The 115343-nt window shown below is 53.8% G+C and carries 97 protein-coding genes and 1 tRNA gene (1 of these 98 only partly in view); 34 read left to right on the top strand and 64 right to left on the bottom strand.

The window, feature by feature from the left end; genetic code table 11:
* Positions 1-179 precede the first annotated feature (179 nt).
* Both DMR_RS14690 and DMR_RS14685 read left to right on the top strand, forming a co-directional pair.
* Positions 180-1577 (top strand): chromosomal replication initiator protein DnaA, encoded by a 1398-nt coding sequence (locus DMR_RS14690; RefSeq protein ID WP_015861730.1) that lies wholly within the window; start codon positions 180-182, stop codon positions 1575-1577.
* A gap of 594 nt (positions 1578-2171) precedes the next feature.
* On the top strand, positions 2172-3140 hold the full coding sequence (locus DMR_RS14685) for a hypothetical protein (RefSeq protein ID WP_232502806.1): 969 nt from the start codon (positions 2172-2174) through the stop codon (positions 3138-3140).
* A 240-nt stretch (positions 3141-3380) separates the two neighbouring features.
* On the opposite strand, the gene DMR_RS14680 is transcribed toward DMR_RS14685, so the two are convergent.
* Positions 3381-4805 carry a c-type heme family protein gene (locus DMR_RS14680; RefSeq protein WP_148208451.1) on the bottom strand — a complete coding sequence of 475 codons (1425 nt, stop codon included), beginning with the start codon at positions 4803-4805 and terminating at the stop codon, positions 3381-3383.
* Between the two features lie 122 nt (positions 4806-4927).
* Between DMR_RS14680 and thiM the strand changes: the two genes are divergently transcribed.
* Entirely contained in the window at positions 4928-5728 is an 801-nt protein-coding gene (thiM, locus tag DMR_RS14675; protein ID WP_015861727.1) for a hydroxyethylthiazole kinase, read from the top strand.
* Entirely contained in the window at positions 5725-6360 is a 636-nt protein-coding gene (gene thiE / locus DMR_RS14670) for a thiamine phosphate synthase (RefSeq protein ID WP_015861726.1), read from the top strand. Before thiM ends, thiE begins: the two co-directional genes overlap by 4 nt.
* A 130-nt stretch (positions 6361-6490) precedes the next feature.
* Here thiE and DMR_RS14665 read toward each other — a convergent pair whose 3' ends face one another.
* Complete coding sequence (locus DMR_RS14665) at positions 6491-7045, bottom strand: hypothetical protein (RefSeq protein WP_015861725.1); 555 nt, start codon at positions 7043-7045, stop codon at positions 6491-6493.
* A gap of 79 nt (positions 7046-7124) precedes the next feature.
* On the opposite strand from DMR_RS14665, the gene DMR_RS14660 reads away from it, so the two are divergent.
* Positions 7125-7883 (top strand): hypothetical protein, encoded by a 759-nt coding sequence (locus DMR_RS14660; RefSeq protein ID WP_232502805.1) that lies wholly within the window; start codon positions 7125-7127, stop codon positions 7881-7883.
* A gap of 19 nt (positions 7884-7902) precedes the next feature.
* Here DMR_RS14660 and DMR_RS14655 read toward each other — a convergent pair whose 3' ends face one another.
* Positions 7903-8724 carry a methyltransferase domain-containing protein gene (locus tag DMR_RS14655; protein WP_015861723.1) on the bottom strand — a complete coding sequence of 274 codons (822 nt, stop codon included), beginning with the start codon at positions 8722-8724 and terminating at the stop codon, positions 7903-7905.
* Entirely contained in the window at positions 8721-11042 is a 2322-nt protein-coding gene (locus DMR_RS14650; protein WP_015861722.1) for a cysteine synthase, read from the bottom strand. The genes DMR_RS14655 and DMR_RS14650 overlap by 4 nt, the downstream gene beginning before the upstream one ends.
* A 126-nt stretch (positions 11043-11168) precedes the next feature.
* Between DMR_RS14650 and DMR_RS14645 the strand changes: the two genes are divergently transcribed.
* Complete coding sequence (locus DMR_RS14645; RefSeq protein ID WP_043600775.1) at positions 11169-12938, top strand: motility associated factor glycosyltransferase family protein; 1770 nt, start codon at positions 11169-11171, stop codon at positions 12936-12938.
* Between the two features lie 104 nt (positions 12939-13042).
* Here the strand turns inward: DMR_RS14645 and DMR_RS14640 are convergent, their stop codons facing one another.
* Positions 13043-13780 carry a Smr/MutS family protein gene (locus tag DMR_RS14640; protein ID WP_015861720.1) on the bottom strand — a complete coding sequence of 246 codons (738 nt, stop codon included), beginning with the start codon at positions 13778-13780 and terminating at the stop codon, positions 13043-13045.
* A 188-nt stretch (positions 13781-13968) separates the two neighbouring features.
* Here DMR_RS14640 and DMR_RS14635 point away from each other — a divergent pair, with 188 nt between their 5' ends.
* The 3 genes from DMR_RS14635 to clpB all read left to right on the top strand — a co-directional run bounded on the left by DMR_RS14635 (position 13969) and on the right by clpB (position 18061).
* A complete protein-coding gene (locus DMR_RS14635) occupies positions 13969-15009 on the top strand; it encodes a DnaJ C-terminal domain-containing protein (protein WP_015861719.1) in 1041 nt (346 codons plus the stop codon).
* Between the two features lie 18 nt (positions 15010-15027).
* Positions 15028-15345 carry a chaperone modulator CbpM gene (locus tag DMR_RS14630; RefSeq protein WP_006921245.1) on the top strand — a complete coding sequence of 106 codons (318 nt, stop codon included), beginning with the start codon at positions 15028-15030 and terminating at the stop codon, positions 15343-15345.
* A gap of 115 nt (positions 15346-15460) precedes the next feature.
* Positions 15461-18061, top strand: coding sequence for an ATP-dependent chaperone ClpB (gene clpB, locus DMR_RS14625; protein ID WP_015861718.1), 2601 nt, complete (start codon positions 15461-15463; stop codon positions 18059-18061).
* Between the two features lie 158 nt (positions 18062-18219).
* On the opposite strand, the gene DMR_RS14620 is transcribed toward clpB, so the two are convergent.
* Positions 18220-18969 carry a UPF0280 family protein gene (locus DMR_RS14620; protein WP_015861717.1) on the bottom strand — a complete coding sequence of 250 codons (750 nt, stop codon included), beginning with the start codon at positions 18967-18969 and terminating at the stop codon, positions 18220-18222.
* A gap of 76 nt (positions 18970-19045) precedes the next feature.
* Here DMR_RS14620 and DMR_RS14615 point away from each other — a divergent pair, with 76 nt between their 5' ends.
* Positions 19046-19972: a glycosyltransferase family 2 protein gene (locus tag DMR_RS14615; RefSeq protein WP_015861716.1), complete on the top strand. Its 927-nt coding sequence runs from the start codon at positions 19046-19048 to the stop codon at positions 19970-19972.
* A 177-nt stretch (positions 19973-20149) separates the two neighbouring features.
* Here DMR_RS14615 and DMR_RS14610 read toward each other — a convergent pair whose 3' ends face one another.
* Positions 20150-20512 (bottom strand): molybdenum cofactor biosynthesis protein MoaE, encoded by a 363-nt coding sequence (locus tag DMR_RS14610; protein ID WP_015861715.1) that lies wholly within the window; start codon positions 20510-20512, stop codon positions 20150-20152.
* A gap of 28 nt (positions 20513-20540) precedes the next feature.
* Between DMR_RS14610 and DMR_RS14605 the strand changes: the two genes are divergently transcribed.
* Positions 20541-23276 carry a tetratricopeptide repeat protein gene (locus DMR_RS14605; protein WP_015861714.1) on the top strand — a complete coding sequence of 912 codons (2736 nt, stop codon included), beginning with the start codon at positions 20541-20543 and terminating at the stop codon, positions 23274-23276.
* A 13-nt stretch (positions 23277-23289) separates the two neighbouring features.
* On the opposite strand, the gene DMR_RS14600 is transcribed toward DMR_RS14605, so the two are convergent.
* Positions 23290-24216: an ATP-binding protein gene (locus DMR_RS14600; protein WP_015861713.1), complete on the bottom strand. Its 927-nt coding sequence runs from the start codon at positions 24214-24216 to the stop codon at positions 23290-23292.
* 85 nt (positions 24217-24301) lie between these two features.
* Positions 24302-24499 carry a hypothetical protein gene (locus DMR_RS14595; protein WP_015861712.1) on the bottom strand — a complete coding sequence of 66 codons (198 nt, stop codon included), beginning with the start codon at positions 24497-24499 and terminating at the stop codon, positions 24302-24304.
* Between the two features lie 145 nt (positions 24500-24644).
* On the opposite strand from DMR_RS14595, the gene DMR_RS14590 reads away from it, so the two are divergent.
* From DMR_RS14590 to trpS, 3 genes are all read left to right on the top strand, one after another.
* Positions 24645-25022, top strand: a complete 378-nt coding sequence (locus DMR_RS14590) for a response regulator (RefSeq protein WP_015861711.1) — start codon at positions 24645-24647, stop codon at positions 25020-25022.
* Between the two features lie 258 nt (positions 25023-25280).
* On the top strand, positions 25281-25931 hold the full coding sequence (locus DMR_RS14585; protein ID WP_015861710.1) for a site-2 protease family protein: 651 nt from the start codon (positions 25281-25283) through the stop codon (positions 25929-25931).
* A 60-nt stretch (positions 25932-25991) separates the two neighbouring features.
* The gene (gene trpS, locus DMR_RS14580; RefSeq protein ID WP_015861709.1) at positions 25992-26999 is read left to right on the top strand and encodes a tryptophan--tRNA ligase; all 1008 of its coding nucleotides are present in this window, start codon (positions 25992-25994) and stop codon (positions 26997-26999) included.
* Positions 27000-27183: 184 nt separating this feature from the next.
* Here trpS and selB read toward each other — a convergent pair whose 3' ends face one another.
* Entirely contained in the window at positions 27184-29103 is a 1920-nt protein-coding gene (gene selB, locus DMR_RS14575; RefSeq protein WP_043600773.1) for a selenocysteine-specific translation elongation factor, read from the bottom strand.
* 133 nt (positions 29104-29236) lie between these two features.
* On the bottom strand, positions 29237-30676 hold the full coding sequence (locus DMR_RS14570) for an aminopeptidase (protein ID WP_015861707.1): 1440 nt from the start codon (positions 30674-30676) through the stop codon (positions 29237-29239).
* 348 nt (positions 30677-31024) lie between these two features.
* Here DMR_RS14570 and DMR_RS14565 point away from each other — a divergent pair, with 348 nt between their 5' ends.
* Positions 31025-32596, top strand: coding sequence for an aminotransferase class V-fold PLP-dependent enzyme (locus DMR_RS14565; RefSeq protein ID WP_015861706.1), 1572 nt, complete (start codon positions 31025-31027; stop codon positions 32594-32596).
* Between the two features lie 170 nt (positions 32597-32766).
* Here DMR_RS14565 and selA read toward each other — a convergent pair whose 3' ends face one another.
* The 3 genes from selA to DMR_RS14550 form a co-directional block, all read right to left on the bottom strand.
* Positions 32767-34179 (bottom strand): L-seryl-tRNA(Sec) selenium transferase, encoded by a 1413-nt coding sequence (gene selA, locus DMR_RS14560; RefSeq protein WP_015861705.1) that lies wholly within the window; start codon positions 34177-34179, stop codon positions 32767-32769.
* Positions 34180-34247: 68 nt separating this feature from the next.
* Positions 34248-35540 carry a bifunctional folylpolyglutamate synthase/dihydrofolate synthase gene (locus DMR_RS14555; protein WP_043600770.1) on the bottom strand — a complete coding sequence of 431 codons (1293 nt, stop codon included), beginning with the start codon at positions 35538-35540 and terminating at the stop codon, positions 34248-34250.
* Positions 35521-36303: a 3',5'-cyclic-nucleotide phosphodiesterase gene (locus DMR_RS14550; RefSeq protein WP_015861703.1), complete on the bottom strand. Its 783-nt coding sequence runs from the start codon at positions 36301-36303 to the stop codon at positions 35521-35523. The genes DMR_RS14555 and DMR_RS14550 overlap by 20 nt, the downstream gene beginning before the upstream one ends.
* A gap of 114 nt (positions 36304-36417) precedes the next feature.
* Between DMR_RS14550 and DMR_RS14545 the strand changes: the two genes are divergently transcribed.
* The 3 genes from DMR_RS14545 (at position 36418) to DMR_RS14535 (ending at position 38400) form a co-directional block, all read left to right on the top strand.
* Positions 36418-36494: transfer RNA gene (locus DMR_RS14545), tRNA-Arg, on the top strand.
* Between the two features lie 358 nt (positions 36495-36852).
* Positions 36853-37929, top strand: a complete 1077-nt coding sequence (locus DMR_RS23545; RefSeq protein ID WP_015861702.1) for a GGDEF domain-containing protein — start codon at positions 36853-36855, stop codon at positions 37927-37929.
* A gap of 66 nt (positions 37930-37995) precedes the next feature.
* Complete coding sequence (locus DMR_RS14535) at positions 37996-38400, top strand: bacteriohemerythrin (RefSeq protein ID WP_015861701.1); 405 nt, start codon at positions 37996-37998, stop codon at positions 38398-38400.
* A gap of 59 nt (positions 38401-38459) precedes the next feature.
* On the opposite strand, the gene DMR_RS14530 is transcribed toward DMR_RS14535, so the two are convergent.
* The 6 genes from DMR_RS14530 to DMR_RS14505 form a co-directional block, all read right to left on the bottom strand.
* The gene (locus DMR_RS14530) at positions 38460-39506 is read right to left on the bottom strand and encodes a tyrosine-type recombinase/integrase (protein ID WP_015861700.1); all 1047 of its coding nucleotides are present in this window, start codon (positions 39504-39506) and stop codon (positions 38460-38462) included.
* A 383-nt stretch (positions 39507-39889) separates the two neighbouring features.
* Positions 39890-40447 carry a tyrosine-type recombinase/integrase gene (locus tag DMR_RS14525; protein ID WP_015861698.1) on the bottom strand — a complete coding sequence of 186 codons (558 nt, stop codon included), beginning with the start codon at positions 40445-40447 and terminating at the stop codon, positions 39890-39892.
* A 274-nt stretch (positions 40448-40721) separates the two neighbouring features.
* Complete coding sequence (locus tag DMR_RS14520) at positions 40722-41099, bottom strand: hypothetical protein (RefSeq protein WP_015861697.1); 378 nt, start codon at positions 41097-41099, stop codon at positions 40722-40724.
* Positions 41100-42418: 1319 nt separating this feature from the next.
* On the bottom strand, positions 42419-42718 hold the full coding sequence (locus DMR_RS14515) for a hypothetical protein (protein WP_015861695.1): 300 nt from the start codon (positions 42716-42718) through the stop codon (positions 42419-42421).
* 330 nt (positions 42719-43048) lie between these two features.
* On the bottom strand, positions 43049-45961 hold the full coding sequence (locus DMR_RS14510) for a DUF927 domain-containing protein (protein WP_015861694.1): 2913 nt from the start codon (positions 45959-45961) through the stop codon (positions 43049-43051).
* 283 nt (positions 45962-46244) lie between these two features.
* Positions 46245-46643 (bottom strand): hypothetical protein, encoded by a 399-nt coding sequence (locus DMR_RS14505; protein WP_015861693.1) that lies wholly within the window; start codon positions 46641-46643, stop codon positions 46245-46247.
* A gap of 1179 nt (positions 46644-47822) precedes the next feature.
* Here DMR_RS14505 and DMR_RS14500 point away from each other — a divergent pair.
* Both DMR_RS14500 and DMR_RS23535 read left to right on the top strand, forming a co-directional pair.
* On the top strand, positions 47823-48380 hold the full coding sequence (locus tag DMR_RS14500; protein ID WP_015861691.1) for a hypothetical protein: 558 nt from the start codon (positions 47823-47825) through the stop codon (positions 48378-48380).
* Complete coding sequence (locus tag DMR_RS23535) at positions 48373-50217, top strand: DNA-directed RNA polymerase (RefSeq protein ID WP_148208448.1); 1845 nt, start codon at positions 48373-48375, stop codon at positions 50215-50217. The genes DMR_RS14500 and DMR_RS23535 overlap by 8 nt, the downstream gene beginning before the upstream one ends.
* A gap of 242 nt (positions 50218-50459) precedes the next feature.
* Here the strand turns inward: DMR_RS23535 and DMR_RS14490 are convergent, their stop codons facing one another.
* The 9 genes from DMR_RS14490 to DMR_RS25395 all read right to left on the bottom strand — a co-directional run bounded on the left by DMR_RS14490 (position 50460) and on the right by DMR_RS25395 (position 58676).
* On the bottom strand, positions 50460-50837 hold the full coding sequence (locus DMR_RS14490) for a DUF6573 family protein (protein ID WP_015861689.1): 378 nt from the start codon (positions 50835-50837) through the stop codon (positions 50460-50462).
* Positions 50838-50866: 29 nt separating this feature from the next.
* On the bottom strand, positions 50867-51064 hold the full coding sequence (locus tag DMR_RS14485; RefSeq protein ID WP_015861688.1) for a hypothetical protein: 198 nt from the start codon (positions 51062-51064) through the stop codon (positions 50867-50869).
* A gap of 39 nt (positions 51065-51103) precedes the next feature.
* Positions 51104-51328: a hypothetical protein gene (locus tag DMR_RS14480; protein ID WP_043600758.1), complete on the bottom strand. Its 225-nt coding sequence runs from the start codon at positions 51326-51328 to the stop codon at positions 51104-51106.
* A gap of 852 nt (positions 51329-52180) precedes the next feature.
* Positions 52181-53425, bottom strand: coding sequence for an HD-GYP domain-containing protein (locus tag DMR_RS23530; RefSeq protein WP_015861686.1), 1245 nt, complete (start codon positions 53423-53425; stop codon positions 52181-52183).
* An 82-nt stretch (positions 53426-53507) separates the two neighbouring features.
* Positions 53508-54743 (bottom strand): SpoIIE family protein phosphatase, encoded by a 1236-nt coding sequence (locus tag DMR_RS23525; protein WP_015861685.1) that lies wholly within the window; start codon positions 54741-54743, stop codon positions 53508-53510.
* A 21-nt stretch (positions 54744-54764) separates the two neighbouring features.
* Positions 54765-55709: a response regulator gene (locus tag DMR_RS23520; protein WP_232502804.1), complete on the bottom strand. Its 945-nt coding sequence runs from the start codon at positions 55707-55709 to the stop codon at positions 54765-54767.
* A gap of 73 nt (positions 55710-55782) precedes the next feature.
* Positions 55783-56112 carry an STAS domain-containing protein gene (locus tag DMR_RS14470; protein ID WP_015861683.1) on the bottom strand — a complete coding sequence of 110 codons (330 nt, stop codon included), beginning with the start codon at positions 56110-56112 and terminating at the stop codon, positions 55783-55785.
* A 162-nt stretch (positions 56113-56274) separates the two neighbouring features.
* Complete coding sequence (locus tag DMR_RS23515) at positions 56275-57171, bottom strand: PDZ domain-containing protein (protein WP_148208447.1); 897 nt, start codon at positions 57169-57171, stop codon at positions 56275-56277.
* 848 nt (positions 57172-58019) lie between these two features.
* Positions 58020-58676, bottom strand: coding sequence for a J domain-containing protein (locus tag DMR_RS25395; RefSeq protein WP_232502803.1), 657 nt, complete (start codon positions 58674-58676; stop codon positions 58020-58022).
* Between the two features lie 784 nt (positions 58677-59460).
* Between DMR_RS25395 and DMR_RS23505 the strand changes: the two genes are divergently transcribed.
* Both DMR_RS23505 and DMR_RS14455 read left to right on the top strand, forming a co-directional pair.
* The gene (locus DMR_RS23505) at positions 59461-60537 is read left to right on the top strand and encodes a diguanylate cyclase (protein ID WP_015861679.1); all 1077 of its coding nucleotides are present in this window, start codon (positions 59461-59463) and stop codon (positions 60535-60537) included.
* 66 nt (positions 60538-60603) lie between these two features.
* Positions 60604-61008: a bacteriohemerythrin gene (locus tag DMR_RS14455; protein WP_015861678.1), complete on the top strand. Its 405-nt coding sequence runs from the start codon at positions 60604-60606 to the stop codon at positions 61006-61008.
* Positions 61009-61067: 59 nt separating this feature from the next.
* Here the strand turns inward: DMR_RS14455 and DMR_RS14450 are convergent, their stop codons facing one another.
* From DMR_RS14450 to DMR_RS14420, 8 genes are all read right to left on the bottom strand, one after another.
* Positions 61068-62114 (bottom strand): tyrosine-type recombinase/integrase, encoded by a 1047-nt coding sequence (locus tag DMR_RS14450; protein WP_043600747.1) that lies wholly within the window; start codon positions 62112-62114, stop codon positions 61068-61070.
* 1 nt (position 62115) lies between these two features.
* Positions 62116-62343: a helix-turn-helix domain-containing protein gene (locus DMR_RS25700; RefSeq protein WP_081429620.1), complete on the bottom strand. Its 228-nt coding sequence runs from the start codon at positions 62341-62343 to the stop codon at positions 62116-62118.
* Between the two features lie 179 nt (positions 62344-62522).
* On the bottom strand, positions 62523-63080 hold the full coding sequence (locus DMR_RS14445) for a tyrosine-type recombinase/integrase (RefSeq protein WP_015861676.1): 558 nt from the start codon (positions 63078-63080) through the stop codon (positions 62523-62525).
* Positions 63081-63352: 272 nt separating this feature from the next.
* Positions 63353-63730, bottom strand: a complete 378-nt coding sequence (locus DMR_RS14440; RefSeq protein WP_015861675.1) for a hypothetical protein — start codon at positions 63728-63730, stop codon at positions 63353-63355.
* Between the two features lie 1474 nt (positions 63731-65204).
* Entirely contained in the window at positions 65205-65525 is a 321-nt protein-coding gene (locus tag DMR_RS14435; RefSeq protein WP_015861672.1) for a hypothetical protein, read from the bottom strand.
* A gap of 332 nt (positions 65526-65857) precedes the next feature.
* Positions 65858-68770 (bottom strand): DUF927 domain-containing protein, encoded by a 2913-nt coding sequence (locus DMR_RS14430; protein WP_015861671.1) that lies wholly within the window; start codon positions 68768-68770, stop codon positions 65858-65860.
* Positions 68771-69036: 266 nt separating this feature from the next.
* Positions 69037-69657 carry a hypothetical protein gene (locus DMR_RS14425; protein WP_015861670.1) on the bottom strand — a complete coding sequence of 207 codons (621 nt, stop codon included), beginning with the start codon at positions 69655-69657 and terminating at the stop codon, positions 69037-69039.
* A gap of 76 nt (positions 69658-69733) precedes the next feature.
* Positions 69734-70171: a hypothetical protein gene (locus DMR_RS14420; RefSeq protein ID WP_015861669.1), complete on the bottom strand. Its 438-nt coding sequence runs from the start codon at positions 70169-70171 to the stop codon at positions 69734-69736.
* Positions 70172-70731: 560 nt separating this feature from the next.
* Here DMR_RS14420 and DMR_RS23495 point away from each other — a divergent pair.
* Positions 70732-72456: a sigma-54-dependent transcriptional regulator gene (locus DMR_RS23495; protein WP_158304253.1), complete on the top strand. Its 1725-nt coding sequence runs from the start codon at positions 70732-70734 to the stop codon at positions 72454-72456.
* Between the two features lie 325 nt (positions 72457-72781).
* Here DMR_RS23495 and DMR_RS14415 read toward each other — a convergent pair whose 3' ends face one another.
* From DMR_RS14415 to DMR_RS14405, 3 genes are read right to left on the bottom strand one after another with little or no spacing between them, the layout of a single operon-like run.
* A complete protein-coding gene (locus DMR_RS14415) occupies positions 72782-73159 on the bottom strand; it encodes a DUF6573 family protein (protein WP_015861665.1) in 378 nt (125 codons plus the stop codon).
* A 29-nt stretch (positions 73160-73188) separates the two neighbouring features.
* Positions 73189-73386: a hypothetical protein gene (locus DMR_RS14410; protein ID WP_015861664.1), complete on the bottom strand. Its 198-nt coding sequence runs from the start codon at positions 73384-73386 to the stop codon at positions 73189-73191.
* 3 nt (positions 73387-73389) lie between these two features.
* Positions 73390-73647, bottom strand: coding sequence for a hypothetical protein (locus DMR_RS14405; protein ID WP_015861663.1), 258 nt, complete (start codon positions 73645-73647; stop codon positions 73390-73392).
* A 500-nt stretch (positions 73648-74147) separates the two neighbouring features.
* On the opposite strand from DMR_RS14405, the gene DMR_RS14400 reads away from it, so the two are divergent.
* Together DMR_RS14400 and DMR_RS14395 are read left to right on the top strand one after the other, a co-directional pair.
* Positions 74148-74471, top strand: coding sequence for a hypothetical protein (locus DMR_RS14400; RefSeq protein WP_015861661.1), 324 nt, complete (start codon positions 74148-74150; stop codon positions 74469-74471).
* Between the two features lie 152 nt (positions 74472-74623).
* The gene (locus DMR_RS14395) at positions 74624-75979 is read left to right on the top strand and encodes a transposase (RefSeq protein WP_015861392.1); all 1356 of its coding nucleotides are present in this window, start codon (positions 74624-74626) and stop codon (positions 75977-75979) included.
* Between the two features lie 35 nt (positions 75980-76014).
* Here the strand turns inward: DMR_RS14395 and DMR_RS24540 are convergent, their stop codons facing one another.
* Genes DMR_RS24540 through DMR_RS23485 form a run of 3 tightly spaced genes read right to left on the bottom strand, consistent with a single transcriptional unit; the run spans position 76015 to position 78339 of the window.
* Complete coding sequence (locus DMR_RS24540) at positions 76015-76716, bottom strand: hypothetical protein (RefSeq protein WP_015861660.1); 702 nt, start codon at positions 76714-76716, stop codon at positions 76015-76017.
* 60 nt (positions 76717-76776) lie between these two features.
* Complete coding sequence (locus tag DMR_RS23490; protein ID WP_015861659.1) at positions 76777-77316, bottom strand: 3'-5' exonuclease; 540 nt, start codon at positions 77314-77316, stop codon at positions 76777-76779.
* A gap of 24 nt (positions 77317-77340) precedes the next feature.
* Positions 77341-78339 (bottom strand): helix-turn-helix transcriptional regulator, encoded by a 999-nt coding sequence (locus DMR_RS23485; RefSeq protein WP_158304252.1) that lies wholly within the window; start codon positions 78337-78339, stop codon positions 77341-77343.
* Positions 78340-78641: 302 nt separating this feature from the next.
* On the opposite strand from DMR_RS23485, the gene DMR_RS14390 reads away from it, so the two are divergent.
* From DMR_RS14390 to DMR_RS24530, 5 genes are all read left to right on the top strand, one after another.
* Positions 78642-78971, top strand: coding sequence for a hypothetical protein (locus tag DMR_RS14390; RefSeq protein ID WP_015861657.1), 330 nt, complete (start codon positions 78642-78644; stop codon positions 78969-78971).
* 9 nt (positions 78972-78980) lie between these two features.
* Entirely contained in the window at positions 78981-79271 is a 291-nt protein-coding gene (locus DMR_RS14385; RefSeq protein ID WP_043600741.1) for a DUF6915 family protein, read from the top strand.
* A gap of 131 nt (positions 79272-79402) precedes the next feature.
* Entirely contained in the window at positions 79403-79720 is a 318-nt protein-coding gene (locus DMR_RS24535; protein ID WP_015861654.1) for a hypothetical protein, read from the top strand.
* A gap of 144 nt (positions 79721-79864) precedes the next feature.
* Positions 79865-80650, top strand: coding sequence for a hypothetical protein (locus tag DMR_RS14380; protein WP_148208445.1), 786 nt, complete (start codon positions 79865-79867; stop codon positions 80648-80650).
* A gap of 309 nt (positions 80651-80959) precedes the next feature.
* Positions 80960-81607: a hypothetical protein gene (locus DMR_RS24530; protein WP_015861652.1), complete on the top strand. Its 648-nt coding sequence runs from the start codon at positions 80960-80962 to the stop codon at positions 81605-81607.
* A gap of 405 nt (positions 81608-82012) precedes the next feature.
* Here DMR_RS24530 and DMR_RS14375 read toward each other — a convergent pair whose 3' ends face one another.
* The 5 genes from DMR_RS14375 to DMR_RS25390 all read right to left on the bottom strand — a co-directional run bounded on the left by DMR_RS14375 (position 82013) and on the right by DMR_RS25390 (position 90915).
* Positions 82013-83884, bottom strand: a complete 1872-nt coding sequence (locus DMR_RS14375; protein ID WP_232502802.1) for a tyrosine-protein phosphatase — start codon at positions 83882-83884, stop codon at positions 82013-82015.
* Positions 83885-84211: 327 nt separating this feature from the next.
* Positions 84212-85945 carry a TIGR03768 family metallophosphoesterase gene (locus tag DMR_RS14370; protein WP_015861650.1) on the bottom strand — a complete coding sequence of 578 codons (1734 nt, stop codon included), beginning with the start codon at positions 85943-85945 and terminating at the stop codon, positions 84212-84214.
* A gap of 94 nt (positions 85946-86039) precedes the next feature.
* A complete protein-coding gene (locus tag DMR_RS14365; protein WP_043600735.1) occupies positions 86040-87989 on the bottom strand; it encodes an autotransporter outer membrane beta-barrel domain-containing protein in 1950 nt (649 codons plus the stop codon).
* An 838-nt stretch (positions 87990-88827) separates the two neighbouring features.
* A complete protein-coding gene (locus DMR_RS24525; protein WP_015861648.1) occupies positions 88828-89541 on the bottom strand; it encodes a hypothetical protein in 714 nt (237 codons plus the stop codon).
* A 717-nt stretch (positions 89542-90258) separates the two neighbouring features.
* Positions 90259-90915, bottom strand: coding sequence for a J domain-containing protein (locus DMR_RS25390; RefSeq protein ID WP_158304251.1), 657 nt, complete (start codon positions 90913-90915; stop codon positions 90259-90261).
* Positions 90916-91699: 784 nt separating this feature from the next.
* On the opposite strand from DMR_RS25390, the gene DMR_RS23475 reads away from it, so the two are divergent.
* From DMR_RS23475 to DMR_RS14350, 3 genes are all read left to right on the top strand, one after another.
* Entirely contained in the window at positions 91700-92776 is a 1077-nt protein-coding gene (locus DMR_RS23475) for a GGDEF domain-containing protein (protein WP_015861646.1), read from the top strand.
* Positions 92777-92842: 66 nt separating this feature from the next.
* Positions 92843-93247: a bacteriohemerythrin gene (locus tag DMR_RS14355; protein WP_015861645.1), complete on the top strand. Its 405-nt coding sequence runs from the start codon at positions 92843-92845 to the stop codon at positions 93245-93247.
* Between the two features lie 650 nt (positions 93248-93897).
* A complete protein-coding gene (locus DMR_RS14350) occupies positions 93898-94215 on the top strand; it encodes a hypothetical protein (protein WP_015861644.1) in 318 nt (105 codons plus the stop codon).
* A gap of 60 nt (positions 94216-94275) precedes the next feature.
* Here the strand turns inward: DMR_RS14350 and DMR_RS23470 are convergent, their stop codons facing one another.
* The 8 genes from DMR_RS23470 to DMR_RS23455 all read right to left on the bottom strand — a co-directional run bounded on the left by DMR_RS23470 (position 94276) and on the right by DMR_RS23455 (position 105119).
* Positions 94276-94677, bottom strand: coding sequence for a response regulator (locus DMR_RS23470; RefSeq protein ID WP_015861643.1), 402 nt, complete (start codon positions 94675-94677; stop codon positions 94276-94278).
* A gap of 26 nt (positions 94678-94703) precedes the next feature.
* Entirely contained in the window at positions 94704-97670 is a 2967-nt protein-coding gene (locus tag DMR_RS23465) for an ATP-binding protein (protein WP_015861642.1), read from the bottom strand.
* Between the two features lie 106 nt (positions 97671-97776).
* Entirely contained in the window at positions 97777-98721 is a 945-nt protein-coding gene (locus DMR_RS14340) for a chemotaxis protein (RefSeq protein WP_015861641.1), read from the bottom strand.
* Positions 98722-98744: 23 nt separating this feature from the next.
* A complete protein-coding gene (locus tag DMR_RS14335) occupies positions 98745-99092 on the bottom strand; it encodes a hypothetical protein (RefSeq protein ID WP_148208442.1) in 348 nt (115 codons plus the stop codon).
* A 53-nt stretch (positions 99093-99145) separates the two neighbouring features.
* Positions 99146-101155 (bottom strand): methyl-accepting chemotaxis protein, encoded by a 2010-nt coding sequence (locus tag DMR_RS14330; RefSeq protein ID WP_015861639.1) that lies wholly within the window; start codon positions 101153-101155, stop codon positions 99146-99148.
* A 68-nt stretch (positions 101156-101223) separates the two neighbouring features.
* Positions 101224-101736 carry a chemotaxis protein CheW gene (locus tag DMR_RS23460; RefSeq protein WP_015861638.1) on the bottom strand — a complete coding sequence of 171 codons (513 nt, stop codon included), beginning with the start codon at positions 101734-101736 and terminating at the stop codon, positions 101224-101226.
* An 886-nt stretch (positions 101737-102622) separates the two neighbouring features.
* Positions 102623-102985 carry a hypothetical protein gene (locus tag DMR_RS14325; protein ID WP_015861636.1) on the bottom strand — a complete coding sequence of 121 codons (363 nt, stop codon included), beginning with the start codon at positions 102983-102985 and terminating at the stop codon, positions 102623-102625.
* Between the two features lie 43 nt (positions 102986-103028).
* A complete protein-coding gene (locus tag DMR_RS23455; protein WP_158304250.1) occupies positions 103029-105119 on the bottom strand; it encodes a methyl-accepting chemotaxis protein in 2091 nt (696 codons plus the stop codon).
* Between the two features lie 262 nt (positions 105120-105381).
* On the opposite strand from DMR_RS23455, the gene DMR_RS23450 reads away from it, so the two are divergent.
* The gene (locus tag DMR_RS23450; protein ID WP_015861634.1) at positions 105382-106302 is read left to right on the top strand and encodes a LysR family transcriptional regulator; all 921 of its coding nucleotides are present in this window, start codon (positions 105382-105384) and stop codon (positions 106300-106302) included.
* Between the two features lie 94 nt (positions 106303-106396).
* On the opposite strand, the gene tnpC is transcribed toward DMR_RS23450, so the two are convergent.
* The 8 genes from tnpC to DMR_RS14280 form a co-directional block, all read right to left on the bottom strand.
* On the bottom strand, positions 106397-107911 hold the full coding sequence (gene tnpC, locus DMR_RS14315) for an IS66 family transposase (protein WP_232502935.1): 1515 nt from the start codon (positions 107909-107911) through the stop codon (positions 106397-106399).
* A gap of 106 nt (positions 107912-108017) precedes the next feature.
* The gene (gene tnpB, locus DMR_RS14310) at positions 108018-108368 is read right to left on the bottom strand and encodes an IS66 family insertion sequence element accessory protein TnpB (RefSeq protein ID WP_268741133.1); all 351 of its coding nucleotides are present in this window, start codon (positions 108366-108368) and stop codon (positions 108018-108020) included.
* On the bottom strand, positions 108368-108718 hold the full coding sequence (tnpA, locus tag DMR_RS14305; protein ID WP_015861631.1) for an IS66 family insertion sequence element accessory protein TnpA: 351 nt from the start codon (positions 108716-108718) through the stop codon (positions 108368-108370). Before tnpA ends, tnpB begins: the two co-directional genes overlap by 1 nt.
* A gap of 145 nt (positions 108719-108863) precedes the next feature.
* Positions 108864-111959, bottom strand: coding sequence for an efflux RND transporter permease subunit (locus DMR_RS14300; protein ID WP_015861630.1), 3096 nt, complete (start codon positions 111957-111959; stop codon positions 108864-108866).
* Positions 111956-113086, bottom strand: a complete 1131-nt coding sequence (locus DMR_RS14295) for an efflux RND transporter periplasmic adaptor subunit (RefSeq protein WP_015861629.1) — start codon at positions 113084-113086, stop codon at positions 111956-111958. The genes DMR_RS14300 and DMR_RS14295 overlap by 4 nt, the downstream gene beginning before the upstream one ends.
* Positions 113087-113123: 37 nt before the next feature.
* Positions 113124-113759, bottom strand: coding sequence for a TetR/AcrR family transcriptional regulator (locus tag DMR_RS14290; protein ID WP_015861628.1), 636 nt, complete (start codon positions 113757-113759; stop codon positions 113124-113126).
* Positions 113760-114049: 290 nt separating this feature from the next.
* A complete protein-coding gene (locus DMR_RS14285; protein ID WP_015861627.1) occupies positions 114050-115087 on the bottom strand; it encodes an HAD family hydrolase in 1038 nt (345 codons plus the stop codon).
* Between the two features lie 84 nt (positions 115088-115171).
* On the bottom strand, positions 115172-115343 hold the end of the coding sequence (locus DMR_RS14280) for an autotransporter outer membrane beta-barrel domain-containing protein (protein WP_015861626.1). Its footprint extends 1757 nt past the window's final position; 172 of the gene's 1929 nt are visible here — the last part of the coding sequence; the start codon falls outside the window, past its right edge; its stop codon occupies positions 115172-115174.

The following is a 115343-nucleotide window of genomic DNA, read 5'->3' as shown; positions in this document are numbered from 1 at the left end:
GGAAACCCTTGCGCCATGCGGCTTGAGGGCCTGCCACGAAAGCCCACGTTTCACGGGGGTTGGCGAGAAATGAACCAGTTTCCAGGTGGTTGCGCTGTAGAGAACCAAAGAGACGCCCCCCGGAATCCGGAGCCTAATCGTCCTTTGCCCGGCCACGGAGCGGCCGTAGTGTGCGCGCCATGGAAACGATTTGGTCACAAACCAAACAACTGCTCGAAAAGACCCTGAGCCCCGGACTGTTCAACCTCTGGATCAAGCCCCTCGCGGCCCGGGCCCGTGATGGTGCGCTGGAACTTGTCGCTCCCAACGCCTTTGTGGCCACCTGGGTGCGCGAACGACTGACCGATTCCATTGCCGAGGCCGCCGCCGTGGCCATGGGCGCGCGTCCCCAGGTGTTTGTGGTCGAAGCCTCCAGGGCCGCCGCCCCGGTCGCCGCCTCGGCTGGGCTGGCCCCGGCCGCCTCCGGCCGCCCCCGTCGCCAGCCAGGACAACGCCCGGCCGGCCCTCGGCCCGTGGCCGCACCCCTGACCCTGCCCGTGGCCCCCAGCGCCCCGCCGGCTTTGGCCGACCGGTTCCGCTTCAGCTACGACGAGTTCGTGGTCGGCCCGTCCAATGAGATGGCTTACGCCGCAAGCAAGGGCATCTGCGATCTGTCCTTGTCGGCGGAGCAGCTGTTCATCAGCTCGGCTCCGGGCCTGGGCAAGACCCACCTCATCCAGGCCATGGGCCGTCGCATCCTCGGCGGCCAGCCCGGACGTCAGCCCCGGGTCGCCTATCTGTCGGCCGAGGAGTTCGCCAACCGGCTGGTCATGGCCATCAAGACCAAGCAGGTGGAGCAGTTCAAGGCCGCCTTCCGGGAAAACGTCGACGTCCTTTTGCTGGAGGATGTTCATTTCTTCCGCGACAAGCCGCGCATCCAGGACGAGCTGCTCAATACCCTAAAAGCCCTCAACGCCCGGGGCTGCCGTCTGGTCTTTACGAGCTCCTTTTTGCCCAAGGAGCTTTCGGGCTTGGACAGCCAGCTCCTGTCGCGCATCAACTCGGGCTTTTTGGCCGTCATCGACAAGCCCGACCTGGACATGCGCCGCCGCATCCTGGCCCGCAAGGCCGCCGTGCATCAGGTGCTGTTGCCCGAGGAAGTGTCCACGCTTCTGGCCGACAAGCTGCCCTCGGATGTGCGCCAACTGGAGAGCTGCCTGCAGAACCTCGTGCTCAAGGCCAAGCTCCTCAATTGCCGCATTTCCGTGGACCTGGCCTGGGATGTGCTGCGCCACTACGACGTGGCCCAGGCCCCGGTCAGCCTGGACGACATCGTGGGCTACGTCTGCGACGTCTACCGCCTTTCGCCCGACCAGCTCAAGTCCAAGTCGCGCAAGCGCCAGTACGTCCTGGCCCGCAACACGGCCTTCCTGCTGGCCCGGCAGCACACCGACCTGTCGCTGGCCGACATCGGCGTGCAGTTCAATCGCCGCCATTCCACGGTGGTCAAGGGCATCACCGCCCTGGAGCGGCATCTGTCGCTCAAAACCCCGCTTGGGCGCGAGCTGGAGCGCACCATCGAGCAGATGCGGGGATGAGGAGCATCAAGATTTCCCAGCCAGGCCCCCATCACGGGCAGTCCTGCCGCAAACTCCGGCGACCGGGATACCCGGTTACGCCCCGTGGAGCCGGCAGGCAGTCTCACACACGGTTACCACTCGCCAGCTAGGGGGAGGCCGCCATTGGCCGGGCGGGCGTCGGACGCAAGTTCGACGCCCGTCTTTTTTTGTCGGGCCGCCGCCTTTTTCCCCTGCGGGGGGCGGTGGCGATTCAGGCAAGTTATTCGTCAGAATAATGTTGAAGTATTAATCAGTTGGCGGTTGGTTGTAGCCTGATTATCGGTACAGCTGCCTGTGTCGACTCTATCTGGTTTGAAACGAGTTGGATTTAGTTTAAGCACGAGTAGCACTTTCCCCAAACTTTCCCCTTGACCTCCCCGGCCAGAAATGGCGATTTTATGAAATATTGCAAAGGTACCTCGTCGCCATCGATCCGAAGACAGGCGTTATCGTTGCGAATTGCTACGGCTCGTATGTAAACCCGGACATGCCCGTGAACAGGGAAAGTGCTCCACAAGCGCTCGTCGAAATCATCAACATGAAGCGGACCGCAGTTGCGTATAAGGAGACGTTGTGACGATCCTCGTCGACGAGTTCTTGAGCGTCTACGACAAGACCGGTCCCGGCAAGAGCAATTCCAAACCAGGAACCTGCCAGAAGTGTTCAGGTTCGGCGCGCGTCCCCATTGGTAGTTTCGCTCTCCGCTTATCCACACTAACGAGAGGAGCCATCATGAAGCGTATGCAGATCGTATTGACGACCCTCTTCACCGCTGCCACGCTGGTCGCTGCGGTGGCCTGCCACTCCACGGCACAAGCACAAGCCAAACTGGAAGCCCAACCGGTGGTCAAGCTGACCGATCCCTGCCCGATCAAGGCTGAGAACTGGCGCGGCAGGGCTTTCTACGAGATTCTGTTCATGTTCCGCCAGCCCGACGGCGGCGGGATCGGCAACTACTTTAACTCTCTCAGCAACGACCTTCCCGCGCCCAACGAGGAGATGGACGCCCGCTTCCGCGCTCTGCGTGCGGAGACCTTGATGAAGGAGTACGGGAGCAACGGTGTCTTTTTCAATGGCCCGCGCCGTTTGGTGGCGAACACCGTAAGCGGGATGTCCTGGGATGGCTGCAAGCAGAGAGTGATCGCCGGGATTCCCTTGAAACTGGACGGCATTTTTGAAGTTCCGAATTTGGAAAAGTTCGCTTCCGGAAAGATGCCGACCTACGAGCCGATGGTCTCCAAACGTACCAGCAGCTTTGTTTTCCATGCGGGTGAAACGGTGTATGAACTGATCACGCCCGAGGGCGCCGTATACACCATGTTCAGTCTGTCGCTGAAGATCGATCCAAAAAACACCATCGAAAACCTGCCCACCCTGGGCAAGCGCCTGACCTTGCCTAAGGGATGGCAGTTCAGATCACGCAAGTTGGACAAGGAGTTGAATCTGACGGCCGCCGCCGACTCCAACCCACCCAATACCGTCGTTCTCGACCAGTTTGAGGGCAACTACCAGTACAACGCCGGCGCCAGCGCCAAAAAGTAGCCTGTGTGCCGCCCGGCGAAGGCAGTGGCCTGCGGCCTTCGCCGGCGGCGCCGACCGTTCCGGTGAAGGAGCCTGAATCGACCGTTGGTCGTGACAAAAGCTGATCCGAGATACCTTCGTCGGCAGGAGCAGGAAAACCAGCGGCTTGGGCCGCTAAAGCTGGTCACGTAATAGCCCAGGCCAGACATTGGGTCCCCCCCCCCCGGCCGCCGGAGGCATGCCTTTCTCCCCGCTTTCCCCCTACACCAGCCGAAACGGCGCGGTGATGGTAAACGTGGAGCCCAGGCCGGGGGTGCTGCGGCAGGCGAGGCTGGCCCCGAGGAGTTCGGCGTGTTTGCGGGCGATGGTCAGGCCGGCCCCGAGACCGGGCTTGCACCGGGTGAGCACGTTTTCGGCCTGATAAAACGGCTCGAATACGGCATCCAGGCGATCGTCCTCGATGCCGTGGCCGGTGTCGGCCACGGCCACGCTCAGCCGGCAGGAACCGTCGGCGGCGGCTGCCGCCGAGACCGCTACCTTGATCCCGCCCGTGGCCGTGAATTTGACGGCATTGTCGGTCAGGATGGTCACGATGCGGCCAAGGCGTTCGCCGTCGCCAAGCAGTTCCCGGGGCAAATCGGCCGCCGTGAGCAGCTCGAAAGCCAACCCCTTGTCGCGGGCCGCCTGGGCCAGGGGGGCCACGGCCTCCTCCACCGTCTTGACCGGGGCGAAGCGGGTCATGTGCAACATGCCTTGGCCGTTTTCCAGGCCGGCCAGTTCCAGCAGCTCCTGGACTTGGGCGTTCATGGCCAAGGCGGCGGCCCGGGCGTCGCCCGTCAGGGAACGCTGTTCCTCGTTCAGACGGGTGGAACCCAGGATCTCCAACATGCCCAGGACGCCGTTTAAGGGCGTGCGCAGTTCGTGGCTGAGGATGGACAGGAAGGTGGTCTTGGCCTGGTTGGCTGCTTCGGCCTTGGCCTTGCCGGCCAGGATGGTGGCCGTGCCGACGCCGGTGCAGGTCGCGCCCACCAGCCAGATGAGGGTGTAAAGCCCGGCCGTGCCGCCGACGGCGGCGGACTGGGCGGCCAGGAAATGCCCGGCCGGCAATGTGACGCTGATGCCGCCGCGCACCTCGCCGACGGCGTAGCCTTGCTTGGCGTGGCAGGGCAGGCAGCTCTCGGTCACGAAAAGCGGGGCCATGTAGCGAAAGACCGGGCCGGCCGGGGTTGCCCCGATGTTGTGGGCCTCGGTGTCGCCGCTTTCAAAATCGGCCAAGGCTCGGGCTTCCCAGCTGGTGGGGCTGTTTTCCGGGCGCAGGGGATTGAGGCTGGTGAGATGCAGGCCAAGGCCGTCGCGTTGGGCCGCTGCTTCGGCAATCTGGCGGGTCATGAAGGCCGGGTTGACCCGGGTCAGCGTCAGGCCGTCGAGGGTGGTCACGGTGCGCCGCTCGTCGGGGAGATAGGGATTGGGCTGGCTGTTCGGGGTCACCGGCACGTAGACGCCGCCGTGCTGGGCGTTCCATTCCCGGGTGAGCACGATCTGCTGGAAAATGCCCCGGGCCGCCTGCAGCATCATGGCTTCGGCGCTTTGCCTATCCGACAGGTATTGGATGGTGAACAGCAGTCCAAGCAGGAGCGTCCAAGCCAGGACGGCCAGGGCGGGGATGCGTACTTCACGTCGGACCATAATCCGATATAGCTGATCAACAATTGCCGTCAACTCCCCCGGCCGTCGTTGCCAAGGGGGCCGCCTCGGGCTATCCCCAAGCCAGTCGATTGTTGCCAACTCCAACCCCTCGGGACATCGCCATGCCGTTCGCCGCAGCCGTCTTCGCCGATCTCGCCCGCATCCGTCAAAACGCGCCGCTGGTCGTCAATATCACCAACAACGTGGTCACCAATGCCACGGCCAACGCCCTGCTGGCCCTGGGAGCTTCGCCGGCCATGACCCACCATCCGGCCGACGCCGCCGAACTGGCCGCCCTGGCCGGGGCGCTGGTGTGCAACATGGGCACCCCGGGCGGCGAGAATATTGAGGCCATGCTGGCTGCGGGCGGGGCCGCCAATGCCGGCGGCGTGCCCGTGGTCTTTGATCCCGTGGCCGCCGGCGTCACCTCCCGGCGACGCGAGGTGGCCGGGCGGATGCTGGAAACCGTGCGGCTGGCCGCCGTCCGGGGCAATGCCTCGGAAATCCTCGCCCTGGCCGGCGAGGCCGCCCTTTCCAAGGGCGCCGACAGCCAGCACGCCAGCCGCGAGGCCGCGCCGGCCGCCGTGGCCCTGGCCCGGTCCCTGGGCTGCACGGTGTGCGTCAGCGGCGAGGTGGATGTGGTGACCGACGGCGAGCGCGTGGTGGAGCTGGCCGGGGGCCATGCCATGATGACCCGGGTCACGGGCCTTGGCTGCACGGCCACGGCCTTTGTGGGCGCGTTTTTGGCCGTCAATCCCGACTATTTCGCCGCTACCTGCCACGCCATGGCCGTCATGGCCGCCGCCGGCCGCCTCGCCGCAGCCGGCGTGGCCGGTCCGGGCAGCCTGGCCGTGCGTTTCCTGGATGTGGTCTACAGCCTCACCGAGGCCGAAATCGCGGCCGGGGCGCGGGTGAGCGCATGAAACCGAACTTCGATCCAACCCTCTATCTCGTCACGGACCGGGGATGCCTTGCCGGTCGCGACCTGCTCGACGTCGTGGGCCGGGCCGTGGCCGGCGGGGCGAAGCTCGTGCAGCTGCGCGAGAAAAACGCCTGCACCCGGGAGTTCGTGGAGCTGGCCCGGGCGCTGGTAGGCCTTGTGCGCCCCCTTGGAGCCAGGCTCGTCATCAACGACCGGGTGGACGTGGCCCTGGCCTGCGACGCCGACGGCGTCCACGTGGGCCAAGACGACATGCGCCCGGCCGACGTGCGCGCGCTCATCGGCCCGGACCGCCTGCTGGGGCTTTCCGTCACCGGCGAGGACGAGGCCCGGGCCGCCCGTGGAGAGCCGGTCGATTACCTCGGGGCCGGGCCGGTTTTCGCCACGGCCACCAAAAAAGACGCCGGCGCGCCCCAGGGGATTGAGGGCTTGATCCGCATGATTGCCCTGGCCGAGGTGCCGGTGGTGGCCATTGGCGCGGTGACGGCGGCCAACGCGGCCGCGGTCATGGCCGCCGGCGCGGCCGGACTGGCCATGGTGTCAGCCATCTGCGCCGCCCCGGACCCCGAAGCCGCCGCCCGAGAGCTGCGGGTAATTGCTGAACAGGGGCGATAACGGGGGGCGAGGGGAGATTGAAGAATGCCTCCGGCGGCTGGGGGCCTGAGGCCCCCAGACCCCCCGCATGGGGCAACAAAAAAGCCCGGCGCATGCGCCGGGCTTTTTTCGCATCGCCAACAGGCGGCGCTTACTCCAGATCGATAATGACCGGCCCGAGGTTGGTCCCCATGGGGCGCGACAGGAACTCCTCGCGCTTGATCTCCTTGCCGTCGTAGAGCATGCTTTCGATGTGGATGACTTTTTGCAGCCAGACGTTGTTTTCGATAGTCTTGGGGATCTCTGTCTCCACAATGCGGGCGGTGATCTTGTCGATATCGATCTCTTCGACGTCGCTGAAGGAATACGTGTGGATGTATTCTTCATTGTAGCCGAAGCAGTACAGCAGATTGTTTTTGACGTAGGGCTGGAAAATCTTCTTGGCCGGGTAGCTCTTGACCTCGCAATTGATCTTGCTTAGGCTCACCCGGAGCTTTTCTTTTTCATTGACAATAATGTAGACCACGGGGCGGTTGCTTTCCAGCAGATCCTCGCCCGAAGAGTGGAGATTGTTGTCCACGCCGTGGTAGATGTATTCGATGTAGCGTTCCCGGTTGGCTTCGCGGGCCTCGCGCACCACTTCCTTCTCAATGTAGGAATAGAAAATGCGCTGACCGAAACCCTTGATCTCAATGGTAAACTTCATGCTCCGCCTCCTGAGCAACTTCCGTGGTGTTCCGGCCTTGTCCGGGAAACGGCCCCAGTCCTTGCGGCCCGATTATCTTATGGATGTTACGCGGCTTTTGCCGCGCGGTCAAACGCTCCTGGTCGCCCTGGCCGTCGCTTTGGCCGTCTGTTGCATCTTTGACGCCGCCTTGGCCGCCGCGCCGTCCGACGCCGTGACCCCGCTTCTCGGCACGCCCTACCGCGACGACGGCGTGGACGACCCCGCCGGCCGTCATACCCTGTTTGCCGACCAGTCCAGAACCTTCCCGGATCGGGGGCTCAATTGCAGCGGCTTCGTGGTCACGGCCTCCCGGGGCATCCTGGGCCGCCCCCTGCCCCTGGACGCCATGCGCCGCGACCGCAAGAGCGATTCCGGCCCGGGCGCGGCGGCCGGCGAAGACTGGGACTTCGGCTACGACCTGATCTTAAACGTCACCGACGGCCTGCCCCGTCGGCTGCTTGTGCCGGGCCCGGGCCTGCCGCCGGCTCCCGAGGCTGTGGACGCGGCCCGGTTTCGCGGCTTTCCCCTGCACGACGCGGCCGCCTGGGCCGCCGTGCTGCCGAAGTTGGCTCCGGGCGAGGTCGCTTACGCGGCGCTGAGCAAAGAGATCAAAGGCCGCCTCTATTACTACCACGTCGGCGTCCTTTACCGCGACGCCGCCGGCAAGGTCCGCTTCGCCCACGCCACTCCGGGCCGGGGCAGCCATGAGCTGATGCTGTCCGAGCCGGCCGGCATGGCCGCTTTTCGCAAGGCTTTTGCGGAAAAGACCTTTGGCGAGAAATGGATTTTGCTGGTGGCCGCGCCCTTGCCCAAATAGCCGGGCGGCCGGGCCGGCGTCAGGTCCGGGGCTTGCGGCCCCGGGCCAGGAAGAAGGTGAGGCTCGAAAAAAACGTGCCGGCCGCGTCGCGGCGGCGCAGTTCCGTCAGAAACGACCCCGTCGCGCCCTGGGGCAGCGCCCCGGCGGCCACGGCTCGGTCGGCCGTGTCGGACAGGCTGTAGACCGCCTCGGCGGCGGCCAGTTCGCGCAGCACAAGCGACCGCCCGATCACCTCGATTTCCTTCAGGCCGGCCTCGGACAGCAAGCGGCCGAGTTCTCGGCCGATCCAGCCGCGGCGGAAGCTGTCGCACCAAAATTCCGCCAACCGCCGGGCCACAGCCGTATGGCTGGAATCCACCACGAACGTGCCCCAGTCCGGCTCCACGGCAACGACTGCCCCGCCCGGGCGCGTCACCCGCGCCATCTCGGCCAGCACAGCCCCAGGGACGGGCACATGTTGCAGGGTGCGCTCCACCCGGCAGCCGGCGAAGGCTCCGTCGACAAAGGGCAGGTGAGCGCCGTCGCCGGCCACGAAGACCGGACGCACGGCGGCTTGACCGGCTGCATTGGCCGCCCGGGCCAGCATCACCCGGCTGGCGTCCAGGCCCACGGCCAAACCGGACGGGGCGACGCTCCCGGCCATGGCCGTCGCTTCCCCGCCCAGGCCGCAGCCCAGGTCCAGGGCGGTGTCGCCGGGGGCAAGGCCCAGCCAGGCCAGGCTTTCGTCCTTGATGGATCGCATCCCCGGGGCGGCGGCGAGATAGCGCAGGCAGCGCACGAAAATGTCTGGATCGGCCGCCCGGTCGCAGCCGGCGAATCCCGTGGCCAGACAGTCGCTCACGGCTTGCCCCGGCCCGGAGACGGCCGGGCAGCGAAAAGGCGCGCCCCCCCGGGAGCGTCTTCCAGGCGCAGCCCCATGGCCTCGATGTCGCGGCGCAGGGCGTCGGCCCGGGTGAAGTCCTTGGCCGCCCGGGCCTGGGCTCGGGCTTCGATGAGCCGCGCCGCCTCGGCCGGCCAGTGGGGGGGCGACAGCGGCAGCCCGGCCGGGTCGAGCAGCCCAAGGGCGGCGTCGGCGGCGGCCAGGGCGGCCAGATGGCGGGCGGCGTCGGCGCCGCCAAGCGTTCCTGCGGCCAGTCCGGCGTTGGCCTGGCGGGCGAAGGCGAAAAGAGCCGGCCAGAACTGGGCCACGGACAGGTCTTCGGCCAGGGCGGCCTCCAGGGCCGCTTCCAATCCTTCGGCCTCGGCCTGGGCCGCGCCCGAGGGTTGTCCCTCTCCGGCGGCCAGGGTCAGGCCGGCGGCCAGTTCCTGGATGCGCGCCCGGTTGCGTTCCCACATGGCCAGGGCCTCGGGCGCGGCGCAAAGGGGCTTGTGGTAGCTCGTGGAGAGCAGCCAGGCCCGCACGGTCAGGGGATGGACGCCGTAGCCAAGCAGATCGGCCAGGGTCGGCACGGCCTCGGCCCCTTCGCGGCCGCAGATGCGCCCGCCGACCAGCCAGACGGCCGGGGCCAGCCCGGCCCCGCCAGCCCAGACGGCGCGCAGGTTCTCGATATGTGGGAAGGTCTTGTCCTCGTCGGTGGCCACCACCGTCACGGCCGGCAGGGCGCGCACGGCCGCCGAGGCCATCTGGAGAAACCAGCTCGGCCGCACGTTGCCCCAGGCCGTGGCCCAGACGTCGCCGGCCTTGAGATCCTTGAGGCTCACGCGCTTTAAAAGCGTGAAATCCCGGGGATGGTCCTTGGCGTAGGAGTCGAGATCCACGGTCTTGCCCAGGCACAGCTTGGTCATGTCCAGGCCGAGCAGGCCGCCGTAGGCCTTGTCCCGGGCCACGTCGAAGTAGACGCTGCGCAGCTTCTCGTAGGCCAGGCCCTTGTCCATAAGCTTTCGGGCCAGGGCCATGGCCTCGTCCATGGCCTCGCCGGCTAGGGGAAAGACCGCGTCGGCGACGCCCAGGCTTTCGGCCAGGGCGGCGACCTGCTCCCGGGCTTCGGCAGCATACTCCCGGCACTTGCGTCCGGCCGCCCGCGAGGCATCCAGGCAGCGGTCGTCCAGGTCGGCCAGGCCCACGGCCAGGGTCGGCCGGCCGCCGGAGCGGGAAAGGGTGCGCCGCAGCACGTCCAGGGTGACGATGCGCCGCCAGGCGTCCAGGTCGCCGGGTTCGGGCAGGGGCGGGCCGAAGGTGAAAAGCCCGGGCGCGGCCGCGGCCGGGTCGAGATGGACCGGATCGGGCTGGCCGACGCTGGTGAGCGCCACGCCTTTTTTCTCGGGCGCGGCAAAAAGGGTGGTGGACAGGTAGCGCTCGCCGCTGTCGGCCAGGATGACCACGATGAGCCCCTCGGCCAGTTCCCCGGCCAGCCGCGCCGCCGCCGCCATGGCCGCGCCGCCGCTCATGCCGGCCAGGATGCCTTCGTCCCGGGCCAGACGCCGAGCCATGGCAAAGGCGTCCTCGTCCTCTACCGGCACGATGGCGTCCAGGGCGTGCTTGTTAAATATGCCCGGAGGATAGGACTCCTGCATGTTTTTAAGGCCCTGGATCTTATGGCCGGGCCTGGGCTCCACCGCCGCCACGGTGATGGCGGGGTTGAGTTCTTTCAATTTCTTGACCAGCCCCATGGCCGTGCCCGAGGTGCCCAGGGCGGCCACCACGTGGGTGACGGCCCCGCCCGTGGATTCGAAGATCTCCACGGCCGTGGCCGCGTAGTGGGCTTCGATGCTGGCCGGGTTGTTGAACTGGTCCATGAGCACGTAGCGGTCGGGTTCTTCCCGGGCCAGGCGGTAGGCTTCCTCGATGGCCCCATCGGTGCCCCGGTTGCCCGGGGTGAGCACGATTTCCGCGCCGTAGGCACGCATGATGCGCTTGCGTTCCTCCGAGGCCGAGGCCGGCATGAGCAGCTTTAGCGGGTAGCCCTTGACGGCGCAGACCATGGCCAGGCCGATGCCGGTGTTGCCCGAGGTGGCCTCGATGACCGTGCGCCCGGAGGTGAGTTCCCCCGAGCGTTCGGCCGCTTCGATCATGGCCAGGGCCACCCGGTCCTTGATGGAGCCGCCGGGGTTTCGCGACTCGATCTTGGCGCAGATGGTCACGCGCGGATTGGGGCAAACCCGGCGCATCCGCACCAGCGGTGTCTTGCCGACCAGGGACAACACGGAATCGTGGATCATGGCGCGCCTCTCGGAAATTTGGCCCGCATTCGTCCGGGCAGGGTCCGTGGTAGGCAAAAAACCGCCAACCGGCAAGAGTGGCAGGAAATTTGCTTGGGCTTGGTCAGTTCAACCAAGGAAGGGGCCATGGAGATCAACAAGTACCTTGCCGACAACCTGGCGTATCTGGCCGAGACCGGCGACCCGGTCGGGCGCTGGCTGGCCGAGGAAAATCCCGATCCGGCCATTGTCCACGAGCGGCTGCACCGCAACGCCTCGGGCATCGTGGATTGGCGCATGGACGACGGCGTGGGGCTGTTCGAGAAGCTGCCACCGCCGTTTTTCTACCGCGACTGGCGGCCCAAGGAGCAGCTTGAGGGCGCGGGAACCATCATTGTCGGCGTGGGCATCGGTTATGGCCTCAACCACGTGCTGACCGGCACGCCGGATTCCCACAAGGTGCTGGTGGCCGAACCCCGGCCGGAGATGCTCCTGGCTTGCCTGGGCCAGACCGATTACCGGCCTTATCTGCGCCATGGCAAGCTGCGTTTCGTGCCGCCCCGCGCGGCCGACATTGAGCTGGCCATCCAAAATTTTGACGTGAGCTTCCTGTTTTCCCGGGTCTGGCTGCGAAACGATCTGGCCTGCCAGCAGATAGGGCCGGAATATCCGCGCCTGGGGGCGCTGGTCAAAGCCAAGATGGAAAGCCTGTCGGTGGAGCTCACCACGCTGCGCCACAAGCAGGAAGTCATGGTCGGCAACGAACTGCGCAATTATTCCCGGGCCATGGACGAAGGCAGTCTGGCCCGCATGGCCGGTATGGCCAAGGGACTGACGGCCGTGCTGCTTGGGGCGGGTCCGTCTCTGGCCGGGTTCGCGCCGGTGCTGCGGGAGCATCGCGACAAGGGCTTTTACGCCGCCGCCCTCCAGACCCTGCCGGCCCTGGAGCGGCTGGGCATCAAGCCTGACCTGTGTCTGGCCATCGATTTTAACGACAACATGATGCAAAGCCTGGATAATTTGCGCGACCTGTCGTTTGCGGCCGATATCCCCTTTGTCTATTCCACCAAGATGGACCCGGCGGTGGTGGCCCGTTATCCCGGGCCGCGCATCCCGCTGTGGACCCAGGGCGGCATCGGCACCTACGTGCTCAAGGACCAGGAACTGGTGCTGGACGCCGGCGGCAACGTGTCGGTGACGTTGGAACGCCTGCTGGGCTGGGCCGGGGCCGAACGCTTCGTGTTCGTCGGCTGCGACCTGTCCTGGCAGGGCGAACGCACCCACGTGGACGGCCACCACAACGCCGTCTGGGTGCACACCTACAATCCCCGCGACGACGTGAAGCTCAATAATCTGCACGGCCAGACCATCTACACCCACATGGGTTTTTTGGCTGCCAAGCGCGACATCGAAAAGGACATCGCCGCCTCCTCGGCCGGGTTTTTCAACCTCTACGGCGGCGGCGTGGTCATCGACGGTGCGGTCAACTTGGGGCCGGCCGATCTGGCCTCGGGGGAGCTTTTCGCCAGCCGGGGCGCGGCCAAGGACGTGTTTCTCTCGGCCCTGGCCCGGGCGGCCAGTCCGCGCGTGCGGCCCATCTTCGCGCCCAAGGCCGCGTCCTGGGCGACGTCGCTCAAAAACGCTTCCCGGCGGCTGGAAAAGCTCATGCGCAAGGCCGACAAGCACCAGCAGGAGATCAAGGACCTGCTCTCCCAGATCCAGTTCTTTACCCGCCACGATCCGCTCTACATGCCCTATCTCTACAACGAGATCATGGACTTGGCTGGGCTGGTGCAGACCAAAAAACGCTATGGCGTCAAGGAACTGACGGCATTCAAGGCCATCCGGGGCCGCATTCTGGAAAAGACCCGGGAGATCGACGCCTGTCTGGCCCCGTCGGGGTCCTGGGCGGCCTGAAGCGAAAATTTGACGCAAAACGAGACGCGGCCGCGCTCCGAAAGGGCGCGGCCGCGTTTTTTCGTGATCCGGGGCAGGGATGGCGACGGTTGCCGGACGCGACACTAGCCGAAATCCGGCCAGTCCTTTTCGAAGCGGACCTTGCCCTTGGTCTTTTTGTATTTGCGCATGAGCACGTACAGCGCGCCCGCGCCGCCGTGGCGGGGCAGGGCGGTGGTAAAGGCCAACACCACGCGCTTTAAGGGGTCGTGGGTGAGCCAGGACTTGAGTTCTTCCTTGAGCACCGGCAGCCCCCCCGGGGAATTGGCCCCGCGGCCGGGAATGAGCAGCAGGCAGCGCTTGCCGGCCAGATACTGCTCGCGCATGAAATGGAACAGGGTGAGCTTGGCCTGATCGGCGTTGAAACCGTGGAGGTCCAGATGGGCCTCGGGCGAGAACTGGCCGGCCCGCAGTTGGCGGTAGATCTTGGGGTCGAGGTCGGTGATGAAGCCCTGGACGTATTCATCGCTGTATTCCAGGGTGAATTCCACCTTGCCGTCGACGAGATCGCGCAGGGCGGTGAGCGCGTTTTGCTCCTCGTCGGCCGGGGAGGGGGGGGCTGGCGGCGGCGCGACGGGACGCACGTCACGGCCGCCAATTTTTTCCCGGTCGAGCTTGGCCACGCCGGACATGGCCCGCAGGAAATCCGATTCGTCAATTTCCTCGGGAGCGGTCGGTTTGGCGGCGGCAGCGGCCACGGCCTTGGACACGGCCGGGGGAAGGTCCTTTTTCCGGGCCACCTTGACGCCTTTGAGGGAGTCGGCAAAGGGGCGAAAGGCGGTGGGGTCGTCTTTTTTCGACATAGGAGGGGCAGGCTAGCGGCTTGGGGCGGCCTTGGCAAGCGCGCCTCTGGCCTTTGCCGCTGCCCTGGTGTAGGTCTGACAGGGCAGGGAGTTCGCCGAAAAAATGGTCCGGCGGTTGACGCGGCAGGACCTCGACTTATTATGTAAACTTGCCGGGCCACCAGCCGGAAATGGGAGATACTGCCCCTATGAGCGTTGCATACAAGGATTACTACAAGCTCCTCGGCGTCTCCAAGACCGCCAGCCAGGATGAAATATCCAAGGCTTTCAAGAAGCTCGCCCGTAAGCACCATCCCGACCTCAACCAGAACGACCCCGAGGCCGAGAAGAAGTTCAAGGAGTGCAACGAGGCCTACGAGGTCTTAAAAGACCCCGAAAAGCGCAAGCTCTACGATTCCCTCGGAGCCAACTGGCAGGACGGCCAGCATTTCCAGCGTCCGCCGGGGTTTGAAAACGTCCGCTACAATTTCGGCGGCCCGGGCGGCCAGCAGTTCGACGCCGGGTCGTTCTCCGACTTTTTCGAAACCATCTTTGGTGGAATGGGCGGCGGCATGGGCGGCGGCGCGTCCGCCGGCCGGGGCGGCCGGGCCGGAGGGTTCACCGATTTCGGCGGCTTTGGCGGCGCGGGCGGCTTTGGCGGGGCCGGCGGCTATTCGCGCGGCCCCACCCGAGGGGCCGACGCCAACGCCACCCTGGAGCTGACCCTGGAGGAAGCCTACAAGGGCGGCGGCAAGGAAGTGGCCTTTCAGGAACAGACCATCGGCCCGGACGGTTCCCCGCGCCTGGGCACCAAGCGGCTCAACGTCTCCATCCCGGCCGGGGTGCGCGACGGGGCCAAGATCCGTCTGGCCGGCCAGGGCAATCCCGGCCGGGCCGGCGGCCAGGCCGGCGACCTGTATCTGAAGGTCAAGATCCTGCCCCATGCGCTGTTCAAGCTGGAGGAGGCCAACGTCATCCTCGACCTGCCCCTGGCCCCCTGGGAAGCGGCGCTGGGGGGCAAGGTGCGGGTGCCGACCCTGGACGGCGCGGTGGAGATGAACATCCCGGCCGGCTCGTCCTCCGGGCGCAAGCTGCGCCTGCCCGGCAAGGGCCTTTCCGGCAAGGGACAGCGCGGCGACCAGCTCGTGCGGCTCATGGTGCAGGTGCCGACAAGCGCAAGCGACGAGCAAAAGGAACTCTGGGAAAAGCTCGCCGCCGTGTCATCGGATTTCAGCCCCAGGAACTTTTAGGGAGCGAGGGAGGCCGCCATGGAAATCAAGCACGTCGTCATCGCCGGCAGCGTCCCCGCCCGGTCCGAAAAGCTGAGCTTTGCCCAGCTTCAGGAACTCACCGGTCTGCACCCGACCGTTGTCGGCGAACTCATCGAACTGGGCTGGATCACCCCCGAGCGCACCACGGCCGAGGCCTATTTGTTCCGCAGCCGCGACGTCTATCGCCTGCGCAAGCTCGACCGCATCCAGCGCGATTTCGAACTGCCGCTCCTCGGAGCCAGCATCGTGGTCGATCTGCTGGAACGCATCGAGTATCTGGAAGGCAAGGTCAACGAGCTGCATCGACTGCTGTAGCCTGTTTTTTTACGCTGCAAGACTATGGTTGCGGCGGGGAAAATAAATTTTTGCAGAGTTGTTGCCAAGCTCCGAAGCGATCTTATCTGTTGGACAGCCACGGAGGAGGATACGCATGGATCTCAACAAGTTTACGCAAAAGTCGCAGCAAGCCATCGGCGAGGCCCAGGCCGTCGCCGTTCGCATGGGCCAACAGCAGGTCGACGCCGAGCACCTGCTCTATGCCCTGTTGACCCAGGACCAGGGGCTGGTGCCCCGCATCCTGGACAAGGCCGGCTACAACAGCCAGGCCTATCTGGCCGAGCTGGAACGCGGGCTGTCCCGCCTGCCCAAGGTCAGCGGCCCGGGCGCGCAGCCGGGGCAGGTCTACGTGACCCCGCGCCTCAACGAAATTCTGGTCAAGGGCCAGGATCTGGCCCGCCACCTCAAGGATGAATACGTCAGCGTGGAACACCTGTTCCTCGCTTTTTGCGACGAGGGGCCGTCCACCCTGGCCGGCCAGGTGAACAAGGCGCTTGGTATCGATAAGAACCGCATCCTGGCCGCTCTGACCGAGATACGCGGCGGCCAGCGCGTCACCTCGGCCGACCCCGAAGCCACCTACGAGGCCCTGACCAAGTACGGCCGCGATCTGGTGGACGCCGCCAGAAAGGGCAAGATCGATCCGGTCATCGGCCGCGACGAGGAGATTCGCCGCGTCATCCGCATCCTGTCGCGCCGCACCAAGAACAATCCCGTGGTCATCGGCGAGGCGGGCGTGGGCAAGACGGCCATCGTCGAAGGCTTGGCCATGCGCATCGTCAACAAGGACGTGCCCGAGGGCCTCAAGGAAAAGACCATCTTCGCCCTCGACATGGGCGCGCTTATTGCCGGGGCCAAGTACCGGGGCGAATTTGAGGAACGCCTCAAGGCCGTGCTCAAGGAAGTGCAGAGCTCCGAAGGCCGGGTCATCCTGTTTATCGACGAACTGCATACCATCGTCGGCGCGGGCAAGACCGAAGGCTCCATGGACGCGGGCAACCTGCTCAAGCCCATGCTGGCCCGGGGCGAACTGCACTGCATCGGCGCCACGACCCTGGACGAGTATCGCAAGTACATCGAAAAGGACCCGGCCCTGGAGCGGCGCTTCCAGCCGGTCTTTGTCGACGAGCCGACGGTGGAGGACACCATCTCTATCCTGCGTGGCCTTCGCGAGCGCTTCGAGGTGCACCACGGCGTGCGCATCAATGACTCATCCCTGGTCGAGGCGGCGGTGCTGTCCCAGCGCTACCTGCCCGACCGGCAGTTGCCGGACAAGGCCATCGACCTCATCGACGAGGCCGCAGCCATGATCCGCACCGAGATCGATTCGCTGCCGGCCGAGCTCGACCAGATCAACCGCAAGGTCATGCAGCTGGAAATCGAGCGCGAGGCGCTTCGGCGCGAAACCGACAAGGCCTCCCGCGAGCGCCTGGAAAAGCTTGAGGAAGAGCTGGCCAATTTGAAGGAAAGCCAGGCCAGCTTCATGACCCAGTGGGAAAAGGAGAAGGGGGCCGTGGAGGTCCTGCGGCGCGTCAAGGAAGACATCGAAAAGACCAAGCTGGCTATCGAGGAGGCCGAGCGCGCCTACGACCTCAACAAGGCGGCCGAGCTGCGCTACGGTCGCCTGGCCGGTCTGGAGCGCGATCTGGCCGGCCAGGAAGCGGCCATCGCCAAGGCGGCCGGCGGCACGCGGCTTATCCGCGAGGAAGTCGCCCCGGACGACATCGCCATGGTCATCTCGCGTTGGACCGGCATCCCGGTGACGCGGCTGCTGGAAAGCGAGCGCGAGAAACTTCTGCGCCTGGGAGAGGTGCTCCATGACCGGGTGGTGGGCCAGGACGAGGCGGTCACGGCCGTGGCCGACGCCGTGCTGCGCGCCCGGGCGGGGCTGAAGGACCCCGGCCGGCCCATCGGGTCATTCATCTTCCTTGGCCCCACGGGCGTGGGCAAGACCGAGCTGTGCAAGACCCTGGCCGCGGCGCTTTTCGACACCGAGGACAACATCGTGCGCCTGGACATGTCGGAATACATGGAGCGCCACACCGTGGCCCGGCTCATCGGCGCGCCTCCGGGGTACATCGGCTACGACGAGGGCGGCCAGCTCACCGAGGCCGTGCGCCGCAAGCCCTACAGCGTGGTGCTCTTTGACGAGATCGAAAAGGCCCACAGCGATGTGTTCAACGCGTTGCTGCAAATCCTCGATGACGGCCGGCTCACCGACAGCCATGGCCGCACCGTGGATTTCAAGAACACGATCATCATCATGACCTCCAACCTCGGGGCCCAGTACATGCTCGACGGCATCCTGCCCTCGGGCGAGTTCAAGGAAGGCGTGTCCGAGTCGGTCATGAACACCTTGCGCGGGCACTTCCGGCCGGAGTTCCTCAATCGCGTGGACGAGGTCGTGCTCTTCAAGCCGCTGTTGCGCGAACAGATCGCCGCCATCGTGGAACTCATGCTCGGCGGGCTGCGCGCCCGTCTGGCCGACCGCAAGATCAGCCTGGCGCTGTCCGACGCGGCCAAGGCGTTTATCGCCGAGACGGCCTACGATCCGGTCTTCGGGGCGCGGCCGCTTAGGCGCTATTTGCAGGCCCACATCGAAACGCCCCTGGCCAAGGCCCTCATCGGCGGCCAGGTGTCGGACGGCCAGACCGTCACGGTGGACATGCAGGACGGGGCGCTGGTCTTCGTCTAGGCCGCCCGGCGCGAGAAAAATAGCCAACGGGCCGCTTCCCTTGTTGGGGAGGCGGCCCGTTTTGTTGTCTGGGCAGGGCGTCGGGCGGGAGAGGGGCACGAGTCGACGCCCGTGAAGAGACTGTCTATTTTGGTCCGGGAAAAGGCCGCTGACGGCGCTTATTCCAGGGCCACGAGGTCGAGCTCGCCAATCAGGCCCACGAGGTCGCCGAGCTGGACAAAGACGCCGCGCACGCCGCGCCGGGCCATGCCCTTGGCGGCGGCCAGCACGCCTTCCATGTCCTCGGCCGTGACGAGCAGGTTGGCCAGGGCGGTGGCCGCCGCGTCGGCCACCGCCCCCCGGTCGGCCACCACCGTCACCATGTCGGCTCGCCCTAAGCTCAGCGACGGCCCCACCGTGGCCGAGGAGGCGCACACCGCCGCCGGCAGGCTGGCCGCGTCGAAGCGCAAGGCCAGCCGTGCCCCTTCCACGGGCTTGGCCAGCAGGGCCACCAGCCGTTCCTTTTTGCCGTGCAGATAAACGTCGCCGCCGTTTTCCACCAAGAGCTCCGGGGAGCGGCCCACGAACCGGTCGGCCACGGCCTGGGCGAAAGCCCCGGCCACGGCGGCCATGGGCCCCACGCCAAACCGGGTCGCCGCCTCGGCCATGTCCTGGGCGATGGCCGGCGCGTCCGGGCCGGCCGCCACCGGCGTCAGGCTGCGCTGGAAGTCGGGATGCAGGAGCAGATACGTGGACAGGCCGGCCCGAAGCTCGGACACGTAGTCGGCCATGTCCCGAGCCAGATCGTGCTGGGCCGTGACGTAAAGATCGGTCTGGGCCACCACCACCTGGAAGCTGTGCTCGCCCGGACGGCGGGCGGTCCGGCGGCGGTAGTCGCGCACGGGGTCGAGATGCGGCTGGTCCATCATGGCGGCTCCGGTTGGGGAAAGCGTCCCAAGGCCGGCGGCCTTGGCAGCGCGGCCCCCGGCATGTAGTGTCGGGGCCATGACGCATGATGGTTTCCTATCGTCGGCCGGCCCCCTTGTCACGGTCATCATTCCCACCCGCGACCGGGCCGAGTTGCTGCCCCGGGCCGTGGCCTCGGCCCTGGGGCAAACCTGGACCGCCCTGGAAATCCTCATCGTGGACGATGGCTCGGTGGACGACACGGCCGGGGTGTTGGCCGGCTTTGACGATCCGCGAATCCGGGTGCTGCGCCGCCACACGCCCGGCGGCGTGTCGGCGGCCCGCAACGAAGCTGTGCGGGCGGCGCGCGGCGACTATCTGGCCCTGCTGGATTCCGACGACGAATGGCTGCCCAAGAAGACCGAACGCCAGCTCGCCTACATGGCCGCCACCGGCCACGCCGTCAGCCAGACCCAGGAAATCTGGATGCGCGGCGGCAAGCGGGTCAACCCCACCCATATCCACAAAAAGCCTGACGGCTGGTTTTTCGAGGCGTCGCTCGGCATGTGCCTGGTCAGTCCGTCCACCACCATTTTCAGGCGCGGCGTCATCGAGGGGGCGGGCTTTTTCGACGAGAGCCTGCCGGCCTGTGAGGACTACGACCTGTGGCTGCGCATCATGCTCACGCGCCCCATCGGGCTTTTGGACGAATATCAGGTCGTGCGCCACGGCGGCCGGGGCGACCAGCTCTCCACCCTCTACATCGGCCAGGACCTCTTTCGCATCCGGGCCATGGTGGGCTTGCTGGGGCGGCCGGAAACAACTGCCTGGCACTTTGCTTGCATTGAGAAGGAGTTGCGACGTAAAACCGCCATTTACGCCGCCGGCTGCCTCAAGCGCGACCGGCCCGAGGAGGCCGCCCGGGTCTCGGCCATGGTGGAAGCGGCCCTGGACACCGCCCGGACCGGACTGGCCGGGGCAGGCGGCAAGACAACGGCCGACAGGCCGGCCACGGCGGCCGGCTGAGTCAGCCGGCGCGGCCGGATAGGCCCTACGGCGACAAACGAGACAGGCATGAACGCACCCGGCAAGCCGCGACAACACCACCCCAACCCGGCGGCTCCAAGCCGTCCCGGGTTTGCCTGGCAGGGCAGGTTGGCCGGCCAAGGCCGGCATTGCCCCCCGGTCGCCGTCCGCGCCGCGTTATTCGGGCGCGATTTCCCGCTTGCTGATGGCCTCGGCCTTGATGCGGGTCAGCGTGTGGGTCAGCGCGGCCAGGACGTTTTCGCGGATGTCGCCGGCGGCGATGATAAAAAGCAGGTCGTCGCCGGGCACGAAGACGCCGGCGTTGGCCGTGACCAGCACCCGGAACATGCCGGGCATGGCTTCGCCTTCGCGGCGGATGGCCTCGACGAGTTCCTGGTTCACCGTGACTTCGAGCTTGCCCACGGGAGCGCCGTTTCGCGACGTGGCCCGGGCCACGCCGTTGTGCACGAGCACCATGCCGACCTTTTCCAGGAAGCCCGGCTCGGTTTTGAGCGAGGCGATGGTTTTTGAGATGTCCATAAGCGGCAAGTAAGGGAGAACAGCCCCGTTGTCCACGTTTTACATCGCCAATCTGCTGGAGAAGCTGCCGCAAATCCCGACCACGCGCATGGTGCACAACGCCATCTGCGTCTGGATGACCTGGGACGGCGAGCTCGACCCGGGCGTGCCCACCATGCTCGAAGAATACGGCGGCCTGCGCATGGCCGACGCCTACGGCCAAGCCCTGTGGTTTTTTTGCGGCGATGAGGGATTGCGGGCCCTGGGGCGCATTCTCGTGTGGGGCAAGGTCAATCCCATGCGGCTTTTCATCGAAGTGGTGCCGGCGGCCATGCTGGTCGGCCCCAAGTTCGACCGGTCGCTGACCATGTCCGTGGAACTCTCGCGCCAGCACGTCTCGCCGGGCGAAACCCTGGAAGTCCTGCTCCATCCCAATTTGAAGTCCCAGGTGGCCATGATCCCGGGGCTGTCGCTCCAGCCCGTCAAGCCGACCATGGGGCTGGCCCGGGTGGCTTTCGAGCGCCTGGACGCCGATACCGCCCTGGCCTACGATCCGGGGCTCATCTGGTACTGCGTGCTGCGCCCCCTGGGCGACCCCTTAAGCCGCAACACCGCTGAGGGCTGGCGCAACATCGCCGAGGAACTCCTCGACATCGTCGAACGCCTGGGCGTCAAGTTTACCCGCCATGAAGGCTTTCTCCTTTTCGAACTTTCGGGGCTTAAAAAGCTGCGCACCTGGGCGCGCGACACCATCGCCCGCATCATGCGCCTCAAGGAGGAGGGCGAGTCCGGCCACTATTGGCCAAGCGTCATGGTCGCCGCCTCGTCCAAGGGCCGCACCCTGGGCAAGGACCTGCCGCGCCGCCTGGGCCTGGACTGGGACCAGATGAGCCCGGATTTTCCCCACATGAGCTACCGCACGGCCTTTTTATTGGGCGGCGATTTCGTCATCCACGAGGCCCGCACGCTGTCCCGGGGCATCAATATCGAGGACTGGTGCAACGTGAGCCTGGCCCGGGTCGAGGCGGCCGACGAGGCCGCGGCCGACGAGGCGACCCAGGGCGAGCTGGCCGTGCCGCTGCCTTCGGCCTTGTCCGGCGGCGACGCCAAGCCGTGCTTCTACTGCGGACTCAATAACCACGAGCCGCGCAACTGCCCGTCCAAGCAGCTCATGGCCCTGGATCCCGGCGTGTGGGAGCGGTTTGGCGATGTGGACATGGGCAGCCTCGAAGCCTTGTCCGAGGGCCTCGAAAGCGCACTGGCCGCCGATTTCGCCGCCGAGTCGGCCCGGCTGCTCGGCGGGAGCGACGCGGCTTCGCTGTATTACCAGTCCATCTTCGAGACCGACATGCCCTTCCAGTTGCGCCTGCTGGAGATCGTGTGGCGCAGCAAGGGCAAGACCTTTCCCGATGGCCTGAGCCAACTCGGCCAGCGCGAGGGCGATTTCATCTGGGGGGCGCTGTCGGCCCTTCGGGCCGGCGACGGCGAGAACTACGACGCGCTCATGGCCGAGGCCCTGTCCAAGTATCCCCGGGCCTACCAGCCCAAGTCCCTGCAAGGCTTCCAGGCCCTGGAGGCCGGCGACTGGACCAAGACCGTCTATTATTGGCAGGAATCCTGCCGGCTTTGCTACACGGCCCTGCAGCGCGGCTATTTCCATTTTCTCGAAGGCCGGGCCTGGGAGATTCAGGGCGACTGCCACCGGGCCATCGCCCAGTATCGTGAAACCCTGCGCGAAAACCCCAAGTGGATCGAACCGACCTACCGCCAGGGCGTGTGCCTGGTGAAAATGGGCTTCATTGACCAGGGCTTGCAGTATCTCCTGCCCCTGGTGGCCGCCGACGCCCCGACCTTCCATCGGGTGATGCTCGATCCCGAGCTGGAGCGGGGCCGGTTGCAGGTGCTTGGGGCTTTGTGGCGCATCTGGAACGCGGCCCGGGATGAAGCCAAGGGACGGCAATTGGTCCTGACGGAGTTGTCCGAGGCGGTACGCGGCCGGTTTCTTGACGAAGATCCCTACCTGGCCGAGGCGGCCGGCCGAGCCGAGGAACTGGGCAAGCTCGGCAAGGTCAGCAATTATGTGGCCTTCAAGCGGTTTGTGGCCGGGGTGGACGTCTTCGAGGGCGAGGTCAAAAAAGCCATTGAGGCCGAGCTGGCCGCCATGCGTGCCCGCCAGGACCGGCAGGTGGAGGACCTGCGGGCCATCCAGCGCGAGGCGGCCTGGTTCCCGTTTCCGGCCATGCTGCGGGAGTTCAACCGTGACTTCAACTACTGCGCCACAAGGCTCAACTGGATGCGCACGGCCAAAATGGACGAGGCCGAGAATTTCCGCAAAAGCCGCGAGACCATGCCCGAGGTGGACGAGCGCATCCAGACCTTGCGCACGCGGCTGGTGACGCTGCGGGTCGTGCGCGACACCACGTTTTTCGTCATGCTTTTCGGGCGCAATTTCATGTGGATGGAAGTGGCCAGCCTGGGGCTGTCGCTTATCGTCGTGCCGCTTATGGTCTATTTCTTTCAGCGCTACGGCCAGGGCTGGGTGGCCGATATGATGGAGAACCAGAAGTGGCAGTTGCAAAAAGGGTTGGTGGTGATCTTGACCATCGCCGCCCTGGCCCTGGCCGCCATCAACACCGCCCTGACCTTTGATTCGAAAAAGCGCAAGCTGTTCAAGTTGGCCGAAGAAGGCAAGCTGCCCAAGAAAAAGCCGAAGAAGAAAAAGCCTAAGCCCGCCCCCAAAGCCAAGGCCAAGCCGGCCACCAAGGCCGCCACACCCAAGAAGTAGGGGAAGGGCGGCGCTAGACCGCTTCCCGCCGCGCCTTGTGGGCCGCCACCTGCTCGCGCACCCGGCACACGCCGCAGACCTCCCCGGACGACGGGAAACCGCACTGTGCGCAAGCGTACAGCGTATCCTGCCCCTCGCCCCGGGACGCGCCGGCGAAGTGCGGCCGGCCCTGGGCCAAAAACGCCTCGTAAAACGCGATCTTCTGGCCGGGGCTGCGGTCTTCCAGGTCGGCGATGAGCTTTTTGTGGCCGGTGAAGCTGGCTCCGCCGCTGTAGGGGCAGGCCGCCTTCCAGTGGTCGATGCCCTTTAAAAAGCAATACGCCGCCGTCTCGAATTCGGTCAGCCGGTAGAGGGGCTTTATCTTGCGCACGAACTTGCCCTCGCCGGGCAGCGTCGGGCCCTGGGTGCCCAAATAGGCCGGGTCCCAGCGCAGGACGTTGGCGAAAAGCCGGGCCGTCTCGTCGTCGAGATTGTGGCCGGTGGCCAGGGCGGCGAAGCCGTTTTCGTAGGCGAAGCGGTTGAAGTAGTGCCGCTTGATCTTGCCGCACACGGCGCACACCGGCCGGCGCACGGCGTCTTTCACGTCCGGCACGGCCAGGCCGTGTTCGGCGGTATGGAGCACGTGCAGGGTCAGGCCGCTTGCGGCGCAAAAGGCCCTGGTGCGCTCGGCCACCGGGTCCGACGAGTCCGGGATGCCCAGGTGGACGTGCAGGCCCTCCACCACATGGCCGAGGTCGGTGAGCACGCGCATGAGCGCCAGCGAGTCCTTGCCGCCCGAGACAGCCACCAGCACCTTCTCGTCACGGCCGATCATGCCGTGACGACGCACGGCCGTCTCCACCTGCTTTTTGAAAAATCCCTCGAAACAGCTCGGGCAGAAACCGGCATGGTGGCTCGGCAGCTTGACCGCCGCCAGTTCGCCGCAGCGCTTGCACTTCATGGATTGGTCCTTGTCATGGCAAAAAAGGATCGGCGGCCGTATGTCCCGCCGCGCCGAAAAGGGGGCAGGGCGTCAAAGCCGGCCGTCAGCCCCGGGAAACCACCATCCGCACGGTGACATGGTCTCCGGGCCACAGATGGCGGTCCGGGGTGAGCAGTTCGCCGTCGCGGATGATGAGCGCGTCGTTGACGCGCAGGTGAAGATTGTTGAGCAATTGGAGGACGGTCTTGATTTTCGGGTAGGTGGTCGGCTGGTTTTTGCCGTCAAAAGTCACGGTGATCATGGCCCAGCTTAGTATCCTGGCCCTTTCCCGGAATCAAGCCGGTCACGGTAGGAAAACGGTTGACCATGCAAAGGGTTTTGCGCATAAGATGGAAGCATCGGACAGGCATCCTGTCGGTTTTGCCAAGCGTTGCAAGGAGTTTGTCATGAGCGGGAAAATACTTGTCGTTGACGACGAAAAGCATATTCGGATGCTTTATCAGGAAGAGTTGGAAGGCGAAGGCTATGTGGTCGCGGTTTCGGACGGCGAGGACGACATCCTGGCCCTGCTGGAAAAGCATGCTCCCGATGTGGTGGTCCTCGACATCAAGCTCGGCGGCAATCGTTCGGGCCTTGATCTCCTCCAGGAAATCCGGGGCAAGGACCAGGCCATCCCGGTGATTTTAAGCACCGCCTACGACAGCTTCCAGCACGACCTCAAATCCATCGCCGCCGACTACTACGTGGTCAAGTCCGTGGATCTCGGCGAGCTCAAATCCAAGGTCGCCCAGGCCATGGCCAAGGCCCTGGCCGGCGCGTCCTGATCGTCTCGTGCCCCCGCCGGTCGCCGTTGGCGGGGGCACGAGCCCTCTGCCTGTTGCCCTCGTCCAAGGGCACGCCCCTCCCTTCGTTGCTCGTGCCAATATCTGTTTTTCTGTAATCATGCCTTCTCGTCTTTCTCGAAAACGCCAAACGTATCGGCCGAGGCCGACTTGACCGGACATGCCCTGCGGCGGCCGTGGAGCGCCTGCCGCCGTCCGGGCGATTGCCCTTGCCCCGGGGCGGCGTTCGTGCTAGCCGCCATGCCCATGTTTCCCGATATTTCGCGCGCCATTCAAGAAATCGCGCTGCTCCTCGTCCCGGTCCTCATGGGCGTCACCTTCCACGAAGTGGCCCATGGCTACGTGGCCAACTGGCTTGGCGACCCAACCGCCCGACTGGCCGGCCGTCTGACGTTCAACCCCATCAAACATCTCGACCTCTTCGGCGCGTTGGCCTTCCTGCTCACCCGCATGATCGGCTGGGCCAAGCCCGTGCCCGTGGACCCGCGCTATTTCCGCGACCCGGCCAAGGGCATGATGCTCGTGGCCCTGGCCGGACCGGCCATGAACGTGCTGTTGGCCATCTTCTTCGCCATGGCCATCCGCATGGTCGAATACGCCGCCATGGGCACGCTCCAAGGCTCCGCCGCCTACAGCATCCTCGAACCTCTGGCCTACATCTGCGCCGCCGGGGTGCAGGTCAACCTGGCCCTGGCCGTGTTCAACCTGATCCCCGTGCCGCCGCTGGACGGCAGCAACGTCCTGGCCGCCTTCCTGCCGCCGCGGCTTGCCCTGCGCTACATGGACCTCGGTCGCTGGGGATTTTTCGCGCTGCTGCTTTTGGCCGTCACCGGCATCCTTGGCCGCATCATCTTACCGCCGGTGCGCTACTTCACCCAAATCCTGCTGTAAGGCCGCGGCCCCGGCCGCCTTCACCCGATACCCTCCACGACGAAAACGGAACACAAGCCCATGAGCGACAACGCCCCCAAGGAAAACAAACGCATCGTCTCCGGCATGCGCCCCACCGGCGCGCTCCACCTCGGCCACTACTTCGGCGTGCTCAAGAACTGGGTCAACATCCAGGACAGCCACGAGTGCTTCTTCTTTGTCGCCGACTGGCACGCGCTCACCACCGAATACGCCGATCCCAAGCGCATCAAGGGCTTTGTTCCCGAACTCGTCAAGGACTGGGTGGCCGCCGGCCTTGATCCCGAAAAATCCGTGCTGTTCCAGCAGTCCCAGGTCAAGGAACACGCCGAGCTGCATCTGCTGCTGTCCATGGTCACCCCGGTCTCCTGGCTGGAACGCTGCCCCACCTACAAGGACCAGCTCCAGGAGCTGGCCGCCAAGGAACTCAACACCTACGGCTTTTTGGGCTACCCCGTGCTCATGGCCTCGGACATCCTGCTCTACAAGCCCGGGTTCGTGCCCGTGGGCCTCGACCAGCTGCCCCACCTGGAACTCACCCGGGAAATTGCCCGCCGGGCCAACCACCTCTACGGCAACTTCTTCCCCGAACCCCAAGCCATGCTCACCCCGGACTCCAAGCTGCCCGGCCTCGACGGCCGCAAGATGAGCAAAAGCTACGGCAACGCCATTGGCCTGTCCGAAGAGCCCGGGGCTATGAAGAAGAAAGTCATGAGCATGCTCACCTGCGAAAAGCGCGCTCGCCTGACCGATCCCGGCGATCCCAAGGAATGCAACCTCTTCCCCTACCATGAGCTGCTCACCGACCCGGCCAGGCTCCCCGAAATCGTCGACGGCTGCACCCACGCCACCTGGGGCTGCGGCGACTGCAAAAAGCTCCTCGTCGAATCCATGAACGCCTTCCTCGAACCCGTCCGCGACCGGCGCAAGGCCTTTGACAAAGACCCCAAGCTCGTCTGGGACATCCTCGAAGCCGGCAACGCCAAAGCCCGCGCCCGGGCTTCGCGGAATCTGGACGCGCTCAAGAAAAAGCTGAACTTTATTTTTTAGATAAGGCAGGAAGATGCCTCCGGCGGCCGGGGGGCTCAGCCCCCCGGACCCCCGACCTGGAAAACCATAGCGCCTGTTGGCGCGCGCGAAGCCGCGCGCCAACAGGCGCTCGTATTTTCCCCATGCGGGGTTTCCAAAGGGGCTCAGCCCCTTTGGCCGCCGGAGGCATCTTCCTCTTTACTTCTCACCGCTTACGCAACTGCCGCTTGTCGCCGACGCGGACAGTCACCTTTTCCTTGTCCAGGTATTCGAGCAGCGCGATGAGGAACTTGCGTGACAGGCCGGTCAGTTCGCGAAATTCCGCCGGCCCCATGTCCACGGCTCCGGCGGCGTAGTAGGCCTGCACCTTTTCGATGAGCGCCTTTATCGCCTCGGCGCAGAAGTACATGCCTTCCTGGGCCTTGACGATGCGTCCTTCGTCCTGGAGCACCTTGTAGACCGGCTGGGCTTCTTTGAAAGTGAGGTCCAGGGGTTCGAGGATATCCTTGACGTTGGGCGGGGTCAGGCCGCCCTTGACGTAGGCGTCAAGCAGGATGCCGCGCAGCTTGGCCTGGTCCGAGGCCAGGGAGACCTTGTGGCCGGGCAGGCGGATGACGTCGCCTTCGTTGGCCAGTTTGCCGGCGCGCAGCAGGCGTTCGACCATGAAGTGGAACAGTTTGGGGGTGAGCTTCTTGCCCCAGGTGGAGGCCAGCTCGCTGCGCGACACGCCGAGCTTGAGGGGTTCGCGTTTGTGGAAGGCGGCGACGAAGTCGGTGAGCGTGGCCGCCAGTTCGGCCACGGTGTCGCCGTGAACGTAGTGGCGGCCTTCCTTGCCTTCGCGGTCGACCAGGGCCGCGCCGCCCTTGTCGCAAAGCGCCCCCAGGGCCTTTTCCAGGGCCTTGGATTCCAGGTCGGACAAGGTCATGAGCCGGGCGAACCCCAGGCCGTCCGGTCCGGCCCGGCGCAGTTGCAGGGCGACCAGCCCCGCCCCGGAGGCTGCGGCCAGTTCGGCCAAAAGGGCGGTGGTGGCCTCGGTGTTGCGCTTGATGCGATAGGCCATGGGCGTGACGACCCGGCCGCCGGCCACGGTGCGAAGCGGCGCGCCCGAGCGGATGACCACCCGGTCGCCGTGGACGCCGGCCAGGGGCTCGGGCAGGCGCAGCTGGCACACGGCCGTCTGGCCGGGTTCGAGCTTGTCGCGGTCGAGGAGATGGATGCGGGCCAGGATTTCCCGGGTGCCGTGGTGCAGATGCACTTCGGTGCGGTGCTTGAGCCCGCGCGGCGACGAGGCCAGGCAGTGGACTTCGGCTTCCCATATGGTGTCCGGAAAAAGCGTCCCCGGCAGGGCCAGCACTTCGCCGCGTTCGATGTCCTCGACTTCCAGGCCGGCCAGATTGACGGCCGTGCGCCGGCCGGCCGGCGAAACCTCCACGGATTCGCCGTGGGACTGCAGCCCCCGGACCTTGGAGCGTTTGTCTGTCGGAAAAAGACGCACGTCGTCGCCGATTTTAAACGATCCGGCAATGAGCGTGCCCGTGACCACGGTGCCATGGCCGCGCAGGGTGAACACGCGGTCGATGGGCAGCCGGGCCAGATCCGAGCGGCGCTTGGGGGCAAAGGCGGCCACCAGATCGGACAGGGCCTGGCGCAGCTCCGGCAAGCCCTGGCCGGTGTGGGACGAGACCGGAAAGATGGGGGCATCGGCCAGGAACGTGCCGGCCAGCTCGGCGCGCACGTCGTCGGTGACCATGGCCAGCCAGTCCGGGTCCACCATGTCGCATTTGGTCAGGGCTACCAAGCCCGTGGACACGCCTAGCAGCGTGCAGATGTCCAGGTGCTCGCGGGTCTGGGGCATGACGCCCTCGTCGGCGGCGATGACCAGCGTCACGAAATCGATGCCGGCCGCGCCGGCCACCATGTTTTTGACAAACCGCTCATGGCCGGGCACGTCCACCACGCCAAGGCGCGCGCCGCCGGGCAGGTCCATGAAGGCAAAGCCCAGCTCAATGGTGATGCCGCGCTTCTTCTCCTCGGCCAGACGGTCGCAGTCGATGCCGGTCAAAGCCTTGACGAGCGTCGTCTTGCCATGGTCGATATGCCCGGCCGTCCCCATGATCACTGGCATGTGCGCGTCCTTGTGAGCGTAAGAAGAAGATGAAGATGCCTCCGGCGGCCAGGAGAGGCGCTGCCTCTCCTGGACCTCTCCGCCGGGGGCCTTAGGCCCCCGGACCCCCAACATGGGGTAAGGGGCGTTGCCGTTAGCTCGACAGGAAGGCCTTGTAGGCCAGTTTGCTGGCGTAGATGTCGGCCACGCTGGTGATCTCGAACGGGCTGTGCATACTGAGCACGGCCGGGCCGAAATCGATGATGTCCATGCCGTAGACGGCCAGGAACTTGGCCACCGTGCCGCCGCCGCCGAGGTCCACCCGGCCCAGTTCCGCCATCTGCCAGGGGATGCCGGCCTGGTCCAGGAGGTTACGCAGCCAGGCCACGTACTCGGGGTGGGCGTCGTTGGCCCCGACCTTGCCCCGGTGACCAGTAAATTTGCAAAAGCACGGGCCAAAGCCCAAAAGCGCCGAATTGAGCTTCTCGTGGAGGTCTTGATAATCCGGGTCCAGGGCGGCGTGGACATCGGCCGAAACGGCCTTGCCGGCAGCCAGCACCCGGCTCTTGCGCGCGCCCGCGTCCCAGGCGTCGATCAAATCTTCCAGGCAATATTCGAAAAAGCGCGACTTGGCCCCGGTGGAGCCTTCGGAGCCGATCTCTTCCTTGTCCCAAAAAAGCACGATCTGGGTGTGCTCGGGCTGGGGAGCGTCGAGAAGTGCCGACAGGGCCGTATAGACGCAGACCCGGTCGTCCTGGCCGTAGCCGCCGACCAGCGCCCCGTCCAGGCCGACGAAGCGGGCCGGCCCGGCCGGCACGGCCTGCAGCTCGGCGCTGTAGAGGTCGGGCTCGGCGATGCCGTACTTGGCGTTTAAAAGTTCCAGCACCTTGGCCTTGATGGCCTCGTTGCCGTTCTTGGCGGGTTTCTCGGCGTCCTCGCCTTCGGCCTGTTCGGGCTTGTCGGCCGGGGAATGGCCGATGAGGATGTTGAGCTTTTCCGCCTCAAAGGCTTCGGACAGCTTTTTTTCCACCTGCCGGTAGGCCAGGTGCGGCAAAAGGTCGGGGATGGCGAAGACCGGATCGGCGGCGTCCTCACCAATGGTCACCGGCACCACCGTGCCGTCTTTTTTGGCCACCACGCCGTGCAGGGCCAGCGGCCGGGCCAGCCACTGGTGCTTGCGGATGCCACCGTAATAGTGGGTCTTGAGCTGGGCCACGCCGCAGTCCTGATAGAGCGGGCGCTGCTTGAGGTCGATGCGCGGCGTGTCGCAGTGGGCGCCAACCAGGCGGAAGCCCTCGCGCAGGGGCTTTTTGCCCTTGCGGGCCACAAAGACGGTCTTGCCCTTCATGACGCGAAAAACGGCGTCGCCGCTGAATTCGTCGTCGCATTCGGCGAATCCGGCCTTGGTCAGGACCTCGCGCACGAAGTGCACGGTTTCGCGTTCGGTCTTGCAGGCGGTGAGAAAGGACACGTAGCCCTCGGCCAGGGCCTGCATGTCCTGGCGGACTTCGGGGGAGGCGTAGGTCTCCCAGCAGCTTTTAGCTTCAATGGCGAAAGAGGGTTGGCTATCCGCCTTGGTGGTGTCGTTGGTCATGATGCGCGGGTTCCTCCATGATCGTACGAACGCTGATCATAAGCATCTCGGCCCGGCGAGGGAACCCCCTTTGGCGCGGGGTTCGCCGCCCGGGCGGTGCGTGTAGGATGCCTCCGGCGGCCGGGGGGGATGATCCCCCCCGGACCCCCTCGACGGGAAAAGGGGTAAAGGGGGGCTTGGACGGAAAGCGCCGTTGCGGCGGCTTCCCCCTTGCCGGCGGTGGTCCAAGGGGCTATGGACGGACCCCCGGCCGGCTCGGCCGGGCATATTGATGAATAAACGGGCCATGGCCCGATTGTTGTCGCCTTGGGCCAATGTGTTGGCGGCGAGGCGGGGAGAGAGTTGTCGATGAGCGATTTTATCTGGCGCGACGATCTCGGCGCGGCCCTTGCCACTGACGGAGCCTGGAAAAAAGCCCCGCCCGGTTCCGCCCTGGAGCGCATTTTCGCGGCCATCGCCTTGTGGCGCGGGGAGGGCCGTCCCTTTGCCGGCCACGCCCTGGCCCCGGACGACGAGGCCCAGTGGGAAGCCTTGGTGCGGCGCTATTTCGACCGCGACGCCTTTGGCTGCATTTCCGTCAACGCCGCCAACATGTGTCCGGCGCTGACGCCGGTTTCGGCCATGGGGGAACTCGTGCGCCGGCTCATGGAAGTGGACATTTCCTTTGCGCTGCGGGGCGAGCTGGCCGAGGCCGGCCTCGTGCACGGCCTGGACGCGGTCAAGACCTGGATCGGCCTTGGCGGGCTGGACGCGCCGGCCAATGCCTTGCTTGCGCTGACAGCCAACGCCACCCAGGCCAACAACTGCATCAACAACGGCCTGGTCGCCTCGGGCTTTTTCAATCCTGCCCGGGACAACGTCGTGGTCTGGGACGTCAACCACCCGACCAACCACGAAGCCTGGCTCTACCGCAAGGCGACCCAGGGCTGGGGGCCGGATTCGGTGCGGATCATGCGCACGAAGCTGTTTGCGCAGACCGTTTCCGTCGACGAGGCCCGGGCCGGGGTCGTGCCCTCGGACCCGGCCGGCGAGGACGAGATCGTCGCCGCGCTTTTGCGGCTGGTGGACCGCAACACCAAGGTCGTCAGCCTCTCCTGGCAGTCCAACGAAAGCGGCCTGGTCCTGCCCATGCGGCGCATCGTCGAGGAACTGCGGGCCGTAAACAAGGACATCCACATCCACGCCGACAGCGCCCAGGCCTTTGGCGTGCTGGACATGCGCCTTGAGGAAACCGGCGTGGACAGCATCGCCGGCAGTTTCCACAAATGGCCCTGCGGCCCCCGCATGGTCGGCGTCATCTACATGAACCCGGCCACGGGCGCGGCCGAACGCTTCGCGCCGGGCGCCTGGGGCTACGACGAGCACATCAACACCCCGGCCCATTACGGTTTCGCGCCCGAAAGCGGCGGCATCGACGCCACGGCCAGGCGCTTTTCCTACCTGGGCCAACAAAACGACGTCACCTTGGTGGCGGCCTGGATGACGGCGCTGTTCCACACCGGCCACTTCCATCCCGGCGTGACGCCAAAGCGCGTCGAGGCCCGGACCCATGCCCTGGGCACGCGGCTCAAAAACGCCCTGTTCCGGCATCTGCCCCGGATGTTCCCGGATTTCCGGGAGGACGCGGCCTGGCGGCACATCGTCACGCCGACGACCAACGACGCCCTGCGAAGCGCGGTCTATCTGTTCCGTACTCCCGAAGGCGTGGCGGCCGGCGACGTCATGCAGCATGTCTACGCCAAACACCGTTTCGCCATCGCCTATCTGCGGGTCATGGGGCAGGACTTGCTGCGCGTGTCGCCGTCGATTTGCAATCTGGCCGGCGACGTCGAGGGGGTGGTGGCGGCCATCGCCGACGTGGTGGAGGCGCTTCGCGCCGGTACGCTTCCCAGTTCGCCGCCTTCGCGGGCCTACATTTAGCGTTCAGCGTGTTCCTTGCGCCCGAGGCAGCGGCCAAGCTCCGAGGCGCGACCGTCCCAGGCCGGCGCGGCTTGCGGCGTCGAGATCCGGGCGAAAAAGGCTCCCGCCGGTCATGGCGACCGGCGGGAGCCTTGTCTTTTGGGATGAGCGGGATTTTACGGGCAGCGGCGCTAGGCGGTTTCTGGCTGGCAGGCCTGGGCCAGCACCGTGGCCACAAGCTTCAGTTCGTCGTCGGCGAGCGTCCGGGGGTCGAGCAGCAGGGCGTCGTCCTGGGTGCGGGCCACCAGGGGCGGATCGGCGGCCAACAGGCGCTGGCGCAGGGCGTCGGGCGAGGGCGCGCCTGTGAGTGGACGCAATGCCACCAGGGTGGTCGGCAGATCGCGTTCGGGATAGGCCCCGCCGCCCACCCGGGAAGCGCCGGGGATGGCCGAAACCGCGTAGCGCCCGGCCAGGGCCTTTCGCAGCAGCCCAGCCAGCTTGCGGGCTTTTTTGGCAAGCGCCTCGGGGGAGGCCGTGATCATGGCCAGGGTCGGGATGACGGCCCGGGCGCGCTCGGGGTCGCGGTAGAGGCGCAGCGTGGCTTCCAGGGCGGCCAGCGTCATCTTGTCGATGCGCATGGCCCGGTTGAGGGGATTTTTGCGGATGGCGGCGATATACTTGGCCTTGCCGACGATGATGCCGGCTTGGGGGCCGCCCAGCACCTTGTCGCCGCTAAAGGTGACCACGTCCGCGCCCTCGGCCACGGCCTGCTGCACCGTCGGTTCGCCGGGCAGGCCGCAGGCCGCGAAATCGGTCAAATTGCCGCTGCCGAGGTCCTCGATGACCGGGAGTCCCAGGCGCGCGCCCAGTTCGGCCAGTTCGGCCAGGGAGACTTCCTTGGTGAACCCGACGATGCGGTAGTTGGAGGTGTGGACCTTGAGCAGCGCGGCGGTTTCCGGGCTGACGGCGTTCTCGTAGTCGCGCAAATGCGTGCGGTTGGTGGCTCCGACCTCGCGCAGCACGGCCCCGGACTTGGCCATGACCTCGGGAATGCGAAACGAACCGCCGATCTCCACGAGCTGGCCCCGGGAGACGATGACTTCACGGCCCTTGGCCAGGGTTTCCAGGACGATCATGACGGCGGCGGCGTTGTTGTTGACGACCAGCGCGTCCTCGGCCCCGGTCAGGGTGCGCAGGATGTCGACCACGTGGCTGTAGCGGCTGCCGCGCTCGCCGGTGGCCAGATCGAACTCCAGGTTGGAGTAGCGCAGGCAGGCGTCAGCGGCGGCGGCGGCGGCCTCGGGGGCTAAAAGCGAGCGGCCGAGGTTGGTGTGCACCACCACGCCGGTGGCGTTTATCACACGCCGGAAATGCGGCCGGGTGGCGGCGGCGACCTGCCGGGCGCACTGGGCGAAAACGAGGCCGTGGTCGAGCTGGGCCGGTTCGGTCAGGCGGCCGGCGCGGATGTCGTCGCGCAGCCCGTCGAGGTAGGCCGTGACGGCGTCGCGCAGCATGGCCCGGGGCAGCGCGGCCAAGCCTACGTCATCGCCGAGGGCGGTCAGAACAGCATCCACGGGCGGGAGCAGACGGAAAAGATTTTGCACGGCGATCCCGAAGGGTTGGCGTTGGCGAGGCGTCAAGGCGCGACCAATACCCGGAATCGGGGCCGAGATCAATTTGGGCGGTCGGCGAACAGCGCGGCCAAGAGGTACATGGAGCCGCAGACAAGCACCGTGCCGTCGAGCTTTTCCACGGCTTCCAGCGCCTCGCGCGGACCGGCCACGGCCATGGCGCGCTTGCCCAGGCGGGCGGCGACTTCGGCCGCCGGTCGGGCCCGGGACACGCCCGGCAGCTCGGGCACGTAGATGGGGCCGGTGGTCAGCCGGGCGGCCATCGACGCCATGGCCTCGAAGTCCTTGTCGGCCAGGCAGGTGAAGATAAGCGCCGTGGGCGAGACGAGCAGGGCCTTGAGGGCAGTCTCCAGGGCGGTAAGGGCCGGCAGGTTGTGGGCGCTGTCCAGCAGCAACGCCGGAGCCATGCCCGGCAAACGCAGTAGATGGAGCCGTCCGGGCAGGAAGGTCTCGGCCAGGGCGCGGCGCACGGCCTCGGAGTCCGGGGCGATGCCCATGGCCTCGGCGCACAGGGCGAAGCCGGCCAGGGCCAGGGCGGCGTTTTGGGCTTGGTGCGGCCCAGCGAGTTTCAGCTTCACGTCCGGGACGTCCAGGCGTTTGGGGAAAAGGAGCGTGGCCTGGCGCGACGACGGATCGTAGGCGGCCAGTTCGGCTGCGTCGAAAAGCCGCGTGCCGCGAGCCAGCGCCTCGCGGCGCAGCACGGCGGCGGCCTCGGCCGGCTGGGGACCGGTGACGGCCTGGCCGCTGGGAATAAGCGCTCCGGCCTTGTCGAGGGCGATGTCGGCGAGTGTCGGCCCGATGACCGAGGCGTGGTCCAGGCCCATGGGTGTGAAGAGCGTCAGGTCGCGGGGCAGCGCCGTGGTGGCGTCGCCGGCCCCGCCCAGGCCGGCTTCATAGACGGCGGCCTCGGCCCCGAGATCGGCGAAGAGCCAGGCGGCCATGGCGGTTAAAAGTTCAAAATAGGTGAGTCGGCCGTCCAGGCCGCGTCCGGCCACGGCGGCCTGGACGGCGCTTGCCGCCCGGGTCCAATCCTCTTCGGAGATCATCTTGCCGCCCAGGAGGATGCGCTCGCGCACGCTCACGAAATGGGGCGACAGATACAGCCCCGTAGGCAGGCCGTGGGCGGCGAGCAGGCCGGCCAGCAAGGCGGCCGTGGAACCCTTGCCGTTGGTGCCGACCACCTGGGCGGCCAGATGGGGCAGGCTTTCCAGGCGAAGCCCGGCCAGGGCCGCGCGCATCCGCCCGGGGCCGAGGTCCATGTGAAAAAGGCCGAGGGAGTCGAGATAGGCCGCAAAGGCGGCGAAATCGGGAAAATCAGATGTCGATGCAGTCATGTTCTCGCAGGAGCCGGTAGTGGTAGCCGGCCAGTTCACGGGCCAGTTCGTCCACGATGACGTCGGCGAACGGGGCCTTTAAGTGGTAGATGAAGATGTCCGGCCGGGCGCGCAGTTTGTCGAGTTCGGCGCGCAGGAGCTTCGGGGTCAGGTGCTTGGAGGCCGTGGCCAGGGCTTCCATGGAAGAGGGGAAGGAGGCCTCGGTGATCAGGTTTGTAAGCGCAAAGGGCAGGGCGTCCATGGCCTTCCAGAAGTCGTCGCAGGGGCCGGTGTCGCCGGTGTAGGCGAGGTTTCGCGTGCCGCCGTCCTGCCACAGGACGAAGCCCGAGGCGGCCTTGGCGTGGTTGACGGGATAGGCGGCGACGCTGAGATCGCCAATGACGACCGGCACGCCCGGGATCATGGGGGCGTAGGTCAACACCGGCGAATCCGTGGGGATGACGGTGAAGTCGGGCCAGATGGTGTCGTTTAAAAGGTGTGTGGATATGGCGTCGAGGACTTCGGGCAAGCCGTGGATGGCCACTGGGGCGCGGCTGCCGGCGACGAAGAACTCGATGAGGTTGTCGGCCAGAAACAGGATGTCCTTGATATGGTCGAGGTGGCTGTGGCTGACGAAAATATGTTCGAGCCTGGCCTGAGCGGCGAGGTCCAGGGAGGAGGTGACGGAGCCGGCGTCGAGGAGGATGGTGTCGTTGACGCAAAACGAGGTGAGGTTGTGCCCCGGCAGGTCCGAGCCGGAGCATCCGAGCACGCGCAGCTTCATGCCAGTCTCCTTATGGCGGGCAATGTCCCGGGATTTGCCAGTGTGAGCCGCAAGGAGCCTTTCGTCAAGGCCGGCCTTGACCGGAGGGGGCGGCTTGTTTAGTTTTCGTGCCGCGCGCCCGTAGCTCAGTCGGATAGAGCATCTGCCTTCTAAGCAGACGGTCCGGGGTTCGAGTCCCTGTGGGCGCACCAGAATTAATTCAAGGGGTTAGGTCATGTTTGGCCTGGCCCCTTTTATCTTGTGGATAACCGGGCTGGATAACATCTTGGCCAACCCTACAGGATAACGAGGTAATTTTGGATAACATTCGGGCAGACGTTGGCCCGTGTACGGGCAGACGGCGGGGTAGATGGCCCGGAATTACGAGTTTTTCTGATCGGGCTGTGGTGAGCGGATTAAATTTTAGGCAGATGGCCTCATTTCTCCTGAAGCCCGAAGCGACCAGTCGACAGATTTGAGGATACCATTTTTTTTAGAGGCTGTACTTGTGCTGGTGGTGCGATTGATCTAAAATGGATAGTAGATGTTGGGCGTTATCAAGGGGACTATATGTCGACAGATTGTCAAAGCGATTCTTGCGCTATTAAAAAAATTTGTTCCGAAATGCATAAAATTGGATGTGGTAATGACCTGTCCTGGCTAGCAGTTGTTCTTTTTGTTAGAAACTTGGTTAGTAACTTTTCTATATTTACGGATGAACAAAAGTCAGCTATGCAAAGAAGCGTCTTTGGTAGATTGGCGAATAATGGTTCTTTGGATGGCAAATTTGAGCAGATCATTGATGATCTTGAGGTGTTTATAGCAAGCAACCAGGCCACTGTCGCTGCGGAAGAGGAACTTGAGTCCCAGATAAAGGTTACCTCCTCATTGGCCATGGTTGTTAATGAATTTATAAGTGAGTCGTTGTCTTCAGAACAAGAGCGCGGAAAATTGCTGAACGCTTTCGGGCGGGAGACATTGGAAGTGCTTTCCGAAGCTGATGACCTCGAAGCTTTGAGGCCAAAGCTGAAAGTTCTGCTGAAAAGCATGCTGGTGCATTATAAGGAAAAAGCCAAGGAGTGGGAAAGGAGGGCACGCTTTCTTGAACAAACAGTAAATGTTGACCCGCTTTTGGCTCCACTTCATAATCGTCGGTATCTTGAGTCTTACCTTCGGACTGCTATAGAACAAAATCAAGTTGATAATAGTCCTCTTTCTGTCTTAATGCTTGATATTGATAATTTTAAAGAAGTCAATGACACATATGGTCATCAAGTTGGTGACGATGTCTTGAGGACTTTAGCGAAAATTATCAGTGCGCATTCTGAAAAATATGGGTGGTTTGCCGCTCGGTATGGTGGAGACGAACTGGTTGTTGTGTGTGCTGTTTCTGTTGATGAAGCATTACTGCATTCTGATGCAATACGTTTGGCTGTTCAAAATTATGAATTCAAGCCAAGGATTAACGGAAAGCTGGCAGATGGATCGATTCGATTTACGGTGTCTATTGGGGTCGCTGGGTATCAGTTGGGTATGTCGTCGGATGAACTTTTGAATTGTGCAGATAAGGCTATGTACGATGTAAAAGGTACTGGAAAGAATAATGTTGCTCAGTTTGGCGTTATAAATGTTGAGCCGGAATGGTGAGAGGATGTGTCAATTTTTCCGTGTGCACGTTAATTTGGGCTGTATGGCTAAAGTTTAGGAGCGCTGATGCCAATTGCGCAGTGGGATGACTACCTTTCTGTTGGTCACAGCAAGATAGACAGTCAGCATGAGAGACTTTTTGTTTACATTAATAAACTTCAGGATTCTATAGAAAAAAAATATGTCCTTGGTGATATTCGTGTGTTGCTGGTTGATTTGTATAGATATGCTAGGTATCATTTTTCTGAAGAAGAGTCTTTGATGCGATCTTCTGGTTACCCCATGCTTAATGAACACATTTCTAGTCATAATGACTTTCTTGTGAGCATCGATAGGTTTATTGTTGACGAACGCTTAGATTCGATGTCTTTGCGGGTTGATGTGATTACTTTTTTAGTGACTTGGATTATGAATCATATCCCATATGTCGATCAAAACTTTTTTATGTACCTTAAGTCTCAGGAAATTTGAATTTGATAATGAAAATAGGGAGTAGACCAAATGGCCCACTCCCCTGTCAAAACAATCTGTTAGGCGTTCAAGCTCGGCAACTTGGCGATGGTGCGACGCTTCTCGTCACCGAGCAGGTGGTAATACTGGTTCGCAGTCATGTGCACCGACGAGTGCCCCATAAGCTTGCTCACCGCCGATAAGTCGCCGCCTTCCTGAAGGAGGGTGGTGGCTAACAGATGGCGGATGTCATAGAGGACCACGTGGTAAGGGATTTCAGCCCGCTTGCAGGCTGACCGGAACGACATCCGGAACTGTTTGACGGGCCGGCCGGCGTATTCGATCAAATATTCGGTCTTGGCGCGTCCCTGCATTTCCTTCAGCCGAGCCATGAACTCGGGAGAGATCGGGATCACCCTTGCCGATTTGGTTTTGGTGGCGAAGACCTTGACGGTCGATTGTGCCCAGTCGACGTCGGCCCATTTCAGGGCGAAGAGTTCGGATTCCCCGGTGCGGACGCCCAGGTTCCAGGCGATCTCGATGGCCCAGGCCAGATGCGGGGCCGCGACGGCCTTGATCTTCATAAGGTCAGCGACGGTCAGCTTGGTGTCACGGGGGTGCTCTTTTGCTTTCTTCCAGTGGCGCAGCGGGTTCTTTTCGATGAGGTCCTGTTTGACCCCGAACTGAAAGACGGTCTTCAGGTAGGACAGATACCTTCCCCGCGTGACGGGGGAATGATCGGCGTAGGCCTTGCCCACGATCGTCAATATCTCATCGTAACGAATCTCGTCGATGGGTCGTTGAGCGAAGACGGGTATCAGGTGTTTCTTCAGGAACGACCTGATCTCATTAAGGGTTTTGACCGTTGTTCCTTCGACCTTCCTCGTGTTGATATACATCTGGGCCAGTTGGTCGAGATAAATCTTGTCGGCGACGGCCACCACTTCGGAGATGGCCTCAGGGGTGCTCGGCGGGACCGGGCCGTGGTCCTTGACCTGCTTGTCGAATTTCTGGGCCGCCCTGCGTCCCTCCCGGCCCTTGCCGAAGGTTTTGGTCGTCTGCTTGCCCTCGGCATTCCGGTAGGCAACGTAGTAGGTGCCGTTGTTTTTCCGCATATGAACGGACATGTTACACCTCAAGTTCGATAGGAGTTCTAGGTTTAATTTCGAGACTAGATGAGAAACTTTCTGGATTGGCCATTAATCGATCTAAATCAGCACGAGCAAACCGCGATTGAGACGGTCCATATCGTTTAATGCTTTTCTTTTTAATTAACTTTGCGAAGTATGAAGTGCTGTATCCACAATACTTCGCAGCATGTTTTAAATCGTAGAATGGCCCAAGACAACTAGTCATCTCCTCCGTCCATGATTGCTTCTCCAGATAAGAAAGCATAAATTAATGTTTAGTCGTTAATGATAGATTTATCGTCGTTATGCTTTGAAGTGTTGTTTGGTCTTCTGCGCAACAGTGTTAATTGATACAGGGGCCTAATAAGCCCCTGTATTGATTAGATTGTGTTGAGCAAAATCTCCTCTACCTCCTCCTCTTGGATGCCAAGGTACCGGCGCGTAATCGACGGGCTGGAATGGTTCAGCCGCTTCGCCAAAACTTCCCAGGAGACACCGAAGGTCTTGCGCTGGTGGTAGCACCAGGTTTTGCGCAAGGTATGGGCTCCGTAGTTTCCTTTGAGATTCACAGCTTCAGCCCATGCTTTGACGTACTTGGTGACGGCATATGTCGAAAGCGGATAGTTCGAACCTTTTCTACTTTTGAATAAGTAGTGGTTGTCTTCTAGCTTTGCTGTTGATAGATGCTCGTCAAGGGCAGTCTTGATCTCCTTGTTAATAATGAAGACGTTTTCCTTGCCAGTCTTCTTCTCGCGTAAGATTACTCGCTCTCCAGCTTGGACGTCTTTGACGTCCTTCTTTTTAAGCGCAAGTAAGTCCTGCACGCGAAGCCCAGTGTTGATGCCCATGATGAACAGTAATTTGTCTCGATGGTTGTCAGAAAGGATTTTCTTGATGCTCTTAATGGACTTTGGTTCAGTAATTGGTTCGACCTTCATCTTTTACTCCAATGCAATTATTGCAGTTTAGGTGGGCGAAGTCGGACTTCTAAAAAGCCAGCTCCCAGGACTAGGACTCCCAAGCAGCCTGTAACTGGTTAAATTCTAACGCCGAATCAGGTTTTTGCCGGGGAAAGTACGTTTTTATGTAGAAACGTACATTGGCTATATGGATAATTTCTCTATAATACAGCGAAGTTTGAGAGAAAGGATGTTCGCATAAATAAAAAACCACACCCGGAGGTGTGGCTTTCATCGATGGAGATTGTAGTAGTCAAACTTTGGTCAATATGATCATTTCATTTTCGACCATGACAGTAAACTCGTCCCCTTCAGCCACGGCGAGTTCTCGAAGATCAAGATTCTTCAGATGGATTTTAAGCTCCATCTTTTTGTTCACCCGAGGGCGACTTGAGTTCTTGAGATACAATCCTTTGACCTCATAGTAGGTCTTGTCGTCACTCATCAACTTCAGCACGCAGTGCTTCAAAGTTTGTCGATGGGTGATGCCGAGCTTTTCCATGATGCTGATGGCATCCATGTTTTTTTGGATGCATTCGCGCAAAATGGAAGGATTGTATTTGGGTTCGACCTTCTTCTTTTCAGAAGGTCCTTCTCCGTCGTTTGTTGCCTGACCAGCTTTCTTTGACATGGAAATCTCCTTTGTTTATTGGTATATTTCTCTATTGGAATCGAAAATATGAGCGGAAAATCGACTTTTCGCCGGGTAAAAACTGGCATTGGCCCTATACGGCGATTCCCGAGGTTTTCGCCGTGGAGTGGGAACTGGCTGTGGAAATCTGGGAAAAGCGCAGTAAATGGGATTTTAGAGCGGTATATTTTTTATACCAACGAATTGGCCATGGTATTCAAAATTATTGCGTAAAAATGAAGGCCTAGAACTCTAGGCCTTCGTGGTAGCTATTGCAGATAGAACACTTCCACCAGCAAGCAAAGTTATGCCGCTGGCAAGAAGTGTTCTTCTTGGATCGAGAAGAACGTCGCCGTTCTAAGCGTCCATGAATTCCTGACGGGCGGTTTTCCCGCATCAGGCTTTCCGAGAGATGTTGATATAGTTAAGGTATATTTCTGAAGTATAGTCATAGCTTGACAAGAAGTTGTTGTAATTTTCGCGCAAACTGTTCATTGGAATGAATTCAAGCATTTTCATCAAGACAATATTTTCAGTAAGTTTATGGATCAACATCTCTCTGCATCCCTTACAGATGCGCAGCCATCCATTGGCAACTTCGGTTTTCTCACTAACCTTACGGTTGAACGATTGCAAATGGACTTCCCTTGGTTTAGTCAAATCTAGAACAAAACCATCCGACACCTAATCGCATACATATGGTGGTTGTAAATTGAACTTCGATTTGCCATGAATCTCGTTCGCCATATGCGCCACCTTGGTTTCATACTGAAGTAAGTATTACCGGCTGGTTTAAGGCCTCATCTCCTCCACTGGCTATCTTGCGATATGTCAGCTAGATAATCTCGAGTTCAAAAGCATTCGATGAGAACGATGTTTGAAGTATATCACGAGACAATTTATTTTTTGACCTCATATAGTATATATGGTTCGAATTGAACGCTAGAACGAAGACCTAGCAAGGCTCCCATGACAATTGTATCTGCAATGTCTGAAAATTGTTATCTTGAACCAATGTATGTCTTTAATCCTGAAAAATATGGTTATAATTATTTTGCTTGATATCAAGTTTTGAAGTTCAAAAATATATATTGGTAATTTCTCTATTTGCCTCGCGAAAAATAAAAAGCATATATCTGTCTAGCGATAAAAACAAGAGTTCACTAGCGAGTATAGTCTTAAGTGTTTTGTCATAACATTACTTCGGATGGTCGTGGTTATTCAGATAGTCAGCCAATCCGATGTTCCTTAAACAGCTTGATCCTGGCATGGGACAGGAAACGATCTTGCCCATGCCAGGCCGATGCAGTTAATGTGGTTTAATCGAACCCGTCATAGTCAACGGAGAAAATGGGAATCCTTTCGAAAGTTGAAGGTTCTTCCTCGCTTTCCCATGGAAGTTTCTCGGAATTGTCTGGTCCGTCGGCGAAGGAACCGTCAGGTGGTGGCGTGCCATATGTTCCCATGCCGGGTGCCATCTCAATTTCAATCGGTTCGACAGGAAGGTGTTCTGCCGCGCCGTCCTGCGTTTCCGACGGCGGCGGATTTTGACTTTCGTAAAGGCCGAAGACATCATGGGACAAACCGTACCGATCAAGCATCTCGTCGAAATGACTCACATTGTCCTCCGGTTTTGCATTCTTTTTAGGCAGTCCTGAAAAATCCTGAGGGCCTCAGGACGCAGTTTAGAAAAAAATAAATATTTTTCAGTATGTTATTAAATTTTTCTTGAATTCCTGCGGGACTGCGTAAAACAAGGGTAGCCCCTTTTGAGAGGGGACCAAACGAGGGAAAGTGCGTTTGGGTTCCCCTTCGACCACACCCACTAAAATCCTCAGGACTCCCAGGAAATTGCACATAAACAACCGTTTTTATTGTATAAAAACATCCTGCAGGGCTGTCCTGCGGCCCTCAGGGCCGCAGGATGCCCCTTTCTTCCTCGCTCCTGTTTAAAATGTTGGTTTGAAATTCTTGGTATTCCATGTTGCATCATCGTCGAACTTGATGCCAAGTTCCGTCTCGATGGTTGCCTTCTTAAGGCAGTAAACCCAAGCCTTCTGTCCACGGATCGTCAGTTGTCGTTGGTTTCGACCTTGCCTGTCTTTGTAGAGCCAGTCTCGGTCAGCCCACGTTCTGATAATCGCATCGGGTTCGCCGACGGACTCCTCAATGATCTTTGTTAACTGGGGTTTGAGGTAAGCTATCTCACTCCATTTGCCATTGTCCCATCGTCCAGCCCATCCCATAGACGGAACATAGTGCTGGTTGCTGTCTTGAGACTTGCCATCGAAGAACTTGTCTCTGTTTGCAACCGACCAGTCATATACATGCCGTAAGGCAACGGTCGCTCTGTCTGCTTCCATGGCATTCTTGCTGACCGTGTTCCAGATGGCATCAAGGTACTCCCTGATAGGCCGCTTGGGCTTCAACTCGGGCAGGGCGGCGTGGACCAAAGGGATCACCGTGTTGAGGACGGCGAGTTGGTCGTTGAGCCGCGCCGCGATGTTATTGCCGCCGGCAAGTTTGGTGTAATGTCGGCGAAGCTCCAGATAGGTCTCGCGCCACAGCGGCCAATCGCGTTGGTTCGCGAGGATGAACTTGACCACCTTGGGGCCGGCATGACCGAAGTTTTCTTTGACCGTGAGTTCTACATTGTTGACGTAGTCCGCGAGGTTGTCGCCCGAGAATGGCATTCCCCAAAGACTTAAGACGCGAGCATGGGCACCGCCGTCTTCCTTGCAGAAATCAACGGCACGTTGTTCCCCGGTTGACAAAAGGACCAAACGCCAAGTGCCGGTTCTCCTTGTTCCTTTAAGTGAACCCCTTCTTTTGTCTTGTCCGCTTGATACCTGATAAATCGTTGAACTTACCTTGCTGGCAGCTTCTCCTTTCTTGCCGGCTGTTCCGGCAAGCTTTGTTTCATCAAGAATTAACGGATGGTCGGTGACAAGCGTGGCAGTTTGACCAATCCATGCTTCGGATGTCTTCCAGGTGAAGAACACCGTATTTCCAGTTCCAGAAGGGTCGCCCCAAGCGGATGCGGAACAACGCAAGGCTATTGACTTTCCTTTAGAGCTTGAAAATGCAAGGTCTACAACGAAGTTGTTTGCCTCGATTATTTTCAAGAAAGGAGAGATGAACGAAGCGTAGACCATCATTATCGATCGTTCATGGTCATACAAGCTGTTGATTATTTTGACCCATGCTTGGTATGATCCTTTAGAGTAAAACCCAGAGGCAATCTGATCATCGCCATCCTCTTGCGCTTTGAACACGACATGGTTGTTCGATCCTGGCGACGCAAGGACCTGCTTACCCCAAAGAAAGGTTTTCATGCCTTTCTGCCATCCTAATACGGACGTGACAGACACAACAGGTATGATATCCCTGTTTGCTTGCTCAAAGTCTGCTAGATATGCAACAACTAAAGATGCCGTATTCGAATTGACAGGGAGGCCTTGTCCTGCGACGCTCATGATCTCCCTTGCGTTAAAGATCGTAGAACGAGATTCTATCCGAGGTTTCCACACCTCATCGCGAAGCCACGCAATTTCAATGGACTCCTCGCCATTGTTCACATCTACAAGACGCTTAGATATGACAAGAGGTGTGATAAGGATCTTTGTTCTTACTTCGAATTTGGCATCTCCCTTGCCTCGCATCTCAATACGTTCAACTCCATGCTCTAAGCTAACGACGTATCCTTCCGGTATGACAATACCTTGCGATACTGGAGCCCCAGGCAAACTGTCTGCGACATACTCTTTTATGAACGCTTGAGATTTGCCGAGGATTGCTGGACTTTTGACCTTGCCCCACGACGAACATTTACTACAATATGCTTCGCCGCCGCAGCTTTGCCTGATGTTTTCGCACGTTCGAGGACCTGCATTGTTAAGAGCATCGTCAAACTTCTTGTCCGTTTCTTCTTGTTTGTATCCTTGGTAAGGCTTGCTCCATTGATGGGTTATAGAACGACCGGCTTGGCATCTTGATAAGATCGATATGCCCGCATACCATTCAGGCTCGGTTAAGGCCGTGGCATCGTCACGAATGTGACGCATCCATGCACATCCTTGGACGATTTTGTTCAGATCGGCCGGGGGGTATTTCCTCTCACCCGAGGGGATGCTCGTCCCCTTTTGGGCTGGCGGCGCGACGACAGCGATAGCCTTCGCCGGCAGGTGATCCTTTATCTCGTCCAGGGTGTAACGCTTGTTCGGGTCGAAGTAGAGCACATGCACGGGACGAGGGGTCTCGGGCATCTTGAAGTTCACCGACCCCGGAATTCGAAGCAAACGGTCAAGGTTTGACGTGGAGTCCAACTCGTACCCACGCCGTCTGCCCCTGTCATGCAGTGCAGTCTGGAACTGCTTCGAAAGGTCCTTGGCCGCTTCTCGGTCAGCGTCAGAGGTAAAGACCCAGGGGTTCTTGAAAAGCCAGAACGGGTATAGTCCCCCGCCAGAATGCACAATCAGGGTCGGGTGGAGAGGGAAGTCGAAGATAAGTTCCAACGCCGCGTCCTGGTCTTTCGGTAAGCGTTGTTGTTTATGCCCAGGGCCCAAAATGTCCGTATCGTCCCAAAATCCAGGGATAGCCACGGTCGTAACTTCTTTGCCTCGTTTATGCGGCCCCGACTTGTGTGACTGCAGGCCAACCTGAAAGTAGACATTGCTTCCTTTTGCAATAAGTGATTTAACCGTTGAATCGATAAGGTTAAGTTCTGTTGGCAACTCAAAATTGTAAGTTGCGTTACTGTTTAATGTGCAAATGTTTTGAATTGCTTTTTGCGCAAAATCTTTCCAAACAATGCGTAAAAACTCCGACGGAACTATACTGATTGCCGGGTAACTGCATGACATTATTCTTCTCGCTTCGATTAAAAATACTAATTTAATAATTTAACAGAATTGGAGAAGTAACGCAGCTTACCAACCCCGGCGATTGACTTACGTCGTTGTTTGCAGCCTGCATAATGAATGCAGAAATATTATCCTAATGTATAATTGTAGGTTTATGTACAAAATGAGTGCAGAAAATGTCAGATGCGGCGTGGCTTTTAACAACAGACAAAAGCCACGCCACGTAGGCTAAATTAGCTGCCAATTGTTCTTATGCTCCTCGGCAATCGCAGCTTTGAATTTTTTAAGACTCATCCTCGACTCTTTCCAGAACAATTTTTTCGCCGTCGAGAGTGAGGTTAAACTTGTCGTTGATCTTGAATTTTCTTTCGTCCTCGAGACTATTGTTGAATTCGGTAAATACTTTCTTAGTGATAATGTATACACCTTTGGCGTTGATGCATCCATTTTCGCTACTCGGCTTCTTTGTTTTCTGAGCGTCGAGCTTGACGTTCCGAAGACCAAGATTGACTGCTTCAATGAAAACATCCCTCGCAATAGATTTTGAAACAGAGAAATGCGAACACATGTCTTTAATGTCTACTCCAATAGTCGTGCCATCGCTTGACTTGTGATTGTTGATGAAATCGATGGCCATTTCTTTCAACTGGTCCGGCGTGATGGTCCGGAGTTTATTTGACATGAGACATCTCCTCATTTACGTTTGATTATTGAATGTATTAATCAAGGTTGCTTGCAAAAAAAAAGCAGAGCCTTGCAATTAATTGAATAAATCAATCAATTTGCAAGGCTCTGCCAAAATCTTGTGCAGAGCATTGTGAATGGGCTCGGTGTTACCGGCCTTTTCGCAGATTTTTCGCGATGGACAGTCTTTCTATTAGTCCCCCGGATGAAAAAATTAGTACAATAAAAACAAGTAGTTGAAAATATCAAAAGCATAAAACCCAAAATTCTAGCCATCTGCGGACGATCTGAGTAAATTGCAAAGGACCTCTAGCGGGTCAGATCAGGCCGACACGGGGGCGCGAGCACGCGTGGACAGACACCGGCGTAGTTGTCGCCGTCGCGTCGCGGTTCACGAGGCTAACAAGGGCGGCACCTTAGCTCTGCCCAAGACGCAGGAGGAGGCCGCTGGTAATGCCTGGGCAGGGTCACGCCACAACACCGCCCTGTCCGGACGCCCCGGCTAACTAGGTCGCGGTCAAGGGTCATTTCTCCCGAGATGTCCTCAAAAGCCTATACGGTGGGGAGACGTGGAGAAAAAATCTCGTCGATACTATGCGCAACGGGCTGAATTCCCGACGTGGAGACATGACGCTCGGCGCGCCGTGTACAACAACTGCACCCGGATATTGCCTAGGGGTGGCAAGTCGCTGGAAGATGGCGGACGGGACAGGACTCGTTGAGCTCAGCTTCGAGCGCACCCTGGACCGTCGCCGCTCAGCATGCATCGGGTTTGTAGGTTTGGATTTAGGGACAGGAGAACATCCTGAAACGCTATCTGCTCCTCGTGGCAGTTTTCGGTCAATTGTGATTGCTGATGTGAGTTAAGACCGGCCACGGCACGCCGAGGGGCTGGGCCACCACTTGTTTGCAAATTGTCTGACCCGAAATCACAGGCTCAGTGGATTGGTCGCCGGAATCAATACCGCCAAACCATGTCATCACTGCCATCTAGAGCGGAGGTAGCCCAATGCGTCCTTTATGCAGTAAACTTGCTCGACAAAGATAGATCTTTGTTGTACTCAATTGTTAAGCACAACACTCCTTGCAATTATTTAGCGTGATATTTTTGATTTTTTCTTCAACTAGCGCCAATGAAATCATGTAAAAATATTCAAAACAGAAAGGAGTTGTCAAGATGTCTTCCGATAGCCTGAGAAAAATTCAAATGGAGCGAGAGAAGTTATTAAACGACATAGATTTCAATTTATTCAGCGAGTCTCTTGCAAAAAAGAATCCTTTGAATGGACACAACTCAACCACTAGCTCTTCGCTGTGGGAAAAAGAGCTTGGACCATTCTACAACGAAACCATGAAAAACATCCCTGGGCATATAAAAAAGAATCTCGATGTTAAATTTAAACATATTGGATCTGGCATCGCAGACGAAAGGCATAAGGAAAAATTCAAAAAACTTATGCTGCGCTTCATGCATAGTAATTGCAAATATTTGGTTTTTATAACAACCAAGATAACTCTTGATATTTGCCTCAACAAAAGCAAAGACAGTTCTGACGTTAGCTATCAATACGTAGTTGGAAGAATAGCTAAAGAAATTTTTCGAAAAACAAAAAAAATGCTTGTCGATAGCAAAATTTTATCTGGCCAAACAATTAGCGAAATTATGCCTGTTGATGAAAAACTGTCACCTATAGAAAACAACTTAAAGCGTATTGCCGGGTACTTTTTTGAATGAATTTATTTCAAGTCAAGATGTTATAATTAAACTTGGCAAGCAACGTGGTCGCGACACGCGTCGTATAGGGTTCAGTGAGAAATTTGCTGAATATTATGACCCTAATAAAACAAAAGGGAGTCTGTTTAAGCCACGAAAGTATCCAATGTTTTGTAGCCCAGACGAATGGAAAAAGGACTTGAGTGGTGGCGGGTATTTGATAAAAGAAGACCATAGCTTTGCGTTTAATGTCAAATCGTCCAAGCAAAGAATATGTATTATTTCTGAATACAAAAAGAACAGTTTTGACAAGACGTTTTTAAAAGCGCTGAATCTGCTTCAGCAAACGCCTTATAATATCAATAAAAAAATACTAAACACTATGAAGCACTTTCATGGATCTACTTCATATGGAAACAATTTGACAAAAAAATTACTCCAGGATCAAACCTTAAGCTTGGCTGACGACCTCGCAGATCGGACTTTTTATATTCCCTGGTATCTCGACTTTCGCGGGAGGATGTATTCTTCTGTTTTGCAGATTAGCCCCCAAAGTCACGATGAAGGTCGTTCTTTGCTTGTTTTTTCAGAGAAAAAACATATTGACAAACACAACGAATGTGCCTCGCTTGAGAATCTTGCTGTGTTTGGTTATTCAAAGTATGGTTCGCCAACAGGAAAGGTTTCAAAGGAAAAAATGATTTCGTGGATTGAAAGTAATGAGAGAGATATTTTTAAATCCGCTCAAGACCCAATTTTAAATTTCGAGTTTTGGCAGAAAGCATCAGATAGATATTCTTTTTTGGCTTTTTGTTTTGAGTGGAAGAATATCCAACAATCCAAGGCCGGAGAACGATATACAAATATTCCTGTCTATGTAGATGGAACCTGCAATGGTTTCCAGCATTATGCCGCTCTCTTGCGCGACCATATATCTGCTCCTTTTGTCAATCTTGTTGATGGCGAAATTCCTGGAGATTTTTATCAAAACGTTGTCGATAAATTGCATTCTTCTGCAGGGACTACCGATTTCAGCGATGATATTACAAGGAAATTTGTCGCTGAATTTGTTGATCGTAGTTTCATTAAGAAGTCGATAATTTCAGCAGGATACGGCGCAGGGCTAGAAAGGCGATCTAAAGTGACTTCAAAAAACTTACACGATGCCTTGGTTCAAAAATATGGAAAAAATTGGTTTCAAGTTATTGGACTTGCTACTGAGAACTCGATAGAAGACAAAGATATCAAACTTCTTGAAAAAGCACGCAAGATCGAAAAGCAGATTGACGACGCTATTAAAGATATTTGTCCTGCATTTTCACAAGCTAAAAACTGGCTAACAGGCGTCCAGTCTTTGTTCAACGAAAACAATAAATGTCTTTGCTGGAACAATCCTGCCGGTGTGCCTGTTCATAATTTTTACTATCAGTTCCCAGTGTACGAAATAAGCTTGTATATGGATGGTAAATTGCACAAAATTCAATTTAGAGATTATGAGTCTACTCAAGAAATGTCTCTCCGAAAAAAGAAAACAAGCTCGAGTATTTCTCCTAATTACATACATTCGCTCGACGCTGGACATGCCGCTAAAATAATCACTTCATTTGTCAAAAGTCTAGGAAAAAACACTCCACATTGTATTGCCTCTGTTCACGACAGTTTTGCTTGCCACACTACGCATGTTAATGCTTTGCAAAAAATAATAAGAGAACAATTTTGTGAAATGCATTCTAAAAATCAGTTGAAAATATTCAAAGATCAAGTTGAACAATTTTTTGATGTTTCTTTGCCAGACTTGCCTAGTTTTGGAAATCTGGATTTAAATGATGTCTTGAAAAGTAGGTACTTTTTCTATTGAGTTTTGATGATGTGCATTTTTTAGAAAATCTGCAATTTCCCACTTTGGCCTCTGTTTTGAAGTTGGTGTGCTCAAAAAATCGAGGTTTGACTTTTTTAATTTCCACTTTTGCGTAAGATATGATTTTATTTCATTCATGCTTCCCCACTTGACGGTATTTTCTTGGTCTTGTCACGCAGTAATTTCATCTCGAAATCGTATGGAATAAGTGCGTGACGCTTCAACCCACTCCCACTATAATTTCAGTCATCTTCGGGGAGCATGATGGTCATGACCGGCTCGCCGTGGTCGCCCGGGCCGATGGCCGCTACCACATGGACCGTGTCCCACCGCCCCGGAGCCATGAGGAAAAGGACGTCGAATTCAGCGCGGTCGCTATCCTTAATAGCCTTAGCCGCGAGCAGGGCGCGAAAGAGCAGATCGTGAAGCCGGCCCTCAATGGACTGCCCTTCGCCTTCCAGTCCGGCCGGCGGCACCACGTACGTATTATATAGATGGTCGGTGACCACCGTGTGCACCTTGAAGCCCACCTCGGCAGCTTGGGCGGTGACGTCGATTAGGACGCCGTCTGCGATGGCTTGGGCGCGGGTGTAGCTGAAAATGATCGGCCAGTCGTCCATGGCAAGTTCTCCTTCGGAGAAGTTCGGGGTTACTCGTAGAACTTCGGGTCATTCTTGGTGACTCTCAGGTCGTTGAACCGGCCACGGACGTTCTTCTCTTCTTTGTTGATCGCATTTCGAACATTGCCTCGCCCAACAATGGCACCGCCGCCATGGGTGATCATCTTGATGACGCCGCCAGCAACAGCACCCAAGGCGATTCCGGCGATAAATTCCAAAACGATCATGTTCTATTCCTCCGTTTAAGTTGATGACTTGCAAGGACTTCAATCGTCGTTCCTGGCTATTGCGACCATCTGGTCGAGGTGTTTCCGAAAGCTTGTCGCGAGATGTGTGCCAATTTCAGCCCATCGGCGCACAAAGACGCCCTGCACGCCAGCATCCGCCGCGCCCATGACGTCAAACAGGTGCTCGATCGGCCGGAACCGCTGAGCGAGTTCCTTCAGAATTTCAAGCGGCACCTCGCCGTGCGGTTTTGCGTCGGTCGGCATGTTCACCTCGTGGACTAGGGATGAGACCCGGGAAAGGTAACCTGGGTCACGGGGCCGGTCACGGGGCGGCGGTGTAAAACGTGCATTGAGCCGGGGCGGGGTCGCCCTGCGATTTTGGGGAGCGGGCGGGCCAAGAAGGAAGGCTCAACTGGAAAAACCCCAGGACGGGGCCGGTAGAGAGCAGGGGAGGGGTGTCCGAGGGGATGGGCTGGCCCGGGGCAGGGGAGTTGGGCTGGAATGTTTCTAAGGGAAACTAGCGATATCCCAGGACGTTATGCGATGCAGGAAGCTGCAATTTTTGATTTTTTAGCGCATTGCTAGAGAAGGTGGCGCTGGTATTGCTTTTAGAAAAACGTGTTTCCCTTCGTTTTTATTAGAACGAAAATCAAAGGGGGTACCCCCAAAAAGGGGATTTCAAAAACACCTCCGTCCCCGACCCCCAAAACCACTCCTGGGGAACCCCCCCCTATAATCCTCAGGATCTCAGGAAGTAGTATATAAAGTAATGTTTTTATTACACTTTTTTTGTCCTGAGGGCTATCCTGAGGCACTCAGGACCTCAGGACAGCATCCCTTTTAAAATGGTGTGTGGGAACTTGTGAGGATATTCTAGGGCAGGAGGGTAGGTGACCCTGGAATGCTATATACTGCTATGAAGTACATCTGATTCAGTTGCTCAATGACATCGATCAAGTTCAAGTTATTTTGCAATCGCCATTCCGTAAAAAAAATCGGCAAGATATAATTGGTCTTATCGGCATTAAAGCAGTTCTGAGCACGTACCAGTTTGAATTATAGTTGTAAGTTATCTGAGAAAAGTCTACTAATCTACCAATGTAATTCAGTGGAGAACTATAGTTTTAATGATTTACCTTTTGTTTTGATGTATGCAGAAATATGTAACCTGCAATCCTTAGCATCAAGAACATCAATAATATGATGCTTGTCATCAATGTCCTTGGCTTCGTATAAGTCTATGTCTTGTGGTTCACAGTGCCGATTGTTTTCGTCTAGGACAATGCGGACCACTGGATACAGCAAAGACTTTATGTTTTGAGACATGACGATAGCTTTTTTATTGTTTTTTAGAACAACAATTGACCCGTTCGGATATATTCCAATAAATTTAACAAACTTATCTACTAAAGATGGAGAGAATGCTGCTCCTTTAGATTGAAATATAGCGGAAATAGCTTTGTGGGGTGATACAGACATGCGGTAGGATCTTTCTGATTTTAACGAGTCAAAAGTGTCTACAATACTTATTAGCGAGGCCTGGGGTGATATGTCATTTCGTTGTTTCTTGCATGGGTATCCAGTGCCAGAATAATTTTCATGATGTTCTAAGACTGCGCGCAAGATATCATCTGGAATCGTGCATTGTTTTGAGAGCATGTCATAGCTGTAAAGTGGATGTTTTTGGAACTCGAGCAAATCTTTTGCAGATTGTTTTTTCGTTCCTTTGATAATTTTATCAGAAATTTTTAATTTGCCTATATCGTGATAAAATCCAGCAAACCCAAGATGTATTAAGTTCTCGGGTCCAAGAGAAAGGTATTTTCCAAACATTGTTGAAAATAATGCTACATTTATGCAGTGAGTGTATGTGTGTTCGTCGTGTCCTCTGAGATTAGAAAGGAACATCATTGCGTAGTTTGTTTGGTTGTCATTGTTTATGAGGTGATCTACAAGTTTATACGTAGGCGATGTGTCAATGTTCCCAGATTCTTTGGCAGCTAAAATTAATTTTTTGCAGTCCTCGATTAACTGGGTGTATTGATTTTCTGCAAAATCAATTGATTCAAGGATGCAATCGAATGTTTGTGCATCTGAGGGATCGAGGTTGTCGAGGTTTTCAGTTGATGAAAATAGGCTTTCGATTTCCTGTTTTTTCTTTTTGTGCTTTGCGAAATAAACACCTTTCTCTGTGTCGATAAAGGTGTCTGAGTAGTTTGAACTTGCGATTTTTTGGAGAACTAAATCTGTTGTGATTTCACCTTCAGATAAGAAAACATTTGGATTCGAGACTTCGCTCATCCCTGGATTTGATATGTACATCCCGACTTTCAAACTTTTTGTACTAACTTTTATTATCATTATGGCCTCGACAAAAATTATTAAAGTCTGTAGTGATCAGTCATTGATACCTACCGATCTTGATGTGGGTTATTGATTGTCGTCAAACACTGCTCGTCGTACCTTTGTACTCAAAGGCTAATATGCTTAAATCATCAACTGGAGGGTGCCCTCCTGCAAAGTGCATGACTTGTTTATATATGCCTTGCACCAAGCCATCCGTCGAAGTGTCTCTAAGTGCGATTAATGTGTTTGCAAGTCTTTCGCTGCCGAATAATTCGTTATCAGCATTACCCATTTCTTCTACGCCATCACTAAACAATACGACCTTGTCGCCTGGGGAGAGTGCAATTGTTTGTTGCCCAAAAGGCATCGCACCAATGCCGATAACCGTTCCGGAAACGTCAAGTGTCTTGATGACGCCATCTTGAGTTAACACAATCGGTGAACAGTGTGCTGCATTGCTATAGGTTAAGGTGCCTGTGCGATGATTAAGCACCGCATAAACTATAGTGAAGTGTCTTTTGAACCGCATCAAAGGAAACTCTTTGTCAAGTAGGTTCAAAACTTCTTCAGGCTTTCGAATAAGCGGTGGTGTTGTCGTATTGTCTAAGAGGATGCCAGTTTGTGAGTTCATCAGTTGATAGACCAAGACAGATATCATTGCTGAAGGAGCACCATGTCCAGCAACGTCTAACATGTAAAGTCCGATATTGTCTTTATCAAGATGTACCACATTTAAAATGTCACCACCAATGCCTTCGCATGGTATGAATTTCCATGAAAAGTCGACTGTTTTAACATGTGGTAGTTTCTTAGGCAAAAGACTGAGCTGAACTATGCCTGCGGCTTTAAGTGATTCGTCGATTTTAGACTGCTTGTCTATTAATTCGAGTTTTTGAACTTCAAGTTTTGTAACATCATAGAGAATTACCAGCACCATTTGTTCGCCATGGAATGTGACGTAGCGGGTACTGAATTCAAAATGACGTTCCTCTCTTGAGCCATTGATAAAAAAAGTGTGAACAAGTTTTTCTTGATCAGCAGGGACTTGTTGTAAGAGAGTTTGAATAGCTGCCTGACGAAGAAGGCATTGCTCGCAGTTGCTTGTTTCGCCGCATAATGTTTCCTCAGTAACTGCAAAAGCGCATTTGAGTGCATTCCCACATCGTTGACCAACAGCTTGCTCGCGAGGTAGCCCGAATATAACCTGATATGCGTCATTAACTTCTTGGACGACTAAATCTTTGTCGACCAGCATGACGACCGAAGGAATTTTTTCGAAGAGAATGTTTAGAAACTCTATCGATTCACGCAAATTAGTAATGTTAAAATTCATATATATCTCGTAAATGCATTGCTAAAGAGTGGGGGAGTTGTGTCCAGTACTTATTGTTACACGGACAGTATTGCCATTTCCTAAGAATTCAACATTGTCCAGGTTAAACATGCAAGCCATAGCTATTCCTCTCCCATGTGGGTGCATGGCGCGTGCTGGATCAAATTCTAAATAGCATTGACAATCGAATCCAGGACCGTCATCCCTGATTGTTAGTACTATCTCGCCAAATTTTCGCTCAAATAAGACTGTAACTTTTTTGTCAAGATAACACTTAAGCTTTAGTCGGCGATTAACTTCTTCTTTCCATGATTCTGAAAGTACGAGTTTTGTTTTGTCGTCGTAAGTAATATCAAGCATTCCATGTTCTATCCCATTTATTAACAACTCAAGAAGACCCGATGATACTTTTCCAGAATCTGGGCATGCCATGGCAAGAGTCTTTGCAAGCAATTGTGCTTCATCTAATGTCCTGCAGTGGAAAATTCCCGAATTGAGAAGTTCAAGTGATCGTTCAGACTCTTGTCTGTCCTTGGCGATGTCGAAGTTGATTTTACATCTATCGATTGCAGCATGGACTATGCTTTTCATTAATTTTATATCAAGTGGTTTTGTTAGATATGAAAATGCTCCATGTGCAAACGCGTTTTGAATAGTTTCTACATCGTTTAATGAAGTTACAAAAATAACAGGTATTTCGCTAAGGCCTGGAGCCTTTTTTATTCGATGCAAGACTTCCATGCCATCAATATCAGGGAGCATATAATCAAGGAGGATGCATTTGAATCGCGTAGTGTCTTGCAGCAGAATATTCCAAGCTGATTCGCCATCGGCTGCACAGGTAACTGCGTAACCAAATTTAGTAAGATAACTCTCAATAAGGTTGGCTGAGAGTTTATCGTCTTCAACGACAAGAATATTTTTGTTCATACACGGCTGACTGTCAGAAGTCATGCTTGTAGTCATAATAGTTCCTGTTTGTGTCTAAAGATGTTCTTTAGTGATCGTTAGTCCATCATGCAGTTTGTCAGGTTCATTGTTATGAAGTGTGATTTTTTGGAGTTATGTTGAACAGGAGATTGAATTTCACGGCAGTGAATATCTTAAATATTGAAGGCGAGCAATTTATGATCTCAATGTTTGCAGTCGTGCCACCTGCACGCTCTCGCAACATGAGGAGCAATCCAAGTGAACTACTGTCGAGGTGTTCAAGACCTGACATATTAATAACTACTTTGTTGCATTCGTCAATGTATAGTTTGTAGTTGTTGAATTGTTCATGCGAAAATATGTCGAGATGCCCTGCAAGGTCAATGTGTAGAGTCTTTTTGTTGTCGCCTGTATTGTCTTCTCTGAACATGATCGTCATAGTATTAAATCCTTGGGGTATGTTGTTAACGGTTGAAGTTTGTTGTGTTAAGCCTCATTGTTTTGTTGATATCGTGGCAGTTATTGTTAGTATATCTCCTGTTGTTTTAAGGGATTACGTGCACGCGAAGGAAACGATTTTGTGTTTAATAGTTGCAAGTATTTAGAATGACTTTAGCTGGTTTTGCATTGTTTCTAGTCTTATATTTGTTGCGAGCTGTGTTTGGTTGCGTATAATGATTGCTTGTACAACGTCACCGGGTAAATGTTTAGACAAAACAATGCCTACGACATTCGACTTGATCAGGTCCGTTCCGTCCAATTGAGTTACGACGTCACCAGGTTTTATCCCAGCTGTCTCTGCTGGGGATAAAGGAACAACGTCGTTAACATAGACTCCTCGGTTGATGGCTAGTCTTAGCTGTGCGGCTAAATCTGGAGACATATCACTCAAATAAAGACCTAAAAAGGGTGTGTTTTGTTTGATCAGCTGCATCTGGCCAGAACCAATACCAACTGAGAAAGGGGTATTGATGAGGCGCATCTGTTCTGGCCCAACTCCAGAGGGCAGAGCGGTTTCAGAAAGACGACGATTTCTAACACCCGATTGTAAAACTACAACCACCCCGATAATGGCAATAACAACCATGGCCGAGACTAACCATACGAGTAGATTTCTCTCGCTCGGTTGTTCCGTTCTGCGTCTACTCATGCGGTGGTGGATCCCACGTGACTTGACGTGCATGTCCATTTCGTCGAAATCTCCTGCTCTCCTGCTCTCCTGCTCTCCTGCTCTCCTGCTCTCCTGCTCTCCTACTCTCCTGCTCTTGCCAGAATTTTGCACTTTGGCCATATTTACTCCGGGAACTAATTTTTCATGTAATTTAGTATACCCCAGAAAATCAGCACGAGCAATGGGGACACGATACACAACCGTTGAATTCTGGGAGTATGGAATTTTTCCAATAATTTTTGTAACGCCCTTAAAGGGCTTAAATAGCAAGAGAGTCTGGTCGTACTGCTGGCAATTCGAAAAAATTGGGGAGAGGATTGCGGACAATTCCTATCAACCTGTAACGAGACAACAAGACTCACGGTTTAATTTTGGATATTTTCTTGTGAATGGAAACATTTAGGTCTGACTACATGTCGAGTTGGTAACAGATATTCATTTGTTCCATTTGTTGAATAAATATCAACGATGATGGTACTAGTATGATCCGTAGGTTCGTAACATTAATGAATGAACCACTCTTGCTTCGTTTTGCGTTTCAAATACATCAAATTGAAACTTTTTGGGTAATGGCTTTATCTGTCTAATATATTTAATATTCCTCTGTCCATCTGCTTTCCCTACCGGATAACGCTGAAATAGGTTCTCCAGACCTGGATAACCGGGATTTTGGAGAACCTTTGGAGAACCTGAAATGTCCCAGACAGGATCGATTTTATCCAGGGGAGGGGGCTCGTTCGAGAAAAAAGCTCAATTATATCAGTCGATAGCATTTGGCGAAGCGCCCTTCTAAGCAGACGGCCGCAGGTTCGAATCCTGCTGGGCGCACCAGAATTAATTCAAGGGGTTAGGTCTGTTTCGGCCTGGCCCCTTTTATCATGTGGATAACCGGGTTGGATAACATCTTGGCCAACCATACAGGATAACGAGGGAATTTTGGATAACATTCGGGCAGACGTTGGCCCGTGTACGGGCAGGCGGCTGGGGAGATGGCCCGGATTTGCGGGTTTTTCTGGTCAGGCTGTGTTGCGCGGGTAAAATTTTGGGCAGACGGTCCCCATTTTGGCACTGAGCATGCCAGTGAGGTGTCCTCTCAACCTCGCTGGCGTTGATGTCTGGTAGGCTCCCAGGTTCACCTTCGTCGACGTGTGAAAAACAGCTCGTCGTCTGCGACTTCATTTCTTCATAATATCATAGGCAACATTGATGAGCTTTGCTTTTTCCAGAAACTCGGCTTCCGTGGCTTTGTTTATAGAGCTTGCCTTGTCTGGGTGGGTTTTTTTTATCATTTTAATGTATGATCGTTTTATTTCTCTTGGAGAGGCCCGTAAATTGACACCGAGAATCGAACACGCCCACTTTTTGTCATGCGATATGTCTCGATGGTCTGCCGTTCTCGAGGTCTTTTGTTGGTTGTTACCTTTCTGTTTGTGGTTATGTGTTTCCGTTCGTTCTTTTTTTTCTTGTCGTTTTCTTTGAGCACGTTGCCAAGATTCATTAAGAAATTCATTGTGCTTTTGACGTTGACGTCGAGCGGCTTCCCGCTGCAAATAGGCATTGCTTTGATCCTCAAGATTCTTTCTGATCTGTTCTTCGTGATTCATTTTAACTCGATCTTGAAAGTTGTGTGAAGATGTTTGTGCAGCTTCTTCACGAAGAGTTTCTTCTCGACGGTTCTTGCGTTTGCAATTCATGATATACAAATAAACAATAGTTGCAGCGCAGCCCGTAGCGAGGCCAGTCGCGATAAAAATTGGCGAACTGCTGAACCTTCTGGTAAGGTCTGCCATTGTTTCAGGCTGTGGGCTGGGGTTGGGCTTTGGATGTGTCATGGACGTCTGTTCACTGTCGCGGCGTTGGTCCGGTGTTTCCCCAGAGGGAATGACTGCGGGGGGGATGTGTTTCTGGACCGGTTGTTCTGTCTCTGACGCAACAGCATTTCTCCTGCCGTCCTGCCTTGGTTCGGATGCTGGTGATCCGGGAAAACCCCAGCCCAAGTTTGGAGGGGGCATGCCGGGCGTCTGTGGCAATGGTCCTGGCGGTCTTCTCCAGCCATCCTGCCCAAGTCTGGGGGGAGGTTCGGGCGGTCGGCGATCAGGCGATCCACGACCCGGGGGAGGAGGTGGTGGCATGCCGGGCCTATGTGGCCATGGGCCAGGTGGCCTGCCTCTGTCGTCTTGACCTAATCTTGGTGGAGGGTCGGGTTGAGGACCTTTTGGTCTCGCGGGATACGCATCGGGTGGCGGCCATCGCTGGGCCAGAAGACCTGAGTTCTCCTTTATTTCTGAAGCATAGACCTTGCCAACCGTCATCCACGTGCCGAGGAGGGCAAGGAGCATGAGTAACGGCAACATTATTTGATATTTCAAAGCCATATCTGTCTCGCCTGCTGGCGATCGTGAAGGACGTCACACCCAATATAGAGTAACTGCGTATTTCAAAAAATACAAAAAAAATGTTTCCATGAAAAGCAGTAAGTGGATTGCACGGGGTTCCCCGAGACAACCAACTCTGGCAGTCTCGGTGAGTTCGGTATTGCCAGATGCAGTACTTGTGTCGGCGGTGCTATTGGGTTAGAGATTAGAGTTAATGTCAAAACGTTCCTAAAGGGAATATATGCCAAGCGATTGTCAAACCGATTCTTGCGCGATTAAAAAATTATGTTCTGAAATGCACAAGATTGGATGCGGGGGTAAGCCATCCTGGCTCGCCGTTGTTCTTTTTGTCAGGAATTTGGTTGGTAATTTCTCGATATTCACTGATGAACAAAAATCGGCAATGCAAAAAACAGTATTTAGTCGATTGTCTAAAAAAGATTCTTCGGATAATAATTTTGATCAAATTATCGAAGACCTTGAAATGTTTATAGCAAGTAACCAGGTTACTGTCAGTGCTGAAGATGAGCTTGAGTCTCAAAAAAATATTACATCATCGCTTGCAATGGTGGTTAATGAGTTCATAAGCGAATCATTGTCTTCAGAGCAAGAGCGGGGAAAGTTGCTAAGTACCTTCGGGCGGGAGACATTGGAGGTGCTTTCCGAAGCTGATGACCTCGAAGCTTTGAGGCCAAAACTGAAAGTTCTACTGAAAAGCATGTTATTGCATTATAAGGAAAAAGCAAAGGACTGGGAAAGAAAAGCACGATTTCTTGAGCAAACGGTTAATGTTGACCCCCTTTTGGCTCCCCTTCATAACCGTCGGTATCTTGAGTCTTTTCTTCGTAATGCTGTCGAACAAAATCAGATAGATAATAATCATCTTGCTGTCTTGATGCTCGACATTGATAATTTTAAACAGGTAAATGACGCATATGGACATCAGGTCGGCGATGATGTTTTGAGGACTTTGGCAAAGATAATAAGTGCTCATTCTGAGAAGTATGGATGGTTTGCAGCTCGATATGGAGGGGATGAACTGGTTGTCGTTTGTGATGTTTCTGTCGATGAGGCATTGCTTCATTCTGACGCAATACGCTTGGCGGTTCAAAATTATGAATTCAGACCAAGATTAAATGGGAAGCTGGCAGAACAAATAGTTAAGTTTACGGTGTCTATTGGGGTCGCTGGGTATCAGTTGGGTATGTCGTCGGATGAACTTCTGAATTGTGCGGATAAGGCTATGTACGATGTAAAAGGTACTGGGAAGAATAATGTTGCTCAGTTTGGTGTTATAAGTGTTGAGCCGGAATGGTGAGAGTATGTGTCAATTTTTCCGCGTGCACGTTAATTTGGGCTGTATGGCTAAAGTTTAGGAGCGCTGATGCCAATTGCGCAGTGGGATGACTACCTTTCTGTTGGTCACAGCAAAATAGACAGTCAGCATGAGAGACTTTTTGTTTGCATTAATAAACTTCAGGATTCTATAGAAAAAGAATATTTCCTTGGTGATCTTCGTGTGTTGCTGGTTGATTTGTATAGATATGCTAGGTATCATTTTTCTGAAGAAGAGTCTTTGATGCGATCTTCGGGTTACCCTATGCTTAATGAACACATTTCTAGTCATAATGACTTTCTTGTGAGCATCGATAGGTTTATTGTTGACGAACGTTTAGATTCGATGTCTTTGCGGGTTGATGTGATTACTTTTTTAGTGACTTGGATTATGAATCATATCCCATATGTCGATCAAAACTTTTTTATGTATCTTAAGTCTCAGGAAATTTGAATTTGATAATGAAAATAGGGAGTAGACCAAATGGCCCACTCCCCTGCCAAAACTATCTCTTAGGCGTTCAAGCTCGGCAACTTGGCGATGGTGCGACGCTTCTCGTCACCGAGCAGGTGGTAATACTGGTTCGCGGTCATGTGCACCGACGAGTGCCCCATGAGCTTGCTCACCGCCGATAAGTCGCCGCCTTCCTGAAGAAGGGTGGTGGCGAACAAGTGCCTGATATCATACAAGACGACATGGTAAGGGATTTCAGCCCGCTTGCAGGCCGACCGGAACGACATCCGGAACTGTTTGACGGGCCGGCCGGCGTATTCGATCAAATATTCGGTCTTGGCGCGTCCCTGCATCTCTCGCAGCCGGGCCATGAACTCGGGGGAGATCGGGATCACCCTTGCCGATTGGGTCTTGGTGGCGAAGACCTTGACGGTCGATTGTGCCCAGTCGACGTCGGCCCATTTCAGGGCGAAGAGTTCGGATTCCCCGGTGCGGACGCCCAGGTTCCAGGCGACCTCGATGGCCCAGGCCAGATGCGGGGCCGCGACGGCCTTGATCTTCATAAGGTCAGCGACGGTCAGCTTGGTGTCACGGGGGTGCTCTTTTGCTTTCTTCCAGTGGCGCAGTGGGTTCTTTTCAATGAGGTCCTGTTTGACCCCGAACTGAAAGACGGTCTTCAGGTAGGACAGATACCGTCCCCGCGTGACGGGGGAATGATCGGCGTAGGCCTTGCCCACGATCGTCAATATCTCATCGTAACGAATCTCGTCGATGGGTCGTTGAGCGAAGACGGGTATCAGGTGTTTCTTCAGGAACGACCTGATCTCGTTAAGGGTTTTGACCGTTGTTCCTTCGACCTTCCTCGTGTTGATATATATCTGGGCCAGTTGGTCGAGATAAATCTTGTCGGCGACGGCCACCACTTCGGAGATGGCCTCAGGGGTGCTCGGCGGGACCGGGCCATGGTCCTTGACCTGCTTGTCGAATTTCTGGGCCGCCCTGCGTCCCTCCCGCCCCTTGCCGAATGTCTTGGTCGTCTGGTTGCCCTCGGCGTTTCGATAGGCGACGTAGTAGGTGCCGTTGTTCTTCCGCATGTGAACGGACATGTTACACCTCAAGTTCGATAGGAGTTCTAGGTTTCATTTCGAGTGTTGATGAGAAGCTATCTGGATTAGCCATAAAGCGATCTAAATCAGCACGAGCGAACCGAGATTGAGACGGTCCATATCGTTTAATGCTTTTCTTTCTGATCAGCTTTGCAAAGTACGAAGTACTGTATCCACAATACTCCGCAGCACGTTCCAAATCGTAAAACGGCCCAAGGCCGTTAGCCATATCCTCCGTCCATGATTAACCTCTTGAACAAGTGTGCTTATTGTGAGCCTTTCGTTGCCTGGTTACGAAGAGACAATTATGTCGTCGAAATATATTTTGTTGTTAAGGTAAATATGGTATGCTCTTGTTGAGCATCTTGTCGTGTCGCTAAGAAAAGGGGCCGGGAAGGCCCCTGGTTTTTAAATGACATGCATTAATATTTCTTCGACTTCTTCCTCCTGGATGCCAAGATACCGACGTGTGATCGATGGGCTAGAATGGTTGAGTCTCTTTGCCAGTACTTCCCATGGTACGCCAAATGCCTTGCGCTGGTGGTAGCACCATGTTTTGCGCAACGTATGGGCCCCATAGTTCCCTTTCAGGTTAACAGCTTCAGCCCACGCTTTGACGTACTTGGTGACGGCAAATGTCGTGAGAGGATAGTTTTTTCCTTTACGACTTTTGAACAGGTAATGCTCATCATTTAGCTTTGATTCATTGAGGTGGTCATCAAGCGCTAGCTTGATCTCTTTGTTCATAATGAACACGTTCTCCTTGCCAGTCTTCTTTTCGCGCAAGACCACACGGTCGCCGACATTTGATTCTCGAACGTCGCCGACCTTGAGGGCAAGCAAGTCTTGGACACGAAGTCCAGTGTTGATGCCCATGATGAAGAGCAGTTTGTCGCGAAGATTGTCAGAAAGTATCTTCTTGATGCTTTTGATGCTCTTCACGTCAATAATGGGTTCGACCTTCATCGTTGCCTCCAATGCTTGTTTTTCTTCCGACCATGCTGGAAACGTGCATTTAAATCGGCCTTGTCCCCTTGAGCTCCAAAGCCCCTGGGGGTAACGCCTTTGATTTCTTGCAGAAGTCCATATAAATGCCTCCAATGTTCGTTTTGGGTACAAAACGTACATTCGCTATAAGTGTAATTTCTGTATGAAGTTGCATATAATTCTCGATCTTGCGCGAAAGAATCGAAAAATAGTCACATCTTGCGATATGACTATGTTAAAGTCCAAATGTACTAAACCTTGGTCAAGATGATCTTCTGATCCTCGACCAGAATGGAAAACTCGTCGCCTTCGCTGATGGACATGCCTTGTAGGTCAAGGCTCTTGAGATAGATCTTCAGTTCCATCTTGTTGTTCACCTTGGGCCTCCTCGAATTCTTGAGGTAAAGGCCCTTGACCTCGTAGTAGGTCTTGTCGTCGCTCATCAGCTTCAAGACGTATTGCTTCAAGGTCTGACGATGCTTGACATCCATCTTGACCATGATCTCCGAGGCGTCCATGCCGTTGAAGATGCACTCGCGAAGAAGCGAAGGATTGTACTTCGACTCGATCTTCTTCTTGTCGAAACCATCCTGTCCTTCCACAGCCGCAGTATCAGTCTTCTTGCTCATACAAGCTCCTTTGTTTGGTTTGATTGATAATTTCTGTATTTGCTCGAAGATACTTAAAAAGTAGCGTTACTTGCTTACTATTTCTCGTAAGCGGCCCGTTACGGCGGCAAGAGCCCCGGTGGAAAACGGGCTATGGCCCCAGGGTCAGATTTCCGGGGGTTTTGGTCACGGGGGAGGGCAAACTATGGGGCGGGGTCCAAACGGCCCAGGGCGGGGAGGATACAGGGCCGGTTTTGTGGGCCGGCCGGGGCCAGGATCGGGGGCGGGCCATGGGGCCACCGTCCGGTCCAATTTCTGATCGAAAAAGAGGACCATGCCCGAAGGCGCGGTCCTCAGCAGAAGCGCGTAGTCTCGCCGTCGTCCCCGATGGTCTAAACCACCAGGGAGGACAGCGACTTTAGGATCGAATGATTCGTCGCCGGATCAAGCGTCCTTCACAACCCAACGTACGGTTTCCCCGTATTGGGCTGAAGCAAGAGATGTATTGAAAAATCATGGTAGTTCCAGAACGATCAAGGCTATTCGAAGTTTTTCAACAAGTGTATCTTGAGGATTCAAAACGAAGTTCCGTGTCTATTCAGGTTTCTGAATGATTTTCAAATAGCAACATCTCTTGCCGTATCCCTTACGGATACGCAGCCATCCTTATAGGACATAAACTTCTCCAACGTTCTACTGAAAAGCATCCCCTAAGGATTTCCCTTGGTCTTAAGTCTGGTCATTTCTGACAGTCCCACGCCTAATCGCTTGCATATGGTCAGAAGATACGTCACCTAACTATATCTTCGGAATTGGAGATTCCAATAAACTTCGGTTTGCCATGAACCTCGTTCACCATATGCGCCACCATAGCTTCTTCATGAAAGATCATGAATACGGGCCAGTCATTCGGTCTCAATCCCTCCCCCGACTGAATTACTTCATATCGAGTAGATCATGCTCAGGAAGTCTTGTTCGATGGAGATCGACAAGAAGTTTGATAATTCTGAGTCAAGTACATTTTTCGACCGCATTATGTATCTAGGTCATACATAATGGTTGCACTATCAGCAACGCTCGACCACCGACTTGATGCAAGGCACCCATGGCGATTTAACTACGCTTATATTTGAAAGATCATTCGTAAATTCTGAAAGACATGAAACGATTTCGAAAGCTCGTGTTAGAAACGCAAGTTGAAAATTCAAAATAGTCTGATATGTATTCTGTAATATACAATGATATTATCAACTTATTTCTGTCTACGAACCGCGATTATTGTCATGTTTGTATCTCTATGTATCGTTCTGGTTGACGTGAAACAGGTAACTTTTTTATGCGGATGATCGATAAACTCGACGTCTCATGATTGTTTTTCTTGAGCTGACCGAACGAAACGGCAGACTCCATATGCATAGCTCGGCCTGGTTGTTTGGTCCATGGGGTGGCATGGCAGTCTGAAATCGACCGCCATGCCATTCACCTCCACTTTTGACTAGAAGATGCCCTCTGCGGTGCCGGCGATTAAATCCGGCATACCAGCGAGGAGGTCGTCGTCTTCGTCACGCCCCCACGGCGGTAACGAAGGGTCGTGCTCTGGCGCAGGGTCGACGACAGGCGCATTTTCGATCTCGAGGGGCACCGCGGTCGCTTCCGCCTGCGTATCCGGTGCCGGCGTCTCGTCTGGTGCGGCCAAAATAGGTTGTGAATTCGATGCGACCGGTGTGTCCCGTAAAGCCGGTGTGGTGACAGGCGACAGGCCGAAAATGTCATGGGACAGTCCGTATCGATCCAGCATTTCATCGAAATAACTCATATTATCCTCCGGATTTGCATCCTTGTTAGGGCAGTCCTGAAAAATCCTGAGGGCCTCAGGACGTAGATTTGTTAAAAAAATAAATTATTTTAATATGTTATAAACCATTTCCTGAATTCCTGCGGGACTGCGCAAAAACAGGGTGTGGCCCTTTGGGGGAAGGAGCCCGATGGGCGAAATGGCGTTTTGGTGCCCCTTGGACCATACCCCCTAAATCCTTCAGGATTCTCAGGAAATTGTAAATAACATATTGTTTTTATTATAAAACTTTGTCCTGCGGGCTGTCCTGCGGCCCTCAGGACCGCAGGATGCCCTCTTTCCTCCCCTTTTATTTAAAACGGTGGTTTTAAATCCTTGGTCGTCGATGTTGCGTCGTCATCGAATTTGATGCCAAGTTCCTTTTCGACGGTTGACTTCTTGAGGCAGTAAACCCAAGTCTTCTGTCCACGGATTGTCAGTTGTCGTTGGTTCCGACCTTGCTTGTCTTTGTACAGCCAGTCTCGGTCTGCCCATGTTCTGATGATCGCATCGGGTTCACCGACAGATTCCTCTATCAGTTTGGTTAACTGAGGTTTGAGGTAAGCTATCTCACTCCATTTGCCATTGTCCCAGCGTCCAGCCCATCCCATGGACGGAACATAGGTCTGGTTGTTGTCGTGAGCATTGCCATCGAAGAACTTGTCTCTGTTTGCAACCGACCAGTCATATACATGCCGTAAGGCAACGGTCGCTCTGTCTGCTTCCATGGCATTCCTGCTGACCGTGTCCCAGATGCCATCAAGGTACTCCCTGATGGGCCGCGTGGGCTTCAACTCGGGCAGGGCGGCGTGGACCAAGGGGATCACCGTGTTGAGGACGGCGAGGTGGTCGCTGAGCCGCACCGCGATGTTATTGCCGCCGGCACGTTTGGTGTAATACCGTCGAAGCTCCAGATAGGTCTCGCGCCACAGCGGCCAATCGCGTCTGTGTGCGAGGATGAACTCGACTACTTTTGGGCCGGCATGGCCGAAGTTCTCCTTGACCGTGAGTTCGACATCGTTGACGTAGTCTGCGAGGTTGTCTCCCGAGAACGGCATTCCCCAAAGGCTTAAGACGCGAGCATGGGCACCGCCGTCTTCCTTGCAGAAATCAACGGCCCGTTGTTCCCCGGTAGACAAAAGGACCAAACGCCAAGTGCCGGTTCTCCTGGTTCCTTTAAGTGAACCCCTTCTTTTATCTTGTCCGCTTGATACCTGATAAATCGTTGAACTTACCTTGCTTGCTGCTTCTCCTTTCTTGCCGGCTGTTCCGGCAAGCTTTGTTTCATCAAGAATTAACGGATGGTCGGTGACAAGCGTTGCAGTTTGACCAATCCATGCTTCGGATGTCTTCCACGTGAAGAACACCGTGTTTCCAGTTCCAGAAGGGTCGCCCCAAACGGATGCGGAACAACGCAAGGCTATTGACTTTCCTTTAGAGCTTGAAAATGCAAGGTCGACAACGAAGTTGTTTGCCTCGATGATTTTCAAGAAAGGAGGGATGAACGAAGCATAGACCATCATGATCGATCGTTCGTGGTCATACAAACTGTTGATTGTTTTGACCCATGCTTGGTATGATCCTTTAGCGTAAAACCCAGAGGCAATCTGATCGTCGCCATCCTCTTGCGCTTTGAACACGACATGGTTGTTTGAGCCAGGAGACGCAAGAACCTGCTTGCCCCAAAGAAAGGTCTTCAGGCCTTTCTGCCATCCTAATACGGATGTGACAGATACAACAGGTATGATGTCTCTGTTCGCTTGCTCAAAGTCTGCCAGATATGCAACGACTAAAGACGCCGTATTCGAATTGACAGCGAGACCTTGTCCTGCGACGCTCATGATCTCCCTTGCGGTAAAGATCGTAGAACGAGATTCTATCCGTGATTTCCACGCCCCATCGCGATACCAAGCGATCTCAATGGACTCCTCGCCATTGTTTACATCGACAAGGCGCTTAGATATGACAAGAGGTGTGATAAGAACCTTTATTTTTACTTCGGATTTGTCGTCCCCTTTGCCTCGCATTTCGATGCGTTCAACTCCATGCTCTAAACTGATGACGTATCCTTCCGGTATGACAATGCCTTGCGAAACAGGAGCCCCAGGCAAGCTATCTGCGACATACTCCTTTATGAAGGCTTGAGAAATGCCGAGGACTGCTGGACTTTTGATATTGCCCCACGACGAGCATTTGCTACAATATGCTTCGCCGCCGCAGCTTTGCCTGATGTTTTCACACGTTCGAGGCCCCGCATTGTTAAGAGCATCGTCAAACTTCTTGTCTGTTTCTTGTTGTTTGTATCCTTGGTAAGGTTTGCTCCATTGATGGGTTATAGAACGACCGTCTTGGCATCTGGATAAGATCGATATGCCAGCATACCATTCAGGCTCGGTTAAGGCCGTGGCATCGTCACGGATGTGGCACATCCATGCACAGCCTTGGACGATTTTGTTCAGATCGGCCGGGGGGTATTTCGTCTCGCCCGGGGGGATGCTCGTCCCCTTTTGGGCTGGAGGCGCGACGACAGAGATAGCCCGTGCCGGCAAACGATCCTTAATCTCGTCCAGGGTGTAACGCTTGCTTGGGTCGTAGTGGATGACGCGCACGGGGCGAGGATTCTCGCGTATCTTGAAGTTCATCGACCCCGGAATCCGAAGCACCCGGTCAAGGTTTGACGTGGAGTCGAGCTTGTACCCGCGCTGTCTGCCGAGGTCGTTCAGCGCGTCCTGGAGCTGCTTTGAAAGGTTCTTGGCTGCTTCTCGCTCGGCGTCAGAGCTGAAGACCCAGGGCGTTTTCAAGGGCCAGAACGGGTACAGACCCCCGCCGGAATGGACGATCAGCGTCGGGGTGAGGGGGAAGCCGAACAGCAGGCTTAAAGCCGCGTCCAAGTCTTCCGGCAGGGCCGTTTGCTTATGGCCCAGGCCGGCGATATCGGCATCGTGCCAGAAACCAGGGATGGCAATGGTTGTCTCTTCCTTGCCTCGTTTATGCGCACCCCATTTTTGGGATTGCAGTCCGACCTGGAAGTAGACGTCCTTGCCTTCTTGTACGAGTGACTCGACAGTATCGTCGATAGAGCCAAGTTCCGTTGAGCATTCGAAGTTGTAGGTCTTCGTATCTGGGAGCGTCCAAAGGTTTTGGACCCCTTTCCCTTGGTATTGAAGCCAAAGGATACTCCAGAACTCGCTAGGCTTCATCGCTGTCGATGATGGATGATCCAACATGCTAAACTTCTCTTCGGTAGATGTTTAAATACCGAGAGAATGGCCTCGCGCACCAATAGGGTGCGCAAGGCTGGCATTTTTGCCCAATGTTTTGGTGTTGTTATTTGTTGAGGTTGGTTCGATGTGATGCTGTTTGTTTCGGATGTTTGTGCTTAGCGCATAACATGTTATTGTCGTTTTTGATGAGTCCTCCTGCTTGGGGTGTTTTTTCAAGCCCCTCGTCTTTCTCTTTCGTCCTAGATCGGTTCCATTATGGCGTCTGCTGGTTAGGCTCGCGCGTTCCAGGCGATATAGGCTTGGAGGTCGTCGAACTTGGGCAGGCTAATAGTGGTCGCATTCGCGTGGTGCTTGATCATGGACCTGATAAGGCGGTGCATGTAGCCCTTCGTCAGGATAGAAGCATCAACGTGGTAGATGGTCACAAGAAGCTCTCGAGACTCGAAGTTGCCGTTGATGATGCTCCACAGCTTGATATCTTTAGAGAGGTCACGCAGGCTCGGCGAGATTTCGAAACGGCTCGTCTTCTGCCAAGTGAAGCGTAATCCGCGCCAAGTGTTCCACACTTTGACGACCACAAGATTTCCCAGAAGGTCACGGAAGCTCGCAGCATAGTCACAGTTGTTCATCGTTTTGTACTCGTTCGTAGGAAAGTTTGTGTTGGTGTTGCCAGGGGTCAGGGCCTCGTCCTCGTCGCCCAAGAGGGGGAGGAACACGTCGCCGTTTTCGTCGCAGGGGAGCGACCGAAGCGGATTGCCGGTGCCGTCTTCATCGACGGGTTCGAACGGCGCGCCTAACAGCGGCAGCAGCATGTCGCCGTCGCACTCGCTGTCGTGGGCCGAGGGGGTGTCAGCCGGGCTTCCAGGGGTCTCATGGGTGTGGTTGGTCATGGGTACCTTTTTGGGTGGCGCGGCTCGCGTCACTAAGCGAACCACGCCGCTGGGGTTTGGGGTGATCGGGTGTCGGCTAGGCCGCTTCGCTGGGTGCATCCTGTTCCTGAGGGAATTCACACGGAACCCTGTCCAGGATGATCCTCTCGCCCTCAAGCGTGGCGGTGAACTTGTCCCCGGTCTTGAACTTCCGTTCTTCTTCGAGAGTTTTGTTTAACTCTGCGATCGTATCTTTCGGAAGAATGAAGTTCCCTTTGGAGTTGATGGACTGCTTTTCGGGTTTATCGGAACAATGGTCCGCACTGTTCAAACTGACATTGCGCATTCCCTTGCCGATCGCATCGATGTAGATTTCCTTGATGATAGAAGTGGACACGTTGAAGGCGTTGCTGGCGTCCTTCACGTCAACTTCGACAGGCAATCCATTCTTGTTCTCGTACTTCTCAATGAATTGCTGGACAAAGATATCTTTCTGTTCTTTGCTCGCCGTGCGAGCTTTAGGATTGCAAGCCATGACAATTCTCCTTCTTGTTGGTGGAAAGTCTCTTGTTGAGAACAACGCCAACTCAGTTAGAATGTTGATGTTGATTCCAGGCGTCATTCGTAAAGGGTTGGCTTGACCCTCTATGAAGACTCAGGCTTGAAAACAATTCTGCACTCTATGTGGGAAAGTGTTGGCGTACAGCAATGTGCCGGCGTTGGCTCATTTGGCACTTTCCGTTGTCAAAGATGCTCAGCTAAAAGCAGAAAGTGTGCCAAGGTTATCTGTGCTGAAATAATTGAATTTTTTGTCAAAGATTGGAGAAAAATGTGTTTGTAAACGGGATATGCCACGATAAAATGCGATATATCCCGTTTGTTCTCTGGCAGAGGTTGACGTCGGAGGTTTTGTCTGGGAAGATTTTAAGGCTGGACGACGGGTAGAGGCCTGCCCAGTTAGAGGTTTTGCGACGGTATTGACGAGTCAGGGCATTCGTTGGTTGCTGGTTTTGAGGTGTGCTTAAATATCGACTGTCATGGTCATTTATTGATGGTGTAAATCTAGAGTTTCAAAACTTAATGTATGGAGAAAGTATGGGTATTGATTTTAAAGAAAAAGCATGGATAGTTTTGCCTGGACAGCAAGGGGTTTTTTGTGAATTTACAACTATCGCAAAAGATTATTTGTTGAAGAATCCATTGTATCACAAAACTCCAATATTAGTGATTGGAGATTCTGGTGTTGGAAAGAGTTTGTTTCTTGAGGCTGCAACTCAAATAGCTTTAAGTTATGGAGTTTCTCCTAAATCAATCGTCCGTTTGAATTGTGCATCTTTCACAAGCCAGATCGCTGAATCAGAGATATTCGGACATATAAAAGGTGCTTTTACAGGCGCAACTCGTGACAAAGAAGGCATTGTAAAAGTTGCGGATGGTGGCTTGTTGATACTCGATGAGATCGGAGAGCTTTCAGAAGAAGTTCAAGCAAAGTTATTGATTTTTATAGAAGAAGGGAGGTATCGCCGGGTTGGAAGTAATAAATTAGAAAGTGCTAATTTGAAAATTATAGGAACTACCAATAAAACCCAAAAGTCTTTTAGGCCTGATTTTTGGTTTAGATTTTTCCCGATTTTTATACCACCTGTGCACGAAAGACGACTAGATGTTTTATATTTTATTGCGTACAAACATCCTGACATCTTCTGTAGGCTTACTCCGCAGCATGCTCTTACACTTTTGTCGTATAATTGGCCTGGAAATGTTCGAGAAATTGAGCGAGTTATTTCCTTGATAATGCTTGAAGATAGCTTGGTGTCAGGTGGCCAGGGTAATAGTGGGGCTGGTAAAGGGATGGATTCGAATCCGTTGTGTTTGCCTAGTGACAAGCGGCAAACGTTATTGTCTTTTTCGTCTTTGTGTGATTTCAATGTGAAGCTTGCTGGCAATGGTTTTGATGTCAATAGTCTTAATAAAATACTTTTAAAGTATGGTCTTTCCATACCTTTCCCCTTAAGTCTCTCTGGAGATTTGTATGATTTTTACAAACAAATAAAAATGCTCATTAACGATAATTTGGATACTTTGATTGAAGAATGTTTAAATAAACTCGATGATATAGATTATTCTGAATTGAATTATGAGCAAACAACTCAGAAAAAAACTTACGAGTTCGTAATGTTAAATCAGGCAAATTTTTTGGCCAATTATGAACAAGCTCAAGGCTGTAAATGTAATTATTATAAATCGATTGTTGTTTGGCGTGATTCATCTTGTGTTGAGCAGCTATTTGAGAAAATATTTTTAATTAACACTATGGATAAGATTGAAAATGTTGGCATTTGTTTTGACTCTCTTTGTAGATTATTTTTAAAGAATCCACGAGCGGCTAAAGATATATTTAGTTCCCATGAACATTCTATCGCTGATACGTGTTGGACAAGCAGTCTTGAAAGAAATATTTTTGAGAAATTCTACAAGAAAAATTTGGTTAAACAAGCTTTAGAATTTGTAGCTGGCGTTAAGATCGCTACTAAATACGAATGTGCCTTTAACGAGTCTTGGGAGATGCATGTAAAGCAGATGTTGACTGATGATGAGTTTAATATGATTATGGGTGGTAAGGATGTAAATAGAATGGATTTTGAATTATTTGGCTTGAATGAGGATGATTTGCTTAGAGAGTATTATAAATATCTAATTGATAAATACAAAACCAAACTTAAAGCAGCAGAGCATGCAGGCGTTAATTATTCTACGTTCCGCAGCAAGCTTGATTCTCTAGGTTTTTCTCGGAGAAAATATGAGCGTGGAAATAAGTGATGTCATTAAATTTCACTGTTCTTTATTGTGAGGGCGTATGTTTTAAGCACAATGTACAAGACCGCACCTCTGGCTCTCGTAATATTGGCGGATCAAGGGAAAAAACAAATTTACCACTCACCCCTTGTCTTTTCAAGGTCGGTGCTCAAAATCCTGGGGTGAGACTTTTTTGTTTACCACTAGAGAATATTTTTCTACGCTTTAAGCTCAGATTATTTCCACTTTCACAGTTTGGTTCAAAAAGTCACGCAGCGATTTCATCGTGATTTCGTCTGAAATTAGTGCGTGTCGTTACAAACAGTTTGTCATGTAGTTTCAGGTAGTTTTAATCGTCCTCGGGCAGCATGATCGTCATGACCGGCTCGCCTTGGTCACCAGGGCCGATGACCGCCACGACATGGGCCGTGTCCCACCGCCCCGGTGCCATGAGGAAAAGGACGTCGAATTCGGCGCGGTCGCTATCCTTGATAGCCTTAGCAGCGAGCAGGGTGCGAAAGAGCAAGTCGTGAAGCCGGCCCTCGACGGACTGCCCTTCGCCTTCCAGCCCGGCCGGCGGTACCACATAGCTATTATATAGATGGTCGGTGACCACCGCGTGCACCTTGAAGCCCACCTCGGCGGCTTGGGCGGTGACGTCGATTAGGACGCCGTCGGCGATGGCCTGGGCGCGGGTGTAGCTGTAAATGATCGGCCAGTCGTCCATGAGAGTTCTCCTTCGGGGCAAGTTCTCGATTACTCGTAGAACTTCGGGTCGTTCTTGGTGACCTTTAGGTCGTTGAACCGTCCACGTACGTTCCTTTCTTCTTTCTTGATTGCATTTCGAACATTGTCCCTTCCGACAATGGCACCGCCACCATGAGTGATCACCTTGATGACGCCGCCAGCTACAGCACCCAAAGCGATTCCGGCGATAAATTCCAAAATGATCATGTTCTATTCCTCCGTTGAAGTTGATGACTTGCCAGGACTCCGGTCGTCGTTCCTGGCTATTGCGACCATCTGGTCGAGGTGTTCCCGAAAGCTTGTCGCGAGATGGGTGCCAATTTCAGCCCATCGGCGCACAAAGACGCCCTGCACGCCAGCATCCGCCGCGCCCATGACGTCGAACAGCTGCTCGATCGGCCGAAACCGTTGGACGATTTCCTCGACCAGTTCGAGTGCCTTGTCGTTGGATTCTGCTTCGGTCGGCATGTTCACCTCGTGGGCCAGGAATCGGACCCGGAAAAGGTATCCTGGGCCATGGGGCCGGTCACGGGGCGGCAGCGAAAACGGGCATTGGGCCGGGGCGGGGTCACCCTGCGTTTTGAGGGAGCGGGTGGGGATTTGGCCCTGGTCCCTTGGGAATGGCCCAGGGAGGGGAGGAGGGTGCGAGCCTGGGGGATGTCTGGGGCAGGGGCTGGGCCAGGGGAGGGGTGTAAAATACAATGATATTTTAGTGTATTATGCGATCAAATGAGCTGATTTTTGTTGAGTGCTATAAATCTAGAACAAGTGGATTTTGGAAAGATATTGATGCCTTTGTGGTTGGTCGTGCGCAATATAAATATGAAGCTGAATGTCCTGTCAGGGTAAATGCGGAATTTCATCTTGCTGAGCATCTTGGGGGCGAATTATTGCCTAGAAGTTGACAAGAAGAGAAACTTGGGTAATGTCTCCTTAGGTCGTTAAAATAAAATTAAGGAGATAAACCTATGCCTCCGGCATCGAAATTCGACGCGATGAAACTTCGCACCATGATCACCGAAGGGAAAACCGCTCAGCAGATCATTGATGCTTTCGAGATTGATAAGGTGACGTTGAAAGCCCATCTCTTGAAGTTGATGCAGATGGACGAGAAGTTTTATAAGATCGAAGGTATGGGGGACAGAGCCGTTTCTGGAAATGCCAAGTTCGGGACCACGGGGCTTCGTCTGTCCCCGACCCTCATGTCTAACTATGGGTTCAGCCAGGGTGATGAATTCAAGGTGTCGTGTCTGGAAGAGGGCAAAATCGTGCTGGAGAAGAAGTCAAGTTAGTGCGAATTTTCAGGTAGTTATGCTGAAAGGCCCACGTCGTCCAGGAAAATTGGTTGGCGTGGGCTTTGTTAAAAAAATTTCTTTTAACAGCGTGTTGAAAAACTCCGCCAAGTGACCGAGAATCCAGCCATCGCGGTTCCGGAGGTGATCTGATGGGGCTTGGCCGTCAGGGTGATCAGCAGGGGACGATGTATCTGGCCTGGGATGAGATTCCTCGGTCTCGTGGGCACGCTTTTTACGATCGTCTCCAGCAGACTCTCCGGAAAGCCGCCTTCGATGGTTTCGCCGAGAAGCTGTGCAAGCCCTTCTATTCCGACAAGGGGCGTCCCTCCATTCCGCCTGGCCGGTATTTTCGGATGCACCTCGTGGGGTATTTCGAGGGCATCGACAGCGAGCGCGGCATTGAGTGGCGCTGCGCCGATTCGCTTTCCCTCCGGGATTTTCTCCAGCTTTCGCCCAAGGAGTCTGTGCCGGATCATTCCTCGCTCAGTCGGACACGGTCCCGTCTGCCGCTGGCGACCCACCAAGAGGTTTTCACCTGGGTTCTCAAGCTGCTCAGCAAGGATGGCTTGGTCCTTGGAGGCCGCATTGGCGTGGACGCTTCGACCATGGAGGCCAACGCGGCGCTCAAAACCATCGTGCGCCGGGACACGGGTGAGAGCTACCGCAAGATGCTCCTGCGCATGGCTAAGGAGAGCGGCATCGACTCTCCGACGGATGAGGATCTGGCTCGCATGGACCGCAAGCGCGTCGGCAAGACGCTTTCGAACAAGGACTGGCAGTCGCAGGTCGATCCCGAGGCGAAGATCGCCAAGATGAAGGATGGCCGAACGCATCTGGCGTACAAGCCGGAGCACGCGGTGGACCTGGACACCGGCGCGGTCGTGGCGGTCGAGGTGCATGAAGCGGACAAGGGGGACACTTCGACTCTGCAAAAGACGCTGAAAGCCGCTCAAGAAAGTTTGCGACGGGTCACTTCCACACCGCCATGCCCGGACGATCCTGCGGAACTGGTCGCGGACAAGGGCTATTTCTCCCGGGATGTCCTCAAAGACCTGGACGGAGGGCCATGGCGGACGAGAATCGCCGAACCCAAGCGCAACGGCCTGAACTCCTGGCGTGGCGATCATGAGGCGCGGCGCGCCGTGTACAACAACCGAATCCGGATATCGTCGATGGTCGGGAAGGCCATGGGAAAACAGCGGACGGAACTGGTCGAAAGAAGCTTCGAGCATACGCTGGACCGGTCTGGCGGTATGCGCCGGGTCTGGCTCCGGGGACGGGAGAACATCCAGAAACGGTATCTGCTCCATGTGGCCGGTTTCAATCTCGGCCTGCTGATGCGGGTCAAGACCGGCCATGGCACCCCCAGGGGCTGGGCCAGTGCCTGGCTTGCGCTCATTTGGCCCAATCAGCATCCCTCAATGGCCTATTTGGCCATCGTCATGGTGGTCGAAGGACGATGCTGTGGAATCATGCCCATCGCCGTCATCTGCGGGGGAGAATAGCCGGAAACAGCTTTTTGCAACGGCCTGTTAAGTGTTTATTCGGTACACTTAATAATTTTAGCATAGACCCCGATCGCAGGATGGTATTCACTTGATTTGAGGTACTTATAAGGCCCAGAATATTTACCATTTAAGTAGCAAGTTGAATACCAGTCTGGAACTAGTGCATTTAGGATGCTGGCACTGCACTGGTCTATGTTCTTGGGTGATAGTTCTCTTTTTTGTTTTTTGACTGCTGATTCTGATATGTAAAATGGCATTACCATTAATGAAATGAGCATGGCTTGCTGGGATATATTCCATCCTTCTCGTAAAGCTTTTGCAGATGTTTTTAGTTGGGTAATGGCCGTCTCCCATTTTTTTATTGAGTGTGAGTTTATTTCTTGCGAAAAATAAGAAAAGAAACTGTGCTTGACTTCGATAAAAAAACTAGTGTTGCGATATGTAGCCCAAAAGTCAACAAATCCAGGGGATGATTTGCTTTTTTTGAAAATTGAACTTCGTGTAATTGGTACTTCACCCATGAAAGCTGGGGTAGTTTTCTGAATAGCAGAACCAAGCAACGGCAGCAGTTGCTTTTCTTTGAAACAAAGAGGAAGTTCCTCGGTGATGTCGCAATACTCTTTTGAGTTTAAGAGTAGATTTTTTGTCATTTTTTCTAAAAAATCTTTAGTAGTTCTTATTCCTGGGCCATCTCCAATATTTGATTTGTAGACCACGTCGCCGAAACTTTCCATATATTCTCCTTGTTTTAGTTGTTGAGTCGAGAGCATCACGTCGTTGAAGCATGCCAATAGTCACCTGTTAGTGTTGTAGTGTCGTCGAAGCTGTGAGTCTTGTTGTGGCAAATATTTTTCATCTCGTACAAGAAGTGTGAATAAGTCTAAACAAACTTCGGCGTCGTATAGAGCTTCGTGAAGTTGAGATTGTTTGACAACAATCCCTCTCAATCTTGCAGCATCCGCTAATTTGCCGCCGCAAAGTTTCATGGTACATATCCACGGAATCTGGAGATTGGCGAAGCTACTATCAAACTTAGCATTGTGGGCAACTGCGAACACAGCTTCGCTAGCAAAATTAGTTAACCCGTGATCGTCCTTAAAGTAGGCGGGGTATTCGGCACTTGTTCGTAGCCTTTCTATTTTCTTTGCAGAGAGGCCATTAACAGCTTGTGCATGCGGATTCCACTTTTCAACTGGATGATAGTGTCGCACGAATGTATCGAGCCTGTCTACTTTTTTGAGGTTCCAATCGACATCTATTTTTATAGCGGCAACAGATAGAACAGAAGATCGATAAAATCCATTTGTTTCAAAATCTATAACTAACCCAGTCATGTAGTTAGCTCCAGAACGGTTTGTTTAGTTGTAAAGTAGTGTCGTTAGTTTTAGCTCTTCTGCGACTCGTTCTTTAAGAGCTTTAGGCTTTATAAGTTTTGCTTCTTTTCCGAAGCTTAAGACCCATGCGATTAGTTCTGGCGCGCTTTGAACCATGAATTTTAATAAGATGCTGCCGTCTTTGTAGCTTTTAATTGTTTGGTGGTCACTCCATATTCTTTCTTTGATATAATGTGCAACCTGCGGAGTGAATTTAATCAAGACTGGAAATGGTTCACCTTCCATAAAGCCAAAGGCTTGTTGTTTCTGGTCGTTTTCTCGAGTTTCGAAATGATGTTTGCGGTTTAATATCGTTGCATCGTTGATCCTATGAATAGAAAATGTTGTTTGGTGCAGTATCTCTTGGTCCGTCTCATTGTTAAGGGAAAAACCCTCGGCATAAAGGGATTCATGGTAAGAAATGATTTTCATCGGAGCGAAACAATGACTTTTGGGTTCTGAGCGATGCGGTGACTGGTAAATAATTTCACAAACATTTTTTTCGCGAATGGCATGTAGGATTGTTTCAATAATATCTTGGTAAGGTGTGTAGTCGATAGCTCCTTTAACTGAGACATCGTAAATCGAGTCGAGGGCATCCGCTCTGTTTGCCATATTGGGGAGAAGAGCGGTTGTTTTATTAAGAGCGCTTTCCACCTCCTCAGAGATTCCTTTCGGCAAAAGATGCCAAACGAGTTCCTTGCACATCCCCAGCAATTGAATTTCTCTGGGGGAAAGTGACACGTGCGGACGCGGGGATGACTCTATTTGGAACCATTTCTGGCGGTCTTCCTTCCAGACTCTAAGCTGAATGTCACGCGTGCGGGCCAGCTCCTCGGTAATTCTGCTAGCGGTCTGTTTCGAACATTCAAGCATTTCAGCAATTTGTCCAAGTGAAAATTGGCGTCCGGTGAAAAGTAATATGCTGAAAAGGTTCAGGATTTTTTGTGAAGGTGATGAATATTGGTCTTTTTTGGGCGGCATTTGCGCAACCATCTGTTTTTAAACAATAAAATATTTCTTTAAAAGTACCGAATTATGGAACGGTCCGCAACTACTATCCCGCCCATGGCTGACAGGGAGGGCTAGATGGTGACGTCAGGTGATGAAAAGAGGGATAGTCGGTTTGAGTTTTGCAGCAGCTGTAGTTATTGGAACACAGGTTCATCGTTGACCATTGAAGGAATCGAGTTGCGTTTTTGTATGTTGGTTGAAAAGGCACGCTGTGCTTATGATTTCAAGTGTGAGATGGTAAAAGCTTTAACCAGTAATGTCTAGGGAGAAATATGGATATTTTTAAAAACAACATTGCGGATGTCTACACTTTTTGGATCGATAGGGATGAGCGTGCTGGCCTTTATTATCCATCTGCTGTGGATTCAATCGTAGTCAATCCGAAGGAACACACCCTGCGTGTCGAACTTCGTGGCAATGATGAAGAATTTCAAGTCGTCTTCAAAAAGGAAAATTCAAAATGGTTCTACAAGTCGGATGCATACGAAGACGGCGATGAGGAGGAGTGGTTTGCGATTGACTGCTTCGTCGGCAATGGGGAGTTTGTGTTTGTTCGGTCTGATGATTATGAGCAGATTTATTTCCATGTGGTTTTTGAATAGGTAATTTGCATGGCTACCTTCGAAAAGCATTGTGAGGCTTCTCAGAGAGAGTTTGGGAATCCATACCCAGAGATACATCGTTGGCTTGATGAATTTCATGGTGTCGAACCCTATATGACCCGGCATCGGAAACTCAGGCACCATGCGGCTGGAGTCAAGCAGGCGATAGAAATTTTTGGAGACTATGCCGAGAAGGTAGCCATGCAGCATATCATCATAGATCTCAAAGAAGAGGGTTGGACAGAATCTGATCGCTTCCCTTTGGACAAATTTGATTATGAAAGTATGGGCTTGTGGTAACGACATTATTCTTTAGAAGATATTTATTGAGTTGTTTGTTTTGGTGTGGTCTTTGGTTGTTTTGCGTCTTGTGTTCGTTGTGTTCTGTGGTAAAAAAATGAATAACCAAATTGTCTGAATGGAGAAGTGGCATGTCAAAAGTTACTGCGACACTTAAGCGATTGAAGATGGTTGTTGCTACATTGGAACAATTCAAGGACACTGAAGCTGTGGTGCCAGAAGATGGTTGTCTTTATCAAACATATAACGGAAGTCTTGTATATGTTTTTAAAGATTCGGATAAAGATATCTATGGTGTTGTGCTAAAAGGGGGGCATGGGATCAACCATAGCCGGGGTACAAACGCAGGGGAGACCTATTCCCTGGATGAGGACGGCTATTGCGAGCGGTACGAAGGGGAAGAACTTGTAATGAGTTTGGCTAGGAAACTAGATATTGCTTTACCATAGACAACCTTGCTGGGCCGGCATCGATCTGTTTATGTGCCACCCCGGATAAGCCGGGGTGGCTGACGTTGTGTCAATTTATTTGGAGTCAAAACAGTGAGACAACATTTTTGCGCACGTGTTTTTCTTGCCTATGCTGGAAATTATATGGATGAGTATGATAACATAATCGTCACTGAAGTTGCGCCTGTTCATAAAGAAAATAAGCATGCATATAACTGTTTGCCTAAAAGTGTTGGTTCTTGTTTGATTGATATGGAATGCTCGGATTGGAATTTTCTTGAAGGCAAGACGGTTGCTTCAAGCTTGCAGGTAGTCGAATATGTAAATGATGTCTTATTGTCAAAAATATCAAACATGAGTATGCTTTGTTTTGTTGTTGGATCAGAAGACCTGAATAGAATGGTGATGAACCAGCATGCCTTGACTTCTGATGGCGCGTTGTTTATGATAAGTGTCTTTGGTTTTAAGGATATGATGGTTAGTGCGTTGGATTGCTCTGGGCTGTTTGGAGAGAGTTTTGCAGGATTGACTTTCTATAATGATACTGACAATGATGCGGTGTCTCGAATTTTAGATACTATCGCACACGCTTTTTTGAGAAGGTCTTTGATTTGCGTTGATGTAGCTGATTTGAAGTCTGTCATGGGCGGCAAGCTTTCTGTCGGGGTGCGCTTCGAGTCGGGATTTAAAAACGCTGTTGCGAGTTTAGATGCTTTTGTGTTAAGACATGAAAATTTGATTCGACAAACGACAGGGCTGTTTGTTTTTTTAGTTTTAGATAAAAAAGTAGAGCTTGGCGTCGATTTCATTGATTCCATTGTGGAGCGTTTGAGGGCCTTTGTTAACCCAAGTGCTGCCATGTTTTTTTCGGTGGATTATATGCGTGAACAAGTTGATGAATTCAGCTGTGTGATGGTTGTGAATGTGTAGATATCGTTGGCAAGTTTCAATATCAGATGTTTTTTTCTGCCAACCATAGTTAGTGGCTTGACTTGTTTGTCTGATTGTAGAAAAATAGAATATTTCCGAATTTACTACTATGATCATTTCGGCGTAGACTATAGTGGTACAAGTTTTTGATGATATGCTCGCTATTATGCCCGAATGTTGGGAGATTCTTCTCCAGTAGCTTTCGACTGAAAAATGTTTTCGGTGTATCATGTATTGTCCTTGTGCTGTTGAATTGACTTCACTTGCTGTGGTATGGGCGCGATTAATTCGTATTTGTAGGGGGATTGTATGAATTCTATGGTTTCTTTATTGTCTCGGGTTAAGGATTTGGATAAGACTATTTTGGATTCATGCCTGCATGATTCTGAAATTGATAAATTATATAAAGGGTGTCAGGTTTTTTATGGTCCACTAATTAAGAAACCTGAAGTTCTTTTTGTTGGGCTTAATCCTGGCTCAGGGTATTATGGGGAACATGGATTGCGAGTCCAAAAATTTGATCCAGAAATAGAACTAGAATATATTAAAGGAAACTATTCTTTGGCTAGAGAAATTAAAGATGTTTTTAAGAAGGCACAAAAGTCTGAAAAATTAGATTGCTCGACAAAGATCAATCACTACTTCCTCGCAACTGATAATCAGCGCGATCTGTGGAAGCTTTTGGGCTTGATCAAGAATAATTTTCAATTAGATATTGACAGTGTTTCAAAGGAATGCGCTATGGTTATTGTTTCGGAATGCATGCCAAAGATCATTGTTTGTGAAGGAAAGAAAAGTTTTGAGTTGTTTGTGGATCGTTTTAATGTTCGCGTTGACAGTTGTAGTCTTTGGAAGGATGGTTGTGCTTCGACAGAATTTAACGGTGCAAAAGTTATTGGCTTTAAACGATTGTTTAGCAATATTGTTGACAAGGATTCGCTTTCATCCTTGCTGTAGTTTTTAGCTTTATAGTGTCGCTTTGCATTATGATCTAATATTTTTAAGCTCGGTTTGGTTCGATTTAAACCCTATTTATGTTTATATTGTTTCGGGAGTTGTCACGAAGCTTGCAATTTCTACTGGATAACGCTGAAATAGGTTCTCCAGCCCTGGATAACCGGGATTTTGGATAAACTCTGGAGAACCGGAAATGTCCCAGCGAGGATCGATTTTGTCCAAGGGGCGGTAGTTTTTCCTTTAAAAAATTACATGATTTCAATATGTTAAAAAATCAAGGGCGGCCTTCTAAGCAGATTGATGGTTTTGCAACTGCCTAACGTGCCAAAATAACACTGAATTCTTGAAAAAAATATGCCAGACCGCATCTTCCCAAAAGGCAGATTGCTGGGGGAGGCACACCTTTTAGAAGCTGTACCCCAAAGAGAATTGTCCGCTGACACCGGTGCTCCCCGCTCCGTCGCCGACTACGGCATTGATTCTGCCCTCCAGGGTGAGGGCATTGCGCTTGGCAACAACACCTAGGCCGGCAGTCATGAGATCGCGACTGTCAAAGGCCGACTTCTGGCTCACGGCGCAACCGTACCGCGTTCCCGTGCTTTCGACCTGGGGGTTGCCGAGGTAGCGCTCATACCTGAGCAGGACTGCGGGTGTTATGTTCCAGGTACCCAGTTGTTGCGGATCAAGTCTCGCTTCCAGGTCGAGCAGGAGGTTCGTGGCGGTGTTGTCGAGGCCATGGACGCCAAGCGCGACTTCGCTGCCGCTTTCCGTAAATCGGTTGAGGGTTTGACTCGTCACGCGAATTCCTATTTGGGGCGTAAACGTGAACGGCTCAAGACGAATGACGTCACCCAACCCGGCTAATCCACTTAAAAGGGCACCGTTGGTGTGTCCGCTGGCCGTCCCCAGGCCACCACCTAGGGGACGGCTGCTTTGGTAGTCGACCCAACCGCCATCTGCACGTCCGATGACGTACGGACCGGTTTCCAGACTTGAAAACCCGTAGCGCCCGCCGATTGTGGCCATGACCGTGTTCACCCTGGCGGTGGCTGCGGCGCTTTCGACGGTGCCGGCGGTATAGCCGAGGCCCAGACTGGCGCTGGCCCGCTCGCTTGGGCGGTAGGCCACGCCGATAAGCGTGCCGGCGCTGTGTTCCGTGCTCGGGGAAATGCCTGCCCGAGCCTGGGACCAGAAGCCGCTCCCCATCCCGGACAGCCACATCCGGGCTTGGCCTTCGGAAAGATCACGGCTGTTCGTATAGGGCGCGATGGCCGCATCGATCCAACGAGGCTGCCGCAACAGGTAGGATGCCGCATCGGCATGAACCTGGCCGCCAACCTGCCTCTGAACACCCCCGAGCGTCCCTGCGTCCACCGACGACTGCAGATAGTAATTATAGGCGGTATAATGGCCGGAAAGGGAGGAGTTCTGCAAGGTGTTTAAAAACGAGGCCCCGGAAACATCGTTTCCGGAAAAGGCGTTTTGTCCAGGCAACAGAGTGTAATTGACCATTTTCGCCCGCAACACATAGATGTCTTCCAGGCTGAGGCCCAGGCCCTGCATCAGGTAGCCGTACATGGAGCCATACGAAGTGTTCACCTGGTCGAGTGCCGCTTGGAGATAACTGGAATCGACACCGAGAAGCGTGGTCAGGTCCACGCCGCGCAGTTCCGGGATCGCCGCCACCAGGGCCGTCGCCTGGGCATCGATGGTTGCGGCCAGATAGGTGTTCGAGGCCAGATAGTCGTTCATGATGGTCGTCGACGGGACGCCGGCGATGCTCTCCAGGAGCGCCGCCGTCCACCCGGTGCGGTCCTTGCCCATGGAACAGTGGAAGAGATCGGGACCAGGGTCATGGGCCAGGGTGAGAAGGACCGTGCGAAAGCCTTCCCGCTCGACCGGATTGGTCACAAAAGTCTGGTAGCCGCTCTGGCCGACGCTGAGCAGGGACGCAAGCGTGGCGTTGGCCGGAATCATGGTGGGCAGAGTCGATGTGCCAATGACATTGATGTTGGTATAGACGGCTCCAGCCGGCACCACGTCGGGCGTCGTGCTGATTTCACCGGGGGTGCGCAGATCGATGTCCCGGCCGATGCGCAGCGACGAGAGGGTTGTCCAATCTGCGGTGCTCAGTTCCAGGACATTGGAACGATAAAAAACTCCGGTCCGCATCACGCCGAAGTTGCTGGTCAGGTTGGCGAAGCCGGTCCCGCCGGCACTGGCCGCGATTCCGGCAATATCCCTGAAGTTCTCAGCCGTGGTGAGGATCGGCGTCACAATTGCCTGCTGCGCCAAGGCCGTGGCCCAGGGCTGGCAGACAAGCAGGGCCAGGGCACAGACAACACGACGCAGCCCAGACAGCATTTTTGTAGAAGACACCGGTCTGCCTTATTTTCCCATGCTTTTGGCGTCACGCCACCCATACGCAAAGAATTCCTGCCTCGAAAACGCAGCGACCCAAACCATGCCTGTCCGCTTGCCCGTACAGGCAACGCCAGGGAAATATCTCCACGCCGCCCCTGGCCGAGCCGGTTCCCCGCAGCGCCTCCGGCAAATCCGGGCGCACCGCAAAGCCGGGACTGGCTTGTGACGCAGGCGTGGCGTTTAGGCCCCGGTTGTCGCCGGGGCCGTTTTTGCCGGGATCGGCGTGCCGTGTGTTTGCAGCTTCGCCTGCATCTCCGGGCTCAACCCCACGACCAGCTCCCCGTTGTACGATCCCGTGGGCAGATAGAGCATGGGGTTGGAGGAGATAGCCGGGTTCATGATGAGTTGCAGGGCTGCTATGGCATGGCCGCGCGACACGGCGGCCAGCGAGCCGTCCTCAAGCTGGGGACCGGCATTGATGGTCACGACGGAGACGGTGTCGTCGCTGTTGCGCACGATGTCGAAGGTGCGAAATTGCTGGGGGAAATCCCGCAACGAGGCGGTCTCGACCTGCCAGAAGCCGAGTTCCGGCCGCATCCGGTCCGGGGAGGGAAAAGCCGTGACCGTGTTGTAATGGCGGTGTCCGGCCAGCCACAGGAGGAGATTGGGATAGCTGTGCAGCTTGGCAAAAAGCGCTTCCTCCGAGACGTAGGCCTTGCCCCACCAGCTCATGAACGCGCCCGGCTTTTCCACGCCAATGGGGATGTGGGCGGCGATGATCATGAGTTTGCCCTCGGCCTGCCCCTTGTCCAGTTCGCCGACCAGCCAATCCCAGCGCTTCTGGTCCACGCTGCCGTGCCAGAGGAACTCCCGGCCGGAAAAGTCCTCGTTTTGTTGGGTATCGTCAAGGACGATCACCTTCAGCGGCACCTCCGACTTGGGCTCGAAGCTGTAGCAGGCAAAGTCTGCATCGACGTTGGCTTGGCTGAAGCCATGGCCGACCGGCTTTGAGGACGTCTTGAAAAATTCGCCCATCCATTCCTTGCGCGTCAGCGGCCGGCGGTCGGGGTCTGGGGCGACCTTGGGCGGGGCGGCGAATTCGGCCACCGGCCCGGAATCGATCACCGAGCCGTGCGGGGTGCTGCCGTCGATGGTCCCCATATAAAAGCCCCGGCTGTCCATGCCGTCGGCCAGGATGTTTCCCAGGTTGAGCACCGTATCGCCGAGGCAGGCCTGGCGCAAATAGTCGTCCACCGGGGCCGAGCCCAGCCAGAAATGATCGTGATTGCCGATGGCCTGGTACCAGGGGATCGACTTGTGAAGCCCGGCGGACTGGAAGGGTTTCTGGTAGTCGATGGCGTCGGCCCCGGCATGGGCGCCGCTGCTGGGGGTGATGGGCTTGCCGTCCAGGATGTCGACGTACCAGCGCAGTTCGTTGTAGAGGGTGCTGTTGCAGGCATCGCCCAGGGAGAGGCCGAAATCGAGGGGATCTTGGGTGTCGAGGGCATTAATGGTCCGCACGGCCGCGTCGAACACCTGGGTGGTGTACAGCATGACCGGGGAATAGGCCGAGGAGATATGTTTCGCGAGGCCGAGACAGATCAACTGGGCCGGCGATTCCTTGTCCGTCAGGTGGATGTCGCTGATGGTGAAAAAGCGGACCAGCCGCGCCTCCGGGGTCACGCCCTGACCGCTGTAGCCGGACGGCATAAGGTCCAGCCTCTTCTGGCAGGCCAGCCCCGGGCCATACTGCCAGACGCCATAGCCGTACCGCGCGAATTGGGCGATGTCCGTTGGCGGCAGGGCGGGCGACGCGACGGGCACGGGGACGGCAATCACCGTCCGCTCCAGGCTGGTCCAGGGAATCGTCGCGGCGGCCGCAGGATGCGGGCCCGGCATGGCGTATGCGCCGCAGGCAATACAGGCCGCGCCGGCGACACCGGTCTTCAGGAAGGCTCTTCTCGTCAAGGCCATGGTTTCTCCGGTGCGCCAGCACGATGAAAAGATCAAGCAGTCGCCGCTGCTGCGGCAGAGGCTCGCCGCGAGGGACAAACGACTCTCCAGCGCGTCAAAAGCTGACGCTTACGCCCACATCGCCACCGTAGCTGACGGTCTGCGCATTAAAGGCCATGGCCGAAGCCGAGCCCCGCACCATCACCCTTTCGCTGATCTTGTAGGAAGTGCCCACCGAGGCCGTGGCCCAATCCGATTTTACCGGGGCGGCGGCCATGGAGTAGGGCGCGGCCGTCGTCGACGTGAGCGCGGCCTTGACCTTGCGGTCGCTTTGGTCGACCAGCTCATGGTTCCATTTGGCTTCCACGAACGGCCGCCAGTCGCCCACGTCGACCGAGGCGCGCCAGCCGAGCTGGCTTATGGCCGAATCTCGTAACTGTTCGCCAAACGACAGGGCCGTGACGCCGTTGCTGCCGGTTAGTCCGCCGCTGGTCCCTGATTCGGCGAAACCTCTGATGCGCACCCGTTGCAGCACTAGGCCGGCCACCGGGCCGGTGGTGACCGGTCCCAGGCGGATGTCGCCGCCGGCACGAAGGGCCAGTGCCAGGGACGTTCCCGTGGTCGTGGCGCTGTTGCTGTCGGTAAAAAGGCCAAGCGTCACGTCGCGGGCGATCTTGTCCTGCTGCCAGCCGCAGGAAGCCACGACATTGCCCCAGACCGGTCCGGCCTGGTAGGCGGAATAGAGACTTATGGCCTGATCGTTCTGGTCGAAGTGGCCGCCGCCGATGGAGAAGTGCTGGGTCATGGTCCCGGCCGTGAAGGCCGCGCCGACGATGAGTCCGGACGGCATCTGGTAGTCCACGCCCGCCGAGCCCGTAAACGGCGTGCCGGAAACATCGGTCAGGCCGGAAAAATTCTTGAGCGTCAGGGCGCCGCCGCCGCCGCCGATCCAGATGTTGATGCCCGTGGGGCCGCGATGCTGTCCGGACAGGTCGATCTGGCCCTGGATGACGGCCGCGCGGGCCAGGCCGCCCTGGACCGGAGCCTCGGCCAAAAGGGACATGAGGCTCGGGGCCGTCAGCAGGCTCGCTTCGTAATCCGACTCTATCTGCTGGCCGGCCGTGGTGAAATGCACGCCGTTTGCACCGATGAAAAGGTTGGTCTGCAACTGGCTGGGGGTGACGTCGGCCCAACTGACGAGCAGCGGGGAAATCGACGGGGAGAGCGTATTGGACGACAGTACCGAGGAAGGAGTGAACCCGAACAGGGTGGGATTGAACACGACGAAGCGCATCAGACTGTCGATGTCGGCGGGAACATAACGCACGCCGAACGCGGTCAGGCTCGTCCAACGCATCATCCCATACGACCGGGAGGTCTGGTACAGGTCCATGTTTTCCGAGGCGATGGCCCCGCCCAGGCCGGCGAACACGGCATCGTTGTACGAATTGGGCACCAGGATGGTGCGCGCCCCGGCCGCTTGCAGGAGCGCCACGTTGGCAGCCTGGCCGATGGCCAGATCGGGCAGGAAGTTGGGGTTGGCGGCGGCCCAGGTCGACCCCATGTAGCGCAGGAACTGCAGGTCGTTGTCACCGGTTTTCACCACATAGAGGCCGTTGGGATTGGCTATGCCGCCAACGGAGGCCAGATAGTTCTGGATCTGCTGGTTGGTGGCCACGTTTGTGAGTGCGGACACGCCGGAAAGGGCCGGGGAGCTGTCGGAAGCGCGCAGTGGCGCGGAAAAGGCTCCGCCATTGGCGAAGTTGAATCCGCCGCCGCCAACAGGCCCGCCGTATTGGCCGAACCGTGCCGCCAGCATGGTGGAATTCATCACCCCGGGCCCGACGAACGCGCCGCTGGCTCCGCCCGCCACGGCGGCGGCGATCTCTGCATCTTGTGTCGCACTCCCCGTGGTGTTGTAGCGAAAATAGCCGCTGTCCAAAGTGCTGTCGCCAAAGCCGACGTATTGATTGAATAATCCAGTTGCGCCAGTCGGATTGGGCATGCCGAGAGCGGCAAAGGCAAGAAAGTTTGCGATCAGGACGAATTGTTTTATTTTGATCATAACACCGCTCTCGGGATCACTGCCTGGTAGTGATCTTTCTTTAGAGCCGTTTTTTGACGGCTGGTATTGTAATACAATTTGGAAGAAAAGATAACAAGCAAGTTGTAATGCAACAACAAGCATGACATTTTCAACAATCTGTCCGGCAAAGATTGTTGCTTTTAATACACTGCCCTGGGTTGGAAATCTAGCCCTTTGTTGGCCTTGGATGATGAGGATTCATTTTTTGGTGTCGATGTTGTAATTTGAATTATGAGGTGCGTTTCTTTCTAATCATATAGATGTGACTGTTCATTTATATACCGATTTCTCCTTGAACTCTCCGCATCGGATAGGGATTTGTCCCTATCGTGCCTGTTCCGCGAAGAGAAGTGTCAGGTGATTCCAGCAGTATGTACCGAGTCATAAATGGGTGATGGGGACTGAGCGAAAGTTCTCTACCGGATAACGCTGAAATAGGTTCTCCAACCCTGGATAACCGGGATTTTGGATAAGCTCTGGAGAACCGGGAATGTCCCAGTGAGGATCGATTTTGTCCAGGGGGCGGCAGTTTTTCTGTTGAAAAATTAAATGATTTCAATGTATTAAAAATTCAAGAGCGGCCTTCTAAGCAGATTGATGTTTTTGTAATTGCCTAACATGCTAAAATAACACTGAATTCTTGAAATAAATAGGGCAGGTCGCATCTTCCCAAAAGGCAGATTGCTGGGTGCGAGAGCTCCCCGACGCATCAGACCAGGAGCAGCCCACTAAGGCGGCTTGGCTCACCCCGAGGCAGATACTGAGAACGGCTGCATAGCACTCTTTTTTCAGACAGCCTAAATAGGTGAGAATTGCCTTAGTGCTGCAGGAATAGTGTGCAGGAAGGCCCACGTCGTCCTGTGAAGGAGAGGCGTGGCCTTTTATTTGTTTTACATGCTGGCGGATAGATGCCAGATAACGTTTCCATCTTAATGTTAATATTATTGTTGGCTGAAACTCTAATTAATAACGCCTCGACTACATCTATCAACTTGGTTTCAACCCGATATGCAGAGAAATATTTAGCAATATCATGTAAGTAGACGTATTTTTTCCGAATTTGTTTATTTGTTGTCAGGGCTTGGTTGCAATGGTGGTCCACGCACCACATGAACAAGTGCTTGCTTTCTTTGTTGAAGGCGGTCGTCATTTCTTTGTATAACACTTGTTGTTTTGTTTTTCCTACATATATGAGTTTGCCATATGAGTCGTAAAATGTATATACGCCTTTGTGCTTTTCAAGCTCTTGGATAATTACGTTGTTTTGTGGGTCATTTTTGTTTAAAAAACGAAGATTTGAATCTCCAACACAATTGATGGGGTGAAACTCTATAATTGATTTAATGCAGTTCTCTGCGTAATTTTTAAGACTACAATTCAAGATATTTGCTATGGAAGTATGTGGAATATTTTCTGTGTTCTTCCATTGTGAAAAATTAGCTTGAGAAATATTTAGTTTTGTGGCCAATTCATTTTCGTTCTTTGCATTGAAATGTTTTTTTAAGTACGTCAAGAATGATTTGATATTCATGTAGACACCTAGATATTTGGTTTTTTGAAAAGTATCAATTCTTGCTAGTTTTGTAAAGATTGTTTATTGATCAGATGGATTAGCCTAGGGTTCTCTTGGACACCAACTTGGCGGTATGAGTCTGGCTTGCAATGGACCAGGGTCAGGAGGGGGCGAAGTTCTCTACCGAATAACGCTGAAATAGGTTCTCCAGCCCTGGATAACCGGGATTTTGGATAAACTCTGGAGAAACGGAAATGTCCCCGCGAGGATCGATTTTGTCCAAGGGGCGGCAGTATTTCTGCTAAAAAATCAAATAATTTCAGTATATTAAAAATTCAAGGGCGGCCTTCTAAGCAGACGGCCGCAGGTTCGAGTCCTGCTGGGCGCACCAGAATTAATTCAAGGGGTTAGGTCGTATTTGGCCTGGCCCCTTTTATCATGTGGATAACCGGGCTGGATAACATCTTGGCCAACCCTACAGGATAACGTGGGAATTTTGGATAACATTTGGGCAGACGTTGGCCCGTGTACGGGCAGACGGCTGGGGAGATGGCCCGGATTTGCGGGTTTTTCTGGTCGGGCTGTGTTGCGCGGGTAAAATTTTGGGCAGACGGTCCCCATTTTGGTACTGAGCATGCCAGTGAGGTGTCCTCTCAACCTCGCTGGCGTTGATGTCTGATAGGCTCCCAGGTTCACCTTCGTCGACGTGTGAAAAACAGCTCGTCGTCTGCGACTTTATTTCTTCATAATGTCATAGGCAACATTGATGAGCTTTGCTTTTTCCAGAAACTCGGCTTCCGTGGCTTTGTTTATAGAGCTTGCCTTGTCTGGGTGGGTTTTTTTTATCATTTTAATGTATGATCGTTTTATTTCTCTTGGAGAGGCCCGTAAATTAACACCGAGAATCGAACACGCCCACTTTTTGTCATGCGATATGTCTCGATGATCTGCCGTTCTCGAGGCTTTTTGTTGGTTGTTATCTTTCTGTTCATGGTTATGTGTTTCCGTTCGTTCTTTTTTTTCTTGTCGTTTTCTTTGAGCACGTTGCCAAGATTCATTAAGAAATTCATTGTGCTTTTGACGTTGACGTCGAGCGGCTTCCCGCTGTAAATAGGCATTGCTTTGATCCTCAAGATTCTTTCTGATCTGTTCTTCGTGATCCATTTTAACTCGATCTTGAAAGTTGTGTGAAGATGTTTGTGCAGCTTCTTCACGAAGAGTTTCTTCTTGACGGTTCTTGCGTTTGCAAATCATGATATACAAATAAACAATAGTTGCAGCGCAGCCCGTAGCGAGGCCAGTCGCGATAAAAATTGGCGAACTGCTGAACCTTCTGGTAAGGTCTGCCATTGTTTCAGGCTGTGGGCTGGGGTTGGGCTTTGGATGTGTCATGGACGTCTGTTCACTGTCGCGGCGTTGGTCCGGTGTTTCCCCAGAGGGAATGACTGCGGGGGGGATGTGTTTCTGGACCGGTTGTTCTGTCTCTGACGCAACAGCATTTCTCCTGCCGTCCTGCCTTGGTTCGGATGCTGGTGATCCGGGAAAACCCCAGCCCAAGTTTGGAGGGGGCATGCCGGGCGTCTGTGGCAATGGGCCTGGCGGTCTTCTCCAGCCATCCTGCCCAAGTCTGGGGGGAGGTTCGGGCGGTCGGCGATCAGGCGATCCACGACCCGGGGGAGGAGGTGGTGGCATGCCGGGCCTATGTGGCCATGGCCCAGGTGGCCTGCCTCTGTCGTCTTGCCCTAATCTTGGTGGAGGGTTGGGTTGAGGACCTTTTGGTCTCGCGGGATACGCATCGGGTGGCGGCCACCGCTGGGCCAGAAGACCTGAGTTCTCCTTTATTTCTGAAGCATAGACCTTGCCAACCGTCATCCACGTGCCGAGGAGGGCAAGGAGCATGAGTAACGGCAGCATTATTTGATATTTCAAAGCCATATCTATCTCGCCTGCTGGCGATCGTGAAGGACGTCACACCCAATACCGAGTAACTGCGTATTTTAAAAAATACAAAAAAAATGTTTCCATGAAAAGCAGTAAGTGGATTGCACGGGGTTCCCCGAGACAACCAACCCTGGCAGTCTCGGTGAGTTCGGTATTGCCAGATGCAGTACTTGTGTCGGCGGTGCTATTGGGTTAGAGATTTAAGTTAATGTCAAAACGTTCCTAAAGGAAACTTATGTCAAACGACTGTCCCAGCGATTCTTGCGCGATAAAAAAATTATGTTCTGAGATGCACAAGATTGGATGCGGGAGTAAGCCTTCCTGGCTCGCCGTAGTTCTTTTTGTCAGGAATTTGGTTGGAAACTTCTCGATATTTACTGATGAACAAAAATCAGCAATACAAAGAACAGTATTTAGTCGTTTATCTAGAAAAGATTCTTCGGATAATAATTTTGATCAAATTATCGATGACCTTGAAATGTTTATAGCAAGTAACCAGGTTACTGTCAGTGCTGAAGATGAGCTTGAGTCTCAAAAAAATATTACATCATCGCTTGCAATGGTGGTCAATGAATTCATAAGCGAATCATTGTCTTCAGAGCAAGAACGGGGAAAGTTGCTAAGTACCTTCGGGCGGGAGACATTGGAGGTACTTTCCGAAGCTGATGACCTCGAAGCTTTGAGGCCAAAGCTGAAAGTTCTACTGAAAAGCATGTTGTTGCATTATAAGGAAAAAGCAAAGGACTGGGAAAGAAAAGCACGATTCCTTGAGCAAACGGTTAATGTTGACCCGCTTTTAGCTCCACTTCATAATCGTCGGTATCTTGAGTCTTACCTTCGGAATGCTATCGAACAAAATCAAGTAGATAACAGTCCTCTTTCTGTCTTGATGCTTGACATTGATAATTTTAAAGAAGTCAATGACACATATGGTCATCAAGTTGGTGACGATGTCTTGAGGACTTTAGCGAAAATTATCAGTGCACATTCTGAAAAATATGGGTGGTTTGCCGCTCGGTATGGTGGAGACGAACTGGTTGTTGTGTGTGCTGTTTCTGTTGATGAAGCATTACTGCATTCTGATGCAATACGTTTGGCTGTTCAAAATTATGAATTCAAGCCAAGAATTAACGGAAAGCTGGCAGATGGATCGATTCGATTTACGGTGTCTATTGGGGTCGCTGGGTATCAGTTGGGTATGTCGTCGGATGAACTTCTGAATTGTGCGGATAAGGCTATGTACGATGTAAAAGGTACTGGGAAGAATAATGTTGCTCAGTTTGGCGTTATAAGTGTTGAGCCGGAATGGTGAGAGGATGTGTCAATTTTTCCGTGTGCACATTAATTTGGGCTGTATGGCTAAAGTTTAGGAGCGCTGATGCCAATTGCGCAGTGGGATGACTACCTTTCTGTTGGTCACAGCAAAATAGACAGTCAGCATGAGAGACTTTTTGTTTACATTAATAAACTTCAGGATTCTATAGAAAAAGAATATGTCCTTGGTGATCTTCGTGTGTTGCTGGTTGATTTATATAGATATGCTAGGTATCATTTTTCTGAAGAAGAGTCTCTGATGCGATCTTCGGGTTACCCTATGCTTAATGAACACATTTCTAGTCATAATGACTTTCTTGTGAGCGTCGATAGGTTTATTGTTGACGAACGTTTAGATTCGATGTCTTTGCGGGTTGATGTGATTACTTTTTTAGTGACTTGGATTATGAATCATATCCCATATGTCGATCAAAACTTTTTTATGTATCTTAAGTCTCAGGAAATTTGAATTTGATAATGAAAATAGGGAGTAGACCAAATGGCCCACTCCCCTGCCAAAATTATCTCTTAGGCGTTCAAGCTCGGCAACTTGGCGATGGTGCGACGCTTCTCGTCACCGAGCAGGTGGTAATACTGGTTCGCGGTCATGTGTACCGACGAATGCCCCATGAGCTTGCTTACCGCCGATAAGATAGCCGGGGCCAGGATCCAGGTCACGGGCCGAAGGAGGAAAACAGGCTTTGGGCCGGGACGGGGGCGCCCTGCGATTTTGGGGAGTAGGCGGGATTTGGCCCTGGCCCCCTGGAAACGGCCCAGGACGGGGAGGAGGAAGCTAACCTGGGGGCTGTCCGGGGCAGGGGCTTGGTCAGAGGAGGGGTATAAAATACAATGATATTTTAGTATGTTATGCGGTCAAATGAGCTGATTTTTTGTTGGGTGCTATAAATCTAGAACAAGTGGATTTTGGAAAGATATTGATGCCTTTGTGGTTGGTCGTGCGCAATATAAATATGAAGCTGAATGTCCTGTCAGGGTAAATGCAGAATGTCATCTTGCCTGAGCATCTTTGGGGAGAATTATTGCCCTAGAAGTTGACAAGAAGAGGAACTTGGGTAATGTCTCCTTAAATCATTAAAACAAAATTAAGGAGATTAACCTATGCCCCCGGCATCGAAATTCGACGCGATGAAACTTCGCACCATGATCACCGAAGGGAAAACCGCTCAGCAGATCATTGACGCTTTCGGTATCAATAAGAACAATCTTAAAGCCCATCTGCTAAAGCTGATGGATCAGGATGGAATGTACTATAAAGTCGAGGGGATGAATACTCGGACCGTTTCGGGTGCAGTCAAGTTCTCGAAGAACGGTCTCCGCCTGTCTCCGGTGCTGCTGGCGAACTATGGGTTTAGCCAGGGTGATGAGTTCAAGGTCTCTTGCTTGGAAGAGGGGCGGATCGTTTTGGAAAAGAAGTAGTAACTAGAAAATTTCATTGTAAGCCCCTTCTCGTTCTTGTCCGTGGGGAGGGGCTTGCCATTATTTAGTTGCGCTTTTGGGCAACAGCAGTTCGTCTATGCACTCCAGTAGTTGAGCATGCTCGATGGGTTTTTGTACTACTCGGTCGACGCCCGCTCTGAATATCTTTTCTAAATTTTGTGCGCGGTGATCAATGGCAGTGATTATAATGATCGGTGGGTAGTCACCGTCCGTGCTGTTGGATATAAACCGCATTTTTCTTGCTGTTTCAGCGCCATCAATCCCGGGCATGACAAGATCCATTATTACCAAGTCGAATTTATTTTTTGCATATACTTCCAGTGCTTCATCGCCGTCCTTTGCTGGATGAACCACATGCCCCTGTTTGCTGAGAAAACGGCAAAGTGCAACTCTGTTAATAACGTCATCTTCGACGAGAAGAATTGTTCTTGTGATGTTCATTTATTAAGTGTAGTCTGAAATGCTTGTTAATTTTTTTCGTTGTGCGGATAAATCACTGCCTCGTCAGCTCTTTGGCGGTTAGCGTTCGCGAGAGTCTGGTTGATGACATTGTTGAGGTCTTCGATTATTAATGGTTTTGATAGATATCCATTCATTCCGCTCTGTAAAAAAAATTCACGATCACCATCCATTGCGTGAGCTGTTATAGCGATGATTGGAATTTTAGAAAAAATTTCGTTAGAATTTCTTATTACTAAAGTAGTTTCAACTCCATCTAAGTTTGGCATTTGTATGTCCATTAGTATTAAGTCGAAGTGTTCAGATTTTAAAATTTCAATGGCTTCTTTTTCGTCGTTTACGCATTTTGAAAAATGGCCAATTTTTTTGATAAAGCTCGATGTTGTTAGTTGATTTATAGGGTCATCTTCTGCGATAAGTATCTTTAATTTTGTTGAATTTATTTCCGGTAACGCATAGTTTTTGTTGGTGTTGTCTAAAATAGGTGGTTCGCTAGTTTGAAACGGAATGGCAATGCAAGTAGTCGTCCCTTTGTCAATGTTGCTCTCTACAGTTATTGTTCCTCCCATCGCAATAAGTAACTTTTTAACGATTGAAAGTCCCAGGCCAACTCCACCATATTTACGAGTCAATGAACCATCAGCCTGTGTAAATGGAACAAAAATTTCATCTAGTTTGTCTTCAGGAATGCCTATGCCAGTATCTGATACCTCAATAAATAGATATATGGTCTGGCGTTGAATTAAAGAATCAATGTTAATGAATATACGTCCGCTTGAGGTGAATTTAATTGAATTGCCAAAAATATTAAAAATAATTTGTCTCAATCGACCAGAATCTCCGTAAACAATTTCTGGAATATTTTTTTCTATGGAAGTTGATAGCTCGATTTCTTTCGAAGATAATTCTGTTATGAAAGTGTTGATAACTTCTTCGGTGAGGTGGCTGATGTTGAAGCCGTGGTTTTCTAAAGTGATATTTCCGTGCTCAATTCTAGATAAGTCCAGAATGTCGGAAATTAAACGTGTTAAGTTTCTGCAAGAACTTAACGCAATGTCTATATATTCGCTTTGTTCATGATCCGTGTCTGTTGACTCAAGCAATTGTAGCATTCCCATGATTCCGTTTAGTGGAGTTCTTATTTCGTGACTCATGTTTGCGAGAAATTCAGATTTTGCTTTATTTGAAGATTCAGCGGCTCTTTTTGCATTTTCAAGTTCAAACTCCTCTTGCTTACGAGACGATATGTCCATGAACATTACTGCGATTTGGTTTGAAAAAATTCTAAAACAAAGAATTTCATAAGTTCCTGAGATGTTGACGTCTTCATATCCGATTTGCTCTGTATGCCAAGTCTTTCCCGTTTTCAATACTTCTAAATATTGATCCGAGATATTGGTTTCTTCAAGCATTGGAAAAGCGTCGTTAAGTTTTTTTCCAATCAATTGTGAATGATTTATGCCAAGTATTAAATCTGCAGCTTGATTTGCTCCAGTGAGTACAAGTTCGCGTTCAAAGAGTTCGTAGATATGTATGCCTATCGGTGTCTCCTGTATGATGGATCGTAGCGTCTCTTCGCTTTTGACAAGAGCTTGCTCGGCTTTTTTTTGATCGAGAATCTTGGAAACAGAGTCCATTAGTAGTGTTAATTGGTAAACATCAGTGCTAGAGTAATCAGATTCTTTGTTTCCCATGCCGACGACAAGAACAATCTTGTTTTCTTTGAATACTGGAATTGTCATAAATGATTTTAAAAATGCATGGCCAGGAGGTAACCCTTTTTTTAAAGGGTGCTCTTCTTGGAAATTATTGAGGATTATGGGCTTGCGTTGTCGGACAGCCTCTCCCCAGATGCCTGTTTTATCTAATTCATAACAAACTTGCGGAGAAGTGATGCTGCACTCATGCATAACGTCTTTTGACCAAGTGTTTAAAATAAAAACCTGTCTGTCCTCATTGTAACGATATATATATCCTATTTTACTTTCAGTAATTTTTATGGCTTCATCGAGCGCAAAGTCCAAAAAATCCTGTGCAGAAGTGAATTGATGTTGAAGAATATTTACAATAGAAAGTAGTCTCATCTCGTTTCGAAGAATTTGTTCTTCGTATTTTTTACGGTCAGTTATATTGACAAAAGTTACAATTACCTGAAGTAGTTCATTGTTTTGGTCAAATTCAGGAAAAGCATTGACTAAAACCCAAACTAAGTCTTTGTGAAGATGACGATTTATTCCTAAAATTAAATTTCGCACTGGAGAACGGGTTTTGATAACCTGAGATACTGGGTATTCTGCGAAGGACATTTTTGTTCCATCTTCATGAATAAAACACCACTCTGGGTCTAGTGCATTTTTGCCTTTAAGTTGGGGTATTGAAAGCCCAAGTAACTGAGAAGCTTGGTCGTTGGCGACAATAATTCTGGAATCTGGAGCGTGTACAACTACTCCTGCATGAAGATTTTGGATGAGGTCATGATTTTTCTTTTCACTTTCTTGTAAAGCTTTTTGTGTCATTTTACGTTCTGTATGGTTAACGTAAATGCTCATTCCTCCTATGCAGATATTGTTTGTGTCATAAAGCGGGAAAATGTTAGCTATGATATTGAGGTCGTTCCCGTGTCTATCTTTGGTGGGAACTTCAAGGTCGCGATAAACTATTCCTTGACAAAGAGTTTGGCTCATAAAAGTTATATGCTTTGGGTCGTTGTAAAAAACTTCAGCCAAAGTTTTTCCATAAGTTTCTTCAATAGGTCCAGAAATTTTGAGCATCTCTAGAGATGCTGAATTAGTTTGAACAATACGCTCTGAATTATCGACTAGAAAGTAAGGCATTGGAAGACAATTCAAGACAGTGTTAAACAAGCTTTTGTCTTGCATAACTGTCTTGCTAAGAGTCTCAATCTCTTTAGATGTAGGGTGGTTGATTTCTTTAGAATGTGACATTATATACCTTGGATGCTTTGCGGTGATCACATCGCGTTGTGGTTGTTGGGTGTTTTTTGTGAATAAGTCATTTTTTATGGTTAGTGTCGAAATAATTGTTTTGAAGTATTGAGCTTATTGGCTAGCCTCAATATAATCACTTTGAGCGGTATTGCTCAATTAATTTCACAGAAACCTGCGGAACTTTGTGCAGGTCAGGTTTTGACATTTGCTCGTCTGCGCCAACGAATTGGCCTTTGTGGTATAATTCTTCAGTGATGATAGATGAATAAAGCAAGACAGGAATGTTTTTCAAAACTGCATGTTGTTTGATTTGTTTTGTAAGCGTGAAACCATCCATTTGAGGCATTTCAATATCTGTTATGATGATATCGTAACCAGTATATTTTGAGTCAGAATTGTCTTGAAGGTCAGCGGCTATCTGGCTTAAAAAATTCCAACAGTCTAGTCCGTTAGTAAACTCGCGTACTTCGAAGTTTGCTTCTTCTAGAGACGTTTTTAGCATTTCGCGTATGAGTTTTGAATCGTCAGCTATCAAGGACCGGAATTTATTCTCTGAAACAAAGGAGCTAGGTTTCGTTTCAATATTAATGCCGGTCAAATCAGAAATCATGTACTCTAGATCAAGTAGCTGAATGATTTTTTGTTCTATTTGTACTATGCCAACTACGCAGTTTTCTTTGTTAGATGCGACAAGCTTGTCAGGAAATTCGACTTGAGTCCAGTCAAGCCGATGTATTTCAACCACTCCAGATACTAAGAAGCCAGCTGTTTGTTTGCTGAATTCCGTGACAATTATGATTTCATTTTTAGACTTTTGGCGGGATATTTTAAGCCATTTTGAAAGATCTAGAATTGGCAAAATTGATCCCCGCAATGAGATGACTCCCATGAAACAAGGATTGACATTGTCGTAAGTTATTTCTAGTCCAGGACTTTCGATTACTTCAACTACTTTAGCGACGTTAATTCCGAACAAGTTGGTTTCAATTGGTAGGTCTTCGGACATTTGTGACGAAATAAAAAACTCTAAAATTTCGAACTCATTAGTTCCTGTTTCGAGAAGAATTTCTTGTGACATGTGGTTTCCTCTCCTAAGTCATGCTATGAAGGCGTTGTCTTTGTGTTTAGCGTGTTAGCCGCCAAATTTATCAGAAAATGTGAAAGTAGACGGACAATTTGACAGAAATCGTTTTCGTGGAAATTTTGCTCCACCTCTTCGAGAATAATTTCTGAATTGTACAATGATATTAGTATGTTTTCTTTGCCAGCGTTCTTATATGCTTCAAGAAATCTTTTGTCTTCAAGAACTATTAGGTTAATAAAATATATAGCTAAAAAACTTTTGTTGATCTGGGTTCTGTCTTTGGTTTCTCCCAAAAGTGTATTCCCAACCATCTGAATCATATCAAAAAGTTGTTTATTTGTATCTATGGCTTGGCAAAGATTCATCTGTGTGCTCATTGCAAGGAGGTGGGGCAGTCCCCACCTCCTTGCGTAACCTGCTAGAATTTTTCGAAGTCAGTATCTTCCATATCCAAATCGATTTTTGCGGTAGATGTTTGTCTTCTGGCAGAGTGAACGACCCGTTGGCGACCAGTAGGCAAGGCTTTGGGCATTGAACGCCGTCTGTTACCTGTGTTACCAACTTGGAAGAACTCAATTGTGCTTTGGAGTTGTTCAGCTTGGCTTGAGAGTTCTTCCGATGTCGAAGCCATTTCCTCAGAAGCAGATGCGTTCTGTTGGACAACCTGATCAAGTTGAGTGATGGCTTTATTGATCTGGTCTGCACCAGAGTTTTGTTCCATACTGGATGCAGCGATTTCCTGGACAAGGTCAGCTGTCCGCTGGATGTCTGGGACCATCTTGGTCAACATTTCCCCAGCTTGCTCAGCAATTCGAACACTCGAGGTCGAAAGGTCAGAAATTTCGGATGCAGCACTGCCACTGCGCTCGGCCAGTTTCCTGACTTCTGCGGCGACAACTGCGAATCCTTTACCGTGTTCACCTGCTCTAGCGGCTTCGATAGCGGCGTTTAGGGCTAACAGGTTGGTCTGACGAGCGATTTCTTCGATAATTGAAATTTTTTCAGCGATATTTTTCATGGCGGTCACAGCTGAAATGACAGCTTTTCCACCTTCTTGAGCGTCTTGAGCTGCTTTTACAGCGATTGATTGAGTTTGCTGTGCATTTTCAGCATTTTGCTTGATGTTTGAAGACATTTGCTCCATGGATGAAGAGATCTCTTCAACGCTGGCTGCTTGTTCAGTAGCACCTTGGGACATACTTTGAGCTGAAGCCGATAATTCTTCTGAACCCGAGGCTACATTTTCTGAGGCAGATTGGATTTCAGCAACAACTTCACGCAATTTTACAACCATAGTATTGAGGGATGCTGCCAAAATACCAATTTCATCCTTTTGTTCTATATCAAGAGTTTTAGTGAAATCACCGTTAGACATTGCTTCTGCAAATTTAACACCCTTTTGGACTGGTCCCGTAATGGCTTTTGTCAAAACTACCGAAACAATAATTCCAAGGAGGAGTGCGATAGAAAGTCCAACAATCATTGTAGTAGATGCTGTCCCAAGATTAGTGACTGCTTCCTTCGAAATTTCACTGGTTTGATCCATACCTGCAAGGGAGGTCTGAGCGGCAGCACTTAAAACTGCTTGGCCGATTTCTGTCCTTTTAACGTTGATTTTTTGCAATTCATTCCAGTTGGCCAAGAGACCGGTCATCGCAGATTTGTAAGCTTGCGCAGATTCAGATATCGCGGCTAATTGTTTCAGGTTGTTTTCAGCAAAAGTGATGTTTTTTATTTTGAACAACAAATCTTCGATTTTGGAAAAATTGCTCATCGCCCCTTCAAGAACTTTGGGTTCTCTGAGTGCCTGGGCTTTCCAGACAGAAATTCGTGTATCATTTCCGAGGTCGATCACGTCGTTGATCTTTGAAATTTTGCTCGATCTTTCTTTCAGTTTTTCTGCGGAGACTCCACTGGTTATATCTTTAGCCAGTGAATCTTCTTGACTTTTTAAAAATTCATTAGAGCTTTTAATGTAGCTTGTGGCCGAGTCGTTAAGAATTTTTCGGTCTTTATCTAGAGCTTGGATTAAAGAAACTGTTTGGTCTGCTAGCTTTGAATACTCGTTAACTTTTCCTTGGGCTAAAGAAACGTTTTCGCGTAATTTAACCAAGTCAGAGTATTTGTCGGCATGTGCTTTCGCGTCAGATAGATACTTTTGAACTTGAATAAGTTCTTTTTTGCCTTCTTCGAGAAATGATTCTTCTTCTGAAAGACTATATCCTCGCCATGCGTACATCGTCATAAACGAAGAGCGTTCAACGTTGTTGGCAATGGCTACCTCAGGGACATACTCATCTGATAGCCTTTTTGCATTGTGCTCGACTGTGGACATATTGAATATGGCCATCACCCCAAGAGAGCATGAAATTAATATGAGGATTCCAAAGCCAATGCCGATCTTCATCCCAAGTTTAATATTTCGCATTTTGCCCTCCGTTGTTGCAAATTTTGCGATTTAAGAACAGCATGCTACGCATCAGCTTAAATATCAGATCAAAGAGCTATGGCGGAATGGTTATCTTGTCCGACAGCATCAAGAACGCTAGCAAGTTCTTGCGTACTGAAGACTTTGTTAATATCTAAAATGATGATGAATACATCATCTGATCGACCCATCCCAACTATAAAATCTTTTCGAATGGCAGTACCCATGTTAGGCGGGGGTTCGATTTGTCCTTCATCCATTTCGTAGACTTCTCGGACAGAATCAGAAAGAATTCCAAACACAGTTTGGTCACCTTCAAAATTTACTTCGGTAATTATGATGCATGTATTGATGGTTTTTTCGGTTTGTCCAAGGCCGAACTTTACTTTGAGATCGACTACTGGGACTGCGTGACCTCTTAAATTAATAACGCCACAGATATAGTCCGGCGTCCTCGGCATTTTAGTAATTGTCACATACTCAAGAACTTCTCTTACATGATTGATACTTAGGGCGTATAGCCCTTTTTCAAGTGTAAAAGTTAAGTACTGATCATCGCAACTTTCTGTTGGTTCTTTCATCGATTCCTCCCCGTCAGGTTTCCGGGTTTCAGGATGAGTGCCCGTGCTGTTTTTTCGATGAAGCAGCCTGACGTTGTTGATATTCTTGAACTAAGACGTTTAGTTTAGTGCAAAATGCCTATTGACTCTCGCATGTCACTTGGTGCACACTGATAGGAGTTTGAAGTATATCTGTTTTTTGCCTCTGCTGCAAAACTTTTTCAAGACAAATGTTTTAGTAAAAGGCGTTGCATGTACGAGTCCAAAGTGGTATTTTCAAAGTTGCGCCAAAAAGCAGCTTCCTGCATTAATAGCATGTCTTTTTCGACTTATGTCCAGTTCAATATAATTTCGGACTAGACAAAGCTCTATGGAAATCGGACGTTGGGTGTACGCGGTGATTTCCTGGGGTTTTGGCCCAGGGGAAGCCCAACAAGGGAACGAGTGGGAAAGGCCCAGGAATGGTCCGGTAGAGAGCGGGGGAGGGGTGTCCGAGGAGAAGCCCAATCCCCAAAAGCTCCCAAGGGAAGGGATTGATATGTTCTCTTTGAAGAAAGCTGAAAAAGTAAGTGAAGTTAACAAGTCCAGTTTGCTGGAATTTTTGATTTTTAGCTGATGGCCGGCTAGATGACATTTTGGAGCATAATCACCCGTGTCCAATGGCAGGATCCTGCGATTTTTCAGCCCCGCTTGGTGTCTATTGTCTTGAAACGGCCTATTTATCTGAAATGCAGGAAGCTGCATCTTTTGATTTTCAGTAGATGGGGCAGTTGAATTGGTCTGGCCAGGCCTGAAAAGTGACATAGTGTTCTGCAAACATTTTCTTTCCAATTTCAGCCAACTAAATGATTTCATGAGGATCACCAATGTAGGATGGGACACAGTGTACTGCATGTTTTGCTCAGGTTTATTGAGCAATGGTCAGTTTTTCATCGGAATTAAGCAAATCCAAGTTTCTGTTAACTTCTTTGGCAGTGACCATGTAGTTGAAAATAGCCAACATTATTTCTTCGATTTGAGATTTAGAAAATTTTGTGTAGATATCTTCTACGAACTGGTTGTTAAAATATATAATTTGATACATTATTTCTCGAGTTATTGATTCGAGTATCTGTTCTATCTCGTAAAAACTCATCGAAAGAAGTTCTGAGAAGTACATCGCAAGTAAAGCTTTTTTCTCGAATGGAACTGGGCGTTCTTTGCCGATAATGCTGTTTGAAATAGCTTTTATGTTTTCGTATGGCATGATTTTTTTTGAGGGATAGGTCATTGGGTCTTATGCCCATCCCTCATTTTGAATTTGTGTTGGTGAACTACCCGAGTTTTTTTAGGCTAGATGCCGAGATAGCACGCGTATCCGAGCCGTCAGATTTCATCTCGTCAATCAGACGTTTGAGTACCTGGGCTTGGTTGGCCAACTCGCCTACGGCTTGAGCAGATTGACGCATGGCGTCAGCAGTTTCGGTTGAAATCCGATTAACAGATTCAATGCTGCGATTAATTTCTTCGCTAGTAGCTGATTGTTGATCAGACGCTGTGGCAATAGACCGAACCTGATCTGTAGTTTTTTCAGCCAACGTGACAATTTGTCGTAAGGCGTCACCGGAGTTTGTCGCAAGGTTTGTGACCTCTTCGATATTTTTCCCGGTGCGCTCCACGTTTTCAATGTTCTTCTTGGTACCGTCCTGGATGCCCCGGATCGCGTTCCCTACTTCCTTGGTCGCGGTCATGGTCTTCTCGGCCAGTTTCCTGACCTCGTCAGCGACAACTGCGAATCCTCGTCCAGCGTCACCAGCCCGGGCCGCTTCAATGGCGGCATTGAGGGCCAGAAGGTTGGTCTGGTCAGCAATGTCAGAGATAACATTAAGAATCTGTCCGATTCCCTCGGCTTGCTTGCCCAGATTGTCCATGTCAACTTTCATTTCTTGGGATTGGTTTTGGACTTGTTCAATTCTATGAACTACTTGGCCGACCATCTTGGCGCCTTCTTCAGCTTTAGTTTTAGCTTGATCGGCAGTACCGGCAGCATTTGAAGCATTCTTAGCAACTTCAAGGACTGTGGCGTTCATTTCTTCCATAGCAGTTGCTGTTTCTGAAATACTTTGAGCTTGTTCTTCTGACCCGTGGCTAGATTGTTCGATTTGAGCAGAAAGTTCTTCGGACGCTGAAGTAATCACTTCCACAATTGACTCAAGCTGTTGAGCTGCTTGGACTATTCCATCTTTTAGGGCTTGTTCTGCTTGTTTTTTAATCGCATTAGCTACAGTTATGTCTTGAATGACTTCGATGTGGCCAATTTTTTCATTTTTGTTGTTGTAAATGAATGAACAATCAACTAAAAAATCTTTGCCAGGAAACTGTGGCTGAGTAAAATATGATCTACCTTGACCATTTCCTCGTTCTGCACAACGAACTCCGCAGTCATCTGTATTGCAAATATTGGCACCCCAGTTGTTGCATTTTTTTCCAAGCATTTCCGAAGCCTTGACTTTTGCAATGTCTTCGACTGCTTTGTTTAGGAATGTCCATTTCATATTGTTGTCAGTAACTGAAACAGGAAATGGAATAGCATTTATAATGTTTTCGTACCAAAACATGTTTTCAGTTACTTTTTCGAAAGCTTGATTTAGATTAGAAGCCAAAATGCCTAGTTCGTCAGTTTGCTTTAGATCCAAACGTGCAGAGAATTTTCCGTCCTTTACTTGCTCAGCAAATATAAGTCCTCTTTTTATTGGGTTGATAATAGATTTTGTTAAAAAAAGACCGAGAAGTAAGGCCGATATAGAGCAGATTGAGGTGGCAAACGCCAGCTCTTTTGAGACATCATTGTACTGGCTGTCAGTTTTTTTAAGTTCAAGTTTGGAATTTAATGAATTAATGTTTATAACAGTTTCGATCGATTCAAATAGTTTTTGGTTTGTTTCTGGAGTGTCGTATACAATATGTTTCAGTGCTAATTTATATTTATCGTCGTTTGAAATGTCGTTTTCCCATTCCTTTATTAATTCAAACCCTTTCATGTTTGCTGCTGTTGCTTTTTCGAGATAACTTTTGAAATCGTCCCAAGCATTTTTCTCATCGGATGTTTGTGGGAGTTTTTCGTAAGTAACAATTCCTTCTTTGTATAGTTTTCTGGCTTTTTCTATGTTTTGATACTGAACACTCCTTTTTTCAGTTGAAATATCTTTTATTAATAAAATATGTTGAGCTAGTATTACATTTCTCATATTGAATTTGACTTGTGCCAATGCTTCAATGCTCGGTAAAAATACTTTTGTAACACTATCTGCAGACAGTTTAGTTTCTTTGATTCCATTGTAGCCAATATATCCAACAATACATGTGAACAGTGAAATTAATAAAAATGAAGTAATCAATCTCGTTCCGATTTTAATGTTGTTCATTGTGTAGACCCCCTTGTGCAGACATAGTGTCTGGTGAAGTTTGTGACACCCGTCGTGGATGCTTGATAATAATCGATGCATTTTATTAGCGTTCAAAATTTAAATATTCTATGTTTAGAATGGAAACGTGTGAATTGTGTCTTTTGCTAGAATAATTTACGCTTGCAATTATTTTGCGTTTAGGTGTATCAAGCTTTTTTTACGTCAGTATCTTTTAGCGAGTAGGGTAAGAAGTGTCCATATCTTCAGGAGAATAGTTTATATGATTCAGCGGAATAGTTGTGGTTATGATTTGAATTTGTTGCCTCTTTTGCTTGTTTTGCTTGAACAAAAACATGTGTCGCGAGCTGCAGAAGTGGCCGATGTGAGTCAGTCCTCTATGAGTAAAGTCCTTTTGAAAGCCCGAAATATTTTCGGTGACGATCTGTTGGTGCGAGATGGGTCTGGTGGGAGAAAAGGATATCGCTTAACTGCTTGCGCATTAAACTTGCTTAAATCTCTGCAAAATCAGTTAATACCCCTAATGAATCTTGACAGTATTCGAACGTTCGATCCGGCAGAGAGTCGTAGATGCTTTAAAGTATCTGCTTCTGAAATGGAGGCTATGTATTTTTTGCCGAATATTATGCAAAAAATGATTGAGTCAGGGCCAGGGTTGTCTTTTAATCTTTTTCAAACCAATAACTACACAATGGAACTTCTTAGCAAAAATGAACTTGATTGTTCATTCTGGATAACAAGCGTCCCGCAAGGATTTTCGAATAAACTTTTGTTTGATGAAAAAATGGTTTGTTTGGTGTCCAAAAATAATTTCTTTAAAGGGGATGCTTTGTCATTGGATGATTATGTGTCTTTTGGACACGTTAGGACATATCACCCTGGTGTGAATTCAAGCTTTATCGATGACTACCTAAATAAGCTTGGTCTAAGTCGAAAAATTGTCGTGATGTCTCATTCTTTTTTTACTTCTGCTAGTATAGCGTCAAAAACAAATTTGATTGCTTCAGTTCCTGAAAAGGTTGCTAAAATTTTGGCTGACTTTTCTGGTGCCCGTATAGTTGATGCTCCAGTAGAACTTCCCACTTTTGGCTTGTACCTTATTTGGAATAAATTGATGGACACTGATCCCGGGTTAGGATGGTTTATTCAACAATTACTGGATGTCGATCACAGTAAGTGTTGATTTTTGCCACCTCATGACAAGATGCAGGCACTGGAATTCTCGTAAGCGCTCAATAAGACGCATCTTGTCAGAGTGAGCAGGCAGCGGCAGAAGGTCAGGCCGGGATGATCAGGCTTTGTGGATCGATGTCCTGGGGCAGGAGGGCCTTGCGTGGGGCGTTAGTGGTTGCCGCCGGCAAGTGCTCGAAGAGGTGGCGCAGATAGCGGTATGGCTCCAGCCCGTTGGCTTTGGCCGTTTCGATGAGGGAGTAGATGATAGCCGAGGCGTCGGCTCCGCGCGGATGGCCTGAGAACAGCCAGTTTTTGCGGCCCACGGCAAAGGGACGGATGGCGTTTTCGGCCAGGTTGTTGTCCGGACGCAGTCGGCCGTCTTCCAGATAGACGACGAGCCGGTCCCACTGCTTGAGGGCATAGCCGATGGCCTTGCCGAGCAGACTCTTAGGCGGGGTGGTGGAGGCGCGGGCATCGAGCAGCGCCTTAAGCTTGTCCAGGATCGGCCTGGATTTTTCGGCTCGCAGGACCTTGATCTGCTCTGGATTGAGCTGCTGCTTTTCGGCTTGGTGCTCCACGCCGTAGAGTTTGCCGATCAGATCGAGGACGGCATGGGCCGTGCTGCCTTTGGCCTTCTTGCCAGCGGACTTCTCGACCTCGACGAACTTGCGCCGGACATGGGCCAAGCAGCCGAGATGGCGCAGGCCTTCCCGTTCGCCCAGGGCCTCATAGCCGCTGTAGCCGTCGGTCTGCAGATAGCCTTTGAAGTCGCCCAGAATTTCCGCAGCCACGTTGCCGGCCCGGCTCGGATGATAGCGAAAGAGCACGACCGGTTTTCCCGGTGTTCCGCCCCGGGCAACCCACATGAAGGATTTCGTGGTGTTGGCCCGACCTGGTTCGGCAAGCACCTGGACCGTGGTTTCGTCCATGTTGACGATGGGACCGGAACGAATTGCAGCGATGATCATGTCGATGAGCGGCTCGCAGGCCTTGGCCACGCGGATCATCCAGCCAGCCAGGGTTCCCCGAGAGATGTCCAGCCCCAGGCGAGCGAACTGATCCTCCTGGCGGTACAGGGGCAGCGTGTCGGCATACTTGGCAACGGCGACATGGGCCAAAAGGCCCGGGGTCACGATGCCCTGGGGGATGATTTGGGGCGGCATGGGCGCGGTTTTCACCGTCGGCCCATCGTCCTCCACACCTTCGCAGGTCCGGCAGGCGTATTTTGGCCGGATGTGGCGGATGACCTGGATTTTGGCCGGCACGATGTCGAGCTTTTCGCTGACTTCCTCACCGATGCGGACCAGGCACGCGCCGCAAGCGCAAGCCTCTTCCGATTCCGGCAGGTCGTGGATGATCTCTACCCGGGGCAGAGCAGCAGGGATGGGGCGACGGCCGCGTTTGCGGCGGGTGCTCGCCGGGGCGCAGGCCTCCACGAAGGTCTGCGGTTTGTGCTCCTCCGCAGTCTGCTCGGCCTCGTCGAACAGGGAGAGCTGCTGCTCCTGGCCGGTACGGGGCTTTTTCTCGGACTTTCGCCCGTAAATGATCAGGTTCAGGAGCTGAAGGCGCTGCTCAAGTTGGACGATGTGCTCTTGCTGGTCAGCCTGACTGGCAGCCATGTCGACAATGAGAGCTTTCAGTGCGCCAGGGTCGTCAGGGAGGGAATTGATGTCCACGGCCCGAACAATTTCCCACTATTATTCAATTTAATCAAGGCAATACTGCCTAAAAGAGCGTCGAATACTCCAAGCGGGAGTGTCCCGTCACGGCCAGGGGATCGAGACCGTCAAGCAGCCAGGCGAGTTGCCGGGAGTCAATGGCCAGCACCTCCGCCTCGCGGGTTGGCCAGCGAAACACATGCTGCTCCAGACGCTTGTGCCACAGACAAAAGCCGTTGCGATCCCAGTAGAGCAGCTTGATGATCGTCCGGCTGCGGTTGCAAAAGCCAAAAAGGTGACCGGCGAACGGATCGAGTTGCAGCTGGCGTGAGACCAGGATGGACAGCCCGTCGATGAACTTGCGCATGTCTGTGGCTCCCATAGCCAAGTAAACCCGGACGCCGCTTACCGGCGACATCATAGCCGTGTCAGCGTGCGGACAAGCTTTTCCAGCACCGGCGCGGCGAAGTCGCCTCTGATCTCGATGCGAAAGCCGTCACCTACATGTACCAGCAGCGGTTCAGGTACGGTTGCCATGTCTGCTTGAGCCGACGCGAGCAGCGGCACGGGGACGATGGTGACGAAAGACGCGACTCCCACGTCGTCCGTTGCCCCTAAACGCTTCCGCCAATAGCTCAGGGAACTTTGAGAAAGACCATGCCGCCGGCAGTATGCCCCTTGACTCAGGCCGCTCTTGTGCCAAGCCGCAATATGTTCAGTCCAGTATGCCGCCTTCTCGGAACATCCCTCTGCTGCTGATGTGGCCATGGTCTTCCTCCTGTAGGAATAAACCATGACACAAAACTCAAGCGGCGTAAGAAGGGCCTGATTGACCGCTTACAGTGAAACTGCCCCAAAAACCCTGGGCCTCTGCAAATCCTGGGAGTCTGACGCCAAGTGGGTTCGGTACGGTCTATTGCGCAATTCGTCCGCTCCCCATAGTGGTTTGTTGCTTTTCTGGCCTGTCGATACGAAACACCATGGCGTACAGGGCCGGCGTGAAAAGCAGCGTCAGCACCGTCGCCACGAAGAGTCCGCCCATGATGGCCACGGCCATGGGGCCCCAGAAGATGTTGCGCGACAAGGGGATCATGGCCAGGATGGCGGCCAGGGCCGTCAGCACCACCGGCCGCGTCCGGCGGATGGTCGCGTCGATGACGGCTTCCCCGGCCTCCATCCCTTCCGCGATGTCCTTGCCGATCTGGTCTACCAGAATAACCGTGTTGCGCATGATCATGCCGGCCAGGGCCAAGACGCCGAGCATGGCCACGAAACCGAAGGGCTGGTCAAAGAGCAACAAGGCGCCGACCGCGCCGATCAAGCCCAAGGGGGCTGTGGTCAGCACCAGAAACAGGCTCGGGAAGCTTTGCACCTGGAACATCAGCAAGACGAGCATGACTCCGGCGGCCATGGGCAGTAATTTGGCTATGGACTGGTTGGCCTTGCCGCTTTCCTCGTAAGCCCCGCCGGTCTCGATGCGGTAGCCCGGCGGCAGCGCGTCAACGATGGGTTTGAGCTTGGGCGCGATCTGCATAGTGACGTCCGGGGCCTGCACGCCCTGCACGACTTCCGACCGGACCGTGATGGTCAAATCGCGGTTTTGCCGCCAGAGAATGGGTTCCTCATAGACGTATTCCAGCCGCGCCGCCTGGGACAGGGGAATGATCTTGCCGTTGCGGATGCTGACGGTCAAATCGGCCAGGACTTCCGGCCGCAACCGTTCCTCGGGAACGGCCCGGGCCACGACGTTGACCAGTTCGATGCCGTCGCGGACCTGGGTAATGGTGACGCCGGAAAGCAGCGCCTGCAGGGATTCGGCAATGTCCTGGGGGGTCAGCCCCAAGGCCCTGGCCCGGTCCTGGTCCACCACCAGCCGGATGGCCCTGGCCTGCTCGTTCCAATCGAGGTTGACGTCGGTGGTGTGGGGATTGGCGCGCATGACGTCGCGGACCTGATAGGCGATTTCCCGCACCCGCTTGGCGTCGGGGCCGATGACCCGAAACTGCACGGGATAGCCCACCGGCGGGCCCAAAAAGAGCGTGGTCACGCGCACCCTGGCCTCGGGCAGTCCTCCCTGGGCGGCAAAAGCCTCGATGCGGGCCTTGACGCGGTCACGGGAGGCGGCGTCATCCGTATTGAGCACGATGATGCCATAGCTCACGTCCGGGAGTTCCGGCGCCATGGGCAAAAACCACCGGGGCGCGCCCGAGCCGATGTAGCTGGTGGAGGTCTTGACCTCCCGGTCCGCCTGGCAAACCCTTTCCAGGGCTTCCACGGCCTTGGCCGTGGTCTTGAATGCGGACCCGGCCGGCAGCCGCACTTCGACCAACAGCTCCGGCCGGGAAGAGGAGGGGAAGAACTGGCGCGAGACGAAGGAGAACGCCACGATGGAGGCGGCAAAGAGCAGGGAGGTGAGGCACACGACCGTTTTTCGATGGTTCACGCACCAGACCACGAGGCGGCGCAGCCAAAGATAGATGGGCGTGCGATAAATGGCCTTTGGATCTTCATGGCCGTGTCGGTGGAAATCCGGCAGCAGCTTGAGGCCAAGATAGGGCGTGAACACCACGGCCACCAGCCAGGAGGCGACCAGGGCGATGGCCACCACCCAGAAGATGCCGCCGGCGTATTCGCCGGAAGAGGACTTGGCGAAGCCCACGGGCAGGAAACCGGCCGCCGTGACCAGGGTGCCGGTGAGCATGGGAAAGGCCGTGGCCGTCCAGGCATAGGTGGCGGCCTTAACCCGGTCATAGCCCTGCTCCATTTTGACCACCATCATTTCCACGGAAATGATGGCGTCGTCGACCAGAAGCCCCAGGGCGATGATGAGCGCGCCAAGGGAGATGCGCTCCAGGCTCATGCCCAGGGCGCTCATGACGGTCATGACCATGGCCAGCACCAGCGGCACGGCCAGGGCTACGACGATGCCCGTGCGCCAGCCCAGGGACAGAAAACTCACGGCCAGCACGATGACCAGCGCTTCGATGAAGGAGCGCAGGAATTCGTCAACGGATTCTTCCACGACCTGCGGCTGGTCGGCCACCCGGCTGATCTCGAAGCCCAGAGGCAGGTCCGCCCGGATGTTCGCCATGGCGGCGTCCAGGTCGCGCCCCAGTTCCAGGATGTTGCCGCCCTTGGCCATGACCACGCCCAGGGCGATGGCCGGCTGGCCTTCATGGCGGGCGACAAAGGTCGGCGGGTCCTGGGGGCCTCGGTGGAAGCTGGCGATGTCGCCCAGGCGAAACACCTTGCCGTCACTGGCGACGGGCACTTCCGCCAGGGCGTCGACGCCCTTGAGCGCGCCGTCCACGCGCAGATGGACGGCGTCGGCGGCCGTTTCCAGGGTGCCGGCCGGGGTCACTTCGTTTTGCTTGGCGATGGAGTCGAAGACGGCCTGGGGCGCGATCCCCAGCGTCGCCAGCTTGGCGTTGTTGATCTCCACGAAGATGCATTCGGTCTGTTCGCCGTAAAACCGCACCTTGGTCACCGACGGCACGCGCAACAGGGCTTGCCGGATGGCTTCGGCCTCGTCCTTGAGCTGGCGCATGGTGAAGTCCGGGCCGGTCAGGACATACAGCACCGAATCCACGTCGCCGAACTCGTCGTTGAAAAAGGGTCCCTGGACGCCAGAGGGCAGGTTGAACCGGATGTCCCCCACCCGTTTGCGGACCTGATACCAGCATTCCCGCACCTCGGCCGTGGGCGTGGATTCCCGGATCTCCAGCTTCATGACCACGGCCCCTGGCCGCGAATAGGTGTGCACCTTGTCGAAGTAGGGAACTTCCTGAAGCTTTTTCTCGATGGGGTCGGCCACCAGACGCTGCATCTCGTCGGCCGTGGCCCCGGGCCAGGCCGCGCCGATGATCATCTGTTTGACCGTGAAATCCGGGTCTTCGGCCCGGCCGAGATGGAGGTACGACCAGGTCCCGGCCAGGGAGACCAGGATGATAAGGAACAGGGTCAGGGGACGGTGGGTGACGGCCCACTCGGACAGGTTGAGGCCTTTCACCGGACGTCCTCCGCTCCCGCGCCGGCCAGGCGAACGGTCAGCCCCTTGTCGAGCTTTTGGACGCCGGTGGTGACGATGGCGTCGCCGGTGGCGAGCTGGTCGCTTCGCACATAGGCCTCGCCCTCGGTGTAGTGGTCCACCGTGACCGGGACCAGGGTCAGCTGGCCGGTTTGGACGTCGACGCGCCAGACGCCCGGGCCGCTGCCCTGGTTGAGCAGGGCGCTGGCCGGGATGCGGGCGGTCGGGGCGGCGGCGGCCTCGGAGAGGTGCAGCGTGGCCGTCATGCCCAGGCGCACGGCGGCGTCGGCGTCGGGCAGGGAGTAGCGCACGGCATAGGTCCGGGTGGCCGGATCGGCCGATGGGGACGTTTCGCGCAGCACGGCCCGGAAGCGGGCGTCATGATTGGCCCACAGGGAGATTTCCGCCTGGGTGTCCTTGATGTCCTGCAGCCGGCGTTCGGGGATGTCGACCAGCACTTCCAGCGCGCCCTTGCGGGCCAGGGTGACCACGCTTTGCCCCTGGGGCACGACCTGGCCGGCCTCGGCGCTGGTTTTGGTGACCACGCCGTCGGTGCTGGCCACGAGCCGGGCATAGCCCAGCTGGCTCATGGCCAGCTTGAGGGCGCTCTCGGCGCGCTCCACCCGCGAACGGGCCTCGTCGGCGGCCAGATGCTTGAGATCGTATTCGGACTGGCTGACCACATGCTTGGACAGCAGCGTGGCATAGCGCTTGTCGTCGCTGGCGGTCTGGTCCTTGTTGGACAGGGCCGCCCGCAGTTCGGCCTGGGCGCTCTCCACCGAAAGGCGCAGATCCTTTTCGTCCAAAGTCGCCAGCACCTGGCCTTCCCGGACATGGTCGCCGACGTCCACCAGCCGCTTTTCGATGCGTCCGCCAACCCGGAAGGATTCCTGCACCTCGTGGCGGGCTACGACCACGCCGGGGTAGGTGCGCCTGGCCGTGGCCGTGTCCAGGGTGACGCGCATGGTGTTGACCACCGGCCGGAAAGGGGGACTTGGCGCGGCTTCGTGGCAACCGGCAAGGCCCAGACACAGGGCCGCCAGGAAAAGCCGTGCCCGGCACTGCCGTGTGACGTGTTTCGCCAAAGCGAAGGGGTGTTCCATGGACATGATAAAACCATCCTGATGGCGGGTTGCCGGCGAAAACCTATTTTTCGCCCGAGCAGAGGCCGTGCAAGAGTAGATCAAGGAGTTGGTCAAGATCGGCGTCGAGGCGATCCTGTCCGTTGTCGTTGTCCTCGTCGTTGATCTCGTGTTCGAGCAGCGAGGGATAGATGAAGACCGCCAGGGAACCATGCAGGGCCTTGGCCATGGTGTTGCTGTGGACGCGCCGGAATTCGCCCGACGACATGCCCTGCTCGATGATGATTTTGAATAAATCCTTGATGCGGTCACTGTGGCCCTGGATGACGGACCAATGCTCGTCCATGGCTACGGCCACCATGTCGTACAACCGCTTTTCCTTGATGATGCTGTTTTTGACCGTGCGGTGATATTCCTTGATGAAGCGCTTCAGGCGTTCGGTGGACGTGCCGTCCTGCACCAAGGATTCCCAGCATTGCGCTTCGATCTGATGCACCAGCCGGTCGCAGATAGCCTCATTGATGGCCGCTTTGGAGGGAAAATAGCGGTAGATGTTGGCCTGGCTCATCCCCAGCGCCTTGGCGATGTCGGTGACGGTGGTCTTGGCGTAGCCGACCTGACGAAAGAGATTTTCGGCGGTCTCGATGATCTGCAGTTTGATGGCCGCCGCGTCGGAGGCGGTGGTTTTTTTTCGGCCCATGGTGTTGTCCTCTATTGGGTCAGCCTTGGGGGAGATGGAAGGCCCTAAGTGCTGCAATAAAATTTAATGATGATTTTTAGTTTTTATCATTTTTCATGTCAATAAAAAAGTGGATGGCTCCGGGTGGGAGCGTGGGGCAAGCCCTCCCCTCGTGTTGGCGCTTGTGCTTTTTCACAAGCAAACGGGGTTGCCGATTTCTCGGTAACCCCGTTGGTTTTAGCTCGTATTGTTTGTCGTTTCGCGGTGTCAAAACGGGCAGGGAGAAAGGGGAAACGGCCGTGGGCTGCCCGCTACTCCCAAGAAAAAATACGCTTCCAATCCTGTTTCATGCTGATGACGACCCAACCTTTTTGGGCCGCTTCGGCCAGCAGGGAGTCGGGGAACGTCCCGATCTTGGACTGGGCGGCGTAGGCGTATTCCCGCTCGGCGTCGTCATGGCGCACGAGCATCATCAGCCGCGCGCCGCCGCCGGCCTGGGCGTATTCGAGCATTTCCTTGTCCCCGTCGGAATTGCCAAAGGCCGCCTGGGGATGGCGGCCGATCATGAGGTGGATGCCCTGGGGTTTGCCCGGGCCGACGTTATTGAGCAACAGCTTTGGCTCTTCGGTCAGGATCGCCTTGCCGGCGGCGTCATAGCCGAATTTCGTGGCGTTGAGCGTGCCCACCACCTGTTCGGGCGGCACGCCGTAGACCTTTTCGGCGTAGGCGCGCAGAAAATCCTGGCCGCCGCCGGTGACGAAATAGGTCTTATAGCCGTGGGCGCGAAGGAGTTGCATCACTTCCAGCATGGGCTGGTAGACAAGCTCGGTGTAGGGCCGCCCCCAGCGGGCATCCCGGGCCGTATCCAGCCACCGGCGCACCTGGTTGCCGAGTTCCTCCACGGTCATGCCGGTCATGGTCGCGGCGTAGAGCTTGACGATGTCGTCGGTGGACGCGTCGGCCAGGCGCTCCAGACCGCCGGACAGCAGGGACTTGAAGGGTTCGGCCCCGGCCAGCTCCGGCTTGTCCTTGGCCAGCTCGCGCAGCCGGGCCAGACAGTAGAGCATGGGCGTGTACATGGGCTGCTCGACCCAGGTCGTGCCGTCCTGGTCAAAGGTGGCGATGCGCGCCTCGGGCCGGACATAGCTCGGGTTCGACGGGTCGGTGGTCGCGCGCACGAAGGCCAGGATCGCCTGTTTGGCCGGCCCCTCGTTCCAGGCGGGCAGGGGGTCGGTCTGGGCCAGGGCGGCCGTGGCGACCAGCAACAGACAGCACAGGGCCAGGATGATCAGGCAATCCGGCCGCAGGAAAGAAACGCTGTTTCGCCGCGCAGGCCATGATCGAATCATGCTCTTCCTCCATTGGGATGCCCGGTCGCCGACGGCCGAAAACCCGATACGCCGGGGGTGGGGGCGGCGGGGTAGGCCGGGAGCTTAAAAACTGACGCTCAATCCCAGGTCGCCGCCGTAGCTGACGGTTTGGGCGTCAAAGGCCATGGCTGAAGCCGCGCCGCGCACCATCACCCGCTCATTGATTTTATAGGAAGTCCCCAGGCTGGCCGTGGCCCAATCGGCTTTCACCGGGGCGGCGGCCATGGAATAGGGC

Origin of the sequence: Solidesulfovibrio magneticus RS-1, assembly GCF_000010665.1 — a bacterium.
In the GTDB taxonomy this organism is placed as follows: domain Bacteria; phylum Desulfobacterota; class Desulfovibrionia; order Desulfovibrionales; family Desulfovibrionaceae; genus Solidesulfovibrio; species Solidesulfovibrio magneticus.
The sequence above is the reverse complement of the archived record's forward strand: the minus strand, read 5'-3'. Positions and strand labels throughout refer to the sequence as shown.

Coding starts and splice junctions, on each gene's coding strand:
- DMR_RS14440 (WP_015861675.1), bottom strand. CDS start 63,730: ATGAGCAAGAAGACTGATACTGCGGCTGTGGAAGGACAGGATGGTTTC.
- DMR_RS14535 (WP_015861701.1), top strand. CDS start 37,996: ATGCCAATTGCGCAGTGGGATGACTACCTTTCTGTTGGTCACAGCAAG.
- DMR_RS14335 (WP_148208442.1), bottom strand. CDS start 99,092: ATGAATCTTTGCCAAGCCATAGATACAAATAAACAACTTTTTGATATG.
- DMR_RS14430 (WP_015861671.1), bottom strand. CDS start 68,770: ATGTTGGATCATCCATCATCGACAGCGATGAAGCCTAGCGAGTTCTGG.
- DMR_RS14435 (WP_015861672.1), bottom strand. CDS start 65,525: ATGAGTTATTTCGATGAAATGCTGGATCGATACGGACTGTCCCATGAC.
- DMR_RS14660 (WP_232502805.1), top strand. CDS start 7,125: ATGGATGTTACGCGGCTTTTGCCGCGCGGTCAAACGCTCCTGGTCGCC.
- DMR_RS23495 (WP_158304253.1), top strand. CDS start 70,732: ATGGGTATTGATTTTAAAGAAAAAGCATGGATAGTTTTGCCTGGACAG.
- DMR_RS25700 (WP_081429620.1), bottom strand. CDS start 62,343: ATGGCTAACGGCCTTGGGCCGTTTTACGATTTGGAACGTGCTGCGGAG.
- DMR_RS14450 (WP_043600747.1), bottom strand. CDS start 62,114: ATGTCCGTTCACATGCGGAAGAACAACGGCACCTACTACGTCGCCTAT.
- DMR_RS14550 (WP_015861703.1), bottom strand. CDS start 36,303: ATGAAGCTGCGCGTGCTCGGATGCTCCGGCTCGGACCTGCCGGGGCAC.
- DMR_RS14295 (WP_015861629.1), bottom strand. CDS start 113,086: ATGTCCATGGAACACCCCTTCGCTTTGGCGAAACACGTCACACGGCAG.
- DMR_RS14490 (WP_015861689.1), bottom strand. CDS start 50,837: ATGGACGACTGGCCGATCATTTTCAGCTACACCCGCGCCCAAGCCATC.
- DMR_RS14595 (WP_015861712.1), bottom strand. CDS start 24,499: ATGATCACCGTGACTTTTGACGGCAAAAACCAGCCGACCACCTACCCG.
- DMR_RS14415 (WP_015861665.1), bottom strand. CDS start 73,159: ATGGACGACTGGCCGATCATTTACAGCTACACCCGCGCCCAGGCCATC.
- DMR_RS14510 (WP_015861694.1), bottom strand. CDS start 45,961: ATGTCATGCAGTTACCCGGCAATCAGTATAGTTCCGTCGGAGTTTTTA.
- DMR_RS14325 (WP_015861636.1), bottom strand. CDS start 102,985: ATGACCTATCCCTCAAAAAAAATCATGCCATACGAAAACATAAAAGCT.
- DMR_RS14365 (WP_043600735.1), bottom strand. CDS start 87,989: ATGATCAAAATAAAACAATTCGTCCTGATCGCAAACTTTCTTGCCTTT.
- DMR_RS14645 (WP_043600775.1), top strand. CDS start 11,169: ATGGAGATCAACAAGTACCTTGCCGACAACCTGGCGTATCTGGCCGAG.
- DMR_RS14565 (WP_015861706.1), top strand. CDS start 31,025: ATGAGCGATTTTATCTGGCGCGACGATCTCGGCGCGGCCCTTGCCACT.
- DMR_RS14405 (WP_015861663.1), bottom strand. CDS start 73,647: ATGCCGACCGAAGCAGAATCCAACGACAAGGCACTCGAACTGGTCGAG.
- DMR_RS14590 (WP_015861711.1), top strand. CDS start 24,645: ATGAGCGGGAAAATACTTGTCGTTGACGACGAAAAGCATATTCGGATG.
- DMR_RS14330 (WP_015861639.1), bottom strand. CDS start 101,155: ATGCGAAATATTAAACTTGGGATGAAGATCGGCATTGGCTTTGGAATC.
- DMR_RS24530 (WP_015861652.1), top strand. CDS start 80,960: ATGAATTCTATGGTTTCTTTATTGTCTCGGGTTAAGGATTTGGATAAG.
- DMR_RS25390 (WP_158304251.1), bottom strand. CDS start 90,915: ATGACACATCCAAAGCCCAACCCCAGCCCACAGCCTGAAACAATGGCA.
- DMR_RS23490 (WP_015861659.1), bottom strand. CDS start 77,316: ATGACTGGGTTAGTTATAGATTTTGAAACAAATGGATTTTATCGATCT.
- thiE (WP_015861726.1), top strand. CDS start 5,725: ATGAAACCGAACTTCGATCCAACCCTCTATCTCGTCACGGACCGGGGA.
- DMR_RS14355 (WP_015861645.1), top strand. CDS start 92,843: ATGCCAATTGCGCAGTGGGATGACTACCTTTCTGTTGGTCACAGCAAA.
- DMR_RS14380 (WP_148208445.1), top strand. CDS start 79,865: ATGGATGAGTATGATAACATAATCGTCACTGAAGTTGCGCCTGTTCAT.
- DMR_RS23485 (WP_158304252.1), bottom strand. CDS start 78,339: ATGCCGCCCAAAAAAGACCAATATTCATCACCTTCACAAAAAATCCTG.
- DMR_RS14610 (WP_015861715.1), bottom strand. CDS start 20,512: ATGGACATCTCAAAAACCATCGCCTCGCTCAAAACCGAGCCGGGCTTC.
- DMR_RS14500 (WP_015861691.1), top strand. CDS start 47,823: ATGTCTTCCGATAGCCTGAGAAAAATTCAAATGGAGCGAGAGAAGTTA.
- DMR_RS14520 (WP_015861697.1), bottom strand. CDS start 41,099: ATGTCAAAGAAAGCTGGTCAGGCAACAAACGACGGAGAAGGACCTTCT.
- DMR_RS23455 (WP_158304250.1), bottom strand. CDS start 105,119: ATGAACAACATTAAAATCGGAACGAGATTGATTACTTCATTTTTATTA.
- DMR_RS23470 (WP_015861643.1), bottom strand. CDS start 94,677: ATGAACATCACAAGAACAATTCTTCTCGTCGAAGATGACGTTATTAAC.
- DMR_RS14555 (WP_043600770.1), bottom strand. CDS start 35,540: ATGACTGCATCGACATCTGATTTTCCCGATTTCGCCGCCTTTGCGGCC.
- DMR_RS14350 (WP_015861644.1), top strand. CDS start 93,898: ATGCCCCCGGCATCGAAATTCGACGCGATGAAACTTCGCACCATGATC.
- DMR_RS14525 (WP_015861698.1), bottom strand. CDS start 40,447: ATGAAGGTCGAACCAATTACTGAACCAAAGTCCATTAAGAGCATCAAG.
- DMR_RS14455 (WP_015861678.1), top strand. CDS start 60,604: ATGCCAATTGCGCAGTGGGATGACTACCTTTCTGTTGGTCACAGCAAA.
- DMR_RS24535 (WP_015861654.1), top strand. CDS start 79,403: ATGTCAAAAGTTACTGCGACACTTAAGCGATTGAAGATGGTTGTTGCT.
- DMR_RS14690 (WP_015861730.1), top strand. CDS start 180: ATGGAAACGATTTGGTCACAAACCAAACAACTGCTCGAAAAGACCCTG.
- DMR_RS14630 (WP_006921245.1), top strand. CDS start 15,028: ATGGAAATCAAGCACGTCGTCATCGCCGGCAGCGTCCCCGCCCGGTCC.
- DMR_RS14385 (WP_043600741.1), top strand. CDS start 78,981: ATGGCTACCTTCGAAAAGCATTGTGAGGCTTCTCAGAGAGAGTTTGGG.
- DMR_RS14480 (WP_043600758.1), bottom strand. CDS start 51,328: ATGCCGACCGACGCAAAACCGCACGGCGAGGTGCCGCTTGAAATTCTG.
- DMR_RS14395 (WP_015861392.1), top strand. CDS start 74,624: ATGGGGCTTGGCCGTCAGGGTGATCAGCAGGGGACGATGTATCTGGCC.
- DMR_RS14620 (WP_015861717.1), bottom strand. CDS start 18,969: ATGATGGACCAGCCGCATCTCGACCCCGTGCGCGACTACCGCCGCCGG.
- DMR_RS23520 (WP_232502804.1), bottom strand. CDS start 55,709: ATGACTACAAGCATGACTTCTGACAGTCAGCCGTGTATGAACAAAAAT.
- thiM (WP_015861727.1), top strand. CDS start 4,928: ATGCCGTTCGCCGCAGCCGTCTTCGCCGATCTCGCCCGCATCCGTCAA.
- DMR_RS14390 (WP_015861657.1), top strand. CDS start 78,642: ATGGATATTTTTAAAAACAACATTGCGGATGTCTACACTTTTTGGATC.
- clpB (WP_015861718.1), top strand. CDS start 15,461: ATGGATCTCAACAAGTTTACGCAAAAGTCGCAGCAAGCCATCGGCGAG.
- DMR_RS14680 (WP_148208451.1), bottom strand. CDS start 4,805: ATGGTCCGACGTGAAGTACGCATCCCCGCCCTGGCCGTCCTGGCTTGG.
- DMR_RS14665 (WP_015861725.1), bottom strand. CDS start 7,045: ATGAAGTTTACCATTGAGATCAAGGGTTTCGGTCAGCGCATTTTCTAT.
- DMR_RS23505 (WP_015861679.1), top strand. CDS start 59,461: ATGCCAAGCGATTGTCAAACCGATTCTTGCGCGATTAAAAAATTATGT.
- trpS (WP_015861709.1), top strand. CDS start 25,992: ATGAGCGACAACGCCCCCAAGGAAAACAAACGCATCGTCTCCGGCATG.
- tnpB (WP_268741133.1), bottom strand. CDS start 108,368: ATGTCGCCGGTAAGCGGCGTCCGGGTTTACTTGGCTATGGGAGCCACA.
- DMR_RS14635 (WP_015861719.1), top strand. CDS start 13,969: ATGAGCGTTGCATACAAGGATTACTACAAGCTCCTCGGCGTCTCCAAG.
- DMR_RS14530 (WP_015861700.1), bottom strand. CDS start 39,506: ATGTCCGTTCATATGCGGAAAAACAACGGCACCTACTACGTTGCCTAC.
- DMR_RS14285 (WP_015861627.1), bottom strand. CDS start 115,087: ATGATTCGATCATGGCCTGCGCGGCGAAACAGCGTTTCTTTCCTGCGG.
- DMR_RS24540 (WP_015861660.1), bottom strand. CDS start 76,716: ATGGAAAGTTTCGGCGACGTGGTCTACAAATCAAATATTGGAGATGGC.
- DMR_RS14650 (WP_015861722.1), bottom strand. CDS start 11,042: ATGATCCACGATTCCGTGTTGTCCCTGGTCGGCAAGACACCGCTGGTG.
- DMR_RS23475 (WP_015861646.1), top strand. CDS start 91,700: ATGTCAAACGACTGTCCCAGCGATTCTTGCGCGATAAAAAAATTATGT.
- DMR_RS14445 (WP_015861676.1), bottom strand. CDS start 63,080: ATGAAGGTCGAACCCATTATTGACGTGAAGAGCATCAAAAGCATCAAG.
- DMR_RS25395 (WP_232502803.1), bottom strand. CDS start 58,676: ATGACACATCCAAAGCCCAACCCCAGCCCACAGCCTGAAACAATGGCA.
- DMR_RS14420 (WP_015861669.1), bottom strand. CDS start 70,171: ATGGCTTGCAATCCTAAAGCTCGCACGGCGAGCAAAGAACAGAAAGAT.
- DMR_RS14600 (WP_015861713.1), bottom strand. CDS start 24,216: ATGAAGTGCAAGCGCTGCGGCGAACTGGCGGCGGTCAAGCTGCCGAGC.
- DMR_RS14290 (WP_015861628.1), bottom strand. CDS start 113,759: ATGGGCCGAAAAAAAACCACCGCCTCCGACGCGGCGGCCATCAAACTG.
- DMR_RS14505 (WP_015861693.1), bottom strand. CDS start 46,643: ATGTCAAATAAACTCCGGACCATCACGCCGGACCAGTTGAAAGAAATG.
- DMR_RS14585 (WP_015861710.1), top strand. CDS start 25,281: ATGCCCATGTTTCCCGATATTTCGCGCGCCATTCAAGAAATCGCGCTG.
- DMR_RS14615 (WP_015861716.1), top strand. CDS start 19,046: ATGACGCATGATGGTTTCCTATCGTCGGCCGGCCCCCTTGTCACGGTC.
- DMR_RS23530 (WP_015861686.1), bottom strand. CDS start 53,425: ATGATAATAAAAGTTAGTACAAAAAGTTTGAAAGTCGGGATGTACATA.
- DMR_RS14425 (WP_015861670.1), bottom strand. CDS start 69,657: ATGACCAACCACACCCATGAGACCCCTGGAAGCCCGGCTGACACCCCC.
- DMR_RS23525 (WP_015861685.1), bottom strand. CDS start 54,743: ATGAATTTTAACATTACTAATTTGCGTGAATCGATAGAGTTTCTAAAC.
- DMR_RS14370 (WP_015861650.1), bottom strand. CDS start 85,945: ATGGCCTTGACGAGAAGAGCCTTCCTGAAGACCGGTGTCGCCGGCGCG.
- DMR_RS14340 (WP_015861641.1), bottom strand. CDS start 98,721: ATGTCACAAGAAATTCTTCTCGAAACAGGAACTAATGAGTTCGAAATT.
- DMR_RS14400 (WP_015861661.1), top strand. CDS start 74,148: ATGCCTCCGGCATCGAAATTCGACGCGATGAAACTTCGCACCATGATC.
- tnpC (WP_232502935.1), bottom strand. CDS start 107,911: ATGGCTGCCAGTCAGGCTGACCAGCAAGAGCACATCGTCCAACTTGAG.
- DMR_RS24525 (WP_015861648.1), bottom strand. CDS start 89,541: ATGAATATCAAATCATTCTTGACGTACTTAAAAAAACATTTCAATGCA.
- selB (WP_043600773.1), bottom strand. CDS start 29,103: ATGCCAGTGATCATGGGGACGGCCGGGCATATCGACCATGGCAAGACG.
- DMR_RS23545 (WP_015861702.1), top strand. CDS start 36,853: ATGTCGACAGATTGTCAAAGCGATTCTTGCGCTATTAAAAAAATTTGT.
- DMR_RS14485 (WP_015861688.1), bottom strand. CDS start 51,064: ATGATCGTTTTGGAATTTATCGCCGGAATCGCCTTGGGTGCTGTTGCT.
- DMR_RS23460 (WP_015861638.1), bottom strand. CDS start 101,736: ATGAAAGAACCAACAGAAAGTTGCGATGATCAGTACTTAACTTTTACA.
- DMR_RS23450 (WP_015861634.1), top strand. CDS start 105,382: ATGATTCAGCGGAATAGTTGTGGTTATGATTTGAATTTGTTGCCTCTT.
- DMR_RS14640 (WP_015861720.1), bottom strand. CDS start 13,780: ATGTCGAAAAAAGACGACCCCACCGCCTTTCGCCCCTTTGCCGACTCC.
- DMR_RS14570 (WP_015861707.1), bottom strand. CDS start 30,676: ATGACCAACGACACCACCAAGGCGGATAGCCAACCCTCTTTCGCCATT.
- DMR_RS14470 (WP_015861683.1), bottom strand. CDS start 56,112: ATGACGATCATGTTCAGAGAAGACAATACAGGCGACAACAAAAAGACT.
- DMR_RS14410 (WP_015861664.1), bottom strand. CDS start 73,386: ATGATCATTTTGGAATTTATCGCCGGAATCGCTTTGGGTGCTGTAGCT.
- tnpA (WP_015861631.1), bottom strand. CDS start 108,718: ATGGCCACATCAGCAGCAGAGGGATGTTCCGAGAAGGCGGCATACTGG.